General features: G+C 71.7%; 97 protein-coding genes, 3 rRNA genes and 2 riboswitches (2 of these 102 cut by a window edge). Of the genes, 35 read left to right on the top strand and 65 right to left on the bottom strand.

The window, feature by feature from the left end:
• Positions 1-242, top strand: the 3' portion of a protein-coding gene (locus PYR72_RS39780) for a pyridoxamine 5'-phosphate oxidase family protein (RefSeq protein WP_275459777.1). The gene continues 445 nt to the left of window position 1, outside the view; the window shows 242 of its 687 coding nt (coding positions 446-687); its start codon lies off the left edge, out of view; it ends in the stop codon at positions 240-242.
• Between the two features lie 48 nt (positions 243-290).
• On the opposite strand, the gene PYR72_RS39775 is transcribed toward PYR72_RS39780, so the two are convergent.
• Both PYR72_RS39775 and PYR72_RS39770 read right to left on the bottom strand, forming a co-directional pair.
• Entirely contained in the window at positions 291-1,289 is a 999-nt protein-coding gene (locus PYR72_RS39775; RefSeq protein ID WP_275459776.1) for an EamA family transporter, read from the bottom strand.
• Positions 1,290-1,341: 52 nt separating this feature from the next.
• Positions 1,342-1,905 (bottom strand): Clp protease N-terminal domain-containing protein, encoded by a 564-nt coding sequence (locus PYR72_RS39770; RefSeq protein ID WP_275459775.1) that lies wholly within the window; start codon positions 1,903-1,905, stop codon positions 1,342-1,344.
• Between the two features lie 393 nt (positions 1,906-2,298).
• Between PYR72_RS39770 and PYR72_RS39765 the strand changes: the two genes are divergently transcribed.
• Positions 2,299-2,727 carry an SRPBCC family protein gene (locus PYR72_RS39765; RefSeq protein ID WP_275459774.1) on the top strand — a complete coding sequence of 143 codons (429 nt, stop codon included), beginning with the start codon at positions 2,299-2,301 and terminating at the stop codon, positions 2,725-2,727.
• A gap of 123 nt (positions 2,728-2,850) precedes the next feature.
• Here PYR72_RS39765 and PYR72_RS39760 read toward each other — a convergent pair whose 3' ends face one another.
• A complete protein-coding gene (locus PYR72_RS39760) occupies positions 2,851-3,498 on the bottom strand; it encodes a PadR family transcriptional regulator (protein ID WP_275459773.1) in 648 nt (215 codons plus the stop codon).
• Between the two features lie 101 nt (positions 3,499-3,599).
• Here PYR72_RS39760 and PYR72_RS39755 point away from each other — a divergent pair, with 101 nt between their 5' ends.
• The 3 genes from PYR72_RS39755 (at position 3,600) to PYR72_RS39745 (ending at position 5,995) form a co-directional block, all read left to right on the top strand.
• A complete protein-coding gene (locus PYR72_RS39755) occupies positions 3,600-4,271 on the top strand; it encodes an HAD family hydrolase (RefSeq protein ID WP_275459772.1) in 672 nt (223 codons plus the stop codon).
• 9 nt (positions 4,272-4,280) lie between these two features.
• The gene (locus PYR72_RS39750; protein ID WP_275459771.1) at positions 4,281-5,060 is read left to right on the top strand and encodes an SDR family oxidoreductase; all 780 of its coding nucleotides are present in this window, start codon (positions 4,281-4,283) and stop codon (positions 5,058-5,060) included.
• A 125-nt stretch (positions 5,061-5,185) separates the two neighbouring features.
• Positions 5,186-5,995 carry a PhzF family phenazine biosynthesis protein gene (locus PYR72_RS39745; RefSeq protein ID WP_275459770.1) on the top strand — a complete coding sequence of 270 codons (810 nt, stop codon included), beginning with the start codon at positions 5,186-5,188 and terminating at the stop codon, positions 5,993-5,995.
• Between the two features lie 83 nt (positions 5,996-6,078).
• On the opposite strand, the gene PYR72_RS39740 is transcribed toward PYR72_RS39745, so the two are convergent.
• Positions 6,079-6,846: a type II CAAX endopeptidase family protein gene (locus tag PYR72_RS39740; protein ID WP_275460641.1), complete on the bottom strand. Its 768-nt coding sequence runs from the start codon at positions 6,844-6,846 to the stop codon at positions 6,079-6,081.
• A 123-nt stretch (positions 6,847-6,969) separates the two neighbouring features.
• Positions 6,970-8,484 carry a hypothetical protein gene (locus PYR72_RS39735; protein ID WP_059080783.1) on the bottom strand — a complete coding sequence of 505 codons (1,515 nt, stop codon included), beginning with the start codon at positions 8,482-8,484 and terminating at the stop codon, positions 6,970-6,972.
• Positions 8,485-9,054: 570 nt separating this feature from the next.
• Between PYR72_RS39735 and PYR72_RS39730 the strand changes: the two genes are divergently transcribed.
• Complete coding sequence (locus PYR72_RS39730) at positions 9,055-9,639, top strand: hypothetical protein (protein ID WP_275459769.1); 585 nt, start codon at positions 9,055-9,057, stop codon at positions 9,637-9,639.
• A 389-nt stretch (positions 9,640-10,028) separates the two neighbouring features.
• On the top strand, positions 10,029-10,229 hold the full coding sequence (locus PYR72_RS39725) for a DUF5999 family protein (RefSeq protein WP_013005137.1): 201 nt from the start codon (positions 10,029-10,031) through the stop codon (positions 10,227-10,229).
• A gap of 115 nt (positions 10,230-10,344) precedes the next feature.
• Here PYR72_RS39725 and gcvP read toward each other — a convergent pair whose 3' ends face one another.
• Complete coding sequence (gene gcvP, locus PYR72_RS39720) at positions 10,345-13,230, bottom strand: aminomethyl-transferring glycine dehydrogenase (protein WP_275459768.1); 2,886 nt, start codon at positions 13,228-13,230, stop codon at positions 10,345-10,347.
• 172 nt (positions 13,231-13,402) lie between these two features.
• Positions 13,403-13,499: riboswitch (glycine riboswitch) on the bottom strand.
• Positions 13,500-13,622: 123 nt separating this feature from the next.
• Here gcvP and PYR72_RS39715 point away from each other — a divergent pair.
• Positions 13,623-13,991 (top strand): PRC-barrel domain-containing protein, encoded by a 369-nt coding sequence (locus PYR72_RS39715; protein ID WP_275459767.1) that lies wholly within the window; start codon positions 13,623-13,625, stop codon positions 13,989-13,991.
• A gap of 78 nt (positions 13,992-14,069) precedes the next feature.
• Here the strand turns inward: PYR72_RS39715 and PYR72_RS39710 are convergent, their stop codons facing one another.
• The 13 genes from PYR72_RS39710 to PYR72_RS39650 form a co-directional block, all read right to left on the bottom strand.
• Positions 14,070-15,422 (bottom strand): DNA polymerase IV, encoded by a 1,353-nt coding sequence (locus PYR72_RS39710; RefSeq protein WP_275459766.1) that lies wholly within the window; start codon positions 15,420-15,422, stop codon positions 14,070-14,072.
• Positions 15,423-15,545: 123 nt separating this feature from the next.
• Positions 15,546-16,229, bottom strand: coding sequence for a MerR family transcriptional regulator (locus PYR72_RS39705; RefSeq protein ID WP_275459765.1), 684 nt, complete (start codon positions 16,227-16,229; stop codon positions 15,546-15,548).
• 259 nt (positions 16,230-16,488) lie between these two features.
• A complete protein-coding gene (locus PYR72_RS39700) occupies positions 16,489-16,962 on the bottom strand; it encodes a bifunctional nuclease family protein (RefSeq protein WP_005475662.1) in 474 nt (157 codons plus the stop codon).
• Between the two features lie 84 nt (positions 16,963-17,046).
• Entirely contained in the window at positions 17,047-17,802 is a 756-nt protein-coding gene (locus PYR72_RS39695; RefSeq protein WP_275459764.1) for a MerR family transcriptional regulator, read from the bottom strand.
• 41 nt (positions 17,803-17,843) lie between these two features.
• A complete protein-coding gene (locus PYR72_RS39690) occupies positions 17,844-18,815 on the bottom strand; it encodes an FHA domain-containing protein (RefSeq protein ID WP_275459763.1) in 972 nt (323 codons plus the stop codon).
• A 61-nt stretch (positions 18,816-18,876) separates the two neighbouring features.
• A complete protein-coding gene (locus tag PYR72_RS39685) occupies positions 18,877-19,758 on the bottom strand; it encodes a DUF881 domain-containing protein (RefSeq protein WP_275460640.1) in 882 nt (293 codons plus the stop codon).
• A gap of 5 nt (positions 19,759-19,763) precedes the next feature.
• Positions 19,764-20,096 carry a small basic family protein gene (locus PYR72_RS39680; protein WP_009343209.1) on the bottom strand — a complete coding sequence of 111 codons (333 nt, stop codon included), beginning with the start codon at positions 20,094-20,096 and terminating at the stop codon, positions 19,764-19,766.
• The gene (locus PYR72_RS39675; RefSeq protein WP_275459762.1) at positions 20,093-20,998 is read right to left on the bottom strand and encodes a DUF881 domain-containing protein; all 906 of its coding nucleotides are present in this window, start codon (positions 20,996-20,998) and stop codon (positions 20,093-20,095) included. The genes PYR72_RS39680 and PYR72_RS39675 overlap by 4 nt, the downstream gene beginning before the upstream one ends.
• Before the next feature lie 98 nt (positions 20,999-21,096).
• Entirely contained in the window at positions 21,097-23,592 is a 2,496-nt protein-coding gene (locus PYR72_RS39670; protein WP_275459761.1) for a mannose-1-phosphate guanyltransferase, read from the bottom strand.
• A 116-nt stretch (positions 23,593-23,708) separates the two neighbouring features.
• Positions 23,709-24,317, bottom strand: a complete 609-nt coding sequence (locus PYR72_RS39665) for a CDP-alcohol phosphatidyltransferase family protein (protein ID WP_275459760.1) — start codon at positions 24,315-24,317, stop codon at positions 23,709-23,711.
• A 109-nt stretch (positions 24,318-24,426) separates the two neighbouring features.
• A 5S ribosomal RNA gene (gene rrf / locus PYR72_RS39660) occupies positions 24,427-24,543 on the bottom strand.
• Positions 24,544-24,630: 87 nt separating this feature from the next.
• Positions 24,631-27,750: ribosomal RNA gene (locus PYR72_RS39655) — 23S ribosomal RNA — on the bottom strand.
• Between the two features lie 308 nt (positions 27,751-28,058).
• Positions 28,059-29,584, bottom strand: a 16S ribosomal RNA gene (locus tag PYR72_RS39650).
• Together the 16S, 23S and 5S rRNA genes form the textbook arrangement of a ribosomal RNA operon.
• A 514-nt stretch (positions 29,585-30,098) precedes the next feature.
• On the opposite strand from PYR72_RS39650, the gene PYR72_RS39645 reads away from it, so the two are divergent.
• On the top strand, positions 30,099-30,548 hold the full coding sequence (locus tag PYR72_RS39645) for a PTS glucose transporter subunit IIA (protein ID WP_275459759.1): 450 nt from the start codon (positions 30,099-30,101) through the stop codon (positions 30,546-30,548).
• A gap of 77 nt (positions 30,549-30,625) precedes the next feature.
• Positions 30,626-32,296, top strand: a complete 1,671-nt coding sequence (gene ptsP / locus PYR72_RS39640) for a phosphoenolpyruvate--protein phosphotransferase (protein WP_275459758.1) — start codon at positions 30,626-30,628, stop codon at positions 32,294-32,296.
• A 62-nt stretch (positions 32,297-32,358) separates the two neighbouring features.
• On the opposite strand, the gene PYR72_RS39635 is transcribed toward ptsP, so the two are convergent.
• A complete protein-coding gene (locus PYR72_RS39635; protein WP_275459757.1) occupies positions 32,359-33,267 on the bottom strand; it encodes a hypothetical protein in 909 nt (302 codons plus the stop codon).
• An 80-nt stretch (positions 33,268-33,347) separates the two neighbouring features.
• Positions 33,348-35,315, bottom strand: coding sequence for an acetoacetate--CoA ligase (locus tag PYR72_RS39630; RefSeq protein ID WP_275459756.1), 1,968 nt, complete (start codon positions 35,313-35,315; stop codon positions 33,348-33,350).
• A gap of 214 nt (positions 35,316-35,529) precedes the next feature.
• Between PYR72_RS39630 and PYR72_RS39625 the strand changes: the two genes are divergently transcribed.
• Positions 35,530-37,902, top strand: a complete 2,373-nt coding sequence (locus tag PYR72_RS39625) for a glycoside hydrolase family 31 protein (protein WP_275459755.1) — start codon at positions 35,530-35,532, stop codon at positions 37,900-37,902.
• Between the two features lie 28 nt (positions 37,903-37,930).
• Here PYR72_RS39625 and PYR72_RS39620 read toward each other — a convergent pair whose 3' ends face one another.
• A complete protein-coding gene (locus PYR72_RS39620) occupies positions 37,931-38,467 on the bottom strand; it encodes an NUDIX domain-containing protein (RefSeq protein WP_275459754.1) in 537 nt (178 codons plus the stop codon).
• A gap of 291 nt (positions 38,468-38,758) precedes the next feature.
• On the opposite strand from PYR72_RS39620, the gene PYR72_RS39615 reads away from it, so the two are divergent.
• Both PYR72_RS39615 and PYR72_RS39610 read left to right on the top strand, forming a co-directional pair.
• A complete protein-coding gene (locus PYR72_RS39615) occupies positions 38,759-39,184 on the top strand; it encodes a zinc ribbon domain-containing protein (protein ID WP_275460639.1) in 426 nt (141 codons plus the stop codon).
• The gene (locus PYR72_RS39610) at positions 39,181-40,371 is read left to right on the top strand and encodes a lipid-transfer protein (RefSeq protein ID WP_275459753.1); all 1,191 of its coding nucleotides are present in this window, start codon (positions 39,181-39,183) and stop codon (positions 40,369-40,371) included. Before PYR72_RS39615 ends, PYR72_RS39610 begins: the two co-directional genes overlap by 4 nt.
• A gap of 161 nt (positions 40,372-40,532) precedes the next feature.
• Here PYR72_RS39610 and PYR72_RS39605 read toward each other — a convergent pair whose 3' ends face one another.
• Genes PYR72_RS39605 through PYR72_RS39590 form a run of 4 tightly spaced genes read right to left on the bottom strand, consistent with a single transcriptional unit; the run spans position 40,533 to position 44,927 of the window.
• A complete protein-coding gene (locus tag PYR72_RS39605) occupies positions 40,533-41,138 on the bottom strand; it encodes an ATP/GTP-binding protein (RefSeq protein ID WP_059083297.1) in 606 nt (201 codons plus the stop codon).
• A 58-nt stretch (positions 41,139-41,196) separates the two neighbouring features.
• Positions 41,197-41,592 (bottom strand): DUF742 domain-containing protein, encoded by a 396-nt coding sequence (locus tag PYR72_RS39600; RefSeq protein ID WP_013005116.1) that lies wholly within the window; start codon positions 41,590-41,592, stop codon positions 41,197-41,199.
• A gap of 9 nt (positions 41,593-41,601) precedes the next feature.
• Positions 41,602-42,039, bottom strand: coding sequence for a roadblock/LC7 domain-containing protein (locus tag PYR72_RS39595; RefSeq protein WP_059083298.1), 438 nt, complete (start codon positions 42,037-42,039; stop codon positions 41,602-41,604).
• Positions 42,036-44,927, bottom strand: a complete 2,892-nt coding sequence (locus tag PYR72_RS39590) for a nitrate- and nitrite sensing domain-containing protein (protein WP_275459752.1) — start codon at positions 44,925-44,927, stop codon at positions 42,036-42,038. Before PYR72_RS39590 ends, PYR72_RS39595 begins: the two co-directional genes overlap by 4 nt.
• Before the next feature lie 419 nt (positions 44,928-45,346).
• On the opposite strand from PYR72_RS39590, the gene PYR72_RS39585 reads away from it, so the two are divergent.
• From PYR72_RS39585 to PYR72_RS39570, 4 genes are all read left to right on the top strand, one after another.
• Positions 45,347-45,898, top strand: coding sequence for a hypothetical protein (locus tag PYR72_RS39585; protein WP_275459751.1), 552 nt, complete (start codon positions 45,347-45,349; stop codon positions 45,896-45,898).
• Positions 45,899-46,187: 289 nt separating this feature from the next.
• Complete coding sequence (locus PYR72_RS39580) at positions 46,188-47,654, top strand: aldehyde dehydrogenase family protein (RefSeq protein WP_275459750.1); 1,467 nt, start codon at positions 46,188-46,190, stop codon at positions 47,652-47,654.
• A 150-nt stretch (positions 47,655-47,804) separates the two neighbouring features.
• Positions 47,805-49,397, top strand: a complete 1,593-nt coding sequence (locus PYR72_RS39575; RefSeq protein ID WP_275459749.1) for an amino acid permease — start codon at positions 47,805-47,807, stop codon at positions 49,395-49,397.
• Positions 49,398-49,470: 73 nt separating this feature from the next.
• Positions 49,471-51,021, top strand: coding sequence for a GMC family oxidoreductase N-terminal domain-containing protein (locus tag PYR72_RS39570; protein WP_275459748.1), 1,551 nt, complete (start codon positions 49,471-49,473; stop codon positions 51,019-51,021).
• A 73-nt stretch (positions 51,022-51,094) separates the two neighbouring features.
• Here the strand turns inward: PYR72_RS39570 and PYR72_RS39565 are convergent, their stop codons facing one another.
• The 4 genes from PYR72_RS39565 to PYR72_RS39550 all read right to left on the bottom strand — a co-directional run bounded on the left by PYR72_RS39565 (position 51,095) and on the right by PYR72_RS39550 (position 59,216).
• Complete coding sequence (locus PYR72_RS39565) at positions 51,095-55,780, bottom strand: hypothetical protein (protein ID WP_275459747.1); 4,686 nt, start codon at positions 55,778-55,780, stop codon at positions 51,095-51,097.
• Between the two features lie 130 nt (positions 55,781-55,910).
• Positions 55,911-56,789, bottom strand: a complete 879-nt coding sequence (locus tag PYR72_RS39560) for a hypothetical protein (RefSeq protein ID WP_275459746.1) — start codon at positions 56,787-56,789, stop codon at positions 55,911-55,913.
• Between the two features lie 120 nt (positions 56,790-56,909).
• On the bottom strand, positions 56,910-58,433 hold the full coding sequence (locus tag PYR72_RS39555) for a hypothetical protein (protein ID WP_275459745.1): 1,524 nt from the start codon (positions 58,431-58,433) through the stop codon (positions 56,910-56,912).
• Positions 58,434-58,520: 87 nt separating this feature from the next.
• Positions 58,521-59,216 carry a GntR family transcriptional regulator gene (locus PYR72_RS39550; protein WP_275459744.1) on the bottom strand — a complete coding sequence of 232 codons (696 nt, stop codon included), beginning with the start codon at positions 59,214-59,216 and terminating at the stop codon, positions 58,521-58,523.
• A gap of 180 nt (positions 59,217-59,396) precedes the next feature.
• Between PYR72_RS39550 and PYR72_RS39545 the strand changes: the two genes are divergently transcribed.
• Genes PYR72_RS39545 through PYR72_RS39525 form a run of 5 tightly spaced genes read left to right on the top strand, consistent with a single transcriptional unit; the run spans position 59,397 to position 63,858 of the window.
• Positions 59,397-60,716, top strand: a complete 1,320-nt coding sequence (locus PYR72_RS39545; RefSeq protein WP_275459743.1) for an MFS transporter — start codon at positions 59,397-59,399, stop codon at positions 60,714-60,716.
• Complete coding sequence (locus PYR72_RS39540) at positions 60,713-61,579, top strand: putative hydro-lyase (protein WP_275459742.1); 867 nt, start codon at positions 60,713-60,715, stop codon at positions 61,577-61,579. Before PYR72_RS39545 ends, PYR72_RS39540 begins: the two co-directional genes overlap by 4 nt.
• A 43-nt stretch (positions 61,580-61,622) precedes the next feature.
• Entirely contained in the window at positions 61,623-62,381 is a 759-nt protein-coding gene (locus PYR72_RS39535; protein ID WP_275459741.1) for a 5-oxoprolinase subunit PxpA, read from the top strand.
• Positions 62,378-62,989, top strand: coding sequence for an allophanate hydrolase subunit 1 (locus PYR72_RS39530; protein ID WP_275459740.1), 612 nt, complete (start codon positions 62,378-62,380; stop codon positions 62,987-62,989). The genes PYR72_RS39535 and PYR72_RS39530 overlap by 4 nt, the downstream gene beginning before the upstream one ends.
• On the top strand, positions 62,986-63,858 hold the full coding sequence (locus PYR72_RS39525) for a biotin-dependent carboxyltransferase family protein (protein WP_275459739.1): 873 nt from the start codon (positions 62,986-62,988) through the stop codon (positions 63,856-63,858). The genes PYR72_RS39530 and PYR72_RS39525 overlap by 4 nt, the downstream gene beginning before the upstream one ends.
• Before the next feature lie 19 nt (positions 63,859-63,877).
• Here the strand turns inward: PYR72_RS39525 and PYR72_RS39520 are convergent, their stop codons facing one another.
• The 5 genes from PYR72_RS39520 to PYR72_RS39500 form a co-directional block, all read right to left on the bottom strand.
• Positions 63,878-64,726 carry an SGNH/GDSL hydrolase family protein gene (locus PYR72_RS39520; protein ID WP_275459738.1) on the bottom strand — a complete coding sequence of 283 codons (849 nt, stop codon included), beginning with the start codon at positions 64,724-64,726 and terminating at the stop codon, positions 63,878-63,880.
• Positions 64,723-65,883 (bottom strand): glycosyltransferase, encoded by a 1,161-nt coding sequence (locus PYR72_RS39515; protein WP_275459737.1) that lies wholly within the window; start codon positions 65,881-65,883, stop codon positions 64,723-64,725. The genes PYR72_RS39520 and PYR72_RS39515 overlap by 4 nt, the downstream gene beginning before the upstream one ends.
• On the bottom strand, positions 65,880-67,010 hold the full coding sequence (locus PYR72_RS39510; RefSeq protein WP_275459736.1) for a glycosyltransferase family 1 protein: 1,131 nt from the start codon (positions 67,008-67,010) through the stop codon (positions 65,880-65,882). Before PYR72_RS39510 ends, PYR72_RS39515 begins: the two co-directional genes overlap by 4 nt.
• A 139-nt stretch (positions 67,011-67,149) precedes the next feature.
• Positions 67,150-68,568, bottom strand: coding sequence for a HEAT repeat domain-containing protein (locus tag PYR72_RS39505; RefSeq protein ID WP_275459735.1), 1,419 nt, complete (start codon positions 68,566-68,568; stop codon positions 67,150-67,152).
• Positions 68,569-68,870: 302 nt separating this feature from the next.
• Positions 68,871-69,263, bottom strand: coding sequence for an ankyrin repeat domain-containing protein (locus PYR72_RS39500; RefSeq protein WP_275459734.1), 393 nt, complete (start codon positions 69,261-69,263; stop codon positions 68,871-68,873).
• Positions 69,264-69,535: 272 nt separating this feature from the next.
• Here PYR72_RS39500 and PYR72_RS39495 point away from each other — a divergent pair, with 272 nt between their 5' ends.
• Positions 69,536-69,730: a hypothetical protein gene (locus PYR72_RS39495; RefSeq protein ID WP_005485586.1), complete on the top strand. Its 195-nt coding sequence runs from the start codon at positions 69,536-69,538 to the stop codon at positions 69,728-69,730.
• 37 nt (positions 69,731-69,767) lie between these two features.
• Complete coding sequence (locus PYR72_RS39490; RefSeq protein WP_275459733.1) at positions 69,768-71,318, top strand: hypothetical protein; 1,551 nt, start codon at positions 69,768-69,770, stop codon at positions 71,316-71,318.
• Positions 71,319-71,351: 33 nt separating this feature from the next.
• Here PYR72_RS39490 and PYR72_RS39485 read toward each other — a convergent pair whose 3' ends face one another.
• Complete coding sequence (locus tag PYR72_RS39485) at positions 71,352-72,851, bottom strand: PLP-dependent aminotransferase family protein (RefSeq protein ID WP_059083317.1); 1,500 nt, start codon at positions 72,849-72,851, stop codon at positions 71,352-71,354.
• A 98-nt stretch (positions 72,852-72,949) separates the two neighbouring features.
• On the opposite strand from PYR72_RS39485, the gene PYR72_RS39480 reads away from it, so the two are divergent.
• From PYR72_RS39480 to PYR72_RS39465, 4 genes are all read left to right on the top strand, one after another.
• Entirely contained in the window at positions 72,950-73,666 is a 717-nt protein-coding gene (locus tag PYR72_RS39480; protein WP_275459732.1) for a hypothetical protein, read from the top strand.
• Positions 73,663-74,430 (top strand): glycerophosphodiester phosphodiesterase, encoded by a 768-nt coding sequence (locus PYR72_RS39475; protein ID WP_275459731.1) that lies wholly within the window; start codon positions 73,663-73,665, stop codon positions 74,428-74,430. The genes PYR72_RS39480 and PYR72_RS39475 overlap by 4 nt, the downstream gene beginning before the upstream one ends.
• 41 nt (positions 74,431-74,471) lie before the next feature.
• Positions 74,472-75,845, top strand: a complete 1,374-nt coding sequence (locus tag PYR72_RS39470) for an MFS transporter (protein ID WP_275459730.1) — start codon at positions 74,472-74,474, stop codon at positions 75,843-75,845.
• Between the two features lie 266 nt (positions 75,846-76,111).
• Entirely contained in the window at positions 76,112-76,486 is a 375-nt protein-coding gene (locus PYR72_RS39465; RefSeq protein WP_003977404.1) for an RNA polymerase-binding protein RbpA, read from the top strand.
• A gap of 324 nt (positions 76,487-76,810) precedes the next feature.
• Here PYR72_RS39465 and fxsA read toward each other — a convergent pair whose 3' ends face one another.
• From fxsA to PYR72_RS39445, 4 genes are all read right to left on the bottom strand, one after another.
• Positions 76,811-77,383 (bottom strand): FxsA family membrane protein, encoded by a 573-nt coding sequence (fxsA, locus tag PYR72_RS39460; RefSeq protein ID WP_275459729.1) that lies wholly within the window; start codon positions 77,381-77,383, stop codon positions 76,811-76,813.
• 46 nt (positions 77,384-77,429) lie between these two features.
• On the bottom strand, positions 77,430-78,227 hold the full coding sequence (locus PYR72_RS39455; protein WP_059083363.1) for a polyprenol monophosphomannose synthase: 798 nt from the start codon (positions 78,225-78,227) through the stop codon (positions 77,430-77,432).
• Between the two features lie 631 nt (positions 78,228-78,858).
• On the bottom strand, positions 78,859-80,463 hold the full coding sequence (locus PYR72_RS39450) for an amidohydrolase (protein WP_275459728.1): 1,605 nt from the start codon (positions 80,461-80,463) through the stop codon (positions 78,859-78,861).
• A 75-nt stretch (positions 80,464-80,538) separates the two neighbouring features.
• Positions 80,539-80,979, bottom strand: coding sequence for an Lrp/AsnC family transcriptional regulator (locus tag PYR72_RS39445; RefSeq protein ID WP_005485572.1), 441 nt, complete (start codon positions 80,977-80,979; stop codon positions 80,539-80,541).
• A gap of 269 nt (positions 80,980-81,248) precedes the next feature.
• On the opposite strand from PYR72_RS39445, the gene PYR72_RS39440 reads away from it, so the two are divergent.
• The gene (locus PYR72_RS39440) at positions 81,249-81,692 is read left to right on the top strand and encodes a hypothetical protein (protein WP_275459727.1); all 444 of its coding nucleotides are present in this window, start codon (positions 81,249-81,251) and stop codon (positions 81,690-81,692) included.
• 405 nt (positions 81,693-82,097) lie between these two features.
• Here the strand turns inward: PYR72_RS39440 and PYR72_RS39435 are convergent, their stop codons facing one another.
• Positions 82,098-83,270, bottom strand: coding sequence for an acyl-CoA dehydrogenase family protein (locus tag PYR72_RS39435; RefSeq protein WP_275459726.1), 1,173 nt, complete (start codon positions 83,268-83,270; stop codon positions 82,098-82,100).
• Between the two features lie 358 nt (positions 83,271-83,628).
• Here PYR72_RS39435 and PYR72_RS39430 point away from each other — a divergent pair, with 358 nt between their 5' ends.
• The gene (locus PYR72_RS39430) at positions 83,629-84,876 is read left to right on the top strand and encodes a glycoside hydrolase family 18 protein (protein WP_275459725.1); all 1,248 of its coding nucleotides are present in this window, start codon (positions 83,629-83,631) and stop codon (positions 84,874-84,876) included.
• A 67-nt stretch (positions 84,877-84,943) separates the two neighbouring features.
• On the opposite strand, the gene PYR72_RS39425 is transcribed toward PYR72_RS39430, so the two are convergent.
• The 3 genes from PYR72_RS39425 to PYR72_RS39415 all read right to left on the bottom strand — a co-directional run bounded on the left by PYR72_RS39425 (position 84,944) and on the right by PYR72_RS39415 (position 87,447).
• On the bottom strand, positions 84,944-85,603 hold the full coding sequence (locus PYR72_RS39425) for a TetR/AcrR family transcriptional regulator (RefSeq protein WP_275459724.1): 660 nt from the start codon (positions 85,601-85,603) through the stop codon (positions 84,944-84,946).
• A 103-nt stretch (positions 85,604-85,706) separates the two neighbouring features.
• Positions 85,707-85,853 (bottom strand): SCO1431 family membrane protein, encoded by a 147-nt coding sequence (locus PYR72_RS39420; protein WP_013005082.1) that lies wholly within the window; start codon positions 85,851-85,853, stop codon positions 85,707-85,709.
• Positions 85,854-86,061: 208 nt separating this feature from the next.
• A complete protein-coding gene (locus tag PYR72_RS39415) occupies positions 86,062-87,447 on the bottom strand; it encodes a peptidase C39 family protein (RefSeq protein WP_275459723.1) in 1,386 nt (461 codons plus the stop codon).
• Between the two features lie 173 nt (positions 87,448-87,620).
• On the opposite strand from PYR72_RS39415, the gene PYR72_RS39410 reads away from it, so the two are divergent.
• Complete coding sequence (locus PYR72_RS39410; RefSeq protein WP_275459722.1) at positions 87,621-88,274, top strand: hypothetical protein; 654 nt, start codon at positions 87,621-87,623, stop codon at positions 88,272-88,274.
• Positions 88,275-88,708: 434 nt separating this feature from the next.
• Positions 88,709-90,583, top strand: a complete 1,875-nt coding sequence (locus PYR72_RS39405; RefSeq protein ID WP_275459721.1) for an AAA family ATPase — start codon at positions 88,709-88,711, stop codon at positions 90,581-90,583.
• A gap of 159 nt (positions 90,584-90,742) precedes the next feature.
• On the opposite strand, the gene PYR72_RS39400 is transcribed toward PYR72_RS39405, so the two are convergent.
• The 10 genes from PYR72_RS39400 to PYR72_RS39355 form a co-directional block, all read right to left on the bottom strand.
• The gene (locus PYR72_RS39400; RefSeq protein WP_275459720.1) at positions 90,743-91,831 is read right to left on the bottom strand and encodes a hemolysin family protein; all 1,089 of its coding nucleotides are present in this window, start codon (positions 91,829-91,831) and stop codon (positions 90,743-90,745) included.
• Complete coding sequence (locus PYR72_RS39395) at positions 91,828-93,171, bottom strand: hemolysin family protein (RefSeq protein ID WP_275459719.1); 1,344 nt, start codon at positions 93,169-93,171, stop codon at positions 91,828-91,830. The genes PYR72_RS39400 and PYR72_RS39395 overlap by 4 nt, the downstream gene beginning before the upstream one ends.
• Before the next feature lie 269 nt (positions 93,172-93,440).
• Entirely contained in the window at positions 93,441-93,905 is a 465-nt protein-coding gene (locus PYR72_RS39390) for a PH domain-containing protein (RefSeq protein WP_275459718.1), read from the bottom strand.
• Positions 93,906-93,926: 21 nt separating this feature from the next.
• Positions 93,927-94,799, bottom strand: a complete 873-nt coding sequence (gene hisG / locus PYR72_RS39385) for an ATP phosphoribosyltransferase (RefSeq protein WP_275459717.1) — start codon at positions 94,797-94,799, stop codon at positions 93,927-93,929.
• A gap of 46 nt (positions 94,800-94,845) precedes the next feature.
• The gene (locus tag PYR72_RS39380; protein WP_013005073.1) at positions 94,846-95,118 is read right to left on the bottom strand and encodes a phosphoribosyl-ATP diphosphatase; all 273 of its coding nucleotides are present in this window, start codon (positions 95,116-95,118) and stop codon (positions 94,846-94,848) included.
• Positions 95,119-95,152: 34 nt separating this feature from the next.
• Positions 95,153-95,638: a 6,7-dimethyl-8-ribityllumazine synthase gene (gene ribH, locus PYR72_RS39375; protein WP_275459716.1), complete on the bottom strand. Its 486-nt coding sequence runs from the start codon at positions 95,636-95,638 to the stop codon at positions 95,153-95,155.
• Between the two features lie 60 nt (positions 95,639-95,698).
• A complete protein-coding gene (locus tag PYR72_RS39370; RefSeq protein WP_275459715.1) occupies positions 95,699-96,988 on the bottom strand; it encodes a bifunctional 3,4-dihydroxy-2-butanone-4-phosphate synthase/GTP cyclohydrolase II in 1,290 nt (429 codons plus the stop codon).
• Complete coding sequence (locus PYR72_RS39365) at positions 96,985-97,617, bottom strand: nicotinamide mononucleotide transporter family protein (protein WP_059083330.1); 633 nt, start codon at positions 97,615-97,617, stop codon at positions 96,985-96,987. Before PYR72_RS39365 ends, PYR72_RS39370 begins: the two co-directional genes overlap by 4 nt.
• On the bottom strand, positions 97,614-98,234 hold the full coding sequence (locus tag PYR72_RS39360) for a riboflavin synthase (RefSeq protein WP_275459714.1): 621 nt from the start codon (positions 98,232-98,234) through the stop codon (positions 97,614-97,616). The genes PYR72_RS39365 and PYR72_RS39360 overlap by 4 nt, the downstream gene beginning before the upstream one ends.
• Before the next feature lie 155 nt (positions 98,235-98,389).
• Positions 98,390-98,520, bottom strand: a riboswitch (FMN riboswitch).
• Between the two features lie 341 nt (positions 98,521-98,861).
• Positions 98,862-100,079: an ROK family transcriptional regulator gene (locus PYR72_RS39355; protein WP_275459713.1), complete on the bottom strand. Its 1,218-nt coding sequence runs from the start codon at positions 100,077-100,079 to the stop codon at positions 98,862-98,864.
• A 226-nt stretch (positions 100,080-100,305) separates the two neighbouring features.
• On the opposite strand from PYR72_RS39355, the gene PYR72_RS39350 reads away from it, so the two are divergent.
• A complete protein-coding gene (locus PYR72_RS39350) occupies positions 100,306-101,517 on the top strand; it encodes an MFS transporter (protein WP_275459712.1) in 1,212 nt (403 codons plus the stop codon).
• Between the two features lie 127 nt (positions 101,518-101,644).
• Positions 101,645-102,358 carry a DUF5995 family protein gene (locus PYR72_RS39345; protein ID WP_275459711.1) on the top strand — a complete coding sequence of 238 codons (714 nt, stop codon included), beginning with the start codon at positions 101,645-101,647 and terminating at the stop codon, positions 102,356-102,358.
• Here PYR72_RS39345 and PYR72_RS39340 read toward each other — a convergent pair.
• From PYR72_RS39340 to PYR72_RS39305, 8 genes are all read right to left on the bottom strand, one after another.
• Positions 102,355-104,052 (bottom strand): NAD(P)/FAD-dependent oxidoreductase, encoded by a 1,698-nt coding sequence (locus PYR72_RS39340; protein WP_275459710.1) that lies wholly within the window; start codon positions 104,050-104,052, stop codon positions 102,355-102,357. The two genes, PYR72_RS39345 and PYR72_RS39340, sit on opposite strands and share 4 nt — an antisense overlap.
• A 48-nt stretch (positions 104,053-104,100) precedes the next feature.
• Positions 104,101-104,889 (bottom strand): carbon-nitrogen hydrolase family protein, encoded by a 789-nt coding sequence (locus PYR72_RS39335; protein ID WP_275459709.1) that lies wholly within the window; start codon positions 104,887-104,889, stop codon positions 104,101-104,103.
• A 210-nt stretch (positions 104,890-105,099) separates the two neighbouring features.
• Entirely contained in the window at positions 105,100-106,314 is a 1,215-nt protein-coding gene (locus PYR72_RS39330; protein WP_275459708.1) for an MFS transporter, read from the bottom strand.
• Between the two features lie 152 nt (positions 106,315-106,466).
• Positions 106,467-107,936: an HAD-IA family hydrolase gene (locus tag PYR72_RS39325; protein ID WP_275459707.1), complete on the bottom strand. Its 1,470-nt coding sequence runs from the start codon at positions 107,934-107,936 to the stop codon at positions 106,467-106,469.
• Positions 107,937-107,998: 62 nt separating this feature from the next.
• A complete protein-coding gene (locus PYR72_RS39320) occupies positions 107,999-109,081 on the bottom strand; it encodes an ABC transporter ATP-binding protein (protein WP_275459706.1) in 1,083 nt (360 codons plus the stop codon).
• A gap of 3 nt (positions 109,082-109,084) precedes the next feature.
• Positions 109,085-109,933: an ABC transporter permease subunit gene (locus PYR72_RS39315; RefSeq protein ID WP_275459705.1), complete on the bottom strand. Its 849-nt coding sequence runs from the start codon at positions 109,931-109,933 to the stop codon at positions 109,085-109,087.
• The gene (locus PYR72_RS39310; RefSeq protein ID WP_059083340.1) at positions 109,921-110,823 is read right to left on the bottom strand and encodes an ABC transporter permease subunit; all 903 of its coding nucleotides are present in this window, start codon (positions 110,821-110,823) and stop codon (positions 109,921-109,923) included. Before PYR72_RS39310 ends, PYR72_RS39315 begins: the two co-directional genes overlap by 13 nt.
• Positions 110,820-111,974: an extracellular solute-binding protein gene (locus PYR72_RS39305; RefSeq protein WP_275459704.1), complete on the bottom strand. Its 1,155-nt coding sequence runs from the start codon at positions 111,972-111,974 to the stop codon at positions 110,820-110,822. The genes PYR72_RS39310 and PYR72_RS39305 overlap by 4 nt, the downstream gene beginning before the upstream one ends.
• A gap of 228 nt (positions 111,975-112,202) precedes the next feature.
• Here PYR72_RS39305 and PYR72_RS39300 point away from each other — a divergent pair, with 228 nt between their 5' ends.
• The gene (locus PYR72_RS39300) at positions 112,203-112,946 is read left to right on the top strand and encodes a GntR family transcriptional regulator (protein WP_013005053.1); all 744 of its coding nucleotides are present in this window, start codon (positions 112,203-112,205) and stop codon (positions 112,944-112,946) included.
• A 16-nt stretch (positions 112,947-112,962) separates the two neighbouring features.
• Here the strand turns inward: PYR72_RS39300 and PYR72_RS39295 are convergent, their stop codons facing one another.
• The 3 genes from PYR72_RS39295 to PYR72_RS39285 form a co-directional block, all read right to left on the bottom strand.
• On the bottom strand, positions 112,963-113,415 hold the full coding sequence (locus PYR72_RS39295; protein WP_059083342.1) for an Lrp/AsnC family transcriptional regulator: 453 nt from the start codon (positions 113,413-113,415) through the stop codon (positions 112,963-112,965).
• A 10-nt stretch (positions 113,416-113,425) separates the two neighbouring features.
• Positions 113,426-114,946 (bottom strand): amino acid permease, encoded by a 1,521-nt coding sequence (locus PYR72_RS39290; RefSeq protein WP_275459703.1) that lies wholly within the window; start codon positions 114,944-114,946, stop codon positions 113,426-113,428.
• Between the two features lie 334 nt (positions 114,947-115,280).
• A protein-coding gene (locus tag PYR72_RS39285) for a GuaB1 family IMP dehydrogenase-related protein (RefSeq protein ID WP_275459702.1) crosses the window boundary here: on the bottom strand, positions 115,281-115,343 show its 3' portion. Its footprint extends 1,380 nt past the window's final position; only the last 63 of its 1,443 coding nucleotides appear in the window; its start codon lies beyond the right edge, outside the window; the stop codon is at positions 115,281-115,283.

Here is a 115,343-nt window from a genome sequence, read left to right as displayed (position 1 = left end):
GCCGCTCGCGGGACTCCCGGCCCGCCAACCCCAAGGAGTTCGCGGCCACCGCCGTGATCCGCCTCGACCTGAACGAGGTCTCGGCCAAGACCCGCACCGGCGGCGTCAACGAGGAACCCGAGGACCTCGCCCTCCCCCACTGGGCCGGCGTCGTCCCCCTGCGCAAGGGGTACGACACTCCGATCCCGGAGCCCGACCTGCCCGCCGGCACGGAGCTCCCGGACTACCTCAGGACCCTGTAGGACGCGCCCCCGGGCCCGCCTCGACGGCGAGGCGCCACCCCGGGGCCTTCAGGGGCGCACCGACAGTTCCGGCTCGGCCTCCTCCGCGACGGTCCCGGCCGGCGGTCGCGGCACCGTCTCCCCCACCGCGGACCGCTGCGCGACGAACGCCCCGACCAGCACCACCCCACCGCCCAGGATCTGCGGCGCCGACAGATGCTCACCCAGCAGCACCCACGCGAGCACCGTCGCCACGACCGCCTCCAGGCACCCCACGACCCCGGCCACCTGCGGCGACAGCCGCCGCACGGCCACCACCCCGGTCCCGTACGCGATCACCGTGGCGAGCAGCACCACCCAGCCGAGCAGCACCCACGCCGGAACGGCCGTACCGTCCATCGACGCGTCGCCCCCGAGCACTCCCCATTCCATGCCCCACGGCCGCGCCACCACCGTGAGCACCGCGGCGCCGACCAGCAGCCCGTAGGCGATCACCCCGAGCGGATCCGGCGCCCCGGCCCCCTCGTCGCCGCCCTGGTCGGACAGGACGAAGTACCCGGCCTGACAGCAGGCGGCCCCGAACGCCAGCAGCAGCCCGAGCGGGTCGAAGCTCAGCCCCGACCAGATCTCCACGACACAGGCGAGGCCGCCGACGGCGAGGACGACACCGACCGCGGCGGCCCGCGTCACCGGCCGCCGCTGCACGAACCGCACCCAGCCGAGGACGATGGCCGGTCCGAGGTACTCCACGAGGAGCGCGACACCGACGGGGATCCGGGAGATCGAGGCGAAGTAGAACGCCTGCACACCGGCCACGGCGAACAGTCCGAACCCGACGAGCAGCGCGGGCCGCCGACGCACCAGATCGCGGTGACGCACGGCCAGCGGCAGCATCACCAACGCGGCACCGACGACCCTCAGCCACACCACGTGCAGCGGGTCGAGCCCGGCCTCGATGAGCGGCTTGGCCGCCGTACCCGATCCGCCGAAGGCGACCGCGGACCCCAGCGCGAGCACCAGCCCGACGCCACGCCCGCGATGCCCCTGACTCCCCTGAGACGTATGCACCGCCCCATGATGTCAGCCGACGACAGTAGCGTCATCCCCGATGACTCCTGTCTCAATGGCTGGACGGGGGCGGAGCGTCATCGGCCGCGCCGCCGTCGTCGGTCTCCGCGCCACCGTCGCCGGTCTCCCCGCCGCGCTCCGCGGCGCCGCCCCCGCCGGCCTGTGCGATGCGTCGCGCCACCACCTCCCCGTCGACCCCGACCTTGCCCAGCACCTCCACGGCCCGCGAACCACCCGCCACGACGAGCACCGCGAGGAGATCGACGCAGTGGGCCGACACCGCGCCGCGCAGCACGGCGCGGTCGTACGCCCGGGTCATCGCCCGGGACGCCACGGGCGACCAGCCCGGCCTGCCCGGCCCGCCCGGGACGGCGCCGGCGTCCTCGACACCGACCCGCCAGCGCAGCCCGTACCCGATGCTGCGCTGCACGAGATAGCCGAGGAGCCGGGCGACCTGCGGACCGTCGAAGACGGCACGGACCTCCGGGTCCGACTCCACGAGGGAGTGCAGCAGATGGGCGGTGTCGATCTGCCGGTCCCCGTCCCGCAGGGCCCGTCTGCGCGCACCGGCGACCACCGAGGCCAGCTCATCCGTGAGCCCGCCCTCGATCTCCACGCGATCCGGACCATGGTCTACGGCCGACTGCCGGGGAATACGGGGTAGCACGCCTCCCACCCCATCAGCCCCGGCACCCCCGGGGCATCCACGGGAGGAAGCATTTTCGCCTCCGGCACAGGTTGCGCGAGGAGGAGCCGCCTCTCCTCCCTACGGATGAGATCCCACCCGCTCGTCTCAGGGGCCGCGCGCCGCCCCGCCCCGCGCCCGGCGCGGCACCGGACCGGCAGGTGACGTGGACATCCGCCCCACCGGCGACCGACCACCGGCGACCGACCACCAGCCACCGACCACCAGCCGCCGGCCACTTCCTGACGGTTCATCAGTATTGAATGTTCCGGGCCCCGAGGCTACGTTCCGCGACACCACCGTCCGAGACGAAGGGGTTGTCGCATGGCCGACGTCAGCGCCGAGGCACGCATCGAGGCACCCGCCGAGCAGGTCTGGGCCCGGCTCGTCGACTGGCCCTCGCACGGCGAGTGGAACACCACCCACACCGGCTTCCCCAAAGGCGGCCCCGACGCTCTCGCGGTCGGCGGCACGTTCCAGGAGAACCTGAGAATGATGGGCTTCCCCGCCGAGGTCGAGTGGACCATCGCCGAACTGGAACCCGCCCGCACCCTGGCCCTCCGCGGCAAGGGCCCCATGGCGGTGGATCTCGCCACCCGCTACACGCTCACCCCCGACGGCGACGCCACCACGGTCCGCATCGACGGCCGGTTCACCGGCGCCGCCGTCTCCCTGATGGCGGGCAAGCTCAGGGACTCCGCCACGGCCGCGCTCGCCGAGTCCTTGCGCAAGCTCGGCGGCCTCGTGACCTGACCGCACGCCCGCCCGCACCCCCACTCGCCGCTCCCCGCCCGCAGGCCCCACGCACACGAAAGCGCCCCGCGGAGATTCCTCTCCACGGGGCGCCCTCTCGTAGCGGTCACCCGCACACTGCCGTCAGTCCTCGTCGGCGAGGATGAGGTACAGCTTCTTGCGGGCTTCGTTGATCACCGTCAGCGCCTTGTCGCGCTGGTCCTTGTCACCGGTCTTCCAGACCTGGCCGAACGCCTCCATCAGACCGAAGCCGGCCTGCCGGATCTCACTCAGCGCCTCCCAGTCGACCCCGCGCGAGGCCTCTTCCCAAGGGGCCTCGGGCCCCTCGTCGGCCGCGGCGCGGCCGGCCTCGGTGAGCGAGAACAGCTTCTTGCCGCCCTCGGTCGCACTGGCGATCAGCCCCTCGTCCTCCAGCAGTTGAAGGGTGGGGTACACCGAACCGGGGCTGGGCTTCCACGCCCCGCCACTGCGCTCGGCGATCTCCTGGATCATCTCGTAGCCGTGCATGGGCCTGTCCTTGAGGAGGGCCAGGATCGACGCGCGCACGTCGCCCCGCCTCGCCCTCCCCCGAGGGCCGCCCCGGCCGCGCCCACCCCAGGGGCCCCCGCCGAAGGGTCCGAACGGTCCGGGGCCACCTTGGCCCGGCCCGAACGGCCCGAAGGCGGCGCGCAGCGCCTCGGCGTCACCTCGGCCGCGGGGGTGCTCCCCACCACGGCGTCCATGTCCACGCTCGAATCCGAAGTCCTGTCCACGGGAACGCATCGCAATCACTCCATTCCATCGTTGATCTGTCGCGATGTCTCAACGATATATCGGGACCTGTCGTCTGACAACCCCCGATGCGAGCACACCTTCGTGATCTACTGCCGCGCATGCCTCTGCTGCTGCTCGACCTGGACAACACCCTGATCGACCGCGACGCGGCGTTCCGGGCCGCCGTGGCCGCCTTCCTGCGCGCACACGGCCTGCCCGCCACCGATCTGCCCTGGGTGACGGCCGTCGACGGGGGCGGCCACACCCCGCGCCACGAGGTCGCCACCGCCCTGTCCGAGCGGTATGCGGGCGCGGTACCGCCCGAAGCCGTCCGCGTCCTGCTCGACACCGGCGCCGCCGACCGCGTGGTCCTGGCTCCGCCCGCCCGCGAGGCACTCGACCGCGCACGCGGCGGAGGCTGGACCTGCGTGATCGTCACCAACGGGCGAACCGTCCAGCAGGAGACGAAGATCCGCCGCACCGGGCTCGACCGGCTCGTGCGGGGCTGGGTCGTCTCCGAAGCCGTCGGCCACAGCAAGCCCGAGCCGGAGGTCTTCCACGCGGCGGCCGCCGCGGCCGCACTCCCTCTCGCCGGTGCCTGGGTCGTCGGTGACGCGGCCCACGCCGACATCGCGGGCGCCGACGCCCTCGGCCTGCGCAGCGTCTGGGTCGCGCACGGCCGCCCCTGGACGGAGGCCGCCTACCGGCCCACCCACATCGCCGCCGACGTCACCTCCGCCATCGACCACGTCATCGGCACCGGGAGACGATCCGCCGAGGCACCCCTCTAGGGTTCGGGAATGATCTCCGACAGCTATCTCTCCGCCCTGTTCTCGCTGGACGGCCGAGTCGCCGTGGTGACGGGCGGCAGCTCCGGCATCGGCCGGGCCATCGCCTCGGCTCTCGCCCGGGCCGGGGCGAGCGTGGTGATCGTCGCGCGCAAGGAGGCCGAGCTGACAGCGACGGTCGACGAGCTGACGGCGGACGGCTGCCGGGCGGCTTGGGTGAGCGGCGACCTGAGCACCCGTGCCGGTGTGCGCGCGGCGGCCGAGCGGGCGGTCGAGGCGTTCGGGGAGCCCGACATCCTCGTCAACAGCGCCGGCGTCAACCTGCGGCCGCCGTTGGGCGAACTGGACGAGGACGTGTGGGACACCACCATGGCCGTGAACCTGGACGCGCCCTTCCTGCTGGGCCAGCGCTTCGGCCCGGGCATGGCCGAGCGCGGCTACGGCCGCATCATCCACATCACCTCGCAGCAGGCGCACCGGGCCTTCGTCCGCAGCGGCGCGTACGGAGTCTCCAAGGGCGCGCTGGAGTCGCTGGCCCGTTCACAGGCCGAGGAGTGGTCGCCGCACGGCGTCACCTGCAACACCCTGGTCCCCGGCTTCGTCCCGACCCCCCTCAACACACGGCTCTCGTCCGACCCTGAGAAGGTGGCGGCCCTCGCCGCCCGCACCCTGGCCGGACGCAACGGCGTGGCCGAGGACTTCGCCGGTGCCGCCGTCTTCCTGGCCGGCCGCTCGGCCGGTTACCTCACCGGCCAGTCGGTCTTCGTCGACGGCGGCTTCTCCGTCCACTAGCGGGCCGCAGCCGCGCGTGGGACGGGCCGACGGGCCGACCCACGCGCGACTGGCCCCCGAAAACCAGTCCAGCATCCCGAGATTGGCCTTGGTCCGCCGCTCCACCGACGCCCTAGCGTCGTCCCATGCGCATTCGTATCGTGGACGCCTTCACCGACCGCCCCTTCTCCGGCAACCCGGCCGGAGTCCTCCTCCTCGACGCGTTTCCGGAGGACGCCTGGCTGCAGGACGTGGCCAGAGAGGTCAACCACGCCGAGACCGCGTTCGCCCATCCCCTCCCGCCGGGCGGCGAGGCCGACTGGGCACTGCGCTGGTTCACGCCGGTCGCCGAGGTGGCCATGTGCGGCCACGCCACACTGGCCACCGCACACGTCCTGAACAGCACGAACGCCCATGAAGGCCCCGTACGGTTCGCCACGCGCAGCGGCGTCCTCCTCGCCACCCCCCGCCCGGACGGCTCGCTCACCCTCGACTTCCCGACCGCGCCCCTCACCCCGGTCGCCGTCCCGGACGGGGTCGCCGGGGCGCTGGGCGCCGAGCCGCTGAACGCGGTCGACACCGGTCCGAACGTGGGCGACCTCCTGGTGGAGCTGGCCGACGAGAAGACGGTCCGGGGTCTCGCCCCCGACCTCCGGTCCCTCGGCCGCTACTCCGAGCGCGGCATCATCGCCACGGCCCGCGCCGAGGACCCCGCCGCCGGGTACGACTACGTCTCGCGGTGCTTCTTCCCGAACCTCGGCATCGACGAGGACGCCGTCACGGGCAGCGCCCACACCGCGCTCGCCCCCTACTGGTCCGCGCGCCTGGGTGCCCCGGACCTCACCGGCCTGCAGGCGTCCCCCCGCTCCGGCCGCGTGCGCACCGAACTCCGCGGCGGGCGCACCCTGCTCTCCGGGCGCGCGGTCACGGTCATCGACGGCGAACTGACGGCGTGACCGTACGGCCGCCTCAGACCGCACCGAGGGCGTGACGGTACGGCCGCCTCAGACCGAACCGACGGCGTGACGGTCCGGCCGCCTCAGGCGGTGGGCAGCCAGCCCACCTTCCCCGCCAGCAGCGCGTACCCCACGAACGCCCCGATGTCGAGCAGCGAGTGGGCCACCACGAGCGGCCCCACACGCCCCCACCGCCGGTACAGGTAGACGAACACCACGCCCATCACCATGTTGCCGACGAAGCCGCCGATGCCCTGGTAGAGGTGGTACGACCCGCGCAGCACCGAGCCGGCGGCGAGCGCGGTCCCCGGTGACCAGCCGAGTTGCTGGAGCCGGCGCAGCAGGTACGCGAGCACGATGACTTCTTCGAGGACCGCGTTCTGGATCGCGGAGAGGATCAGTACGGGGTACTTCCACCACACCTCGGGCAGCGCCTCCGGCACGACCGTGAGGTTGAACCCGAGGCCGCGGGCCGCCAGATAGAAGGCGATGCCCGTACTGCCGATCACGGCGGCGACCGCCGCGCCCCGGCCGAGGTCGAACCACGGCTTCGTCCGGTCGAACCCGAGGGTGCGCAGCCCGGCGCCCTCACGCAGCAGGAAGTGCGCGACCAGGGCGACCGGGACCAGGGCGGCGGTGATCCCGAACAGCTGCCACGCGAGGTCGAGCCAGGGCCTGCCCGGCGCGGCCGAGGCGTTCATGGTGGCCGCCTGGTCCTTCAGCCCGCCCGGCTTGGTGACCGATCCGATGAAGCTGATCAGCGCGGACACCCCGCTCGCGCCGAGCGAGACCCCGAGCACGAGCAGTGTCTCGTCCCGCAGGATCCGCCGGCCCGGCCGCTCCCACGGCACCGCGCCCTCCGCCGCCTCCGCCTGCCCCTGCACCCACGCCTCCAGTTGTCCGGCCCCGCCGAGGGTCCATCATGACCCGCGGCGGTCCGGGACTTTCCGGCGGCTGCCCCTGCGAGCGGCTCCTCAGCCCAGCGGCACCGGCTCCGGCAGCCCGACCGGCCAGCTGTGGACGGGCTCCCCGGAGTGCATCAGCTCGCCGTAGCGCTTGGTGGTGGCGGCCAGCGCCGCGTCCCGTCCCAAGCCCTTGGCCAGCGCCCGATGGAACGTTTCCACCTGCCAGGACGCCCCGTTGGCCCGTCGCCGGCAGCGCTCCTCGATCACGCCGAGATAGAAGTCCCGGTCGGCCGGCTCGACCCCCCAGGCGTCCAGTCCGACCTCGGCGAGCGGCAGCAGCTCGTCGCGCACGAGGTTCACGGCGTCCACCGGCCCCACTCCGCCGTACCGCCCCCGGGGCCACTGCAGCCGTGCGTCGATCCCGTGGCGGCACGCCTCGTCGAAGTTGGCCGCGGCGGCCTCGAACGGCAGCCGGGTCCACACGGGCCGCGACTCCTCCGCCAGCGCGCGGACGACCCCGTAGTAGAAGGCCGCGTTCGCGATCACGTCCGTGATGGTGGGCCCCGCGGGCAGCACCCGGTTCTCGACCCGCAGGTGCGGGACCCCGTCGGCGATGCCGTAGACGGGACGGTTCCAGCGGTAGATGGTGCCGTTGTGCAGGGTGAGTTCGGCGAGCGAGGGGGTGCCGCCCGCGTCGAGGACGGCGATCGGGTCCTCGTCGTCGCAGATGGGCAGCAGGGCCGGGAAGAAGCGCAGGTTCTCCTCGAAGAGTTCGTACGCCGAGGAGATCCACCGTTCCCCGAACCAGGTGCGCGGCCGCACCCCCTGGGCCTGGAGCTCGGGCGGCCGTGTGTCGGTGGACTGCTGGAACAGGGGTGGCCGCGACTCCCGCCACAGCTCGTGCCCGAACAGGAACGGCGAGTTGGCCCCGATGGCGACCTGTGCGGCGGCGACCGCCTGGGCGGCGTTCCACACATCCGCGAACCGGCCCGGCGTCACCTGCAGATGCAGTTGCACGGAGGTGCAGGCGGCTTCCGGCGCGATGGACTTCGAGGTGCAGACGAGCCGCTCCACCCCGTCGATGTCCAGGGTGAAGTCCTCGCCGCGGGCGGCGACGATCTGGTCGTTCAGCAGGGTGTAGCGGTCGCCGGCGGAGAGGTTCGAGGAGACCAGGTCGTCGCGGCCCAGCGTGGGGAGAATGCCGATCATCACGATCCCCGCGCCCACCTCGACCGCCTTGCGGTCGGCATAGGCGAGGGAGGTGCGCAGCTCCTCGGAAAGCTGGTCGAATACCCGGCCGCCCAGCCGGTGTGGAGCTATGTTGACTTCCAGATTGAACATGGCGAGTTCTGTTTGGAAGTCTCGGCTCGCAATGCGTTCGAGTACTTGCGCATTCATCATTCTCGGCAGACCGTCGCCGTCGACGAGGTTCAGCTCGATCTCCACCCCCATGAGGTTCCTGGGGCGGTCGAACCGCTTCTCCTCCAACAGCCGCGCCAGCCCCGTCAGACACTGCCGGAGCTTGTCGCGGTACTGCTGGCGATCGGAGAGGCCAAACGGCCCCGCCACGACCTTCTCCCCCATCGAAGTGTCCTTCCTCGGATGGGCGGGCCGACGTCTCGGCCGCGGGGTGTACCGGGTCCACGGTTCATGATGCCCAGGCAGAGCCAGCGATAACGTCCCACGCTCGACCAGCACACGCTAGGCTGAGCGCGGTCTTCTCCGACCTTATTTCCCCGGCATGCTTCTGGCACATTCACCGGGCAAGAAAGAGTACGCGCTTTCTGGGCGAGGGGCTTTCGTGAAAAGCGCCGACGAGAACCGGCCGTCCCGTACGCGACGGTAATCCGAGGTCACCGGCGCACCCCCACCGAAAATAAGGGTGGCCCGCTTGTTCCGGCGACCTGATACAGCCTTGTTCTTCATATCCGGAACGGCTAGACGAAACACTGCGTGAACACGTGTCGTATAAACTCTGCAAACGAGGCTGAGAGGCGGCACCCGCGGTCCTCGGTCCTGCCGTCGGACCACCGCGGCGGACCCCACCCACGCACCGGACCCCGGGCACCCGTCTCTTCGATCCCAGAGAGCTGACAGCGCCGTCCGCCCCCGCCCTCGCGTCACCGTGCCTGCCGAATGGAGAGGCCACTCACCATGCCGCTGCATGTCCCCCCGGCTCCCGCGCCCGCCCTGCGCACCGTCCTCACGGCCCTCGGTTCTCCCACCGCCGTCCACGAGGCGCGCACTCCCGCCCTCAAGAACGCGCAGGGTCCCGTCACACCCGAACTCCCGCTGCCCGTCCACGTGCTCGACCGGATCACCCCGGAGGGGACGGGCACCGCCCGGCTCACCGGATGGCGGTTCCTGATCCGCTGCGGCGACCGCGCCGTGGCCGCCGCCGAGACCCGGCTCACCCCGGACGGCTGGGCGTTCTCGCACTTCTTCGAAGGCCCGTACATCGCCTCGACCGAACTCGCCCTGCGCCAGGCCGATCTCATGCAGCAGCCCTACCAGCCGCGCCTGCTGTCGGTGCCCGAGCTGTACATGCTCACGCTCTGGCTGCACGCCGACCCCACCGCCGACGCCGCCGGCGGGCACCCGGCCCCGGCCGACGTCCTGGTCCCGCTGGCGCCCGCGCCACCCGGCATCGCCGCCCACCGGCCGCACCCGGCCGCCGATCTCCTCCCGGTGCTGACCACCCGGCTGACACCCGCACCCCTGCTGGGTTCGCCCGCCTGAAAAACCGGACCGCACCACTCCCGCCCCGTCACCGATATACGGTGACGGGGCGCTCATTCACCGCTACGCGGAATTACCGCTCTTACGGGCGCCAAAACGCTCGTACGAGCCATTCCCACGCCTTCCCCCGCACCGGACTAGCCCCATCCGACCATGGCGCACCACCCGAAAGGACAGTGCGGCACGGATGAACCATCCGGGCGGGCGCTGCGTCATCAACCTGTGAAGAAGTCGTGCTGCGAAATGCCTGCGGATTCACGCTCGTGGGGCAACACTGGGACCGGACCGATTTATCACAACGGGGGGCGGCCATGAACGGGGCTTCACGCCGCGGGACAGACAAAACAGCCATCTCAGACCAGACGACCGACCGAAAGATCCCAACAACCATGTGCCAGCACCAGCCACTGTGCCCGACTGCCGAATCCGCCGACCGGGAAGGCGCCCGTCTCGTGGCGCACCACCCGGAGCAGGGATGGAGCCTGCTCTGCAACGGCGTTCTGCTCTTCGAGGACACCGGTGAGCTCCTGCCGGACGGCCAGATCATCGCGCCGCACCGCCCGATGGGCACCGTGGTGACCGCCGCCTGAGCCGCACTCACGTGCGCGCAGGGCGAGCGTCCCGCCCAGGACGCCCGCCCGGACAGAAGAGGGGCCGGCCGGAGAAGCACTCTCCGAACCGGCCCCGACGCGTGTCCGACCGCGACTACGCTTCGTAAGCGTCCAGCGGCGGGCAGGAACAGACCAGGTTCCGGTCGCCGAACGCCTGGTCGATCCGGCGCACCGGCGGCCAGTACTTGTCCGCGCGCGAGACCCCGGCCGGGAAGACCGCCTCCTCACGCGTGTAGGCGTGGTTCCACTCCCCGCCCAGCGCACCCGCGGTGTGCGGGGCGTTGCGCAGCGGGTTGTCGTCCGCGGGCCACTCGCCCGAGCCGACCTTCTCGATCTCCGCGCGGATCGCGATCATGGCCTCGCAGAACCGGTCCAGCTCCCCGAGGCCCTCGGACTCGGTCGGCTCGATCATCAGCGTCCCGGCGACCGGGAACGACATCGTCGGCGCGTGGAAGCCGTAGTCGATCAGCCGCTTGGCGATGTCGTCGACGCTCACGCCGGTCGACTTGGCCAGCGGCCGCAGGTCGATGATGCACTCGTGCGCCACGAGCCCGCCCGGACCGGTGTAGAGCACCGGGTAGTGCGGCTCCAGCCGCTTGGCGATGTAGTTGGCGCTGAGCACCGCCACCTGCGTGGCCCGCTTCAGCCCCTCACCGCCCATGAGCCGGACGTACGCCCAGGAGATCGGCAGGATGCCCGCCGAGCCCCAGGGCGCCGCCGAGATCGGTCCGACGCCCGTCTCCGGCCCTGCCGCGGGCTGCAGCGGGTGGTTCGGCAGGTACGGCGCCAGGTGCGCGCGCACCGCGACCGGTCCGACCCCGGGCCCACCGCCGCCGTGCGGGATGCAGAACGTCTTGTGCAGGTTGAGGTGCGAGACGTCGCCGCCGAAGTGGCCCGGCTTGGCCAGACCCACCAGCGCGTTGAGGTTGGCGCCGTCGACGTACACCTGGCCGCCCGCGTCGTGCACCTGCGCGCAGATGTCGGCCACGTGCTCCTCGAACACGCCGTGGGTCGACGGGTACGTGATCATGAGCACGGACAGCTCGTCACGGTACTGCTCGATCTTCGCCCGCAGGTCCTCGACGTCGATCTCGCCGTCGTCGGCGGTCTTCACGACGACGACCTTCATCCCGGCCATGACGGCGCTCGCCGCGTTGGTGCCGTGCGCGGAGGACGGGATCAGGCACACCGTCCGCTGCTCGTCACCGTTCGCACGGTGGTACGCGCGCACGGCCAGCAGCCCCGCCAGCTCACCCTGCGAGCCCGCGTTGGGCTGCAGCGACACCTTGTCGTACCCGGTGGCCTCCGCCAGCCGCTCCTCCAGCTCACGGATGAGCGTGAGGTACCCCTGCGCCTGCCCGGCGGGCGCGAACGGGTGCAGCTGCCCGAACTCGGGCCACGTCACCGGCTCCATCTCGGTGGTCGCGTTGAGCTTCATCGTGCAGGAGCCGAGCGGGATCATGCCCCGGTCCAGCGCGTAGTCCCGGTCCGCGAGCCGGCGCAGGTAGCGCAGCATCGCGGTCTCGGAGCGGTGGTCGTGGAACACCGGGTGCGCCAGGTAGTCGTCCGACCGCAGCAACCCCTCGGGCAGCGTGTCCGCGGCGGAGGCGTCCAGCGCCTCCACGTCGCCCTCCACGCCGAACGCGGCCCACACGGCGCCCAGCTGCGCCCGCGTGGTGGTCTCGTCGCAGGAGACCGACACCAGGTCGGCGTCCACGAGATGCAGGTTCACGCCATGTTCCCGCGCGGCGGCCACGACCTCGCCGGCCCGCCCCGGCACCCGCACGGTGAGCGTGTCGAAGTACGACCCGTGCACGACCTCGATGCCACCGGCCGCGAGCCCCGCGGCCAGCACGGTGGCGTACCGGTGGGTACGGCGGGCGATCGTCCGCAGCCCCTCCGGCCCGTGGTAGACGGCGTACATGCCGGCCATCACCGCGAGCAGCACCTGCGCCGTGCAGATGTTGCTGGTCGCCTTCTCCCGGCGGATGTGCTGCTCCCGCGTCTGCAGGGCGAGCCGGTACGCCTTGTGCCCGTCCGCGTCCACGGACACCCCGACGAGCCGTCCGGGCAGGCTGCGCGCGAACTTCTCCTGGACGGCCATGTAGCCCGCGTGCGGCCCGCCGAAGCCCATCGGCACACCGAAGCGCTGCGTCGTGCCCACCGCGATGTCGGCGCCCAGTTCACCGGGCGAGGTCAGCAGGGTCAGGGCCAGCAGGTCGGCGGCGACGGTGACGAGCGCGCCGAGTCCGTGCGCCTGCTCGACGACCGGCTTCAGATCCCGTACGACACCGGAGGCGCCCGGGTACTGCAGCAGCACGCCGTTGATGTCCCGCGCGGCGATGTCGGCGGGGATGCCCTCGCTCAGGTCGGCGACGACGACCTCGACGCCGGCCGGCTCGGCGCGGGTCTCGATCACGGCGATGGTCTGCGGCAGCGTGTCCGCGTCGACGAGGAACAGGCCCTTCTTGTTCCTGCCCATGCGCCGCGACAACGCCATGGCCTCGGCGGCGGCGGTGCCCTCGTCCAGCAGCGAGGCGCCGGAGGTGGGCAGCCCGGTCAGCTCGGCGACCATGGTCTGGAAGTTCAGCAGGGCTTCCAGCCGCCCCTGGGAGATCTCGGGCTGGTACGGGGTGTAGGCGGTGTACCAGGCCGGGTTCTCCATGACGTTGCGCAGGATGACGGGCGGCGTGAACGTCCCGTAGTACCCGAGTCCGATCATCGAGCCCAGCACCTGGTTGCGGTCCGCGAGCGAGCGCAGCTCGGCGAGCACCTCGGCCTCGGTCCGCGCGCCGGGCAGGTCCAGCGCCTCGGCGTTCTTGATCACATCCGGGACCGCGGCCGCCGTCAGCTCGTCCAGCGAGCCGTAGCCGACGTGCGCGAGCATCTTGGCCCGGGCCCCGGCGTCCGGGCCGATGTGGCGCCGCTCGAAGGGGATGCCCTGTTCGAGCTCGGAAAGCGGAATGCGATGGGCGGTCATTGCGGAGGCCTCCTGGTCTGACACGACCTTCGAGGGGCACCACGGCACGGGCACCCCGACGGCCTCCCCCTCTGTCATCTCAACCTGAGAGCTTCACCGGTCCAGGTGCGGACCGGCTTTCACCGTCGGTGAGAGCGGGAGCCGTGACACCCGCCCTGCTTTCCAGAGTGACCTCGTCCGCGCGGTACGTGGGCCTGAGAGATTCCGGGGAGGATTTGCTCCTTCGGCGCCTCCGGATGGTGTCCGGAGGACTCTCCCGCACGGGGTCGACAGCCGCTGCCAGCGTATCAGCGCGGGCAACGCACAGGTCTTCGAGTGGCCGCTCCCCTCAATGTGCCTTTTCGTAGGGGTGAGAGACGATGTACCACCCCTTGCGACCACTTGGAGGGCCCGTGCAGACCGACATCGATCCGCGCAACCTGATCGGCCGCAAGGCGTTCGACCGCAAGGGCACCAGGATCGGCACGGTGGACGAGGTCTATCTGGACGACGCCACCGGCATCCCCGAGTGGGCCGCGATACGCATGGGCCTCTTCGGCCGCGACGCCTTCGTCCCCCTGGAGCCCAGCGAACTGGTCGACGGCACCCTCCGCGTCCCCTTCGAGCGCGCCCTGATCAAGGACGCCCCCGACTTCGGCGTGGGCCGCCACCTCTCCCCCGAGCAGGAGCTCCAGCTCTACCACCACTACGGCCTGGACATCGCGCCGCCCCCGCCCCTCGACCACGACTTCGGGCACGTCACCGGCCAGGACGACACCTGAGCGTTCCCACGACACACACGCCACAGGACACCACCGGACGGCCGAAGCGCCCCCACACGGTCCGATGCCGCCCGGCTCTCACCCCGGTACCGCGCCCGGCACCAGCGGCAACGGCTCCGCCGGCTCCAGCGCCTCGTCGTCCGTCCTGAACGTCCGCACCCGCCCCGGCCCGGCGTCGAGCGGCGTCTCGAACCGCACGGTCACCCGCCCGAGCCCGCTGCCCTGCACCCATCCGTGTCCGTACTCGGTGTGCCGTACATCGTGCCCGGCCCTCCACAGCCGCTCCCCGCCCGTGTGCTCCTGCACCGCGGGTACCTCCACGGCTCCCTCGGTGTCCGCCTCCACCGGCTCCGGTTCCCCGGCGGCCTGGGCGAACAGGTCCTCCTGCGTGTAGTCGGCCAGGCCGCTCACCCCGACGCCCAGCAGTCGTACCCCGCCGGTCGTGTCCACGGCCTCCAGCAGCCGGGCGGCGGCCTCCCGCACCACGGCGGGATCGTCCGTGGGCCCCCGCAGCGTCTCGGACCGGGTCAGGGTGGAGAAGTCGTACCGCCGCACCTTCAACTGGATCGTCCGCCCCGAGAGCCCGGCCTCCCGCAGCCTGCGCACACACCGCTCCGCGAGCCGCTGCACCTCCATGCGCACCCGAACCCGGTCATGGATGTCCACGTCGTAGGTGTCCTCCACCGACACCGACTTCGTGTCCCGCTCGGCGACCACCGCCCGGTCGTCCCGCGCCAGCGCCATCGCGTACAGCCCGTGCCCGTGGGCCTTCCCGAGCAGCCGTACGACCTCGTCCTCGCCCGCCTCGACGATCTCCTCGACCGTGGTGATCCCGGCGCGCCGCAGATGGTCCCCGGTCGCGGGTCCCACGCCCGGAAGGATCCGCACGGACATCGGCCCCAGCAACGCCCGCTCGGTTCCCGGCTCGATGAGCACCAGCCCGTCCGGCTTGGCCTGCTCGGAGCCGATCTTCGCGAGCATCTTGGAGGCCGCGAGCCCCACGGACCCCGTCAGCGCGGTCAGGGCCCGTATGTCCGCGCGCAACCGCTCCCCCGCCAGCCGGGCCGACCTGGCGTCCCAGGCCGCGTCCCCGGCCTCCAGATCCACGAAGGCCTCGTCCAGGCTCAACGGCTCCACCAGCGGCGACAGAGCCCGCAACAGCCCCATGACCTGATCGCTGATCGCCCGGTAGAAGGGGAAGCGCGGCGTGAGGTACGCGGCGTTCGGCGCGAGCCGGCGCGCCTGCGCCATCGGCATCGCCGAGTGCACCCCGAAGACCCGCGCCTCGTAGGAGGCGGTGGCGACCACTCCGCGCGGCCCCAGCCCGCCGACCACAACGGCTTTCCCCCGCAGACTCGGCTTCGACGCCTGCTCCGCCGAGGCGTAGAAGGCGTCCATGTCGAGATGCAGGATCGTGGGCGCGGTTCTCACATCTCCGATGCTGCCCTACGCCACTGACAATGCCCCGCACACCGGCTCCACCGGCCACGCCTGTACTGAGAACCGTCCCCGCCCCCGGACCGGCCGACCCGGACGCGCATCCTCCGGAGCCCTTCAGACCGCCCGGTTCCGGCGCCGCGCCAGCTCGTCCGCCGGATTGTGGCCCACGAGCGTCTCCCCCGTGTCGACCCGCTCCCCGTGCAACTGGGAGAGAGCGCTTTCGACGTCACGCCAGACGACCCCCACGGCGATCCCGAAAACCCCCTGGCCGCCCTGGAGCAGGGCGTGGACCTCGTCGGGCGACGTGCACTCGTAGACCGTCGCACCGTCGCTCATGAGCGTCATCCGCTCGAGATCGCTGAAGCCCCGCTCCCGCAGGTGCTGGATGGCGGTGCGGATGTTCTGCAGCGACACCCCCGTGTCGAGGAACCGTTTCACGATCTTCAGGACGACCACGTCCCGGAAGCTGTAGAGGCGCTGCGTCCCCGAGCCCTGGGCGGACCGCACACTCGGCTCCACCAGGCCCGTACGGGCCCAGTAGTCGAGCTGACGGTAGGTGATGCCGGCGGCCGCGCACGCGGTGGGACCGCGGTAGCCGACCTTCTCGTACGGCTCGGGCGCCGCCTCGGCGCTGTCCTGCACGGCCGTGGGCCGCTGCGGGGCGTGACCCGCCGGGCCGCCCTGATGGGGGTCCCCCCAGCTCGGGCGCGTCCGAGAGCCCGGGGGAGGGTACGGGCCGCCGCTCCCCAGCCTGCGTCCGGGGGCACCCCCAGCCGTACCGTCGCCGCTGCTTCTCACGCCGACCTCCGTCCTTGACCTGCCTCATCGACGGTAGGCAGCCACCACGGGTGCGTCAACGACCATCGCACTCGCCACGCCGAGTGATAATCACCCTGAGAGTGGTTTCGCGTGCCCTCCCGCGGGGAAAGGCTAGCCGAATGCGCTCCCGCCGAGCCGCCCCGGCACACCGCACCGACGCGCCCGCCACCAACGGCGGCAGGCAGCGTCAGGACCCGTCAGCCCCGAAGGACGACTCCGTGCGACCGTCCGCCCGGCCTCACTGACTGTTCGTCCCGAAGTCCTCGGGCGAGATCTGGTCGAGGAACTCGCGGAACTTCTCCACCTCGTCCTCCTGCTCGTCCGGGATCGCGATGCCCGCGTCGTCGAGCACCCCGTCACTGCCGAAGATCGGCGTCCCGGTACGCAGCGCCAGCGCTATGGCGTCGGAGGGCCGGGCACTCACCTCGACACCACTGGCGAAGACCAGCTCCGCGTAGAAGACGCCCTCACGCAGATCCGTGATGCGCACTTCCGTGAGCTCCTGGCCGACGGCCTCCAGCACGTCCTTGAACAGGTCGTGGGTCAGCGGTCGCGCGGGGGCCATGCCCTGCTGGGCGAAAGCGATCGCCGTCGCCTCCCCCGGCCCGATCCAGATGGGGAGGTAACGGTCGCCTCCCACTTCGCGCAGGAGCACGATCGGTTGGTTGGAGGGCATTTCCACCCGGACACCTACGACATCGAGCTCGTTCACACAGCAACCCTAGGCCGTGCTCGGGATGTTTGGGTAGTCGGGCCCGGATCGGCCGGCCGATCCGCCACGGGCGAACACCACACCTCAGCGCGACCGCACACCCAGCGCACCGCGCACGAGGGCGGCGTGCAGCTTGACCGTCAGCCCCGCCAGCTCCCTCGCCCGCTCCTCCGCATGCGCCCTGGTCTGCGGGTTACGGTGCCGGCGCAGCGGCGCCACCACCTGGTCGACGAGCCCCGCCTCACGGTCGGCGGCGGCCCGCATCACCCTCAGATGCCGGGGCTCGATACCGAAGCGCCCCAGTTCGACCACAAGCGTGGCGATGGTGAGAACGTCGGCGTCGTACGACCCGTCCGGCAGCGCGGCCACCAGCCCGTACGACTCCCACTCGGCGAGCTGCTCCTCGTCGATGCCGGCGCCGGCGATGAACTCGCCCCGTCCGATCCGTGCGGCCGCCGGCTCCTCGGGCCCGCCGAACAGCTCGCTCAGGCGCTCTCCGTCGCCCACGTCCCGCTGCCGCCCCACGGACGGCAGCCGGACGTCCTCCCCGCGCTCCAGGGCCTCCAGATGCTCACGGATCACCTTGAGCGGCAGATAGTGGTCCCGCTGCATCCTGAGGACGTGTCCGAGGCGCTCGACGTCCCCGGCACTGAACTTCCGATACCCCGAGGGGGTCCGCTGCGGCTCGATGAGCCCCTCGGACTCCAGGAAACGGATCTTGGAGATGGTCACCTCGGGGAACTCGTCACGCAGTGCGTGGAGAACCGTGCCGATGCTCATCAGGTCACTGTCCGCGGCGGCGGTGCCGTGGTCGGCACCACCGCTCGTCGTTCGAAGCATGGACCTTCCCTGGGGTTCCCCGGAGCCGGTCCGGGGGAGGGTCAGTAGCCCCGCTGGCTCGCGTAGAAGACCAGCCGGTACTTGCCGATCTGCACCTCGTCGCCGTTGTGCAGGGCGACCTGGTCGATCCGCTCGCGGTTGACGTACGTCCCGTTCAGGCTGCCGACGTCGGCGACCGTGAACGAGCCGTCCTGGGCCCGCCGGAACTCCACGTGGCGACGCGACACCGTCACGTCGTCGAGGAAGATGTCGCTCTGCGGGTGACGGCCGGCCGTGGTGAGGTCGCCGTCCAGCAGGAAGCGGCTGCCCGCGTTCGGACCGCGGCGCACGACCAGGAGCGCCGAACCGAGCGGCAGCGCGTCGACGGCGGCCTGCGCCTCGGGAGAGAGCGCCGGCAGCTGCGTCTGGCCGGTGACCTCGGAGTCGTAGGCCTCCAGGCCGGAGATGGAGATGGTCGAGGTCGTCTCGGACGGACGCTCGGCGGTCGCGCCGGCCCGCAGCGGAGCACCGCAGTTCGAGCAGAAGCGGCTGTTCTCCGCGTTGCGGTTACCGCACCTCGTACACACCAGGGCCGACATCGACGGATCCTCCTGCCGCGGCTGCCCCGCCGGGGCATGGGACGCATAAGGGTCTGAGCTGAACCCTCCACCCGTACCTGAGGTTGACGGTTCCCCGAAACCTATGCGGCCCGACTGCGCAGGGTCAACAGACGGCGCGCCCTGACCTCCCGAAATGTCACCCCCCGGACCAGCGACCTGGTCCCGGAACATGGGGCGCTCGCCACCCTGGCCCTCCGCTTCGGAAGGCTGCGCGCGATGGCGGGAGGTCGCGTTGTCGCTGCCCTCTCGCGCGCTCTTGCCGAACAACTTCGCAAACAACTTCACGGGCGATTCCCCTTGACCGAAACAGACCCGCCCGTGGGGCAGGACGAACCCTGACTGAACACACCGGCCGACCCGGACAACCTCACAACGTCCGTATCCACCAGACAGTTTCCACCACGCACCACCCATTCGGTGCGCCGACCCCCCGCAACCTCATGCCCTCGCCGGACGGGCCCCATGCACCTGCGCTTCACCGGGAGGACGACCGAGCGTAGTCAGGCCGCTTCGCTGCTCGCAAGGCGTCCACGACGATCTTCTCCGCCCGCCGCACGGTCACGGTGGCCTGCTCCTTCTCCAGTGTCTGCACCACGCCTCCGGGGATGTTCAGTGCGGGCTCCAGGTCCTTCGGGTTGCCGATGACCTTGAAACGAAAAGGCTGGGTGATCTTGTTCCCGTCGACGCTGATTCCCTCACCCGCATCGGTGAGATAGGTGCTGGCCACGACCCGTACGCCGTTCACCTGGATCGCCTCGGCGCCGGCCGCGCGCAGCTCCTGGATGGCGTCGAGCAACATGTCCGCCTCGACCGTTCCCTTCGTGTCGTCCACCGTCAGTGTGATGCCGGGTCCCTGCGCCGCCACCGTGCCCGCCAGAATGCCGAGTTGCCGTTCCTTCTCGACGGTCTGCCTGCGCGCCTCCTCGGCCTGGTCCGAACTGTTCTCCAGCTCGGTGCGCTGATCCTCGAGACCCTGCTTCTCCTCCTCCAGACGCTGCGTACGGTCATCGAGTTCATCGAGGATGCGTACGAGATCCTCCTGACGTGCTCCGCGCAGCGCGCTGTCGTCGTTGGTGGAGGCCACCTGGATCGCCAGTCCGAACCCGAGGCCGAACAGCAGCAGCGCCACGATGAGTTGGGCGCGGGTGAAGCGCGGCGGCCACAGTCCCTGCGCCAGGCGCTGCCGTCCTGTCCGGCTGTCCTTGTCGTTCTCCTCCCGGGGAGCCTCACCGGGCTCCTGGGCGGCCGTGGAGGGCACCTCCTGGGGGAGCTCCCGGCGCAGCCTCGTCGTCGGCGCGTCGTCCTCTCCCCTGCCCACGGTCGGCTCGGGGCCCGGCGTCTCGTCCCGCCCGTTCATCGGCCTCACGCCCGGAACACGTGCCGGCGGATCGCCGCGGCGTTGGAGAAGATGCGGATACCGAGGACGACCACGACGCCCGTGGACAGCTGGGCGCCGACGCCCAACTTGTCGCCGAGGAAGACGATCAGGGCGGCCACGACGACGTTCGACAGGAACGAGACCACGAAGACCTTGTCGTCGAAGATGCCGTCCAGCATCGCGCGCAGGCCGCCGAAGACGGCGTCGAGCGCGGCGACCACGGCGATGGGGAGATATGGCTCGACGACCGCCGGTACCTCGGGCCGGACCAACAGTCCGGCCACGACTCCGAGGACGAGGCCCAGTACGGCGATCACGATGTGCCCTTCTCTGTGCTGGGTTCTGCTGTTCGTACGATCACGCTCGGCGCGGCCGGCACCTTGATGTCGTCCTCGACGGAGATGGTCGGCCTGATACCGAAGTTCTCCTTGAGGGCATGCAGGTACAGCCCGTCGGGGCTGTTCTGGAACCGGGTGCTCAGCCGCTGCCCGTCGCCCACCGCGAGGACCGTGTAGGGCGGCGCGAGTGGCTTGTTGTCGACCAGTATCGCGTCCCCCGCGGCCCTGATCGCCGACAGCGCGGTGAGCCGCTGTCCGTTGATCGAGATGGCCTCGGCGCCCGACGCCCACAGGCCGTTGACCACGCGCTGCATGTCCCGGTCGCGCACCCGGCCGGTGTCCGAGAACCCGGAGGTCTCGCGCGGGTCTCCGTCACCGCCCCGGGCGGCGTCCTTGGAGTCGTTGACGACGAGCCGGACCCCGGGGCCGTGCACCTCGACGGCGCCCGACAGCACGCTCACCAGGTCGTTCCCGTGACGGCCTCCGCCGTCCTCCAGCGCCTTGCGCTGGCGCGCGCTCACGTCGTCACGGAGCGCGTCCACGGACGTCTCCAGCTCGTCCGCGGTCGTCGTCTCCCGCTGGATGCGGTCGATGAGTTCCTCGCGCTCCTTGGCCACCACGGGAGCGCTTATCCGCGCCTGCGCCGCCCCCACCGTCACCACGAGCGCCGCCAGCACCAGGCCGGCCGCGAGCCCCAGCTTGGCCCGCACCGTCTTGGGCATGCCCTCGGCGCCCGCGGCCTTCCTGCGGGCGGCGGCCTCGGCGTATCCGTCGTCGAGGCTGTGGTCCATGACGTTGGTGAGCAGCGACATGGAGGCGTCCGGACGCGACGGGCGCGTGGGTGTGCTCCGAACGGGGGGCTGCTGCGGCATGCCGCACATCGTCGCACGTCGCGACCACTACCTCCGAACGGCCCCACCGGCGTGCCGGACAGGCCCCGTTGGGGGCACTTGTCCGGCACGCACGCGTACGGGGCCGTTCAGCGTCCGGCGCTGTCCACGACCGCCGACCACTCGTCGAGCAGGGCCTGCGCGGAGGCGTCGTCGGGCCCCTCGGCCCACAGATGGGTGACGGCCTCGGCCGGGTCCGGCAGCACCATCACCCACCGCCCGTCGGTCTCCACGACCCGCACACCGTCGGTCGTGTCGACGAAACGGTCACCGGCCGCCTCCACGACCCGGCGCATCACCAGGCCCTTGACGGCCCACGGGGTGGCGAGGTCCCGCTTGAGGACGTGCGCCCGCGGAATCCGCGCGTCGATCTGGCTGAGCGTGAGCTGCGTCCGTGCCACGAGCCCGATGAGCCGTACGAAGGCCGCGGTCCCGTCGAAGACGCTGCTGAACTCCGGCACGATGAACCCGCCGCGCCCGTCACCACCGAAGATGGTCGTCTCGTCCCCACCGACCCGTGTGAGGTCGTCCGGCGACGTGGTCGTCCACTCGACCTGGGTGCCGTGGTACGCCGCGACCTGCTCACCGATCCGGGTGGTGGTCACCGGCAGCGCCACCCGGCCGCTGCGCCGCTCCGCCGCCACCAGGTCGAGCATGACCAGCAGGGCCCGGTCGTCCTCGACGATCCGCCCCTTCTCGTCCACGAGCGACAACCGCTCACCGACGGGGTCGAACCGCACACCGAACGCCGCCCGCGAGGACGCCACGATCTCACCGAGCCGCACCAGCCCGGAGCGCCGCATGTCACCGGTCTCCGTCGGCCTCGACTCGTCGAGACCCGGGTTGATCGTCAACGAGTCGACGCCCAGCTTGCCGAGCAGACTGGGCAGCACCAGGCCGGCGCTTCCGTTGGAGGCGTCCACGACGACCTTGAGCCCCGACTCGGCGATGCCGGTCGTGTCGACGTTGCGCAGCAGCGACCCCGTGTACGAGTCGAACACGCTGGCCGGGAAGTGCAGGTCCCCGATCTCCCCCGGGAACGCGCGCCGGTACTCCTGCCGCGCGAACACCCGGTCCAGCTTGCGCTGACTGCCCTGCGAGAGGTCGGCCCCCTGCCCGTCGAAGAACATGATGTCGACCGAGTCCGGCACCCCGGGCGTCGTCCGGATCATGATCCCGCCGGCACTGCCCCGCGCGGTCTGCTGCCGGGCCACCGGCAGCGGCACGTTCTCCAGGTCCCGGACGTCGATGGCGCTGGCCTGCAGCGCCGAGATGACCGCCCGTTTCAGCGCACGGGCGCCCCGGGAGTGGTCGCGGGCGGTGGTGACCGTGGAGCCCTTCTTGAGCGTCGTGGCGTACGCTCCGGCCAGTCTGACGGCCAGTTCGGGGGTGATCTCCACGTTCAGGATTCCGGAGACACCACGGGCGCCGAACAGGTGCGCCTGACCCCGGGACTCCCAGATCACCGACGTGTTGACGAAGGCGCCGGCCTCGATCGTCTTGAAAGGGTAGACGCGGACGTTTCCCTGGATGATCGATTCTTCGCCGACGAGGCACTCGTCGCCGATCACCGCGCCGTCCTCGATCCGCGCCGCCCGCATGATGTCGGTGTTCTTCCCGACCACGCATCCGCGCAGATTGCTGTGCTGCCCGATGTAGACGTTGTCGTGGACCACGGCCTTGTGGAGGAAGGCCCCGCTCTTCACGACGACGTTCGAGCCCACGACGGTGTGCTCCCGGACCTCCGCGCCGGCCTCGACCTTGGCGTAGTCCCCGACATACAGCGGACCGCGCAGCACGGCGTCCGGATGCACCTCGGCACCTTCGGCGATCCACACCCCGGGCGACAGCTCGAACCCGTCGATCTCGACGTCCACCTTGCCCTCGAGCACGTCGGCCTGGGCCTTGACGTAGCTCTCGTGCGTACCGACATCCTCCCAGTAGCCCTCGGCGACGAAGCCGTAGACCGGCTTGCCCTCCTTCATCAGCTGAGGGAAGACGTCACCGGACCAGTCGACGGGGACATCGGCCTCGACATAGTCGAAGACTTCGGGCTCCATCACATAGATGCCCGTGTTCACGGTGTCCGAGAAGACCTGCCCCCAGGTCGGCTTCTCCAGGAACCGCTCGACCTTGCCTTCCTCGTCGACGATCGTGATACCGAATTCCAGCGGATTCGGCACCCGCGTCAGGCAGACGGTGACCAGCGCGCCCTTTTCCTTGTGGAAATTGATGAGCTCGGTGAGGTCGAAGTCCGTGAGGGCGTCGCCGGAGATGACAAGGAAAGCGTCGTCCTTCAGCGCCTCCTCGGCGTTCTTCACGCTCCCCGCGGTACCGAGTGGCTTCTCCTCGTTGGCATAGGTGAGCTCCATCCCGAGCTCCTCGCCGTCACCGAAGTAGTTCTTGACGAGTGACGCCAGAAACTGGACTGTAACGACGGTCTCATTGAGCCCATGCCTTTTGAGCAGCCTCAGCACGTGCTCCATGATCGGGCGGTTCGCCACGGGCAGGAGCGGCTTGGGCATGCTCGAGGTCATGGGGCGAAGGCGTGTGCCTTCGCCTCCGGCCATCACGACGGCCTTCATGTCGGAAGCGTCCTCCTTGAAGAGACGACGGTCTAGCCGACTTCACCCGTCCGGATTGTCCCGCACATTTTCGAAGCGGGCCATCTGGCCACCTACGGCCGCCCCATCGGGCGGGCTCAATCGGCCATGGCGTCCGCACTGACGAGTCGGCGGACCTGAACCACGTAGAGGATCCCTGCCCACCAATACAGCGTTGTACCCCATCCGGCGAACGCCCATCCGAAAATAGCAGCGAGTGACGGGATCCACCCGCTTCCGTCACTGAGCAGGAGCAACGGGAACGCGTACATCAGGTTGAAGGTGGCCGCCTTGCCGAGGAAGTTCACCTGAGGCGGCGGATAGCCGTGCCGCCGGAGGATGCCGACCATCACGAGCAACACCAGCTCGCGCAAGAGAAGTACAGCGGTCAACCAGAATGGCAGAATCTCGCGCCAGGTGAGTCCGATCAGGGTGGACAGAATGTACAACCTGTCCGCCGCGGGATCGAGGAGCCGGCCCAGGCTGCTGATCTGGTTCCAGCGTCGCGCCAGCATGCCGTCCAGATAGTCACTGACGCCGCTGAGAGCGATCACCAGGAACGCCCAGCCGTCGACCTTGGGGCCGCCGAACTCGGGCCAGAGGATCAACCACAGGAAGACGGGCACACCGACGAGCCGCGCCATGCTGAGAATGTTCGGGATGGTGAGGACCCGGTCCGTCTGGACCCGGGTCTCCTGTACCTCCACCCGGGGGCCTCCTGTGGGAAATGAGCCAACGATGCCCCCTGACCCTACCTCAACGCAAAAAAGCTCTGGCTCCTGGGCGGTATGCCCAAGAGCCAGAGCTGTAAAAGGAGTTCGGCGGCGTCCTACTCTCCCACAGGGTCCCCCCTGCAGTACCATCGGCGCTGTAAGGCTTAGCTTCCGGGTTCGGAATGTAACCGGGCGTTTCCCTCACGCTATGACCACCGAAACACTATGAAACACTCAACCGCACCACGCTCTGTGAAACGTGGGGTTGTTCGTGGTTTCAGAACCAACACAGTGGACGCGAGCAACTGAGGACAAGCCCTCGGCCTATTAGTACCAGTCAACTCCACCCATTACTGGGCTTCCATATCTGGCCTATCAACCCAGTCGTCTACTGGGAGCCTTACCCCATCAAGTGGGTGGGAATACTCATCTCGAAGCAGGCTTCCCGCTTAGATGCTTTCAGCGGTTATCCCTCCCGAACGTAGCCAACCAGCCATGCCCTTGGCAGAACAACTGGCACACCAGAGGTTCGTCCGTCCCGGTCCTCTCGTACTAGGGACAGCCCTTCTCAATATTCCTACGCGCGCAGCGGATAGGGACCGAACTGTCTCACGACGTTCTAAACCCAGCTCGCGTACCGCTTTAATGGGCGAACAGCCCAACCCTTGGGACCGACTCCAGCCCCAGGATGCGACGAGCCGACATCGAGGTGCCAAACCATCCCGTCGATATGGACTCTTGGGGAAGATCAGCCTGTTATCCCCGGGGTACCTTTTATCCGTTGAGCGACGGCGCTTCCACAAGCCACCGCCGGATCACTAGTCCCGACTTTCGTCCCTGCTCGACCCGTCGGTCTCACAGTCAAGCTCCCTTGTGCACTTACACTCACCACCTGATTGCCAACCAGGCTGAGGGAACCTTTGGGCGCCTCCGTTACCCTTTGGGAGGCAACCGCCCCAGTTAAACTACCCATCAGACACTGTCCCCGATCCGGATCACGGACCCGGGTTAGACATCCAGCACGACCAGACTGGTATTTCAACGACGACTCCACCCGAACTGGCGTCCGAGCTTCACAGTCTCCCAGCTATCCTACACAAGCCGAACCGAACACCAATATCAAACTGTAGTAAAGGTCCCGGGGTCTTTCCGTCCTGCTGCGCGAAACGAGCATCTTTACTCGTAGTGCAATTTCACCGGGCCTATGGTTGAGACAGTCGAGAAGTCGTTACGCCATTCGTGCAGGTCGGAACTTACCCGACAAGGAATTTCGCTACCTTAGGATGGTTATAGTTACCACCGCCGTTTACTGGCGCTTAAGTTCTCAGCTTCGCCAAGACGAATCCTGACTAACCGGTCCCCTTAACGTTCCAGCACCGGGCAGGCGTCAGTCCGTATACATCGCCTTACGGCTTCGCACGGACCTGTGTTTTTAGTAAACAGTCGCTTCTCGCTGGTCTCTGCGGCCACCCCCAGCTCACCGAGTAAATCGGATCACCAGTGATGGCCCCCCTTCTCCCGAAGTTACGGGGGCATTTTGCCGAGTTCCTTAACCATAGTTCACCCGAACGCCTCGGTATTCTCTACCAGACCACCTGAGTCGGTTTAGGGTACGGGCCGCCATGAAACTCGCTAGAGGCTTTTCTCGACAGCATAGGATCATCCACTTCACCACAATCGGCTCGGCATCAGGTCTCAGACTATTGCCAGGCGGATTTACCTACCTGACGTCCTACACCCTTACCCCGGGACAACCACCGCCCGGGATGGACTACCTTCCTGCGTCACCCCATCACTCACCTACTGCAAGTCTGGTTCGTCGGCTCCACCACTCCCCTTTGCCCGAAGGCTCCGGGGCGGCTTCACGGACTTAGCATCGCCTGGTTCGATGTTTGACGCTTCACAGCGGGTACCGGAATATCAACCGGTTATCCATCGACTACGCCTGTCGGCCTCGCCTTAGGTCCCGACTTACCCTGGGCAGATCAGCTTGACCCAGGAACCCTTGGTCAATCGGCGCAAACGTTTCTCACGTTTGTATCGCTACTCATGCCTGCATTCTCACTCGTGAACCGTCCACCACTGCCTTCCGGCGCGGCTTCACCCGGCACACGACGCTCCCCTACCCATCCCAGCAGGCGTTGGCCCTATTGCTGGAATGACACGACTTCGGCGGTACGCTTGAGCCCCGCTACATTGTCGGCGCGGAATCACTAGACCAGTGAGCTATTACGCACTCTTTCAAGGGTGGCTGCTTCTAAGCCAACCTCCTGGTTGTCTCTGCGACTCCACATCCTTTCCCACTTAGCGTACGCTTAGGGGCCTTAGTCGATGCTCTGGGCTGTTTCCCTCTCGACCATGGAGCTTATCCCCCACAGTCTCACTGCCGCGCTCTCACTTACCGGCATTCGGAGTTTGGCTAAGGTCAGTAACCCGGTAGGGCCCATCGCCTATCCAGTGCTCTACCTCCGGCAAGAAACACACGACGCTGCACCTAAATGCATTTCGGGGAGAACCAGCTATCACGGAGTTTGATTGGCCTTTCACCCCTAACCACAGGTCATCCCCCAGGTTTTCAACCCTGGTGGGTTCGGTCCTCCACGAAGTCTTACCTCCGCTTCAACCTGCCCATGGCTAGATCACTCCGCTTCGGGTCTTGAGCGTGCTACTGAATCGCCCTGTTCGGACTCGCTTTCGCTACGGCTACCCCACCCGGGTTAACCTCGCAACACACCGCAAACTCGCAGGCTCATTCTTCAAAAGGCACGCAGTCACGAGATATGTGCAAGCACATATCCGACGCTCCCACGGCTTGTAGGCACACGGTTTCAGGTACTATTTCACTCCGCTCCCGCGGTACTTTTCACCATTCCCTCACGGTACTATCCGCTATCGGTCACCAGGGAATATTTAGGCTTAGCGGGTGGTCCCGCCAGATTCACACGGGATTTCTCGGGCCCCGTGCTACTTGGGTGTCTCTCAAACGAGCCGCTGATGTTTCAGCTACGGGGGTCTTACCCTCTACGCCGGACCTTTCGCATGTCCTTCGCCTACATCAACGGTTTCTGACTCGTCCTGCCGCCGGCAGACGACAGAAGAGAGATCCCACAACCCCGTATACGCAACCCCTGCCGGGTCTCACACGCATACGGTTTGGCCTCATCCAGTTTCGCTCGCCACTACTCCCGGAATCACGGTTGTTTTCTCTTCCTGCGGGTACTGAGATGTTTCACTTCCCCGCGTTCCCTCCACTTGCCCTATGTGTTCAGGCAAGGGTGACAGCCCATGACGACTGCCGGGTTTCCCCATTCGGAAACCCCCGGATCAAAGCCTGGTTGACGACTCCCCGGGGACTATCGTGGCCTCCCACGTCCTTCATCGGTTCCTGGTGCCAAGGCATCCACCGTGCGCCCTTAAAAACTTGGCCACAGATGCTCGCGTCCACTGTGCAGTTCTCAAACAACGACCAACCACCCGTCACAACCCGCTTCACGCGAATCTTTACCGGGGCCGGCACTGAAGGCAGCCGTACGGCCATACCCTCAGACACCCAACAGCGTGCCCGACCACTCCCCGTCCGGAGATCATGCTTTCCACACCCGCAAGGGGTAGTACTCACAGCCTCCGGCCCGACGAACCGGCCGAATAATCAACGTTCCACCCATGAGCAACCACCGTCGGACGTTCGCCGACGTTGTGGCCCTGGCTGCCTTGCGGCAGCTAGATGCTCCTTAGAAAGGAGGTGATCCAGCCGCACCTTCCGGTACGGCTACCTTGTTACGACTTCGTCCCAATCGCCAGTCCCACCTTCGACAGCTCCCTCCCTTGCGGGTTGGGCCACCGGCTTCGGGTGTTACCGACTTTCGTGACGTGACGGGCGGTGTGTACAAGGCCCGGGAACGTATTCACCGCAGCAATGCTGATCTGCGATTACTAGCAACTCCGACTTCATGGGGTCGAGTTGCAGACCCCAATCCGAACTGAGACAGGCTTTTTGAGATTCGCTCCGCCTCACGGCTTCGCAGCTCATTGTACCTGCCATTGTAGCACGTGTGCAGCCCAAGACATAAGGGGCATGATGACTTGACGTCGTCCCCACCTTCCTCCGAGTTGACCCCGGCAGTCTCCTGTGAGTCCCCATCACCCCGAAGGGCATGCTGGCAACACAGAACAAGGGTTGCGCTCGTTGCGGGACTTAACCCAACATCTCACGACACGAGCTGACGACAGCCATGCACCACCTGTACACCGACCACAAGGGGGCGACCATCTCTGGCCGTTTCCGGTGTATGTCAAGCCTTGGTAAGGTTCTTCGCGTTGCGTCGAATTAAGCCACATGCTCCGCTGCTTGTGCGGGCCCCCGTCAATTCCTTTGAGTTTTAGCCTTGCGGCCGTACTCCCCAGGCGGGGAACTTAATGCGTTAGCTGCGGCACCGACGACGTGGAATGTCGCCAACACCTAGTTCCCACCGTTTACGGCGTGGACTACCAGGGTATCTAATCCTGTTCGCTCCCCACGCTTTCGCTCCTCAGCGTCAGTAATGGCCCAGAGATCCGCCTTCGCCACCGGTGTTCCTCCTGATATCTGCGCATTTCACCGCTACACCAGGAATTCCGATCTCCCCTACCACACTCTAGTCTGCCCGTATCGAATGCAGACCCGGGGTTAAGCCCCGGGCTTTCACATCCGACGCGACAGACCGCCTACGAGCTCTTTACGCCCAATAATTCCGGACAACGCTCGCGCCCTACGTATTACCGCGGCTGCTGGCACGTAGTTAGCCGGCGCTTCTTCTGCAGGTACCGTCACTTTCGCTTCTTCCCTGCTGAAAGAGGTTTACAACCCGAAGGCCGTCATCCCTCACGCGGCGTCGCTGCATCAGGCTTTCGCCCATTGTGCAATATTCCCCACTGCTGCCTCCCGTAGGAGTCTGGGCCGTGTCTCAGTCCCAGTGTGGCCGGTCGCCCTCTCAGGCCGGCTACCCGTCGTCGCCTTGGTGAGCCGTTACCTCACCAACAAGCTGATAGGCCGCGGGCTCATCCTTCACCGCCGGAGCTTTCCACACTCATCGGATGCCCGAGAGTGTCGTATCCGGTATTAGACCCCGTTTCCAGGGCTTGTCCCAGAGTGAAGGGCAGATTGCCCACGTGTTACTCACCCGTTCGCCACTAATCCCCACCGAAGTGGTTCATCGTTCGACTTGCATGTGTTAAGCACGCCGCCAGCGTTCGTCCTGAGCCAGGATCAAACTCTCCGTGAATGTTTACCCGTGATCGGGTCGACACCACGAGAGCGGAACCACCGGAGGAATAGTCCGATGGTTCACAGCGTCCTCGCTGTGTTTATTTCAAAGGAACCTCGTCCCAGCGAATGCTGGAGACGGGGTATCAACATATCTGGCGTTGATTTTTGGCACGCTGTTGAGTTCTCAAGGAACGGACGCTTCCTTTGTACTCACCCAAGAACTTTCTTGGGCTTTCCTCCGGGCGCTTCCCTTCGGTGTTCCAAACTCTATCAGCGTTTTTCCGGCCTCTTGACCACCGTCCTGCGGACATGCAGAAGGTGACCCCGAGAAGGATCTGACCGAGTTTGGTTCTGCCGGGCACGGACACAATGTGTCGCTCACCCCCAGGCAGGAGTACGACTGTACATGGGGCGCCGGAGCAGGGGCAAATCCCGCGCAGGGGTGGTCTAGACCTCTCGTGCGGAGCTATCGTGCGGAACGGGTCCTTCACCGACCTGCGCTGCTGATCACTCCACCCTGGAGGCTTCCCATGACCACCGTGACGTCCCCTCTTGTAGGACGCGCCATCGGACTGGCCGCCGTACCGGACCCCGTGTTCTCGGGGGCGATGGTCGGTCCCGGCACGGCGATCGACCCCGTGCGTGAGGCAGGGGAGGCCCTCGCCCCCGTGGACGGAGTCATCGTCTCCCTGCACCCGCACGCGTTCGTCGTGGTCGACGGTGAAGGCCATGGAGTGCTGATCCACCTCGGCATCGACACCGTTCAGCTCAACGGTGAGGGCTTCGAGCTGCTCGTCAACAAGGGCGACACCGTGCGGCGGGGACAGGCCGTGGTGCGCTGGGACCCCGCCGCGGTCGAGGCCGCGGGCAAGTCCCCGATCTGTCCCGTCGTGGCGCTTGAGGCCACGGCCGACTCCCTCTTCGACCTCCGCGAGGACGGCGAGGTGGCGTCCGGCGACGCGCTGTTCGGCTGGCGGTGACATCGGGGCCGTACCGGCCCGCACGTTCGACAACCACCGCGGTGGCGGGGCCCGCCGCACTATCGGAGACAGGTGAGATGGAGACAACGCTGCGAGGCGTCGGTGTGAGTCACGGTGTGGCCATCGGCGAGGTTCGGCACATGGGAACGGCGGTGCTGGAGCCGCCCGCCAAGCAGATCGCTCCGGAGGACGCGGAGCGCGAACAGGGGCGTGCCCGGAAGGCCGTGGACGCGGTCGCCGCCGATCTGACGGCGCGCGGCAACCTCGCCGGGGGCGAGGCGCAGGCCGTGCTGGAGGCCCAGGCCCTGATGGCCCAGGATCCCGAGCTGATGGCGGACGTGGAACGCCGTGTCGCCGTGGGGAGCACGGCGGAGCGCGCTGTCTACGACGCCTTCGCCGCGTACCGCGCGCTGCTGGCGGGGGCCGGTGAGTACCTCGCGGGCCGTGTCGCCGACCTCGACGACGTGCGGAATCGTATCGTCGCCCGACTGCTCGGGGTGCCCATGCCGGGTGTGCCGGACAGCGACGAGCCGTACGTGCTCATCGCCCGTGACCTGGCGCCCGCGGACACGGCACTGCTCGACCCGACGCTGGTGCTCGGGTTCGTCACCGAGGAGGGCGGACCCACCAGCCACAGCGCGATCCTGGCGCGGGCGCTCGGGGTGCCGGCCGTGGTCGCGCTGCCGGGAGCCGGCGAGCTTGCCGAGGGCACGGTCATCGCCGTGGACGGCAGCACCGGTGAGATCTTCGTGAATCCCGGAGCGGAGAAGAGGGCCGCGCTGGAGGCCGCCGCCGCGGAGCGGAAGGCGGCGCTGGCTGCGTCGAGCGGGCCGGGGACGACCTCGGACGGGCACCGGGTGCCGCTGCTGGCCAATGTGGGCGGTCCCGCCGACGTGCCGGCGGCGGTGGAGGCCGGGGCCGAGGGCGTCGGGCTGTTCCGTACCGAGTTCCTCTTCCTGGACGACAGCCGGACGGCGCCGTCGGAGGAGAAGCAGGTCGAGGCGTACCGGCAGGTGCTGGAGGCGTTCCCGGAGGGGCGCGTGGTCGTGCGGGTGCTCGACGCCGGTGCCGACAAACCGCTGGAGTTCCTGACGCCGGCCGACGAGCCGAACCCGGCGCTCGGTGTGCGCGGGCTGCGGACGCTGCTCGACCACCCCGAGGTGCTGCGGACCCAGCTGACGGCGCTGGCGAAGGCGGCCGAGGGCCTGCCGGTCCATCTGGAGGTCATGGCGCCGATGGTCGCGGACCGTACGGACGCCAGGGCGTTCGCCGACGCGTGTCGTGAGGCGGGGCTGCACGCCAAGTTCGGCGCCATGGTGGAGATCCCGTCCGCGGCGCTGCGGGCGCGGTCGATCCTGCGGGAGGTCGAGTTCCTCTCGCTGGGCACGAACGACCTCGCGCAGTACACGTTCGCGGCGGACCGGCAGGTCGGCGCGGTGTCGCGGCTGCAGGACCCGTGGCAGCCCGCGCTGCTCGACCTGGTCGCGCTGTCCGCCGAGGCGGCGCGGGCCGAGGGCAAGAGCTGCGGGGTCTGCGGTGAGGCGGCTTCGGATCCGCTGCTCGCGTGTGTGCTGACGGGTCTGGGGGTCACCTCCTTGTCCATGGGGGCGGCGTCGATTCCGTATGTGCGGGGGACGCTGGCGAAGTACACGCTGGCGCAGTGCGAGCGCGCGGCGGCCGCGGCGCGTGCGGCGGACACGGCCGAGGAGGCGCGCGGCGCTGCGCAGGCGGTGCTGTCCGGCGAGTAGTCCGCGACGAGCGGTCGGTGCCGAGGGGCGCTCCACCCGGGGGTGGGGCGCCCCTCGCCCGTTCAGTGGGTGTGTCCGTTCCCGGCCGGGCCTCCCCCGGCGGTGTCGTGCCCGAGGTCGGGCGGGGTGCAGTAGTCGACTCCGGACTCCGGGGAGACCAGGTCTCCTGATTCCACGTCGGTGCAGTAGGCGTCGAAGACCTCTCCGGCGGTGAGGGGTTCGAGGCCGTCGCCGCGCAGCCGCCAGCCGTAGACGCGGTCGGTCGCGTCCGGGGCGGTGGTGCGCATGACGAGGCCGCCGGGGCTTCGGGTGGCGAGGCCGAGGGCGAGGACGGTGGCGAATTCCAGGGCTTCCGCCTCGTCGAGCCGGGTGGCCCCTTCCTCGTCGCGGTCGGCCTGGAGGACGGCGGCCAGCGCCTGAGGTTCGGCCGAGACGCTGCACACGAGGTGGCGTTCGCCGGGGCCGGCGGTGTCGAGGACGCGCCGGAGCAGGTGCATGGCGCGGGCGAAGGCGGCGCGGCCGATGTCCTCGCCGCAGGAGGCGCAGTCGCCGATCTGGGCGAGGAGTGTGGTGGCGTACTCCCAGGTGGCGAGGCGGACGGCTTCGTCGATGAGGTCGGGGACGAGTTCGGTGAGGGGTTGTCCCTCGTAGGGGACGGCGGCGCCGGTGGCCGCGAGTTCGGCCGTGAAGCGGGTGCGGCTGGAGGGGGTGTCGGGTTCGAGGCCGGTGTCGGCGCAGAACGCGGCGTACTCCTCCGGGTCGAAGAGGGCGACGGTGGTGTGGTTGCCCTGCTCGGCGAGGGTCCGGAGCAGGGCTTCCACCTGGCGGAGGTAGGTCGGGTGGTCGTCGAAGGCGAAGCTGCGGTAGCGCCGCATCGTGCGGAAGTCGTGCTCGTCGGTGAGCAGGCCGATGGTGCCCGCGATCTCGCGGCGCAGGGCCTGGCGCGTGCTCGGGTGGCTGGTGCGTGTCATGGCTTCCCCCTGTGCGAGCCGTCGATCAATGCTCACTCACAGTAATCGGGGGCACTGACAACGCGGCCTCGTGGGGACGGTCAGGCGCGTTCGCGGGCCAGGTTCTCGTAGAAGCGCAGGAGGTCGAGGTCGTCGACGGAGCCGGGGTTGACCGCCTTTTCCAGCGGGGTGCCCTGGAGGAGTCGTTTGACGGGGACCTCGATGCGTTTTCCGGTGAGGGTGTGCGGGACTCCGGGGACCTCGATGACCTCGTCGGGGACGTGGCGGGGTGAGAGGTGTTCGCGGATCGTCCGCTTGATGCGGCCGAGAAGGGCTTCGTCGAGGGTCGCGCCGGGGGCGAGCTGGACGAAGAGGGGCATCCAGTAGCCGCCGTCGGGCTGTTCGATGCCGATGACGAGGGATTCCTTGATCTCGGGGAGGCGTTCCACGGCTTCGTAGATGTCGGCCGAGCCCATGCGGACGCCCTGGCGGTTGAGGGTGGAGTCGGAGCGGCCGTGGATGACGACGGAGCCGCGTGAGGTGAGGGTGATCCAGTCGCCGTGGCGCCAGACGCCGGGGTAGGTGTCGAAGTAGCTGTCGTGGTAGCGGCTGCCGTCGGGGTCGTTCCAGAAGTGGATCGGCATGGAGGGCATCGGGTTGGTGACGACGAGTTCGCCGACCTCGTCGATGAGGGGTTCACCGCTGGGGTCCCAGGACTGGAGGTCGGTGCCGAGGCCGGGGGCCTGGAGTTCGCCGATGTGGACGGGGAGCGTGGGAACGGCTCCGGCGAAGCAGGAGCACACGTCGGTGCCGCCGCTGACGGAGGCGATCCAGAGGTCCTCGCGGACCTCGTCGTGGAGCCAGCGGAAGCCGTCGGGCGGGAGCGGGGAGCCGGTGGTGCCGACGCACCGGACGCGGGAGAGGTCGTGGTCGCGGCCCGGGTGGACGCCGGCCTTGCGGCAGGCCATGACGTAGGCGGCGGAGGTGCCGAAGAAGGTGGCGCCGGTGCGTTCGGCCACGCCCCACTGGGCGCCGGTGTCGGGGTGGCCGGGGCTGCCGTCGTACAGGACGACGGTGGTGCCGGTGAGGAGGCCGGAGACGAGGAAGTTCCACATCATCCAGCCGGTGGAGGTGTACCAGAAGAAGCGGTCCTCGGGCCCGAGGTCGCAGTGCAGGCCGAGCTGTTTGAGGTGTTCGACCAGGATGCCGCCCTGGGACTGGACGATGGCCTTGGGCAGGCCGGTGGTGCCGGAGGAGTAGAGCACCCACAACGGGTGGTCGAACGGGACCTGTTCGAAGACCGGCGGGACGTCCGCGGCGGTCAGCGCGGACCATTCCAGGGCGCCCTCGGGGACCTTGGTGCCGAGGACGGGGATGTGGACGACCGCGCGCAGGGTGGGCAGTTCGCGGCGGAGTTCGGCGACGGTGTCGCGACGATCGTGCTCCTTGCCGCCGTAGCGGTAGCCGTCGACGGTGAACAGGACGACGGGTTCGACCTGTCGGAAGCGGTCGAGGACGCTGCGGGCGCCGAAGTCCGGGGCGCAGGAGGTCCACACGCCGCCGACGGCGGCCGTGGCGAGGAGGGCGACGACGGCCTCGGGGATGTTCGGGAGGTAGCCGCTGACGCGGTCTCCGGGGCGTACGCCGAGGGCTCGCAGTTCGGCGGCGAGGGAGCCGACCTGGCGGCGCAGTGCGGACCAGGTCACGGGGCGGGGCTCATGGGTCTCGTCGACGTGGAGCAGGGCCGGTTCGTCGGCGCGGGTGCCGGCGGCGCGCAGGGCGTGTTCGGCGTAGTTGAGGGTGGCGCCGGGGAACCACTGGGCGCCGGGCATGGCGCGGTCGCCGAGCACGCGCGCGTAGGGGGTGGAGAACCGTACGTCGAACCACTCCGTGACGGCTTTCCAGAACGTCTCGAGTTCGTCGACGGACCAGCGGTGCAGGGCCGGGTAGCCGCCCTCGGCGGGGGCTCCGTGGTGTGCGGCCGCCCAGGACTGGAACGCGGTGATCCGGGCGCCGGCGACGCGGGCCGCGTCGGGCTGCCAGAGCGGCGAGGGGTTCGCTGAGGTCATGGGGCGGCTCCCGGGCTGTGCGCGTGGTCTGCGGCGGGCGCGTACGGGCAGGGGTGTGCGCGTGTACGCGGCTGACACGGACGATGCCATGTGATCGACTTCCGCACCAGGGTGGGCCGCGGACGGACGGCTGCGTGAACATGTGCCCGGACCACGGGTGAACGGTAGTTGAACGACTCACACAAATGGGCCGGGCAGTGGCAGGGTGAGCAGCATGGACGGTCGTGACCTGGTGCGTTCGGTGAAGGCGATCGGTTCGGCGGGGGTGGCCGAGGGGCTGCGGACCGTGCGGGCCGCGTGGCGCGGGAGGCGTGCCGACGCTGCCGCGCTGCCGGCGCGGGGTGCCGAGCGGGCTCGGGTGCCCGGGGTGGTGGTGGCTGCGGAGCCGGGGCCGGGCGGCGGGGTCGTCCGGTTCGGCCGGTCGGCGCTGCGGGTCACCGTCGAGGTGAACGGGGCGGTGTTCTGGGGCTGGGACGGGGCCGGTCCCGAGCCGTCGTACGCGCTCGCGGGCCGGTGCCCGGAGCCGGATCCGCGGGCCGTCCTGGAGCCGGACAAGGACGGCGGCTGGCGGGTCGTCGCCGAGCGGGTGACGGTCGTGGTGTCGCGGGTCGGTGCCGTGGAGGTGCGTACGCCCGGTGGGGTGACGCTGCGGCGTGACCTGCCGCCCCGGTGGTGGGAGCCGGTCGGTGCGGGCGAGGCGCGCTGGGTGCAGCGTTCCGAGGTGGGGGCGGACGCACGGTTCTTCGGTCTGGGGGGCCGGGCGGCGGGGCCGCGGCTGCGGGGCGGGACGTACCGGCTGTGGAACACCGACCCCGGGCGCCCGTTCGCGCCCGGTGACGATCCGCTGTACCTGACGATGCCGGTGCAGATGGTGGTGGCCGACGCGGGCACGCATCTGGTGTTCCACGACACGACCTGGGACGGGACGGTGACGCTGCGCGAGGGCGAGGAGGGGGCCGGGTCCGGGCACGACCGGGCCGGCACGTCGGAGCTGCGGATGGACGGGGGTCCGCTGCGCTGCTGGGTGATCGTGGGCACCCCCGCGCGCGTGCTGCATGCCTGGGCCGCCCTGACGGGGGCTCCGGCGCTGCCGCCCGCGTGGGCGCTGGGGCATCATCGCGCGGGGCGGGGTCTCGGTGACGAGCAGGAGGTGCGGCGGACGGTCGCGGGGTACCGGGAGCACGGTCTGCCGCTGGACGCGGTCCATCTGGACGCCGGCCACCACGAGGGCCGTCAGGCGTTCACCGTGGACGCCGAGAGGTTCCCCAAGCTGCCGGATCTCGCGGACGAACTGCGGCGCGACGGGATCCGGCTGGTGTCGGTCGTCGATCCGGCGGTCCGGGCGCGGCCGGGTGACGCGGTGTACGACGCCGGAACGGCCGGGGACGCCTTCGTACGGGATGCCGCCGGGCAGGTGGTGCGGTGTGTCGTCAGGCCCGGCGAGTCGGTCTACCCGGACTTCACGCGCCCCGCGACGCGCGCGTGGTGGGGTGGTCTCCACGAGGAGCGGCTGGCGCAGGGGTTCGCCGGGTTCTGGCACGACAGGAACGAGCCGACGTCGTTCACGGCGTTCGGCGGGCACACGTTGCCCCGGTCGGCCCGGCACGATCTGGAGGGCCGGGGCGGCGACCATCGCGAGGCGCACAACGTGTACGCGCTGTGCATGGCCCGGGCCGCCTACGAGGGGCTGCGCGAACTGGTGCCGCGGGAGCGGCCGTTCGTGCTCTCGCGTTCCGGGTGGGCCGGCGTCCAGCGCTACGGGGGGACGTGGTCGGGGGACGTGGCGACGGGCTGGGCCGGGCTGCGGGCGTCGCTCGCGCTGGCGCTGGGGCTCGGTCTGTGCGGGGTGCCGTACGCGGGCGGGGACGTGGGCGGGTCCGACGGGGGTGCGTCGGAGGAGCTGTATCTGCGGTGGTTCCAGCTCGGCGCCCGTCTGCCGCTGTTCCGTACGCGTGCGGGTGCGGGTTCCGGGGCGGGGTGGCGGGAGCCGTGGGAGTTCGGGGAGGGGGTCGTCGGGTACGCGCGCGCGGCGCTCGTCGAGCGGCGGCGGCTGCTGCCGTACTTCATGACGCTGGCCCATCTGGCCCGTCGTACGGGGGCGCCCTATGTGCGTCCGCTGTGGTGGGGGGCGCCCGAGGACCGGGCGCTGCGGGACTGCGAGGACGCGTTCCTGCTGGGGGACGCTCTGCTGGTGGCGCCGGTGCTGGAGCCCGGCGTGGAGCGGCGTGCGGTGCGGCTGCCGAGGGGACGCTGGTACGACACGGTGACCGGGCAGGCGTTCGAGGGGCCGGGGCAGGTGCTGGTCGACGCGCCCCTGTCGCGGATTCCGGTACTCGCGCGCGCGGGTGCCGTGCTGCCGGTCCGGGGCGCCGACGGCGGCCTGGAGCTGGAGGTGTGGGCACCCGCGCGCGGGCGGACGGGGAGCGGGCTCGTGGTGCCGGACGCGGGCGACGGCTGGGACGAGCCGGAGGTCGAGCGGTACACGGCGCGCCGGCAGGGGGCGCGCGTGGTGGTGGAACGGGACGGGGACGAGGGTCCGGTCGAGCCCGCGTATCCGGTGCGGGTACGCGGGCTCGGTCAGGGGTGAGCCTGCTCGGCTCGGGTGGGGGCCGGGCTCAGATGTAGCGGCCTTCGAAGAACGCCCGGACGGCCAGGGTGTGCAGGGGGAAGGCGAGTTCGGTGGGCCTGCGCAGCAGGTGCCAGCCCTCCGTCTCGTCCGTCGCGACGGGCGGCGGCAGCGTGGCGGCCGGGCGCTCCGGGAGCAGCCCGAACAGCAGCAGATGGCCGTCGGGCGAGCTCATGGCGTCGGCGAGGCGTACGTCGCGGTCGGCCACGCAGATGCCCGTCTCCTCCTTCAGCTCACGGGCGACGGCGTGCCGCCAGTCCTCCCGGTGGTCGATGAAGCCGCCGGGAAGGGCGGTGCCCCCGCGCGCGGGGGCGATGGTCCGTGTGATCACGACGAGGGCCGTGCCCTTGGTGTCGTACACGGGCTGGAGAGCCACCGCGACGGGAAGCGGATTGCGGTAGGCCACTGTGTGGCAGGCCGCGCAGGTGCGGGGCCAGCCGGACACGCCCTCTCCGTAGGGCGCTCCGCATCTCGAACAGTGCGAGTCGGGTGCGGAGTTGGCGGGTGGGTGTTGGTTCGGGGACACGCGGCGGACTGTATCCGATCATCCGCTCGTCGTCTTGCGGGGGCGGTGCAATGCGCCACGTCGTAGTACGCCCCGGTCACCCGTCGGCACCAGGCGGTCACCCGTGGGCACGGGTGAGGGCCGGCCGGAACCACCCCCGTGGGACCCGGCCGACCCTCCCGATACTGCGACGCCGGACGGGGCTCGTCGGTTCTCCCGCGGCCTGCCCAATTCGAGAGGACCGTGGAAGAATTCTGACGATCCATCAAATTCGCTCGCCGGGGAGGGATTTTGTCGCGAATTCGCACACCTGTGGTGGCCGGCTGGTTCGCCGGGGAGGGCGAGGGCTTCCGGCTGCTCGGTACACGCTGCTCGGCGTGCGCCTCGGTGTTCTTCCCCCGCGAGGACGTCCACTGCCGCAACCCGCACTGTTCCGGCGGCGATCTGCGCGAGATCCCGTTGTCGCGCCGGGGCCGGGTGTGGTCGTACACCGACGGCCGGTACCGGCCGCCGTCACCCTACGTGTCCGATCCGGAACTTCCGTGGGAGCCGTACGCGTTGATCGCGGTGGAACTGGCCGAGGAGCGCCTCGTGGTGCTCGGGCAGGCCGTTCCCGGGGTCACCGTCGCCGATCTGGCGGTGGGCATGGAGGTGGAGGCCGTCCCCGGCGTGCTGCATGAGGACGCGGAGACGATCTGGACGACCTGGCACTGGAGGCCGACGGGGGCGGGGGCATGACGGGCGAGGTGGCGGTGCTGGGCGCGGGCATGCACCCGTGGGGCAAATGGGGGCGCAGCTTCGTCGAGTACGGAGCGGTGGCGGCGCGCGCGGCACTGGCCGACGCGGGGGTCGACTGGTGGGACGTCGGCTCGGTCGTCGGCGCGGACACGGTGCGTGGGGGCTATCCGGGGTATGTGGCGGGAGCGTCCTTCGCCAAGGCGCTGGGCTGGCAGGGCGCCCGGGTCACGAGCGTGTACGCGGCCTGCGCGTCGGGGGCGCAGGCGGTGGGCGCCGCGCGGGCGCAGATCCTCGCGGGCCTCGCCGACGTTGTGCTCGTCGTGGGGGCGGACTCGGCCCCGAAGGGGTTCTTCCGGCCGGCCGGCGGGGATCGGGCGGACGATCCGGACTGGTTGCGGTTCCGGATCCTCGGGGCCACCAACCCGACGTACTTCGGGCTGTACGCGCGGCGGCGGATGGCGGTGCACGGGGACACGCCGGAGGACTTCGCGCGGGTCAAGGTGAAGAACTCCGCGCTCGGGGCGCTCAATCCGTACGCGCGCTACCGCAAGCCGGTCACGGCCGAGGAGGTGGCGGCCTCCGCCGTCGTCGCCGATCCGCTGCGCCTGCTGGACATCTGCGCGACCTCGGACGGGGGTGCGGCGCTGGTGCTGTCCAGCATGGAGTTCGCGCGGCGGCACGGGGTGCGCGAGCCGGTGCGGATACGGGCGGTGTCCACGGTGACGCCCCGGTACCCCAACACGGTGCTGGACCTGCCGGACATCGCCACGGACTCGGCGGTCGCGGTGGCCGCGCCGGAGGAGACGTTCCGGGCGTCGATCGCGCGGGCGGCGTACGAGGAGGCGGGGATCGGGCCCGAGGACCTGTCGTTCGCGGAGGTCTACGACCTGTCCACGGCGCTGGAGTTGCAGTGGTACGAGGATCTGGCGCTGTGCGGCGAGGGGGAGGCCGCGAAGCTGCTGCGGGACGGCGTGACGGCGCTGGGCGGGCGCACGCCCGTGAACGCCAGCGGAGGGCTGGCCTCCTTCGGGGAGGCCGTTCCGGCACAGGCGATCGCTCAGGTGTGCGAGCTGGTGTGGCAGTTGCGGGGTGAGGCGACGGACCGGCAGGTCGAGGGCGCCCGGGTGGGTGTCAGCGCCAACCAGGGCTTGTTCGGGCACGGGTCGGCGGTGATCGCGGTTCGGTGAACCCACGGGGGCCGTGGGGGGGGCCGGCTCGCCGCGTCAGGAGCGCCGGTGAGTCCGCGCGGGCACGCGGTGGGCCCCGCGCGCGTGTCATGGGTTACGGCTCGTACCCCGGTCGGCGGGGTACGAGCGGTGTTCAGGCGACGGCGGGGTACGGGCCGGGTTCAGGTGGCGGCGGGCTCGCGGTGGTCCGTGGCGAACGTCATCGCGTGCCGGACCACGGAGACCAGGACGTCCTTGACCGAGTCCCGGCGGCGGGCGTCGCAGAGCACGATCGGCACGTCCGGGTCGAGGTCGAGGGCCTGCCGGACGGTCTCGGCGGGGTAACGCGCGGCGTCGTCGAAGCAGTTGACACCGATCACGAAGGGGATGGAGCGCCGCTCGAAGTAGTCGACGGCGGCGAAGCAGTCCTCCAGGCGGCGGGTGTCCACCAGGACCACAGCGCCCAGGGCGCCGGAGGCGAGTTCGTCCCAGAGGAACCAGAAGCGGTCCTGGCCGGGGGTGCCGAACAGATAGAGGACCAGGTCCTCGCGGAGGGTGATGCGTCCGAAGTCCATGGCGACCGTGGTGGTCGTCTTGTTCTCCACACCGCTGGTGTCGTCGACCGGGCGGCCCGCCTCGGTGAGCACCTCCTCCGTGCGCAGCGGCTTGATCTCGCTGACCGCGCCGACGCAGGTGGTCTTGCCCACGCCGAAACCGCCGGCCACGAGGATCTTGAGCGTGACGGGCTCGACCGGAGGTGTGCCGCGCTCAGAGCGCCCGAGGATCATCGGTCCTTCTCCTGCTGGATGGTTGGCTGCCACATGTCCCCTGCGCTCTCCGACGTGTTCACAGCGCCCGCAGGCCGTTGATCACGTCACGCAGAATGCTCTCGTCCACCAGCTCGGCGGGCGGGACGGGACGGGTGACGTGGACGAGTTCCTCGTCCACGAGGTCTCCGACGAGGACGCGGACGACCCCGACGGGAAGATCCAGGTCGGCGGCCAGTTCGGCCACCGACTGGGGGTTGTCACGGCAGAGCTCGACGATACGGACGTGCTCAGGGGAGAGGGAGTGGTCCTCTTCCGGGTCGTCGACGTGCGGTTCCGTGACGACCACGGCGATCAGGTCGAGGCGGTGCTGGATCGCGTGATTGGTCCGGCCGCGGGTCATCGCGTACGGACGCACCACTGGCCCGGCCTCGTCGTCGAACCAGTGGCTGCTTCCCTGACCGTCTGGGCTCATGCCGTTCCACTACCCGCCGTGGGGCACATCGGCGCGCGGGGCCGAGCCCAGGTGCACGCCGACCCGCTTGACCAGGAGGGTCATCTCGTAGGCGACCTGGCCGATGTCGGCGTCGGCGTCGGCGAGGACCGCGAGGCAGCTGCCGTCGCCGGCGGCCGTGACGAACAGGAACGCCTCGTCGAGCTCCACGACCGTCTGCCGGACGCTGCCCGCCTCGAAGTGGCGGCCGACGCCCTTGGCGAGGCTGTGGAACCCGGAGGAGACGGCGGCCAGGTGCTCGCTGTCCTCCCTGGTGAGGTCCGCGGAGACGCCCGTGGGCAGTCCGTCGCTGGAGAGCACGAGCGCCTTGCGGATGCTCGCGACGCGCTGGACCAGGTCGTCCAGGAGCCAGTTCAGCTCGCCGGACGTGCCGGTCGCGGTGTGCCCATCGGCCTTCGGTGCGGTCATCGACCGTCCCCCTTAGTCGTTCCTCGTGGTGCTGGGACGTCCTGGGCGTCGTCGCCCTCGGCGTTCTCCTCGCGGCCGCGCCGCCAACCGTGCTGCAGCGAGGCCATCCGGCTGCGTACCTCGTCGGCGTCGCGCTCGATCGGCTCCGGGCGGCCGCCCGGGCGTGACCTCTCGCGTTCGGCGCGCCGGTCGGGGCCGTCCTTCAACTGCGGTGCCAGATTGGCCTGTCGGACGCGACGGGGCAGCGGGCTCGGTGCCGATTCTGCCTGGTCGGTCGTCGTGTCCGCACGCGGGGTCGGCTCGTCGGAGCCGTACCGCGAGGTCATCGGTGCCGCGCCGCCCTCGGGGGCCGTACGGCGTCGCTGGGGCAGGGCGGGACCGTCGAACCGGCCCGGGGGCAGCAGGTCGGCGCGGTCGGCGCGGTGCCCGCCGGGCAGGCCGGCGGGGCCGGGGCGGTCGGCTCCCGGGTGGGCCGGCGGTTCGGCACGGTCCCCGCGCAGGGCGCTGAACGGCCGGGAGTCGGCGACCGGCTCGGGACCCGCCGTACGGCCCTGGCCGGGCTCGTCCTCCGGGCGCCTCGGCTGCCGGGCCCCGGCCACCGAACGGCCGTGCGAGCTGACGAGATGCGGGGTGCGGCGCTGCGGCAGCGGTACCGGACCGAGGGTCGGGTCGGGGTCGGTGAGCGGGGCCTGCCGTGCTTCGCCGTCGCGGGCCGGCGGCTGGTGCTCGTCGGCGACGCCGGTGAGGGAGTGACGGGGCCGGAACAGTCCGCCCCGCTCGGCGTCCTCGTCGCCCAGGGCGCCCGGGAAGCCTCCGGCCAGGGGGTCGCGGTCGACCGGCGCCTCCAGCTCCACCGGGCCGTCCAGGATGGCGGCGGAGAGCCCCGGGAGCCGGACCGGCACCTGGGAGAGCGCCGCGTTGCGTTCGTCCTCCAGCTCGGCCTCCCGGGTGGGGTGGGCGCGGTCCAGGCGGAAGCCGATGCCGTTGGTGTCGGGGACGTCGTCGGTGAGCAGGGCGTCGGGGATGAACAGCACGGCCGTGGTGCCGCCGTACGGGGAGGGCTGCAGGGAGACGCGGACCTTCTGGCGCTGGGCGAGCCGGCTGACCACGAAGAGTCCGAGGCGGTCGGTGTCGGACAGCTCGAAGTCGGGGGTCTCGGCGAGCTTCAGGTTGGCGTCGAGCAGCGCCTCGGCCGACATGCCGAGGCCCCGGTCGTGGATCTCCAGGGTGAAGCCGTTGGCGACACGCTCACCGAGCACCTGCACGGCGGTGTGCGGGGGCGAGAACACCGTGGCGTTCTCCAGGAGTTCGGCCACGAGGTGGGTGAGGTCGGCGACCGCGGGGCCGGTCACGGCGACCCGGGGCAGCCGGCGTACCTCGATGCGCTCGTAGTCCTCGACCTCGGCGACGGCCGCGCGGACGACGTCCATCAGCTGGATGGGCTTGCGCCACTGCCGGGAGGGGGCCGCCCCGGAGAGGATGACCAGGCCCTCGGCGTGCCGGCGCATACGGGTCGTCAGGTGGTCCAGGCGGAACAGGTCGGCCAGTTCGTCGGTGTCCTCGGTCCGGCGTTCCATGGTGTCGAGGAGCGTGAGCTGCTTGTGCAGCAGGACCTGGCTGCGGCGGGCGAGGTTGACGAAGACCTCGGAGATGCCGCTGCGGAGTTCGGACTGCTTGACGGCGGCCTCGACGGCGGCCCGCTGCAGGGTGTTGAGGGCCTGGCTGACCTCGCCGATCTCGTTCTTGTCGTACTCCAGGTGCGGGACCTCGGTCTCCACGTCGACCTGTTCGCCCGCGGCGAGCCTGCGCATCACGCTGGGCAGCCGCACCCCGGCCGTCTCGTGGGCCTCCTGGCGGAGCCGGCGCAGGTCGCGGATGAGGACCCGGCCGATGCGCACGGACATGAAGAGCGAGACGAGCAGGGCGAAGAGGCCGAGGACGCCGGCGACGGCCGCCTTCAGGATGACGCTGGTGGCCAGCGGGCTGACGCGGTCCTGGTAGCGGTCGCCCGCCTCGACGCTGAGGTCGCGGAGATCGGAGAGGACGGGCTCGACGGCGCTGTCCCAGGTCTTGGCGGTGACTCCGCTCGGCCGGCCGGGGTCGGAGGCGATGACGCCCTGCTCCACCGTGCGCAGGGGCGCGGTGTTCGCGTTCCTCCAGTAGCGGTGGAAGCGGTCGCGTTCGGCCGCGGGCAGCTGCGGCAGGCTGATCTCGTACAGCAGGGTGCGCTGGGCCACGAGGTCGGAGAAGTCGCGGATCTCGTCCTTGGTGATCCGGTTCGCCACGAGCACGGAGCTGAGCAACGCGTCCTCGCGGGACAGGAGTTCACGCGCTCGGCCGACGTTGATCAGGGCGCGGCCCTGCTTGTCCATCTCCACGCTGTCGAGGGCGGGGAGGTTGGAGAGCAGGGTGAAGCAGGGGTCGACGAGGTCGTTGTAGTGACCGAGGGCCTTGGCGGGGCTGACATTGCCGCTCTCGACGGTCGTCCGCAGCGACGGCAGGCCGTCGAGGGCGTCCAGGATGGCCGTGAGCCGCAGCGAGGTGGTCTCGCCCATCTCGTCGCGCAGATCGGACTTCCGGGCGTGCTCACGGAACTCGTCGACGGCCGCGTCCGTGGCGGCCCGGCTGCGGTCGAGGGCCTTGAGCGCCCCGGCGGCCCGGGGGTCCGCCAGGTAGACCAGTGTTTGACGGCGCTCCTGCTGGAGCACACGGATGGTGTCCTCGGTCGGGAAGCCGACCTCCTCCACGATGTCCGCCACCCGGAAGAGGTCGCTCGCCTCACGGCCCGTCAGCACCGTGGCGAACGTCCAGACGCCGGTCAGCGCCACCAGGGGCACGAGCAGCAGCGCCACGATCTTCCGGCGGATCGATTTCCCGCGAAAGCGCATGGCCTCCCCCAGCTCGACCCCCACCAAGGTCCGGGGGCACACATGTGCGTCAACAAACGGCGTGAGCCTACTACCGACTCACACGTATCTCGAAGCGCCGGACGCACCCGCTCCGCACCCAAGGCGAACCGGACAGGGGGAGTTGTCCGTCCTTTGGGGGAGATTGCCTCCCTCCGTCAGGGAGTTGAACCCATGGCATCCCGTCGGAGAAGTTGGCCGGTTGGCCGGATTTTTGCGTTCCATGGGAATCTTCGGCGCACGTCGATCGTCTTTCTGTACGGGAATGGGGGGCGGAATGGGCCACAGGCCATGCATGCCGCTCCCAGGCGGCGTAATTCAGAGGAAGTCGGGCACCAGTGGGGGGCCGGGTCTCGCGATCCGGATCTGTTGGTCCACCGGCGGTGGGGAGTGACGACTTGATGGGCACGGCGGAGCGGCGCACGGCGCCCGGGGACGGAGCGGTGAAGCCCGGGAGGGCGGAGCGGAGCGCTCGGGAACCGGAGCACGGCCTGCTGACGGGGGAGAGAGTCGCGGTGAAGGAGCGGGGACTCTCCGCCGGTGGCGACGGAGAACGGGTGCATTACCGGCCGTTGTGGATCGAGGAACCGGCGCGCAGGCGGCGGCTTCCCGATCCGGTGCGGACGGCGGCGGTGCGTGCGGTCATCATCATCGCGGCGACACTGGTCCAGGCGATGGTGGCGGTCCTGTGCACGCTGGCGGACGCGTGGCCGGCGTTCCCCATGGTGCTGAGCACCGTGGCGAGCACGATCGCGGCGACCTGGGGCGTGCTGGACGTCTGGGTGACCCGCCAGGTGTGGAAGCAGCGCAACGGCGTGGTCTCGGAGCCCAGCAGCACGGCGCGCGCGCTGCGCCGTGAGCGGCGCCGGGCCCACCGGGAGGCGCGGGCCGCGGAGCGCGCGCAGGCCCGGATACGCCGACGGGGTGGCGCCGGGCAGCTGTCGCACCCGTAGGACGACGAAGAGGGGGCCCACGCGGTGCGTGGGCCCCCTCGCATGCGTTCCCTCACCCGCTCCGGGCCCCGAAACCTGTGAACATCCGCGTCCGGTCATGGCATCGCGACGGCGCCGGAAGAGTGGTGTGCTGGTCCCAGCAGGCCGGTTCCTCGGATGTCAAGGTTTCCGACCGGGCGTGGCGACCGTCACATTCAGCCTGTTCTCAGGCATAGAACGCGGTCCTCCGGTTAGGCGCTCAGCCGCGAGGGCGCCGGCCTCACGGCGCTGACCAGGAGGAACGAGAGACATGCCCGAACTATTCATCGGCGGAGCGTGGCGATCCGCGCTCGACGGACGGACGCGTGAGATCCACTGTCCCGCCGACGGCAGCCTGGTCGCCGTCGTCGACGAGGCCGGCGCCAAGGACACCGTGGAGGCGATCACGGCCGCGCGCCGCGCCTTCGACGAGGGCCCCTGGCCCACCACCTCCCCCGCCGACCGCGGAGACCTGCTGCTGCGGGTGGCCGACCTCCTCGTACGCGACAAGGACGCGCTCGCCCGCGCCGAGTCCCTCGACACCGGCAAGAGGCTGGTGGAGAGCGAGTACGACATCGACGACATCGCGAACTGCTTCCGCTACTTCGGGCGGGCGGCCACGGCCGAGACCGGCCGGGTCGTCGACACCGGTCAGGCCGGCGTCGACAGCCGGGTCGTGTACGAGCCGGTCGGGGTGTGCGCGCTGATCACCCCCTGGAACTACCCCCTGCTCCAGACGGCCTGGAAGGTCGCCCCGGCGCTCGCGGCCGGCAACACCTTCGTGCTCAAGCCGAGCGAGCTGACCCCGCACACCGCGATCCACCTGATGCGCCTGCTGGAGGAGGCCGGGGTGCCCGCGGGTGTGGCCAACCTGGTCCTCGGCGCGGGCCCGGAGGCCGGCGCCCCGCTCTCCGACCACCCGGACGTGGACCTGGTCTCCTTCACCGGCGGCCTGCAGACCGGGCGCCGGCTCATGGCCAACGCCGCCGCGAGCGTGAAGAAGGTCGCCCTGGAACTGGGCGGCAAGAACCCGAACATCGTCTTCGCCGACGCCGACTTCGACACGGCCGTCGACATGGCGCTGACCGCGGTGTTCCTGCACTCGGGACAGGTCTGCTCGGCGGGCGCCCGGCTGCTGGTGGAGGACGCGCTGCACGACCGGTTCGTCGACGAGGTCGTCCGCCGGGCGCGGGAGATCCGGCTCGGGGGCCCCTTCGACCAGCGGGCGCAGACCGGCCCGCTGATCTCGGCCGCGCATCGCGCGAAGGTCGAGGAGTACGTCGCCCGGGGCGTCGAGGAGGGCGCGGTGCTGCGCTGCGGTGGCGAGCGGCCCGGCGGCGAGGCCCACGCACAGGGGTTCTACTACCTGCCGACCGTCCTCGACGAGTGCACGAGCGCGATGTCGGTGGTCCAGGACGAGTCGTTCGGGCCGGTGCTGACGGTGGAACGGTTCCGCACCGAGGACGAGGCGGTCCGCCTGGCCAACGACACGATCTACGGTCTGGCCGGTGCCGTGTGGACGACCGACGAGGCCAGGGCACAGCGGGTCGCGGCCCGGCTGCGGCTCGGCACGGTCTGGATCAACGACTACCACCCGTACGTCCCGCAGGCCGAGTGGGGCGGTTACAAGCAGTCCGGCTTCGGCCGTGAACTCGGGCCCGCGGGGCTCGCCGAGTACCGCGAGGCGAAGCACATCTGGCGCAACACAGCCCCCGCACCGCAGGGTTGGTTCGCGTAGGTCCCTCACTCCCCCGCACCCGGCCCGTACGGCCCCTCCCGCCCTGCCCGGGCACCCTCCCCCCTCACGCCTTCCCGCGCACGCACGCGCCCTTCTCGGCACCCGCAAGAGCCGCTCCCCTCCTCCCCAAGGCCCCACAGGAGTCCGCTCATGACGACCATCGAGCAACCCACCGGCCCCAAGAACACCGCCGACGACACCGAGCTGACCGAGTTCGGCTACAGACCCGAACTCAAGCGCACCCTCGGCAACTTCCACACCTTCGCGGCCGGCATCAGCTACATCTCGATCCTGACCGGCACCTTCCAGCTGTTCTACTTCGGCTTCGCCAGCGGCGGTCCCGCCTACTGGTGGTCCTGGCCGATGGTGTTCGTCGGCCAGTTCATGGTGGCGCTCTGCTTCGCCGAACTGGCGGCCCGCTACCCGGTGGCGGGTTCGGTCTACAACTGGTCGAAGAAGATAGGCAATCCGCATCTGGGCTGGCTCGCCGGCTGGATGATGCTGTGCGCCTCCATCGTCTCGATCGCGGCGGTCGCGCTGGCATACCAGCTGACGCTTCCTCAGATCTCCGACGTGTTCCAGTTCGTCGGGGACGGCACCGGAAAGTACGACGTCGCGACCAACGCGGTCGTCCTGGCCGCGGTGCTGATCCTGTTCACCACCGCGGTGAACGCCTTCGGCGTGAAGCTGATGGCCCGGATCAACACGGCGGGCGTGTTCATCGAACTGATCGCCACCGTCGTCCTGATCGTGCTGTTCGCCGTGCACATCACCCGCGGGCCGCAGGTGGTCATGGAGACCAACGGCACCGGCAGCGCGTACGGCAACGGGTACCTGGGCGCCTTCCTGGTGGCCTCGCTGGCGTCCGCGTACGTCATGTACGGCTTCGACACGGCCGCCTCGCTCGGTGAGGAGTCGCTGGACCCGACCCGGAACGCGCCGCGCGCCATCATCCGGGCGATCATCGCCTCCTTCCTCCTCGGCGGTCTGATCCTGCTGCTGGCGCTGATGAGCGTCTCCAGCCTGAAGGGCGAGCGGCTGTCCACCGACGGACTGCAGTACGTCGTGCTCGACGTGCTGGGCCCGACGGCCGGCAAGGCGATGCTGTGGTGCGTCCTGATCGCGGTCACCGTCTGCGCCCTGGCCGTGCACACCGCCGCCGTCCGGCTGACCTTCGCCATGGCCCGGGACAACAACCTGCCCGCCTCCTCGAAGCTCGCCAAGATCCACCCGCGCTTCCAGACGCCGGTGCTGCCGACGGTGATCATCGGTGTGCTGGCACTGGGCATCCTCGTGGTCAACATCCGTCAGCCGCAGATCTTCACCGTGGTGACCAGCATCGGCATCATCATGATCTACCTGGCCTATCTGGGCGTCACCGTGCCGATGCTGGTGGCGCGGCTGCGCGGTACGTGGCAGCCCGCCGGGGACGGCCGGTTCTCGCTGGGCCGCTGGGGTCTGCCCGTGAACATCCTCGCCGTGCTCTGGGGCGGGGGCATGACCCTCAACCTGATCTGGCCGCGCGCCGCCGTCTACAACGCGGCCGCCCCCTTCCACTGGTACCTGCAGTGGGGCGCGGTCCTCTTCGTCGGGCTCATCGCCGGCGGGGGCTTCGCCTACTACTGGTTCGTCCAGCGGCACAGGACCGGCGTGCTCGCCGAGCACCGCGTGGTCGCCGAGGCCGGGCCCGCGTCACCGCCGGCCGCGCCCGCCGCCGGCGTCGGCACCCCGGCCGCCGACTGACGGTCCGCCCCCCCACACACACATCCGACTCGGCACAGCACGACAGCACAGCAACGCAGGAGGTCGACCCCCCATGCAGGAAGACGAATTCGACTACGTCGTGGTCGGCGGCGGCACCGCGGGAAACGTCGTCGCGGCCAGGCTCTCCGAGGACCCGTCCGTCACGGTGTGCGTCCTGGAGGCGGGCCCCAGTGACGTCGGCGACGACGACGTCCTGAGGCTGGAACGCTGGATGGGCCTGCTGGAGTCCGGCTACGACTGGGACTACCCCGTCGAGCCGCAGGCCGGCGGCAACAGCTTCATGCGGCACGCACGGGCGAAGGTGCTCGGCGGCTGCTCCTCCCACAACTCGTGCATCGCCTTCTGGGCACCCGCGGAGGACCTCGACGACTGGGCGGCCGCGGGCTGTACGGGCTGGTCAGCGGCCGACCTCTTCCCGCTCTACCGGCGTCTGGAGAGCAACGACGCCCCCGGCGACCACCACGGCCGCTCCGGGCCGGTGAAGCTCCGCACGATCAAGAGCGAGGACCCGTGCGGCACCGCCCTGCTGGAGGCGTGCGTCCAGGCGGGCATTCCGACGACCCCGTTCAACACGGGGACGACGGTGGTGCGGGGCGCCAACTGGTTCCAGATCAACTCCGACGAGAACAACATCCGGCAGTCCTCGTCGGTGGCGTACCTCCATCCGATCATGGGCAGGCGCCCCAACCTGGAGGTGCGCACCGGGGTGCGTGCGAAGAAGCTGGTGCTGGAGGGGCGGCGCTGCGTCGGCGCCGAGTACCTGGACCCGGACCTCATCCACACCCGGACGGTGCGCGCCCGGCGTGAGGTCGTGGTCTCCTGTGGCGCCATCGACACCCCGAAGATCCTCATGCTCTCCGGCATCGGCCCGGCCGGACAACTGCGCGAGGTCGGTGTGGACGTGGTCGTGGACTCGGCGGGCGTCGGCGAGAACCTGCAGGACCACCCCGAGGGCGTCATCATGTGGGAGGCCGCGCAGCCGATGCCCACCGAGTCCAACCAGTGGTGGGAGGCGGGCATCTTCTACGACACCGAACCGGGTCTGGACCGGCCCGACCTGATGTTCCACTACGGGTCCGTGCCGTTCGACATGCACACGGCCCGGCACGGCTACCCGACCTCCGAGAACGCGTTCTGTCTGACGCCCAACGTGACCCGGGCGAAGTCCCGGGGCACCGTACGGCTGCGCACCCGGGACTACCGGGACAAGCCGAAGGTCGACCCTCGCTACTTCACGCACGAGCACGACGTGCGCGTCATGACGTACGGCCTTCGTCTGGCCCGGCAGATCGCCGCGCAGCCGGCGCTCAGCGGCTGGGCGGGGGCCGAGCTGGCGCCCGGGCCCGAGGTGCGGAGCGACGAGGAACTCCTCGACTACATCCGGAAGACCCACAACACCGTCTACCACCCGGCCTGCACCGTGAAGATGGGCGCGGACGACGACGCCTCCGCCCCGCTGGACGCGCGGCTGCGGGTGAAGGGCATCGCGGGACTGCGGGTGGCCGACGGGTCGGTGATGCCGGATCTGGTCACGGTGAATCCGTGCATCACGACGATGATGATCGGCGAGAAGTGCGCGGATCTTCTGAAGGCCGACGCGTAGTCGCCGCACTGGCAGGGGCCGTGGGGAACCGCGGGGCCGACTGTGGCTGGTCGCGCAGTTCCCCGCACCCCTTTCAGGGCGCGGTCGTGGTGGGCCTCCTGTACATGCGTGTGGCCGTGATCTCCGTGTGCACCGCCTCCCCCGCCTGGGGCTGCTTGGGCAGTCCCGGGCGGAGGTGTTCCTCCACGCTGATGTACTTCAGGCCCGCCCTCAGGTCGGCGTCGTTGCGCAGCCGGATCACGAGGGGGAACTCCGCCAGCGCGGTCGTGTCGAAGAGGCCGGTGGTGTAGAGGAGCTGGACGCCCAGGGCGTCCGAGACCGCCCGCTGGAGTTCCAGCAGGTACGTCGCGTTGGCGCGGCCGATGGGGTTGTCCAGGAACAGCGTGCCGGCGTGACGGTGCCTGTCACGTCCCCGGTCGTTGCTGCGGAGCGCGGCCATCGTGCAGTACAGGGCGATGGCCGCGGTGAGCAGCTGGCCGCCGGAGAAGACGTCGCCCATCTGTCCGACGGGGACGCGCTCGGCCCGCAGCACGGCGTCCGGCTTGAGGATCTCCACGGCGATGCCCTTGGGCTGGAGCGCGGCGCCGACGCCCCGCAGCAGCAGGGACATGCCGTCGCGCCGCATGTCGGAGTTCTTCTTCACCGCCGCGCGGGTCGCCTCGTCGACGACCTCGCCCAGACGTTCGGTGAGGGTGGCCTGGTCGGGCTCCTCGAAGCGGATGCGCAGGAATTCCTGGCCGGACCACTCCCCGAGGCCCTCGGGGAGCCTGGACAGCCGCTGGGCGGAGCGGAGCGTGGCGAGCGCCGACTCCACCAGGCCGCGCAGCCGGTCGACGATCGAGTCCCGGTTGCGCTCCAGCTGGGCCAGCTCGTCCGTGAGGACCCGGAGCCGGGGCGCGAAGGCGTCGGCCCACTTCTGGGCGTGCTCGGGGAGCGAGGCCGCCGGCAGCTCGCGGATCTGCTGGCGGGCGGGTGTGCGCACCTGCTCGTAGCGGGTGGAGTTGGCGTGGCGTACGAGGATGTCGCTCGCCTCGCGCACCGCCCCCTCGGCGGCGGACAGGTCGGCGGCGCAGCCGCGCAGGGAGCGGCGGGCCTCGGCGGCGGCCCCGCGCGCCTCCTCGGGGCCGCCGGGGTAGGGCTCGGGCTCCTCCTGGTCGTCGTCGACGGAGTGGTCGCGCAGGAGGTCCCGGAGCAGGCCGGCCGTCTCGTCGAAGCCGCCGGCCGCGTCCTCGGCGGCGCGGTGCGACTCCAGCAGTTCGGCGTGGGCCTCGCGGGCCCGGGTCAGCGCCTCGGCCCGGGAGGCGAGTTCGGCGGTGGCGGTGCGCAGCAGGCCCTGGGCGTGCTCGGCGTCGCGCGGGAGCAGCTCCTCGGGCAGCTCGGTGTGCGCGTCGCCGTCCTCGGGGGCGTGCCGCTCGGCCTCGCCGCGCAGTCGCCCGAGCTGCTCGCTCGACAGGGACACCCGGCTCTCCAGGAGCTGGACCAGTTCCTCGGCGCGGGCGACGGCGGCCTGCCGGGAGGGCGCGTCGGAGCCGTCCGGTGACTGCAGGAGCTGCTCGGCACGGTTGCGGACCTTGTTGGTCAGCCGGCCTAGTTCGGCGATCGCGGAGCTCTCGTCGCTCTCGGCCCGCGCCTGCTCGGCCCGCAGATCGGCGCCGACACCCACCTTCTCGTACACCTGGGAGGCGGCCCGGTACGCCTCGCGCAGGGCCGCGAGGGGGTGCCGGGGCGCGTCGGGGCCGGTCTCCGGTACGTCGTCGGGGGCGCCGGCGATCTCCGCGCGCTCGGCGCGCAGCGCACGCGCCGTGCGGCGGGCGTCGTCGGCGGCGCGCTGGGTGGCGCGGCGGTCCTCGTCGGCGGCGCGGGCGCGCTCCAGACAGGACTGGGCGCGGGCCTCGGACTCGGCGGCCTCGTCGGCGAGTTCGCGGAGCTTGGCCTGCCAGCCGGCGCGCTCGCGCAGCCGGTGGGCGAGTCCGGCGAGGACGTCGGCGGCGCGGCGGGCCTTCTGTGCGGCCTCCTGCCGCTCGTCGCGCACGTGGGCCGCCTCGGCCGCCGCCTCCTCGGCCTCGGCCCGGACGGTCCGCGCCTCGGACAGCTCCGCCTCGGCCTCCTCGGCGAACGTCCGCGTCTCCCGCGCGGCGGCGGCCAGTTCGGTGAGCCTGCCCGCCGGGCACCCCGTGCGCCACGAGGAGAGGCGGGCCGCCAGTTCGCGGTCCTTGCCGAGCCGGGCCGCCAGCCGACGGATCTCCTCGTCCCGCTCGGCCGCCCGTGCGCGCAGCGTCTGCCGTTCCTCGTCGGCGGCGTGCTCGTCGTGCATGGCCGGGTTGGGCGGCACCAGGAACACGTCGGAGGCGGTGCCGTCGCCCGCGCCGGCCGGCGGGGTCGGGGCCAGCAGGGCGGCCGCCGTGCCGACGGCCACGGCGGACCTCGGGAGCAGTGCCGCCTCGCTCAGCGCCTCCCGGGCCCGGGCGTGCGAGTCCGGGTCGGTGATGATCACGCCGTCGACCAGCTCCGGGCGCGCGGCCAGCACGCGCGCGTGGTCGACGGGGTCGACGGCCTGGGCCAGATAGCGCCAGCCGGGGAGGGCGGGGATGCCGTGCTCGCCGAGGAACTCGACCGTGGCGAGGACGTCTGGGCCCGGCGGCAGCAGTCCGCCGTCGCCGAGGGCGCCCAGGATGCGCGCGTCGTCGGCGGCGGCGGTGCGCAGGTCGAAGAGGTGGCGCTCGGCGGACGACACATGGTCGTCGAGCAGTTCGCGCAGTTCGTCGGCGAAGCGGTCCAGCTCCTCGGGGGTGAGCGCACCGTCGGCGGCGGAACGCCCGGCCGGTGTACGGGCGTGGTCGGCCGCCGCGTCGCCGCCGTCCGCCGTGTCTCCCCTGCGGGGCACCGGCACCCCGGGGTGTGTCCGGCCGCCGTGGCCCGGCAGGCTCAGCAGCTCGGCCAGCCGCTCCTCCGCGGCGAGGGCCTCCGCGGTGCGCCGCTCCCCGTCGAGGGCGCGCTCGGCGGCGGTCGCCGCGTCCGCCGCGCGGGCGGCCGTCAGCTCCGCGCGGGACTCGGCGGAGGCCGCCTCCCGGGCGTGCTCGGCGGCGCGGCGCGAAGCCTCGCGTGCGGTGTCCCAGGCGGCGACGGCCGTCTTCTCGGCGTCGCTGGCGGCCAGGGCGGCGCGGGCCGGATCGGCGTCGGGGGCGCTGTCGTCGAGCCAGCCGGCGCGGACGGCCTCGGCGGTCTCCTGTTCGACCTCGCCGAGGCGCTGCCTGAGATGGCCGGCCTCGCTGCGGGCGCGCTGGGCCTCGGTGGCGGCGACGGTCGCGTCCCGGTGGGCGGCCTCGCCGGCCTCCTGCAGCGCCGCCGACTTCTCCTCCCCCTCGTTGGCCAGGTTCTCGGCGCTCTCGGCGGCGGAGTGCAGGGCGCGGACGAGGTCGACGGCGGCCTTGGCGCGAGCGGCGAGGGCGGGGGCGGCGTCCCGTTCGGCCTCCTGGATGGCGGCGGCCACCCGGGCGACGCGGTCGGCGGCGGCCCGGTGCCTGAGCACGGCCTCGGCGGCCTGCCAGGCGGAGTGCAGGGTGCGTGCGTCGGCCAGCTCCCGCTTCTGCGAGGCGGCCGACCTCTCCGCGGCGGCCAGCGCCAACGAGGCGTGCCGGTAGGCGAGTTCGGCCGCGATCTGGGCGCTGCGGTCGCGGGCGGCCTCGGAGTGGGTGACCGCGTACGCGGCGGCGGTGGTCCGCTGGGCGAGGTCGGTGCCCCGCAGCCGCTCCCGGGCGGCCCGCGCGGAGAGGCGGCGTGCCAGGGTACGGGTGCGGCGCTCGGCGCCCGCGTGGATGTCCCGGGCCCGGGAGCGGGCCTCGGCCGCCTCGACGATCCGGCCGAGCAGATCGACGGACCCGGCGGTGAAGTCCCGTTCGGCGATCAGCTCGGCCCGTCGTCCGAGCTTGTTGCCGAACCCGCTCACCAGGTCGGCGAGTCCGTCCGTGTCCCGGGTGTCGGTGACGGCCCGCAGCAGCAGGTCGGTGAAGTCGGCGTCCTTCTTCACCGCGAAGAGTCCGGCGGCCTCGCCCTCGTCGGCGTTCATCTCCCGCTGGTAGCGGAAGAGTTCGGGGTCGAGGCCGAGGTCGGTCAGATGCTCGTTCCAGCGGTCGTGGATCTCCTCCCAGTGCACTTCGAGATGGGGGTACGCCTTGCCCGCCTCGGTGAGGGCGTCCCGGAAGCCCTTCATGGTCCGCCGCCGTCCCTGGGCGCCGGACGCGCCCTCGACGGGCGGGCGTACGGCGGTGGACTCGGCCACGGGCAGGTTGTCCAGGCTCAGTCCCGGGCCGGGTCGGAAGGAGTACCAGGCCTCGGCGAACTTGCGCGGGTCGCTGGAGACCTGCCGGCCCCGCCATTCGCTCACCTTGCCCACGACGACGCACTCGCCGGTCAGCGTGTGCTGCCACTCCAGGGCGACGTGCCCGCAGTCGTCGGCCAGCAGGAACTTGCGCAGCACACCCGAGCTGGCGCCGCCCAGGGTGTTGCGGTGGCCCGGCAGCATCACCGAGAAGATCAGCTTGAGCAGGACGGACTTGCCGCCGCCGTTCTCCAGGAAGAGGACCCCGGCCGGTGCTGGCCGGCGCGGCGGGCCGGTGGGTTCCTCCTCGAAGAACTCCGCCTGCTGCGGTGCGGGGTCGGGCACGTACGCGCCCACACCCCGCAGGTCCAGCACGGTGTCGGCGTAGCGCGCACCGGCCGGCCCGATGGAGTAGAGGCGGACCCGGGACAGCTCGTACATGGCGGCGGACTTTCGCGGTCGTAAGGGGGGTTCGTGCGGTGCGGTGGTGACGGCGGGCCGTCGGTCGGGGTCGTGGGGGGGCGTGCGGGTGGTCGTGGTGCCCCGGAGGGCGGGGGTGGCTCGGGGCCGGTCAGGAGTGGAAGGGCAGGCCGGCGTCGGCCACCAGCTCCAGGTCGTCGGTGTCCTCGGCGGGCAGCAGCGTGGCCGAGCCGTCGGTGACGGGCACGACGCCCAGGTCCAGCAGTTCGGCCATCGCGGCGCTGCCCGCCATGTCCCGCACCTGGAGCTGGTACCGGGCGGTCGTCCGGTACGTGCCGCCGTTGTCGTCCCCGGTGCGCTGCAGGAAGCCCGAGTCGGTGAGGAAGCCGACCGCCTTGCCGATGATGCCGGTGGTGGACCCGGCCAGGCGGCGCGCGTCCTTGGTGGCACCGGTGGAGCTGCGTCTCGCCCAGGTCCGCCAGGCCGACTCCAGGCCCGGGGCGTCGGTCGCCGGGTCGGTGTTCTCCCCCAGTTCCTCGGCGCGCTCCTCCAGCCGGCGGCACGCCTGCCGGACGAAGGCGTCGACGCCGTTGACCGAGACCCGCCCGATGTACCCGTCGTCCGCGAGGTCCTCGGGCCGGGGGAAGGCCATGGCGGCCACCGCGAGGTGCGCCAGCCCGTGCAGGAACCGGTCCACCGAGTCGGCCGCCGTGCGGCGCGCGTAGTCCCCCATCCGCACGGCGAAGACGGAGTCCTCGGCCGCCGTCACCGCCATGCCCGCCCGCGGTGACACCTCCAGCACGATGAGTCCCAGCCCGGCGGCCACGGCGTCGGCGAGCCGGGCGAAGGCCGGATCCTCCCGGTAGCGCCTGAGCAGTTCGCCGTACTCCTGGTCCCGGGCGGGCTGCAGCTTGGGCTGCAGCCCGAAGGCGACGAGCCTGGCGGCGTCGGCGGCGTCGGCGGGAGTGAGGGGCGCGGCCACCGGAGCGGCGGCCGTCTCCGGCTCACTCCACTCGACGTGCTCACTCACAGCGGAACTCCTTGGTCGGGCGTACAGGGGGAAGGGCGGGGGCGTCAGGGGTGCGGGCGAGCGTGCGCCAGGTCGTGGACGGCCGGCGGCCGCGGCACGGGCGCGACCCCCGTGGGGCTCTCACGCCGCCTCCCGGTCCGCCGCCATCCCGGCCGCGTCCAGCAGGGCCGTGCCCACGATCAGATCGGCCCCGCCGAACTCGGGGTCGTCCAGCTCCACCCCGTCGTCCACGGAGAACAGCAGCTTCGCCTCGCCCTGCCGGTAGGCCGTCCCGACCGGCGGGCTCGCCGCGTGCACGGCCAGGAGGGCGACCAGATAGGGCAGTTCGGGATCCTGGAGCCGGGCGTCCGCGAGCAGCCCGGACAGCCTCCGGGGCGCGTCCGCGGGCAGGTCGAGGAGCTGCTTGGCCGCCGTCAACTGCTCCTCGCTGAAGCGGCTGTCGTCGGGCGTGGCGATCAGGTCCGGCTCGGGCATCTCCGCGCCCAGGTGCTCGCGCTCCACCGGGGGTGTGAACAGCAGCTCGACGAGGTCCCCGACCCGGACGGACCCCGGCGTGCGCAGCCCCGTCCCGCGGGCGAAGAACGCGTCGGTCACCCGGCGTGCCTGCTCCACGGGCAGCGGGAGCAGCGGCGCCAGGAGATGGCCGTAGAGGTCCGTGCCCGAGGTGGTCATCGGGGTGGCGAAGGCCTGCCGGTCCTGCTCCGCGCGGAACAGCGGCCCGGCCTCCAGCAGCCTCGACTGCAGCTGTGTGTGCCGCCGGATGCAGTCCTTGACGATGTCGACGAGTTCGGCGGCGCGCCGCTTGTGCTCGGGCTCCTCGGACTCGTCGCGCGCCTTGCGGATGTTGGTGAGGATCGCATTCTCGTGGCGGTAGCGGTCGGCCACGTGGTCCAGCGCCTCGGCGATCATGTCGGGCACGGTCCTGAGCCAGTCGACCGCGCGGACGTTGCGCCGGGTGGCGTCCAGGGCCCTGCGCAGCGTCTCGGAGTACTGCACGGTCCGGTAGCGGGCCTGCTCGGCGGCGAGCTGGGCGTCCGCGAGCCGGCCCCGGCTGATCAGGATCTCCAGCTTGACCTCGGCGGCGATCTGGGCGCTGGTGACATCGGTGTCGAGGGCGCCCACCAGGACGTTGACGGCCTCGTCGGTCGTGCGGAGGTAGACCCCGCCGCCGTGCCCGGGGACCTCCTCGATCAGCTTGAAGTCGTAGTCGCGGCGGACATAGGTGCCGTCGGGCGCGAACGTCCCGTACACGGCACGGAAGCCGCGGTCGACACTGCCGACGTTGATCAGGTTCTCCAGGACCCAGCGGGCCACCCGCTCGTGCTCCTCGACGGGCCGCCGGGGGGCCTGGGCGGCGATGCGCGGGATGAGGCGGGCGACGATCTGGTCGTGGTCCGCGCCCGTGTCGAAGTCCATGTTCAGGGTGACCAGGTCGATGGCGGCGAGGGCCACCTCCGCCATGCCGTACACCGAGTACTCGCCGGCCAGGTTCGCCTTGCGCGCGTCCAGGTCGTGCAGCGGCGCGGTGCAGGCGAGCGCGCGCAGCCGCCGCGCCAGTCCCTCGTCGGCGGCCGGGCCCGGAGCAGGGCGCGGCCCCGCGCCGAGCTGGGGCGGAACGCTGTCCGTCGATGCGGGTGAAGTCACGGTGCACAGACTAGGTCCTGGGTCTGACATCGACCCAAATCGTTCCGCCGGGCGAGGACCGGGGCGGCCGCGCCCGGGCCGGTCGGCTCAGGAGACCTCGGTGACCCGCCGTCCGTAGACCGCGAGCAGGTTCCGCAGCGAGTCGTCGAGGTAGTCCGCGAGCAGCCGTTCGGCCTCGTCCCGCTCCCCGCGCCGCAGGGTGCGCAGGATGTCGAGGTTGCGCGCCAGGTACGGCTCGTACAGCTCGCGCGGATCGTCCACCACGTGGAACGCGAGCCGGAGTTCGGCGAAGACGCTGCGCATCAGCTCGTCGGTGCGGGCACTGCCGGCGAGGGCGACCAGTTCGCGGTGGAAGTGGATGTTGGCGGTGGAGACGCCTTTCCAGTCGTCCTCGCGGGCCTCGCGCTGTCCTTCCGCGACGGCCTCGGCGAGCCGGTCGAGGCCGTACGGCGGGGCTCCGAGTCCGCGGACGACGGCGCACTCGACGAGGCGGCGGGTGCGGTAGATGTCCTCGACGTCCTCGACGGTCAGCACCCGTACGAAGACACCGCGGTTGAGCTCGTGGACGAGCAGCCGTTCATGGGTGAGCAGGCGGAACGCCTCGCGCAGGGTGTTGCGGGAGACGCCGAGGGCGCCGCCGATGCTGTCCTCGGACAGCCGGGTCCCGGGTGGGAAGAAGCCGTCGGCGATCCGGCTCCTGAGGATGTCCGAGACCCGCTCGGCGGTGCTGGTGCGCCCGAGGAGGGCCCGGTCGTCGGCGAGTCCGGTCGGTTCGGCGGCCATGCCTGGATTCAATCGCAGACCCGAGAACGAAACAACACGGGTATTGAAGGATCGTTCAACGATCCTCTACCTTGCTGGACAGGCGCCCCTCCGTTCGATGCCCGGCGCCCCTCGTTCCGGCACGACCGGTCCCCGTCCCCCGCACGTCTCACGCACTCTCCCCCTCACCGCGAGGTGCCCATGAGTACGCCCCCTCCCTCCCAGGTCCCGACCACTCCGACCAGGCCCGATCCGGCCCGGCCGGCCTCCGACGACGGCGCGTTCGGCTGGCTGCGCGCCCTCGGCCCGCGGGGCCGCCGCGCCTTCGGCGGCGCGTTCGGCGGCTACGCCCTCGACTCCTACGACTACTTCACGCTGCCGCTGAGCATGGTCGCGCTCACGGCCTACTTCGGCCTCGACAACGGCCAGACCGGGCTGTTCACCACGGTCACCCTGGTCGTCTCGGCGATCGGCGGCGCCGCCGCGGGTGTGCTCGCGGACCGGATCGGCCGGGTGAAGGCGCTGATGATCACCGTGATCACGTACGCCGTGTTCACCGTGGCCTGCGGCTTCGCCCCGAACTACGAGACGCTGCTGGTCTTCCGCGCCCTCCAGGGGCTCGGCTTCGGCGGTGAGTGGGCGGTCGGGGCGATCCTGGTCGCCGAGTACGCGAGCGCGAAGCACCGGGGGCGCACGCTCGGCGCGATCCAGAGCTCCTGGGCGGTCGGCTGGGGGCTGGCCGTGATCGTCTACACGGCGGTCTTCTCTCTCCTCGACGACGACCTGGCCTGGCGCGTGATGTTCTGGACCGGCGCCCTGCCCGCGCTGCTCGTGATCTGGGTGCGCCGGTCGGTCCAGGACGCCCCGCAGGCCGCCGCCGCGCGGGAGAGGAGCACCGAGAAGGGCTCGTTCGCCGTGATCTTCCGGCGGGGCACGGCCGCCTCGCCCGGTCTGCTGCGCACCACGGTCTTCGCGGTACTGCTCTCCACGGGCGTCCAGGGCGGCTACTACACGCTGGCGACCTGGGTGCCCACGTATCTGAAGACGGAGCGGGGTCTGTCGGTCGTCGGCACCGGCGGCTACCTCGCGTTCCTGATATCCGGCGCCTTCATCGGCTATCTCACCGGCGGCTATCTCACCGACCTGCTGGGCCGCCGACGGAACATCTGGCTGTTCGCCGTGCTCTCGGCGCTGTGCATCCTGGCGTACGCGAACATCCCGAGCGGCGCCGGCACCCTGCTGCTGGTGCTCGGCTTCCCCCTGGGGTTCTGCATGTCGGCGATCTTCAGCGGCTTCGGCTCGTACCTCAGCGAGCTGTACCCGTCGGCCGTCCGGGGCACCGGGCAGGGCTTCACCTACAACACCGGCCGGGCCGTGGGAGCCGTGTTCCCCACCACCGTGGGCTTCCTCGCCGACAGCTGGGGCGTGGGCGGCGCGCTGGTCTTCGGCGCGCTCGGCTACGGCCTGGCGGCCCTGGCTCTGCTCGGCCTCCCGGAGACCCGCGGAAAGGAACTCGTGTGAACCCCGTGACGACCGAGGGCCACCCCGGGGCCCGCCCGGCGGCGCCCGCCCCGCACAACGTGCCCTTGGCCTCCGTCGATCCGCACGCGCACGCGTGGACCCCCGAGAAGGCACGCGCGGTGTTCCGTTCGGGGGTCACCGGCCCCACCGCCGGAGTCGCCGCCGGCCACACCCAGGCGAACCTGATCTCGGTGCCCGCCGACTGGGCCTACGACATGCTGCTGTTCTGCCAGCGCAACCCCAAGCCGTGTCCCGTGCTCGACGTGACGGACGCCGGGGCGTGGCGGACGCCGCTCGCCACGGGCGCGGACCTGCGCACCGACCTGCCGCGTTACCGGGTGTGGGAGCACGGCGAACTGGTGGCGGAGCCGACGGACGTGGTCGACGTCTGGCGGGAGGACCTGGTGTCGTTCCTGATCGGCTGCAGCTTCACCTTCGAGTCGGCGCTGAGCGGGGCGGGTGTGCCGATGCGCCACATCGAGCAGGGCCGCAACGTCTCCATGTACGTCACCGACCGCCCGTGCCGGCCCGCCGGGCGGCTGCGCGGCCCGATGGTGGTGTCGATGCGTCCGGTGCCGCCCGAGCACCTGGCCACCGTGATCCGGGAGACCAGCCTGCTGCCGGCCGTGCACGGCGGCCCGGTGCACTGCGGCGATCCGGCGGGCCTCGGCATCGCGGATCTCTCGCGCCCCGACTTCGGCGACCCGGTGGAGACGGAGCCGGACGACATCCCGGTCTTCTGGGCTTGCGGGGTGACACCGCAGGCCGCGGTGACGGCCTCGCGCCCGCCCTTCGCGATCACCCACGCACCGGGCCGGATGTTCCTGACCGACGCCCGCGACGAGCAGTACCGCGTCCTCTGACGAACACCGCGTCCTCGGACGAACAGGCAGGAGAATGGCACCCATGAGCTCCATCGACCTCAACGCCGACCTCGGCGAGGGCTTCGGCCGCTGGACGCTGACCGACGACGAACGGCTGCTGTCCGTCGTCACCAGCGCCAATGTGGCCTGCGGTTTCCACGCCGGGGACGCGGCCACCATGCGGCGGGTCTGCGCGCTGGCGGCCGAGCGCGGCGTACGGGTCGGGGCCCAGGTCTCGTACCGGGACCTGGCGGGCTTCGGGCGGCGCGCGATGGACGTGCCGCCCGCCGAACTGGCGGCCGAGGTGGCCTACCAGATCGGCGCCCTGGAGGTATTCGCCCGCGCGGCGGGCACGCGCGTGGCGTACGTGAAGCCGCACGGCGCGCTCTACAACCGGGTGGTGAGCGACGAGGAGCAGGCGACGGCGGTGGTCGACGGGGTGCTCCTCGCCGACGCCACGCTGCCCGTCCTCGGTCTGCCCGGCTCGCGTCTCCTCGCGCTGGCCGAGGCGGCGGGGCTGCCCGCCGTCACCGAGGCGTTCGCCGACCGCGCCTACACCGACCTGGGCACCCTGGTGCCGCGCGGCCGGGAGGGCGCCGTGATCGCGGACGCCGACGCGGTGGTGGCCCGCTCGGTGAGCATCGCCGGCGACGGCACGGTCACCGCGCACTCCGGGGCGCGCATCGCCGTCCGGGCCCGCTCCCTGTGCCTGCACGGCGACACACCGGGCGCGGTGGACCTGGCCCGGCGGGTGCGGGCCGAACTGACGGCGGCCGGGGTGCGGGTGGAGGCGTTCGTATGAGAGTGCTCCCGGTCGGCGACCACGCCCTGCTGATCGAGGTGGGCACGGGCGAGGAGGCGGCGGCGCTCCACGCCGAACTGCTGCGCCGCCGCGCGAGCGGCGACCTGGCGGCGGCGGAGATCGTCCCGGCCGCCCGTACGGTCCTGCTGGACGGCCTCGACGACCCTGCGCTGCTGGCCGGACGCCTCGCCTCCTGGGACATTCCGCCCGTCCCCCCGCGGACGGAGGACGTCGTCGAGATCCGGGTGCGGTACGACGGTCCCGACCTGCCGGACGTCGCCGCCCACTGGGGGGTCGGCGCCGCCGAGGTGGCCCGCATCCACGCGGCGGCCGAGTACCGCGTGGCCTTCTGCGGCTTCGCCCCCGGCTTCGGCTATCTCACCGGGCTCCCCCGCGAGGTCCCGCGCCGGGCCACTCCGCGCACGGCGGTCCCGGCGGGGTCGGTCGCGCTGGCCGGGCCGTACACCGGCGTGTACCCGCGCGCCTCTCCCGGCGGCTGGCAGCTGATCGGGACGACCGACGCGGTGCTGTGGGACACCGCGCGCGTACCGGCCGCGCTGCTGGCGCCGGGCACCCGGGTGCGGTTCACACCCGAGGGGGCGCCGTGACGGACGACGCCCTCGTCGTGGTCCGGGCCGGCGCGCTGACCACCGTCCAGGACCGGGGCCGCCCCGGCCTGGCGCACCTCGGCGTACCGCGCTCGGGGGCGCTCGACGCGCCCGCGGCCGAGCTGGCCGGGCGGCTGGTGGGCAACCCCCCGGGAGCCGCCGTGCTGGAGACCACGCTCGACGGCTGCTCCGTGCGCCCCCGCTCGGCGGTCGTGATGGCCGTCACGGGAGCCCCCTGCCCGGTCACCCTGGACGGCCGTCCGGCCCCGTGGGGAGCGCCGGTACGGGTGCCCGGCGGGGCACTCCTCGACATCGGCAGGGCCCGCAGCGGCGTACGCAGCTATCTCGCCGTCTCCGGCGGCGTGCGCGTGGAGCCGGTCCTCGGCAGCCGCTCCACGGACCTGCTGTCGGGGCTCGGCCCGCCGCCGCTGACGGACGGCACGGTGCTGCCGCTGGGCCACCGGGCCGGCCCGTACGCGCACGTGGACGTCGTTCCGCACCCGGCGCCGCCCCGCGAACTCGTGCTGCGCGTGACCCCGGGTCCGCGCGAGGACTGGTTCACCGACGCGGCCCTGCGCACCCTCACCGGGCGCCCCTACGCCGTCTCGTCGGCGAGCAACCGCATCGGGCTGCGGACGGAGGGGCCCGCTCTGGAGCGCCTCCGGGAGGGCGAACTGCCCAGCGAGGGCATGGTGCTGGGCGCGGTCCAGGTACCGCCGGACGGCCGGCCGGTCGTCTTCCTCGCCGACCACCCGACCACCGGGGGCTACCCGGTGATCGCGGTGGCCGCCCCGGCGGACCTGCCCGCCGCGGCCCAGGCCACGCCCGGCACCCCGGTGCGGTTCGTCGCCGTACGGCACCGCCGCTGACCGGTCCGCCGGGACCCGCTCAGGCCGGCTCCGGCCGCTGGTCGGGGACGGCCAGCGCGGCCAGGGCCGCCGCCACCGCGTGGGAGGCCGACAGGTCCAGGCGGGCGCTGGTGCCCCGGGCCTCGTGCCGCACCTCGGCGGCGGCCAGGGCGAGGAGCTGCGGCAGGAGGTCGGTGCAGCGCCGGGCCACCCAGGCCGTTCCCGCCGTGGCCAGCCACCTCAGACCGGCGGCGCGGGTGGGTGCCGGGAGGCCGGGCTCGGCGGACGGGGCGGGACCGGTCGCGATCCCGGCCTCCGCCAGCAGGGCGTGGAAGCGCAGGGCGAACTGCCGGTGCCCCCGCTCGCCGGGGTGCAGCCGGTCCGCGCTCCACAGCGCGCGGTCCGTCAGCCAGGCGCCCTCCGAGGCGTGCAGGTGGACCGCCCCGTGCCGTGCCGACAGGGCGTGGACGACGGTGTTGACGGCCCGTTGCCGCCGGGCGAGGGGCCTGGCGAGCGCCCGGGGCAGGCCGAGCATCGTCCCGGGGTCGGGCAGGCACGCGGTGAGCAGCACCGTTTCCCGCTCCCGGAAGGCCCCGTAGATCTCGTCGAGGCGGGCGGCGACCGCGTGGATGTCGAAGGTGCAGCGCAGGGTGTCGTTGACGCCGACGACGACGGAGGCGATGTCCGGGCGCAGGGCGAGCGCGGCGGCCAGCTGCCGGTCGCGTACGTCACGGGTCTGGGAGCCGCTGACGGCCAGGTTGGTGAACCGCGTCCCGGGGCCGAGCCCGTCGGCGAGCAGCGCCGCCCAGCCCCGCCGGCCGCCCGCCACGGGGTCGCCCACGCCCTCGGTGAGGGAGTCGCCGAGGGCCACGAACCGTCGGGCCGTCATCCGACGCCCTCCCGCACCGGGCGCGGGGCGGTGGCGTCGTGCGCGGCGAGGAACGCGTCCACCGCGGTCCGCCAGCCGAAGCACTCGGCCCGCGCGCGTGCCGCGGCCCTGCGGTCGCCCTCGGGCCGGTCGAGCAGTTCCTCGACGGCGTCGGCGAACGCCTCGCCGCGGTCCGCCGCCGCTGCCCCGGCGGAGCCGATCACCTCGGGCAGCGCGGAGGACGCGCTGGCCACCACGGGTGTGCCGCAGGCCATCGCCTCCAGCGCGGCCAGCCCGAACGTCTCGGCGGGGCCGGGGGCCAGGGCCACGTCGGCACTTGCCTGGAGGGCGCCCAGCGCGGCGCGGTCGCCGACGTGCCCCAGGAAGGTCACCGGCAGCCCCTTCGCCCGCTGTCGGAGCCGGTCGCGCAGCGGCCCGTCGCCGGCGACGACGAGCACGGCCCGCCGTCCGCGCCGCAGCAGCGCCTCCAGGGTGTCGACGGCCGTGCCGGGCCGCTTCTCGACGGACAGCCGGGAGCACATCACGAGCAGGAGGTCGTCCTCGCGCGCGTACCGCCCGCGCAGCACGGGGTCCCGCAGGGCCGGGTGCCGTCCCGCGAGGTCGACGCCCAGGGGTGCCCGGACGACGTTCCGGGCCCCGATCCGTACGAACTCCCGTTCGGCGAACTCGGTGGTGCACACCACCCGCGCGTAGGTGTGGGCCGTGCGGACGTTGAGGGCGTCGGAGGCCCGGCGGGCCGTCCGCCCGGACAGGCCCCAGGTCCGCAGCACACCGTCGGCGCTCTCGTGCGAGACCATCACCGCGCGCACCCTGGCCCGCCGGGCCCACGCCCCGGTCCAGCGCAGGGTGGTCCGGTCGGAGACCTCCAGCCGGTCGGGCGCCAGCGACTCCAGCAGACCCGCGACCCGCCGCTTGTCCAGGAGGACGCGGTAGCCGCCGGTCCCCGGCAGCAGCGGCCCGGGCAGGGTGATCACCCGTCCCTGCTCGGTGGCGTCGTCGGTGTACCGCTCGCCGGGCACGACGAGGACGGCCTCGTGCCCTGCGGCCTCGTACCCCGTGCCCAGCTCCCGCAGCGCGGTGCGCAGACCGCCCGAGGAGGGCGCCACGAAGTTGGCGAGCCGTACGATCCGCAGCCCGCCGGTGCGGTCCCCGCTCACGCGGCCACCGCCGTCCGGGTCGCGAGCACGTCGGTGTAGTGCTCGATGAGCCGGTCGCCGACGGCCGCCCAGGTGCGCCCCTCGACCATGGCCCGCCCGGCGGCCCCGTACCGTGCCCGCAGCTCCGGGTCGGCGGCCAGGGACAGCACGGCGTCGCGTACGGCGGCTCCGTCGCGGGGCGGGACAAGGAGCCCGGTGCGCCCGTGGTCGACGAGGTCCAGTGGGCCCCCTGCGGCCGGTGCCACCACGGGGACTCCGGAGGCCATGGCCTCCTGCACGGTCTGGCAGAAGGTCTCGTAGGGGCCGGTGTGCACGAAGACGTCCAGCGAGGCGAAGATCCGGGCGAGTTCGTCGCCGGTGCGGCGGCCGAGGAAGACGGCACCCGGCAGGGCCGCGCGCAGGCCCGGTTCGCTGGGCCCGTCGCCCACGATCACGACCTTCACGTCGCCCCGGGCGCACACTCCGGCGAGCAGCTCGATCTGCTTCTCGGGGGCGAGTCGGCCGACGTAGCCGACGATCGGCTCGCCGCCCGGCGCCAGGGCCCGGCGCAGGGCCTGGTCGCGCAGCCGGGGGCGGAACCGGTCGGTGTCCACCCCGCGCGGCCACAGGCTGACCCGGGGCACGCCGTGCGTCCGGAGGTCGCGCAGGGCCGCGGTGGACGGGGCGAGGGTGCGGTCGGCGGCGGCGTGCACGGCACGGATGCGCCGCCAGGCCGCCGCCTCACCGGCGTGGACGTAGGTGCGGGCGTATCCGGCGAGGTCGGTCTGGTAGATCGCGACGGCGGGGACACCGAGGCGGGCGGCGGCCGCCATGCCCCGCACGCCGAGGACGAAGGGGCTGGCCAGGTGGACGATGTCGGCCCGGTGTCCGACGATCGCCGCGGCGACCCTGCGGCTGGGCAGGGCGACGCGGACCTGGGGGTAGCCCGGGAGCGGGAGGGAGGGGACACGGACGACGGGGCACGGTGCCAGGAGGTCGGCTCCGGCCCCGGTTCCCTGGGCGGTGGCCGGGGCCACGACGAGCGGGGAGTGCCCCCGCGCGACGAGGTGCCGCGCGGTCTGCAGGGCGCAGTGGGCCACGCCGTTCACATCGGGGGGAAAGGACTCGGTCACGATGACGACACGCATACCGGTGTTGTCGTCGTACCGGACGTGGCCGCGTCAACGTCGATCTTTCCGGGCGGGGAACGTCCCATGAGCGTTGCGCTGCGCACCCGTCCGGGTCAGGCCGTGTCCATGCCCTCCTGGCCTCCGGGTCGCCGGGTGTTCACACCGCGGGCATGTCGGGGCCGATCCGGCTGCGTACGGCGGTCTGGACGTCGTCCTCCTCGGCCGGGTCGGCGGCGAGCCGGCGGAGCTGGTCGACGACGCGGGTGTCCCCGGTCTCGGCGTGCCGGGCGGCGATCTCGCGGGTGGTCTCCTCGCAGTCCCAGAGGCATTCGACGGCGAACCCGGCCGCGAAGGAGGGGTCGGTGGCGGCGAGGGCACGGGCGGCGCGGCCGCGGAGATGGGAGGAGGCGGTCTCGCGGTAGATATGGCGCAGGACGGGCGCGGCGCAGGCGATGCCGAGGCGGCCGGTGCCGTCGACGAGGGTCCACAGGGTCGGCGCGTCGGGCCCTTCGCCCCGGACGGCCTCGCGCAGCGCGCCGAGCACCAGGTCGCTGTCCTTGGCCCCGCCGAGGCAGGCGAGCATGCGTCCGGCGGCGGCGCCCAGCGGGTCGGGCCGGTGCACCCAGCCGCGGGCCCGGTCGACGGCGGCCAGACTGCGCATCCGTTCGAAGGCGTCGACGGCGGCCTCCACGACCGTCGTCGTCCCGTCGGTCACGGCGCCCTCGATCAGGTCGAGGGCGTCGGGATCGTTGCCGTCGGCGAGGTAGCGCAGGGCGGTGCAGCGGGCCCCGTCGTCACCGGAGCGGGCCGCGAGGAGGATCTCGGGCCGGTCCTCGGGGCCGGCGACGGCCGTGAGGCACCGGGCGGCCGGCACATGGAGGACGGCCCCGCGTTCGATGCCCTGCTGGGCCCACTCGAACACGGCCTTGACGCTCCACCCCGGCCGGGGGCCGCTCGGCCGCATCTGCCGTTGCCAGCGGTCGAAGCAGCCGGTCTCCTGGGCGGCGCGCACGCGGGTGGCGACCGCCTCCCGGGGATCGTCGGCCCACAGCCGCCAGGGCCGGGGCTCGAAGGCGTCGCGGACGGTGGCGGCCAGTTCGGCCTCGCCCTCGGGGTCGGTGGTGAAGCGGGCCAGCACGGGTTCGGCGAGGGCGCGCAGCCCTTCGTCGTCGTCCCTGAGGGCCAGTTCGTCGAGGGCCCAGGCCCAGCTGGTGCCCACGGCGGCGTATCGGCGCAACAGGTGCAGCGCGTCCCGCCTGCCGTACGAGGCGAGGTGGCCGAGGACCGCGAGGGCCAGGCCGGTGCGTGACTCGTCGGTGTCGAGCACGTCCTCGGCGTCGAAGAGGTGCCGCTCGATCTCGTCCAGCTCACCGCTGAGGTCGAGGTAGAGACGGGCGTAGTACAGGGAGCGGTTCTCCACCTGCCAGTCGTGGCGGGGGTCGCTCAGCACACAGTGGTTCAGTGCCGCGAGCGCCTCGGCCCGCGGGGCGGTGAGCGCGTGCAGGGTGCCGTCGCCGCGGCCCCGCTGCAGCAGGCCGAGCAGCGTACCGCTGGGCGCTATGACCGGTTCGAACATGGGAAACAGCCTCACATCAAGCGTCGACGCAACCGGGGATTCCGCTTTACCTGGCCGCGTGACAACACGTCGGTGCGCCCGCCGTCTCTTGCTTGCTGTAGACCATCTTCCTCTGCCTCTCGTCGGTGGCCCATGCGGGCCGCGTCACGGCCCACGCGGTGCGGCAACACCTGCCCAGCCATCATGTCCGTGAATCACGACGTCATGATGACCCGGCGGTTCTCGCTGCCGCGACCGAAATATCCGGCGGCCCCGTACCGCCTCCCCCGTCTTTCGTGTTCTACCTGGTCAGAACATGTGGATCAGTGTGCTGCGAACAGTTCGAGCAGTTCTGTCTTACCGAACATACGTGCGGTGTCCCTCGCGTTCGGCGTGCCCGCGGCAGGGTCCGCCCCGCCCTCCAGAAGCACCCGGACGACCTCCTCCTCACCCTTGAAAACCGCCCCGGCGAGGGGGGTCTGACCGCGGTCGTTGACGCGGTCGGCCCGACCGCCGCGAGCCAGGAGGGCCCGTACCGCGTCGGCGTGACCGTGGTAGGCGGCGAGCATCACGAGCGAGTCGCCCCGGTCGTTGGTCAGATCGGCCGGAACCCCCGCGTCGACGTACTCCACGAGCGCCTCGGTCTCGCCCCTGCGGGCCAGATCGAAGATCCTGGTCGCCAGCTCCACGACCTCCGGGTCGGGGGCTTCGCTCATCGCCGGGACCACCTCTCACACAACACGCCTCGAGCCGAACGGGTGAATCGCCAGAGTACTGGCTCCCCGCGCACATGAGCGGACCGAGCCGAGGCAAAGATCACACCGAGTCCCGTCCCGCGCAACAGCCCAGCCCGGACGGACCAGCGTGAATTCCGCCATGCGGGCGAAATCCTCAGAATTTCACCCTTTTGCACCTTTTATCGTATGGATACATGCTGTGACCCTGGAAGAACTCATGGTGACTGTCCCCACCAACCAGGAGAACCCACATGATCCTGAACATCTCAGGCGTCGTCCTGCTCGGCGTCATCGTCTTCCTGTTCTTCCGCAAGGACGGCCTGAAGGCGTCGCACTGCATCGTCGTCACCCTCTTCGGGTTCTACCTCGCCAGCACGGGCATCGCCCCGAGCATCACAGCGGGCGGCGAGAGCCTCGCGAGCCTCCTCGGCGGGATCAAGTTCTGACCCCGTCCCCATCCGTACGCACCCCCAGGAGACAGCCGTGGCCCGGGTCCCCCTCCCCCGCATCCTCAGCAGCGGCGGCGCGCACCTCGCCAGGAGCCGGGAGCTGGCCCGCACGGCCGCCGACGGCGCCACCGACGTCCTCCACCCGCTGATCACGATCACGCGTGGACTGCGCCGGCTGGTCGCCGCCGGGCGGCTCAGATGGGCCGAGACCCCGAAGGACCGCCGCGGGTCACTGCTGTTCCTGGTGGCCTCGGTCGTCCTGGTCGTGACCCTGGTGCCGTACGGCCCGCTGCTCGCCGTCATCACCCTGATGGCGGCGGCAGCCTGGGCGGGCAGGGCCGGCGCCGTCCCGGAGCCCACCGGCCCGGACGAGTCGCAGACCCAGCGACTGCGGGCGCTGTACGACGCCCTGGTCCCCTACTTCTCGGCCGCCGAGGACCCCGCGCCCCTCTACACGCACGGGGGCGCCTGGGAGGACGCCTTCCCCGCCTACGCCTTCGACGGCACCGGCCGCATCTGCCATCTGCTGGTCCGGTACCCCGCCTACTTCACCGACGGCGAGCCGGAGGCCCGCGCGCGCATCGAACAGCTGCTGCACGCCAAGGCCGGCCGCGGCCGTGAGTACCGCTTCACCTGGGACGAGGAGGGCAACGAACTCACCGTCGCCGTGCTGCCCCCGCTCGCCCGCGACATCGGCGCCCAGCGCTTCGTCACCGCCCCGGGCGAGACGGTCCTCGGCTTCACCGACGCCGTCCACGTCCAGCGCACCCTTCCCCTGACCTGCGGCGAGGAGCAGCGCGACGTGCCACCGGTCGTCTGGCGCACCGGCCCGGGTTCCACGGAACCGCACCTGCTGGCCGTGGGCGGACCGGGCAGCGGCACGACGACCCTGCTGCGTGCCGTCGCCCTCCAGGCCCTGCAGCACGGCGACGTCGTGATCGTCGAGGGCGGCGGCAGCGGCGAGTACGCCTGGCTCACGGGCCGCGACGGCGTCCTCGCCGTGGAGAGCGGACTGTCCGGAGCCCTGGCGAGCCTGGAGTGGGTCGCCCAGGAGACCGAACGCCGGCTGATCGCCACGAACCGCGCCCGGCAGGCGGGACAGCCCGCGCCCGACGACGTCCGCCGTCCCCTCTGGCTCCTCCTCGACCGCCCGAGCGTGCTGACCCACCTCGCCGCGGCCGAGGACCGGCGCGACCCGCAGTCCCTCCTCCAGGTCCCGCTGCGCCACGGCCGCGCGGTCGACGTCACCGTCGTGATCACCGAGCAGTTCGACCACCTGGACGCGCTGACGGACGCGGTACGCGGCAACACCCGCGCGCGCGTGGTGCTCGGCCCCGCCACCCCCGAACAGACGGAGTCGGTCCTCGGCACGGCGCCCCCGACCACCCCCACCCCGGACGTCCCCCCGGGCCGCGGCTACGTCCGCCTCGGCACCGCCCCCGCCCTCCGTCTCCAGGTGCCCGCCACCCCCGACCCCCACGACGAGGACGCCCCCGAAGCGCTCCGCCGGACGATCCTCGGCCTGCTCCCGGCGCGCACGACGCCGGCGGACTCCCTCACGAAGGCCGCGGTGGCCGAGACCTGAGGCCCCGTCGGCTTCGTCGGCCCAGTCGGCCTCTCAGGCCACGAACGTCCGCGGCCCCTCGCCCCCGCCCGAGGCGCCGTCCCGCACCAGCCGCGCCGCCGCGGCGAGCCGGACGGCCGCCTCGTCGGCCACCGCTCCCCCCACGGTGAACGGCAGCCGCACATACCCCTCGAAGGCCCCGTCCACGCCGAACCGGGGCCCGGACGGCACCCGCACACCGACCCGCTCGCCCACCTCCGCGAGCCGCGACCCCGACAGGCCCCCGGTACGGACCCACAGGGTCAGCCCACCCCGCGGCTCCGAGAACTCCCAGTCCGGCAGCTCCCGGCGCACGGCGGCCACCAGCGCGTCCCGGTTCTCCCTCGCCTGCTCCCGCCGGATGCCCACGGCCTGCGACCAACCACCCGTGCTCATCAGCCAGTTCACGGCCAGCTGCTCCAGCACGGGCGTCCCCAGGTCCGCGTACGCCCGCGCCGCTACCAGGCTCCGGATGACGTCCGGCGCGGCGCGCACCCACCCGATCCGCATCCCCGCCCAGAACGCCTTGCTCGCCGACCCGACCGTGATGACCGTGGACCCCGCCGGGTCGAACGCGCAGACGGGCCGGGGCATCTCCACATCGTCGTCGAGCCACAGTTCGCTCATCGTCTCGTCCGCCACGAGGACCGTCCCGGCACCCCGCGCCGCGTCGACGAGCCCCCGCCTCCGGTCCTCTCCGGCGAGCGCCCCGGTCGGGTTGTGGAAGTCGGCGACGACGTAGGCGAGCCGGGGCGCCGCGTCCCGCAGCACCTGCCGCCACCGGTCCATGTCCCAGCCCGCGAGCCCGTCGGCCATGGCCACCGGCACCAGCCGCGCCCCCGCCTCCCGCATCAGCTGCAGGATGTTGGCGTACGAGGGGGACTCCACCGCGATCCGCTCCCCGCGCCCCGCGAAGAGATGACAGATGGCGTCCATGGCGCCCATGGCGCCGGTCGTCACCATGATCTGCTCAGGCATCGTGGGGATGCCGCGCGCGGTGTAGCGCTCGGCGAGCATGGAGCGCAGCGCGGGCAGTCCGGCCGGGTAGTCGCCGTGCGTGTGGGCGTAGGGCGGCAGCTCCTCCAGCGCGCCCTGCACGGCGCGGGTGAGCCAGGGCTCGGGGGCGGGCAGGGCCGCGCAGCCCAGGTCGATCATGGAACCGAGCGCCTCCGGCGGCAGCGGCTCCAGCCCGCGCGCGGGCAGCGGCTTCCCGGCCGGCACGGCCGTCCAGCTGCCCGCTCCCCGCCGGGACTCCAGGAACCCCTCGGTGCGCAGCGCCTCATAGGCGGCCGCGACGGTCGTACGGCTGACGGAGAGGGCCAGCGCCAGCTCCCGTTCGGCGGGCAGCCGGGCGGCCACCGGCACGCGGCCCTCCAGCACCAGCAGCCGGATCCCGTCGGCCAGCGCCCGGTAGGCGGGCGGGCGCCGGGTGCCGGGGCCCGCGGGGCGTTCCTGCTGCGAGGTGAGCAGCCGCGCGAGCTGTGCCGCTCCGACCGCCGAGGTCCACTGCGCCATGATTCCAGTCCACCTTCCCCGAATTGGCCATGGATGGCATGACTCTCCGAGCCACAGAGTGTCATGCGTCAGGCCACCGGCACCACCAGGGGGAAGCCTTGTCCGCCACACCGCACGAGCATCCGCAGCCGTCCCGCCCGGATCCGGGGGCCCCGCAGGGGCACCGCCCACCGCCCCGCCGCCTCGGCCGCCGGCTGACCCAGCTCTACACCGGACTCGCCCTGTACGGCGCCAGCTCCGCCCTCCTCGTGGAGGCCGGCCTCGGTCTGGAACCGTGGAACGTCCTGCACCAGGGTCTGGCGGAGCTGACCGGCCTGACCATCGGCGTGGTGTCGATCGTGGTGGGCGCGCTGGTGCTCCTGCTGTGGATCCCGCTCCGCCAGCGCCCGGGCCTCGGCACGGTCTCCAACGTCTTCGTGGTCGGCATCGCGATGGACGCCACCCTGGCCCTGGTGCCCGAGGCGCACACGCTGACCGTACGGGTTCCCCTCCTCGTCGCGGGGATCGTGCTCAACGGCGTGGCGACCGGCCTCTACATCGCGGCCCGGTTCGGTCCGGGCCCGCGCGACGGGCTGATGACGGGACTGCACCGCCGCACGGGACGCTCGGTGCGGCTGATGCGGACGGCCGTGGAGATCGCGGTGCTGGCGACCGGCTTCGCCCTCGGCGGCACGGTCGGGGTGGGCACCGCCCTCTACGCCGTCTCCATCGGCCCGCTGGCCCAGCTGTTCCTGCGCCTGTTCGCCGTCCCCTCGGAATCCGGCAGCACGGTCGTTGCCACCGGGCCTTCGAAGCGAGCCATACTGCCCGAGTGACCGACCGCGTACGCCACCCCTATCTCGACCACCCCGGACCGATCGCCTTCGCCCACCGGGGCGGGGCCGCGGACGGTCTGGAGAACACCACGGCCCAGTTCCGGCAGGCGGTGAAGTCGGGTTACCGCTACATCGAGACCGACGTCCACGCCACCCTCGACGGCAAACTGGTCGCCTTCCACGACGCGACCCTGGACCGGGTGACCGACGGGGCGGGCCGGATAGCGGAGCTGCCGTGGAAGGAGATACGGCAGGCGCGCGTGGCGGGTGTCGAGCCGGTCCCCCTCTTCGAGGACCTCCTCGAAGAGTTCCCCGAGGTCCGCTGGAACGTGGACCTCAAGGCGGAGTCCGCGCTCCACCCGCTCCTCAACCTGATCGCCCGTACCGGGTCCTTCGACCGCGTCTGCGTCGGCTCCTTCTCCGAGGCCCGGGTCGCGCGCGCCCAGCGCCTCGCCGGACCGCGCCTGGCCACCTCGTACGGGACCGGCGGCGTCCTGGGCCTGCGGCTGCGGTCCTGGGGAGTGCCCGCCGCCCTGCGCCGCACGGCGGTCGCCGCGCAGGTGCCCGAGGCGCAGGCGGGGGTGCCCGTGGTCGACCCCCGGTTCCTGCGCGCCGCCCACGCGCGCGGGCTGCAGGTCCACGTCTGGACCGTGAACGAACCGCAACGTATGCACCGGCTCCTGGACCTGGGCGTCGATGGCATCATGACCGATCACATCGACACGCTGCGCAAGGTGCTTGAGGACCGGGGGACCTGGGTCTGACGCCCGCACGCGGCCCGTTCACGGGGAAGCGAGGGGCACGGGTGGGCACCGACACCGTGCGGACGGACTCGGCCGACGAGGCCGCGGACAGGCGGCGCGAACAACGCGGCTGGTACTTCTACGACTGGGCCTGCTCCGTCTACTCGACCAGCGTCCTGACCGTGTTCCTCGGCCCCTATCTGACCGAGGTCGCCAAGTCCGCCGCCGACGGGGACGGTTATGTCCATCCCCTGGGCATACCGGTGCGCGCCGGCTCCTTCTTCGCGTACTCGGTGTCCCTGTCGGTGATCCTCGCCGTCGTGATCATGCCGCTGGTGGGTGCGGCCGCCGACCGCACGGGCCGTAAGAAGCCCCTTCTGGGCGCGGCCGCGTACGTCGGCGCGGGCGCGACCGCCGGGATGTTCTTCCTGGATGGCGACCGCTACCTCCTCGGCGGGGTCCTGCTGATCGTCGCGAACGCGGCGCAGTCCGTGGCGATGATGCTCTACAACTCCTATCTCCCGCAGATCGCGCCTCCCGAGGAGCGCGACGCGGTCTCCTCGCGGGGCTGGGCGTTCGGCTACGCGGCCGGTTCGCTGGTCCTCGTCGGAAACCTGGTCCTCTTCACCGCCCATGACTCCTTCGGCGTCTCCGAGGGCATGGCCGTACGTATCTGTCTGGCCTCGGCGGGCCTGTGGTGGGGCGCCTTCACCCTGATCCCGCTGAGCCGGCTGCGCGACCGTCGCGGCCCGGCGGGCGGCGCCGACGGCGCCGGGGACACGGCGGAGAAGACCGTCCCCGGTCTGCGCCAGCTCGCGGCGACCGTCCGCGACATGCGCCGCCACCCGCTGACCCTCGGCTTCCTCCTCGCCTACCTCGTCTACAACGACGGCATCCAGACGGTGATCTCCCAGGCCTCGGTGTACGGCTCCGAGGAACTCGGCCTGGAGCAGTCCACGCTCATCGTGGCGGTGCTGCTGGTGCAGATCCTGGCGGTGGGCGGCGCCCTCGGCATGGGCTTGCTCTCCCGCCGCTACGGCGCCAAGCGGACGATCCTCGGCTCCTTGGTCGCCTGGACGCTGATCCTCGGCGCCGGCTACTTCCTCCCGGCGGGCGCCCCCGTCTGGTTCTTCGTCCTCGCCTCGGGCATCGGTCTGGTCCTCGGCGGCAGTCAGGCCCTCTCCCGCTCGCTCTTCTCCCACCTCGTCCCGCGGGGCAAGGAGGCCGAGTACTTCTCCGCGTACGAGATGAGCGACCGCGGCATGAGCTGGCTGGGCCCGTTGCTGTTCGGTGTGACGTACCAGCTGACCGGAAGTTACCGGGACGCGATCATCTCGCTGGTCGCCTTCTTCGTGCTCGGATTCGCCCTGCTGGCAAGGGTTCCGGTGCGGCGGGCGATCAGCGACGCGGGCAATCCCGTACCGGACAGGATTTAGCGCCAGGAGCGAAAGGGCTGTAGTGTACGCGTTTGGCCTGCCAGGCGTACCGTTACTGCGCGTCAAAGATGCCGAAACGCTGGGTGACATCTGCTGTCAGATGTGACAAACCGGGCGCGGGTGGGTACAACAAGGGCGGCTACGACGGCGACGCACGACCCGAAACGGGACACGGGACGGGAATCTTTACCGCCGACCGGACGTTGACCGGATGACGACGACAGCGACACCTGTCCTGTGGGCGACAAGCCCGGGAGGCACGATTCATGAGTGAGCGAGCTCTTCGCGGCACGCGCCTCGTGGTGACCAGCTACGAGACGGACCGCGGCATCGACCTGGCCCCGCGCCAGGCCGTGGAGTACGCATGCGAGAAGGGGCACCGCTTCGAGATGCCCTTCTCGGTCGAGGCGGAGATTCCGCCGGAGTGGGAGTGCAAGGTCTGCGGGGCCCAGGCACTCCTCGTGGACGGCGACGGCCCTGAGGAAAAGAAGGCCAAGCCCGCGCGTACGCATTGGGACATGCTGATGGAGCGGCGCACCCGTGAGGAGCTCGAAGAGGTCCTCGAAGAGCGCCTTGCGGTTCTCCGCTCCGGTGCGATGAACATCGCGGTGCATCCGCGAGACAGCCGCAAGTCCGCGTAGCCCCTCCGGGGGTCGGGCGGACACACAGCGCAACCTACGACCGCGGGCGCCGTACGAACGTGTACGGCGCCCGCGGTCTTCGCTGTGCGCCGGGGCCGCCCTTCGGTGCGCTGTCGGGTGCGGGCCCGGTGGGGCTTCTCGCGCAGTTCCCCGCGCCCCTAGAAACCCAGGCCCTGCGGGCCTGAAAAGCATGGGGCGCAGCCCCTGCTTTTCAGGGGCGCGGGGAACTGCGCGACCCGCCCCCACCGGGCGGACGCATGGGGGTCGAAGGGGCGCAGCCCCTTGAGGATGGGACGGGTAGGGGCGGCGGGGGCGAGAAAACCCTCAGCGGTTCAGCGGCGGGTAGGGATCGGAGGACGGCGGCGTGTCGTCGCGGATCACCTCGCCCTGTACGACCTTCCCGTCGGGCCGCCGCATCCGCGCCTGCTGGAACGCGTCACCGAGCCCCCCGGCACTCGCCTCCCGCAGCTTCCGCTCGAACGTCCGCTCCGTGTAGCGCCCGAGCGCCCTCTGCACCGGCGGAATCAGCAGCACCAGCCCCACCGCGTCGGACACCAGGCCGGGCAGCATCAGCAGCAGACCCCCCAGCATCAGGAACCCGTTGCCCTCGCTCCGCCCGGCGCCCGCGCCGGGCGCGCCCGCACCCTGCTGCTGTTGCAGCGTCTCGGACAGGGCCCGGAACGCCCGCCTCCCGGCCCGCTTGACCACCGCGGAGCCCGCGACGAAGCCGGCGACGAGAAGCAGGAACACCGTGAAACCGCCGGCCGCGCCCGCGACCACCGTGAGCAGCCAGATCTCCAGCACCAGCCAGGCGGCGACGCCCAACGGCAGAAGCGTGCGCAGCCGGGAACGCCGGGGCCGGGCGGGGTAGGTCGAGGACGGAACGCCAGTCGTCATGCTCCCAGTGTGCCTGGCACCGGCTCAGCACGGGATAAGGGGATGATCAGGTCTTCTTGTCGTCCCGGCCCAGTACCTTGCCGACCCGCTCCCCCACGCCCCACGCCGTGACCCGCCACAGCGCCTCGACGAAGATGTCGCGGCTCATCTTGGAGTCGCCGTGTTCGCGCTCGACGAAGGTGATGGGCACCTCGACGACGTGGTAGCCGGCCCTGATCGTGCGGCGCGCGAGGTCGACCTGGAAGCAGTAGCCCTGGGAGGCGACCTCGTCGAGGCCGAGCCCTTCCAGGGTCTCGCGGCGGAAGGCCCGGTAGCCGCCGGTGACGTCGCGGACCGGCACGTCGAGCAGGACGCGGGAGTAGAGGCTCCCGCCGCGGGAGATGTACTCGCGCGACTTGGGCCAGTTCACCACGCGCCCGCCCGGGACCCAGCGGGAGCCGAGGACGAGGTCGGCGCCCTTGAGCGCGGTCAGCAGCCGGGGCAGTTCCTCGGGCCGGTGCGAGCCGTCGGCGTCCATCTCGACGAGGACGCCGTAGCCGTGCTCCATGCCCCAGCGGAAGCCCGCGAGATAGGCGGCGCCCAGCCCTTCCTTGCCCTTGCGGTGCAGCACCTGCACATGGTCGTCCTCGGCGGCCAGTTCGTCGGCGAGCTTGCCGGTGCCGTCGGGGCTGTTGTCGTCGGCCACCAGGACGTGCGCCTCGGGAACGGCCTTCCGTACCCGGGCGACGATCGCCTTGATGTTCTCCGCCTCGTTGTAGGTCGGAATGATCACCAAGACCGTGCCGAGCGGGCCGAACCGCCTCTCCTGGCCTTCCGCCGCGATCGTCCCGTCGCCGTCGTTCACCGCTGCCCCTTCAGTTCCTCCGTGCGCAGAGGACCACCATAGTGGCCACGGCCTGCACGGGAGTGTCGGCCGTGTCCACAGGGGTCTCGATTCGACAGGGGGTGTACGGGAGCGCGCTCTGCGTAGTCCCGCGCCCCCTCGGCACCACTGTGCCGCCCCCGCGCGACGGAGTACAGACCGCGGCGGAGTCCGGACCGCGGCGAAGCCCGGACGTGTACCGGGACGTCGACTGCGGATGGGGGCCCGACGCCCTTCGGGCCGACCTGGGGCCCGCTGGCTGCGAGACCGAAAGCCGTTGTCTACTGAGCGTCCGGGCCCCACCCGGGTCGCACCTGTCCGACCTGGCCGGAACGTTCCCTCGCCGGAGCGCTAAGCCTGGGCCTGGCTGCCGGTGGCGGTGCGCCGGTGCGGCACACCAACCCTGACCCAGCGGCGCCCCGACGACCGCGCGGAAGGTTCCCCGGCCGGACGTGCGGTGGTGGACCCGGCAGAACCTACCCGTCTCCTGCGGCAGGCTGTCAACCGCTTCCTGACCTGCACAGTCGTCCTCCCGTGCCTGGTCGCGGGGCAGGAGCCGCAGGTCGTGCGGCGCGCCGTCCCGCCCGGTCCGGTCCGGTGCCGTTCCGGGAGATCACTCGCCCGGCCGTACGAAAACCGTGCGTCCGGCCACCACGGTCCGCAGACAGACCGGCAGGTCGCGGCCGGGGCTGAGGTCCGGCAGGCCGGGGGTGCCGGAGCGGGGGTCGGTGGACCAGCGGGCGACGCGGTCGTCGGGGGCCTGGACGACGAGTTCTCCGGTGCGCCACACCGCGTAGTCCGCGGGCGCGCCCGGCACGAGGACGCCCGCGTCGTCCCGTCCGACCGCCCGCCAGCCGCCCCGCGTGTGCGCCGTGAACGCGGCGCGCACCGACACCCGGTGCTCCGGCGTGCGGTGGAAGGCCGCCGCGCGGACCGTGCCCCACGGATCGAGCGGGGTGACCGGACTGTCGGAGCCGAAGGCCAGGGGTACGCCGGCACGCAGCAGGGCCGCGAACGGGTTGAGCGTGCGGGCCCGCTCCGGGCCGAGCCGCTCGGCGTACATGCCCTCGGCACCGCCCCACAGGGCGTCGAAGGCGGGCTGGACGGAGGCGGTGAGGCCGAGTTCGGCGAAGGCGGCGACGGCCTCGGGGGTGAGCATCTCGACGTGTTCGACGCGGTGGCGGGCGGCCCTCACACGGGCCAGGCCGACCTTGTCCGCCGCCGCGCGCACGCCCTCGACGACCGAGGCCACCGCGGCGTCCCCGATGGCGTGGAAGCCCGCCTGGAGGCCCGCCTCGGTGCAGGCGGCCACATGGGCGGCGACGGCGTCCGCGTCGAGGTACGCGGTGCCGGTGTGCGCGGCGTCGGCGTACGGCTCGTGCAGGCAGGCGGTGTGCGAGCCGAGGGCCCCGTCGACGAAGAGGTCGCCCGCGGCGCCGACGGCGCCGAGGGCGCGCGCCTTGTCGACGTCGCGCTCCGCCCAGTAGCCGACGACGCGCGGACCGGGCTCCTCGGCGGCGAGCCGGAGCAGTCCCGTGAAGTCGTCCTCGGAGGAGATCTCGGGGCCCGCGCACTCGTGGACCGAGCCGATGCCGAGCGAGGCCGCGTGGGCGAGGGCGGCCCGCTGCGCCTCGGTGCGCTGGGCGGGGGTGACGGCGCCCAGGGCGGTGGCGCGCACGGCGTGGTGGGCGTCCCGGGTGAGGGGACCGTCCTCGAAGGCTCCGGCGCCCGGCACCAGGTCGAGCAGGGCGGAGCTGACGACGGCCGAGTGGACGTCGATCCGGCTCAGGTAGAGCGGCCGGCCGCCGGTGGCCTCGTCGAGTTCGGCGCGGGTCGGCGGGCGGCCGCCGGGCCAGCGGGCGGCGTCCCAGCCGTGGCCCAGCAGGACGCGGTCGGCCGGGCGGGCGGCCGCGAATTCCCGTACGAGAACGAGGGCGGCGTCCAGGGTGGGGGCGGTGGAGAGGTCGAGGCCGGTGAGCGCGAGGCCGGTCGCGGTGGTGTGCACATGGGCGTCGGTGAACGCCGGGGTGACCAGGGCGCCTTCGAGGTCGATCACCTCGTCGACGTCGGCTCCGAAGGCGTCGGCGGCGCCCTCGGAGCCGACCCAGGCGACCTGGCCGTGCTCCACGACCATCGCGGTGGCGAACGGGTCGGCGGGGCTGTGGACTTCTCCGCCGCGGAGCAGGACGGTCTTCGACGGGGCGGTGCGATCACTCATGAGGACAGTCTCGCGCGTGCCGGCCGCCGCTCCGCACCAGGGCCGTGTCGGCGCCGGGTTCGACGACCGCGGCCGTCAGATCCGCGGCGGTCTCGCCTCGTACGGCGTCGACAGGACGACCGTCGTGCGGGTGGAGACCCCTGCCAGGGAGCGCAGCCGGGCGAGTAGTTCCTCCAGCTCGTGCGGGGTCGCCACCCGGACCTTGAGGATGTAGTTCTCGTCGCCGGCGACGCTGTGGCATGCCTCGATCTCCGGGACGCCCGCGAGGCGCTCGGCGATGTCGTCGGGGGCGCTGGGGTCGAAGGGTTTGACCGAGATGAACGCGGTCAGCGGCAGGCCGACGGCCTCCGGGTCGACGACCGCGGCATAGCCCCGGATGACGCCACGCTGCTCCAGTCGGCGCACGCGCTGATGCACCGCCGACGTGGACAGGCCCGTGGCCTTGCCCAGGTCGGTGTAGCTCATCCGCCCGTCCGCGACGAGCAGCTGCACGATCTGTCGGTCCAGCTCCTCCATGGCGCAAGAACCTACAGGGCGGCTGATCTCCTTCGATACCTGAGCGGCGCAGGTCATGCCCGGTTCGTGATGTGACGCGGGGCCGCACATGAGCCGTACGGGTGACAGTCGCGGCGTGTCGGGCATCTGCGACCGGCATGTGACGAAGACCACAGCACTCGAACAGGCTCTGTGATGATCTCGTGATTACCGGCGGGAGGGGGAGGGAAATGCTTGCTGTGGTCGGAGGCCGCAGCGCCTTCACGGCCCAGCCCGAGGGGGAGAATCCCATGCAGAATCCCAAGCGCCCTGGTCGTACCGCACCCAAGCGGCTCCAGGCGGTCGTCGATCTCGAGCCGGAGGGCGTCGAACCGGACGACGAGTTCGACGCGTACGACACCTTCGAGATGTACCGGGTGCTGTGCCCGGACTGCGCTCAGCCCATCGCCCTGCTGTCCGACGAGGACCGCCTGCCCGAGCACGCGCTCGTCGTGTCGCCGTGGAACCCGTTCGGGCTCACGGTCTGCGCCGGCACGGGCCGTTCGGCCGGCGAGGCCCGGCCCGCGGACGAGTCCTTCGCGACACAGGCGCAGGACACCGCCCTGCTGCTGACGCTCCCTCAGGGCCTCGACTGGCGGACACAGCCCTTCTCGCACGTCGGCGGTCCGGGCTCGCGCCCGATGCGCATGCCGGTGATGCGGCGTCAGCAGCCCGGTCAGCGCCGAGCGGCCTGACCCCGGGTCGGTCCGGCCCTCGACGCAGCCTCGACGCACGCGCCCGGCGGGCAGGCACGTCCTGCCCCGTACGGTGCGGCCGCGAACGCAGAGACGATTTTGCGGAGGGGTGACCAGCCGGCACGCCCGCGCGTTGGCACGGTATGACCCCATCTTTCCCGGTGGCCGGGCAACGGCGTCACATCTATGTGCCGACTTCGGCAGAATCGCTTCCGCAGGGGCCGGCCCAGCCGCAGGACCCGCCCATCTACCGGGCCCTGCTGCGGACTTGGGCCGAAGGAGGCCGCACCCTGCCGGGGCGTCACGATCCGGAGTGGGTGCGGCTGGCGACACCGCCGGGCGGCCTCGACCGGTTCCGCACCCTCGTGGACCCCTTCGGGGCGCCCGACTTCTTCCGCGGCTCCTTCAGCGTGACTCGGGGCCCGCGAGGTGACGGGCGATGACCATGCGCTGGATCTGGTTGGTGCCCTCCACGATCTGGAGCACCTTCGCCTCGCGCATGTACCGCTCGGCGGGAAAGTCCGCGGTGTAGCCGTAGCCGCCGAGGATCTGCACCGCGTCCGTGGTGACCCTCATCGCGGCGTCGGTGCACAGCAGCTTCGCCATGGCCGCCTGCTTGGAGAACGGGCGGCCCGCGTCGCGCAGCCGGGCCGCGGAGAGGTACAGGGCCCGGCCCGCCTCGGTCTGCGTCGCCATGTCCGCGAGCATGAAGCGCAGCCCCTGGAAGTCGGAGATCGGCCGCCCGAACTGCTGCCGTCCGGTGGCGTAGGCGACCGCCTCGTCCAGTGCCGCCTGGGCCACACCGATCGCGCAGGCGGCGATGCCGAGCCGTCCGGAGTCGAGCGCGGACAGGGCGATCGCGAAGCCCTGGCCCTCCTCGCCGAGGCGCCGGGCGTCACCGACGCGCACGCCGTCGAAGTTCAGCTGCGCGGTGGGCGAGCCCTTCATGCCCATCTTCTTCTCCGGCGCGGCGGCGCTCAGCCCCTCGGCGTCGCCGGGCACCAGGAACGCGGTGATGCCCCGCGAGCCCTCTCCGCCCGTGCGGGCCATGACCGTGTAGAAGTCGGCGACTCCGCCGTGCGTGATCCAGGACTTGGTGCCGGTGATCACCCACTCGTCGCCCTCCCGCACGGCCTTCGTCCGCAGGGACGCGGCGTCGGAGCCCGAGGCGGGCTCGGAGAGGCAGTACGCGCCGAGCAGGCCGCCGCCGAGCATCGCCGGCAGATGCTCGACCTGCTGCTCCTTGGTGCCGTAGTTGGCGAGGGCGTGGCAGGCGAGCGTGTGGACGCTCACGCCGAGCCCCACGGTGAGGCGGGCCGCGGCGAGCTCCTCCAGGACCTGGAGATAGACCTCGTACGGCTGGTCGCCGCCGCCGTGCTCGGAGTCGTAGGGCAGGCCGAGCAGTCCCGACTCCGAGAGCAGGCCGAAGAGTTCGCGCGGGAACCGGCTCGCGTCCTCCTCCTCGGCCGCGCGCGGGGCGATCTCCCGCTGTGCGATCTCGCGGACGAGCGAGATCAGGTCCCGGGCCTCCTCCGTGGGCAATTGCCGATCCACCGGCTGCGGGGCGCGGTCGGGCATGGCGACGCTCTCCTCCCTGTCGGGCACTGCGGCGGGCACGCACGGGGGATGTCGTGGTGCCGCCGGGTCTCACGTGCCACAGCCGATGGTCCTCCTCCGGATCACGGAAGCCGCTGATCAGCGGCGGTGGCGCTTGGAGTATGCCCGATCCGGAGCAGCGAGTCACCGGTTAACGAGCGTTCATTCGGACACATTCGCCGACACACCGCCGCCCGGACGGAATTGGTCCGAACCATTGACCTCAGTGGTCTAGTCCTCTACGTTCTCCCCAGCCGGCGCGGCCGTCACGATCCCGCCCGCCGCCCCAGCAGGTCCAGGCAGCACCTCCCCCGTCACGCTCCCCTCCCCCGGAGTCACGATGCTCAGACAGCACAGCCCCCGTCTCCCCGTCAGGACGCTGCTCGCCGCCACGTGTTGCGCCGCGCTCGGCGCCGGACTGCTCGCCGGAGCGGGCACCGCGACCGCCACGCCCGCGCAGCCCGGCCCGCGGGCCCAGGCTCCCGGCGCGCCCCACTCGAAGGTCGTCGGCTACTTCATCGACTGGGGCATCTACGGCCGCCAGTACTACGTCAAGAACATCGAGACGTCCGGCTCGGCGAAGAGGCTCACCCACATCAACTACGCCTTCGGCAACGTGGTCGACGGCAGGTGCGCGATCGGCGACCCGTGGGCCGACGCCGACAGGCCCTTCAGCGCCGAGGAGTCCGTGGACGGCGTCGCCGACAGCGCGGACCAGCCGCTGAGCGGCAGCTTCAACCAGCTGCGCAAGCTGAAGAAGCTGCACCCGAACCTCAAGATCCTCTGGTCCTTCGGCGGCTGGACCTGGTCCGGCGGCTTCAGTGAGGCGGCGAAGGACCCGGCGGCCTTCGCGGACTCCTGCTACGACCTCGTGGAGAACTCCCGGTGGAAGGACGTCTTCGACGGCATCGACATCGACTGGGAGTATCCCAACGCCTGCGGTCTCACCTGTGACACCAGCGGCCCGGAAGCCTTCGAAGACGTGATGGCGGCGCTGCGCAAACGATTCGGCAAGAAGGAGCTGGTCACCGCGGCGATCACGGCCGACGCCAAGAAGGGCGGCAAGATCGACGCGGCCGACTACGCCGGCGCCGCCAAGTACGTCGACTGGTACAACCCGATGACGTACGACTACTTCGGCTCGTGGGACACGACCACCGCCCCGCACTCACCGCTGTACCCCTACCCCGGCATCGCCGACCGGTCCTTCAACACCGCCGCCACCATCAAGAAGCTGAAGGGGCTCGGCATCCCGTCCTCCAAGCTGCTGCTCGGCATCGGCTTCTACGGCCGCGGCTGGACCGGGGTCACCCGGTCGGCGCCCGGCGGCACGGCGACCGGGCCGGCCGCGGGCACGTACGAGGCGGGCTACGAGGACTACAAGGTGCTCAAGAAGACCTGCCCGGCCAACGGGGTCGTCGGCGGGACCGCGTACGCCAAGTGCGGTGACGACTGGTGGAGTTACGACACCCCGCGCACCGTCAAGGGGAAGATGGCCTACAAGAACGCCCAGGGTCTCGGCGGCACCTTCTTCTGGGAGCTGAGCGGCGACACCCCCGACGGCGAGCTGATCAAGGCGATCAAGTAGCCCTCGTGACACGGGACTCGGGGCGGGGGCGGTCTGCGGGCTCCCCTCCCCCGGGTCCCGGCCGCGTTCAGGCGTGGCGCCGGGCGGGCTCGGGTGTGCGGTAGGCGGGGGCGAGTTCCTCGATGGCGCGCAGCGAGCCGCCCAGCATCTTGACCAGCAGATCGCGCATGGTGTCACGGGGCAGCTCGGGGCGGCCGATCCAGTCGAGGGTGGCGCCCTCGACCGCGCACACCCAGCCGAACAGGCCCATGCGGGCCACCGGTTCGATGTCGCTCCTGCCGTACGCGCCCTCGGCGATGGTGGCGACCATCGCCTCGCGGACACCGTCCCGGATGGCGTGCACCTGGGCGTCGAAGCCCACGCCGCCGCTGACGATCGTGCGGTAGGCCGCCTGGTTCTCCTCCGCGTAGCGCAGATAGACCTCGATGGTCCGGTGCACCCGGTCCACGGGCGGCAGTTCGAGGCCGCTCGCCGCGAACGTGATCAGATCGGCGACCGAGTCCTCGACGATCGCGAGGTAGTAGCCGCGCTTGGACTTGAAGTAGTAGTAGATCAGCCCCTTGGCCACATGGGCCTGGCGCGCGATGTCGTCCATGGACAAGGCGCCGTACGACGTGTCGGCGAACAACTTGCGCCCGATGGAGATGAGTTCGGCGCGGCGCGCCAACGAACGGTCGGTGCCGCGGGCCCGCGGCGCCTCGACACCACGCTGCTCACTACTCTTCAATTCCGGTCCTGGTCTCCGACTGCCAGCGGGACAACCGCAGTATGGCAGACCCTCTCCAACAGCTTGTTCGACTCTGATCGACAGAATCGACCGCCGGATCAGGTCACAGCAGACCCAGCTGGGTCAGCAGCATCGCGACCACCACGACCAGGGTCCAGCCCATGAGGTGTTCGACGGTCTTCGGGGCGTCGTCCCGGGGGCCGCCCGTGCCGGTCTGGACACGGTTGGCGGTGACGGAGGTCGCGGTCATGGCGGCTCGCTGGTCTGCTCGGCGGTGCGGTGGCGGTGATCGGCGGGCGACGGACGCCTTGCGGCCCGCAGGGCCGTGCGCCCCCGCCGTCGCGTCCACCTTGCCACCGGATGGGCGGTTCGTGACCGAGACCTTGGTCACACGCGCAAGCGGGCGAACGGCGCGGCCCCCGGTCGCCCGGGAGCCGCGCCGCGCCTGCGCACCCGTGTCAGCAGACGCCCACCGCCGCGAGCGCCGCGAGCTGGCGGGGTGTGGGCCGCGCCGGGAAGTAGAGGTAGCAGACGCCACCGGTGCCGGAGACGACCTTGCCGGTGGCGTTGTACCGCTTGGTCCGCAGCCAGATATTTTCCCACTCGCGCCGCCGGTAGACGCGGCGCACCTCCTCGTTGGTCGGCGAGTTCGGGTCGTTGGCGACGACGTCGCCCTCGGCGGTGAAGCCGATCACCGTCATGAGGTGCCCGGCCGTGCCGTATCCCGCGCCCGTCAGCTCCGACGCGAGGAAGGACTGGGAGGTGATCACCGGGATGCCCGCCGCGATCAGCGTCTCCAGGTCGGTGAGCGAGCCCAGCCGGGTCACCACGCCCTGCATGTCCTTGTAGGTGGCGGCGTACGCGGTGTTGAAGGGCCAGTTGCCGCAGCCCTCGTACTGGTAGTCGAAGGTGAACCGCGCCGCGTGGCACACCTGCGGGTCCGCGAACGCCGGGTTCACCCAGGCCAGGTCCGCGGCACTGGGCTTCCGGCCCCAGAACTCTATGATCATCTGCGAGGAGGTGGGGCTGCACCAGGCCTCGCCGCCGTTGTCGTACTCGGGGTACTGGCCCTTGTGGGTCTCCTGCGAGTAGCGCGGGACGGCCAGTTCGCGGGCGACCCCGGGGACGGAGGCCGGGACGGTGAAGCGGTCGGGCACGTCGGAGCCCATCGCGCCGAGCCGCCACACCGTGGGCGTGAGCCGGGTGCCGGGCGTGCGGTGGAGGGTCAGCCGCAGCCGGTAGGAGACGAGACGCAGCCCGGAGGCGGGGTCGTCGATGGCGAAGGTGTCGGTCCAGATGCTGCTCCGGCCGTCCTCCTGCCCGTCCACGGAGGTGCGCCTGATGTCCTGGTCGCCGGACGCCCACCGGCCCAGCACGTACCAGGGCGTGTCCGTGCCGTCGGAGTACGTGCCGCGCATGTCGATGCCGATCCAGGTGCCCGCCGGGGTGTGGGCGTTCCAGGAGGCGATGACCTCGGTCGCGGGGACGGTGAGCCGGTGGACTGGGGAGGTCCAGGTCGCGTACTCCCAGGTGGCCGTCCGCCCGGTGTGCGGGTCGGTGTGGTCGAGCGTGCCGAGCGGGGTCCCGACCACCACGCCCGGGCGTTCTCCCGCCTTGGCCCGGGTGCCCTCGTGGCTGCCGGAGCGCCAGTCGGTGTAGGTGGTCCAGGCGTGGTAGTCGGACAGGCGTTCCGGTGCTGGTGCGCGACGGGCGAGGGCCGCGCCCCGGCCGCTCGCGGTGTCGGCCACCGCCCGGTCCGGTGACACGCCCGCCGCGGCGGTGGCGGCGACGGTGACGGCTGCGGTCAGGACGGTTCTGCGGGACGGCTCGGAAAGGCTCGTCATCTGCGGGAGACCCCCAGTGATCTCTGAAGGAACGGTTCAGACGCACGGCTGTTCGCCCACTATGAACGGCGGACGACGGCTTCTGCCAGCACCTCGCGCCTCGCCACGCCCGCCAATATTGGTCGACACCTCTGGCATGGTCCCGGCCTCGCGCCACGGTGTTGAATCCCGGTATGCACGCCTCCCCCGCACCCATGGACCCGGCCGTCGCGGCACTCGCCGCCCGGCTGCGACGGCTGCCGCCCTCCTGCGGGCCGGTCCGGCTCGTCGGGGTCGACGGGCACGCCGGCTCCGGGAAGAGCACCTTCGCCGGACGGCTCGCCGACGCGCTCGACGGCGCCCCGGTGCTGCACCTCGACGACGTCGCCACACACGAGGAACTGTTCTCCTGGACCGGGCGCCTGCTGGAGCAGGTGATCGAGCCGCTCCGGAACGGCCGGAGCGCGCGGTGGGACCCGTACGACTGGCGTGCGCGGGCGTTCGGCCCCGCTCGTGTCCTGCCGCCCGCGCCCGTGGTCGTCGTCGAGGGGGTGGGCGCGGGCAGGCGTGCGCTGCGACCGCATCTCGCGGCACTGGTGTGGATGGAGTTCCCCCGGGAGGCGGCCTGGGCGCGGGGGCAGGCGCGGGACGGGGCGGAGCAGAGCGAGTTCTGGGACGGCTGGGTCCGGGCGGAACGCCGGCACTTCGCCGAGGACCCTTCTCGGCCTTTCGCCGGTCTGCTGATTCGGCCGGGAGACACGGGGTACGGGGTGCTGCCGGGACCTGCGACGACTCCAGGATCCGAGCCTCCCCTCACTCAGGGTGACGGACCATCCGCAATGTGCTGAACCTGTGAAGACGACTGTCCGAGAAGTGCCCCGAGAGCCCCAACTCGGCTTGACCCAGGGGCCGTACAGGTCTTACGTTCTCAATGTGCGGTCCTCGGCGACCGCCCTCCTACGCGAAGCCCCCGGTTGTTCCCCCGTGATCGGGGGCTTCGTTCTGCCCTTTTCCGGCTCTTCCGGAACCCCGGGGGCACGATTCCTTCACCCTCGGTCACCGTCCGCGACGCGCCCCGTCCGCTCCCGCCTCCTCGGACGAGCACGGCGGCACCCTTCGAAGGGCGACCGACCCGCAGGTACGATGCCCAAGGTGCGACCTTCGGACGGCGGCAGCAACGCTCCGGCGCAACTCCCGTCCGCTGCACAGCGGTTCGACGAAGGCTGCCGACGGGCACCGGCCCGTTCGGTTTCCAGCGGGGGCACGGTTTGTGGGGGACGTGATGGACTTCGGCTCGCGGGGCCCCGAGGCACCGGCCGACCTCGCCTGGCTGCGAGGCGTGGACGCCTACACGATGGGCGCCTATCCGCAGGCGGAGGAGGAGTTCCGCGCCGCGGTGCGGATGGATCCCGGGATGGCCGACGGCTGGCTCGGGCTGCACGCGCTGCGGGTGGACACGACGACCGCGCTGCTGAGGATGTTCCGGCACCGGGAGCGCTTCGGCGAGCAGCGCTCGCGCCACCGGCGGACCCTCAACTCCTGGTACTGGCTGGGCTGGTGGGTGCAGCCGGTGCTGGAGAGCCCGCGTGATCTGCTCCTCGCGCACGCCTCGCACTGGCTGGACGGCCGCCATGTGCCCGAGCTGGACCGGGCGCTCGCGGGACTGCCGCCGGTCGACGCGGACCACCAGGTGCGCTTCCTGCACGCCTGCCGGGCCTATCTCGTCAAGGACTGGGAGCAGTTGGTCCGGCACACCGATCCGCTGCTCGACGATCCGCTGCTGGGGATCGAGGCGGGCCTGTTCGGCGGGATGGCCCGGGTGCGGCTGGAGACGTACGGCCAGGCCGAGCCGCTGCTGTCCGCCGCGCTGATGCGCTGTCGCAGCGAACAGCCGCAGCGCAAGGAGCTGCGCTACTGGCTGGCGCGGGCCCACGAGGGCACCGGGCGCAGCGCGGCCGCGCTGCCCCTGTACCGGGCGGTGCACCGCGTCGACCCCGCCTTCATGGACACCTCGGCCCGGCTGGCGGCCATCGCCGAGGGGGACGGGTACGACGAAGACGCGAGCGACTTCGCCGCGATCGCGCTCGCCGGGATCGGGCAGGACGTCCTCGACGGCGACGGGCTGGAACCGTTCTTCGACCCCGAGGGCCGGGACCTGAAGGTCTCCGACCCCGGGCTCCCGCCGTCGGGCGGGCTGCCACCCGAGGCCGGCGACACCTTCGTACGGGAGAAGTCCGTGGTGCCGGTGGAGCCGCTGTCGCTGCCGGCCGGGCCGACGGACCCGGAGCTGCTGGAGGAGGCGCTCGAGGAGCTGGAACGGATGGTCGGCCTTGAGCCGGTGAAGCGGCAGGTCAAGGCGTTGTCCGCGCAGCTGAACATGGCACGGCTGCGGGCGGGCCAGGGGTTGCCGGTCCAGCCGCCCAAGCGGCACTTCGTCTTCTCCGGGCCGTCCGGGACCGGGAAGACGACCGTGGCGCGAATACTGGGCCGGGTCTTCTACGCGCTCGGGCTGCTGGGCGGCGATCACCTCGTCGAGGCGCAGCGGGCGGACCTCGTGGGCGAGTACCTCGGGCAGACCGCCGTGAAGGCCAACGAGCTGATCGACTCCGCGATCGGCGGCGTGCTGTTCGTGGACGAGGCGTACTCGCTGTCCAACTCCGGGTACGGCAAGGGCGACGCGTACGGCGACGAGGCGCTGCAGGTGCTGCTGAAGCGCGCCGAGGACAACCGGGACCACCTGGTCGTGATCCTGGCCGGCTACCCGGAGGGCATGGACCGGCTGCTGGCCGCGAATCCCGGTCTGTCCTCCCGGTTCACGACCCGCGTCGACTTCCCCTCCTACCGTCCGCTGGAGCTGACCTCCATCGGGGAGGTGCTGGCCGCGGAGAACGGGGACGTGTGGGACGAGGAGGCGCTCGACGAGCTGCGGTCCGTCTCCGGGCACGTCGTCGACCAGGGGTGGATCGACGAGCTGGGGAACGGGCGGTTCCTGCGGACGCTGTACGAGAAGAGCTGCGCGTACCGGGATCTGCGGCTGTCGGGGTATCCGACGATTCCCACGCGGGACGATCTGTCGACGCTGCGGTTGCCGGACCTGATGCAGGCGTACGGGGAGGTCCTGTCGGGGCGGGGGCCCGGGGAGCCGTCGGCCATGTGAGGTTTTCTCGCCCCCGCCGCCCCTACCCGTCCCATCCCCAGGGGCTGCGCGCCCCTTCGACCCCCGGTCACAGACTTCGGGGCTCCGCCCCGGACCCCGTTCGCGCAGTTCCCCGCGCCCCTGAAGGGGCGCGGGGAACTGCGGGCGGCGGGGGCGGAGTCAGCTTGCGAGGGCCTCCTTCGGGGATTCGCTGCCCCTCGGTTCCGTCACCCGGGGCGGCTGGAGCTCGCGGTGGGCCGGGTCGCGGACCTCGCCGACCAGGAGTTCCAGGACGTCCTCCAGGGCCACCAGGCCCAGCACCTTGCCGGACGCGTCCGCCACCTGGGCCAGATGCGTGGCGGCCCGCCGCATGACCGTCAGCGCGTCGTCCAGCGGGAGTTCCGCGCGGAGGGTGGTCATGGGGCGCCAGACCTGCTGGGGGACGGCGCGCTCGGAGTCCTCCAGATCGAGGACGTCCTTGACGTGCAGGTAGCGGCCCATGAAGGCGCCGTTCTCCGCGATCACCGGGAAGCGGGAGTAGCCCGTGCGGGCGGTCAGGGCGACGACCTGGGCGGGGGTCACCGAAGGGGCCACCGTCACCAGGGAGTCGCGCCTGAGCAGGACGTCCGTCACCGGGCGGGAGCCCAGCTCCAGCGCGTCCTCCAGGCGTTCCTGCTCCTCGGGGTCGAGCAGCCCGGCCTGGCCGGAGTCCTCGACCAGCCGTACCAGCTGGACGCTGGTGAAGACCGCCTCGACCTCGTCCTTGGGCTCGACGTGGAAGATCCTCAGCACCAGCCGGGCGCAGGCACCGAGACCGGCGGTGACCGGCCTGCACAGCCGCGCGAAGGCCACCAGCGCCGGGCTCAGCCACAGCGCCGTCTTCTCCGGCGCCGCCATCGCCAGGTTCTTCGGCAGCATCTCGCCGATGACCAGGTGCAGGAAGACGACGACGGCGAGCGCGATCACATAGCCCAGGGGATGGATCATGCCGTGCGGCAGCCGGATCGCCTCGAAGACGGGCTCCAGCAGCTTCGCCACCGTCGGCTCGGCCACCGCGCCCAGCGTCAGCGAGCAGACGGTGATGCCGAACTGGGCCGCCGCCATCATCTGGGGCAGGTTCTCCAGGCCGTAGAGCACCTGACGGGCCCGGGTGGTCCCGAGCGGCTCGATCTGGCTGCGGCGGACGGAGACGAGGGCGAACTCGGCGCCGACGAAGAAGCCGTTGGCGAGCACGAGGAGCAGGGCGAACAGGAGTTGGATCAGGCTCATCGGGCCGCCTCCGCGAGCGGGACGGAGTCCGTGGCGTCCGCGGTGCGCACGAGGCGTACGCGCTCGGCCCGGTAGTGCCCGACCTGCCGTACCGCGAGGCGCCAGCCGGGCAGTTCGGCCCGGTCACCGGGCGCGGGGATACGGCCGAGGAGGTCGGCGACGAGCCCGGCGACCGTCTCGTACGGGCCCTCCGGGACGTCCAGGCCGATGCGCTGGAGCACGTCGACCCGGCAGCTGCCGTCGACGTCCCAGGCGAGGCGGCCGTCCTCGGGCGGGGCGGCGGCGAGTTCGGGCCGCTCGTGGCCGTCGTGCTCGTCGCGGACCTCACCGACCAGTTCCTCGACGATGTCCTCCAGGGTCACCACCCCAGCCGTGCCGCCGTACTCGTCGACGACGACGGCGATGGGCTGCTCGCTGCGCAACCGGGCCAGCAGCGGCTGCACCGGCAGCGACTCCGGGACGAGCAGCGGGGCCTTGGCGATACGGCCGACCGGGGTGTGCAGCCGTTCGTGGGCCGGGATCGCGAGGGCGTCCTTGAGATGGGCCATGCCGACGATCTCGTCGATCCGCTCCCGGTAGACGGGGAAGCGGGAGAGACCGGTGGCCCGGGTCAGGTTGACCACGTCCTCGGCGGTGGCCGACGACTGCAGGGCGCTGACCTTCACCCGGGGCGTCATCACGTTCTCCGCGGTCAGCTCGCCCAGGGAGAGGGTGCGGACGAAGAGGTCGGCCGTGTCCTGTTCCAGGGCGCCGGCCTGGGCCGAGTGCCGGGCGAGGGAGACCAGCTCGCCGGGGGTCCGGGCGGAGGCCAGTTCGTCGGTGGGTTCGACGCCGAAGGCGCGGACCAGCCGGTTGGCGACGGCGTTGAGCGCGGCGATGACCGGGCGGAAGAGGCGGGAGAACACGTGCTGCGGGCCCGCGACGAAGCGGGCGACCTGCATCGGCTTCGACACCGCCCAGTTCTTGGGCACCAGCTCGCCGATCACCATCTGCACCGCGGAGGCCAGCAGCATGCCGACGACCACGGAGATCCCGGAGACCGCGCCTTCGGGTATGCCGAGGGCGGTGAAGGGGCCGTGGAGTATCTCCGCGAGCGCCGGTTCGGCGAGCATGCCGACGACGAGGGAGGTGATGGTGATGCCGAGCTGGGTGCCGGAGAGCTGGAACGACAGCTCCCTGAGCGCGCCCACCACCTTGTGGGCCCGGCGGTCACCCTCGGCGGCGGCCTTCTCGGCCTCCGCCCGCTCGACGGTCACGAGGCCGAACTCGGCGGCCACGAAGAAGCCGTTGGCGAGGATCAGCAGGAACGCGGCTCCGAGGAGCAACAGGGGGATGATCATGCCGCCGCCTCGATGCGTCGAAAGGGGGCGGCGCAGGTACTACAGGACGATCCGTCCATCGCTGGAAGGAGTCACTCCTCGAACTAGCAGGGAGCCTCTGCCTTCCGGGTGGAGCGGCAGAGGCGGAGGCGCGACGAAAACGCCTCCGCCAACAGATTAATCAAGACAGGGGCCACTGCGGCAGGGGCGGCGGCCCCGAGTCGTCCCTGATCTTGCTCCCGGCCGTCCCCGGGGGCCGGCCCCCGACGCGCCTCTTTGCCGCGGCCGGGTCAGTCGCGGTGCTGGTCGGGCTCGGTGACCGACCTGGCCTCGACCAGGGCCCGGAGGGTCCGGGCGTCCTCGATGGCGCGCTGCTTGGCGATGCCGGGCTGGATGCCGAGGGCGGGCAGGCTGGTGCCGTCGGTGAGGTCGAGGAAGACCCAGGGGTCGCCGACCCGCAGGTTCACCTGCACGATCTCCGCCCAGTCCAGCTGCCGCCTGGCAGTGATGTTGACCACGGTCACCCCGGACTCGTCGGCCACCACCCGGGGCCGGGAGAGCAGGCCGAGCACCCCGGCGAGCAGGGCCGCCGTGAAGACGAAGCTGAGGCGCTCCCCCGGGCCGAGTGTCGGCAGCAGCAGCGCGACCACCGTGATGACCGCGAAGATGGCGCCCGCCGCGGTCAGCAGCACGGCACGGGTGCGGCCCGGCCGAAAAGTGACCGGCAGGGTGGGGAGGACGGACTGGTCCGGCATGGTGAAACGACTCCCCGGCCGTCAGAGTCGGCAGGCGTGGATGGCGGTGGTCAGGATGGCCCGGGCACCGATGTCGTACAGATCGTCCATGATCCGCTGGGCCTCCTTGGCCGGGACCATGGCGCGCACGGCGACCCAGCCCTCGTTGTGCAGCGGCGAGACGGTCGGGGACTCCAGGCCCGGGGTGAGGGCGACGGCCTTCTCCAACTGCTCGACGCGGCAGTCGTAGTCCATCATCACGTAGGTCCGGGCGACGAGGACGCCCTGGAGTCGGCGCAGGAACTGCTGCACCTTGGCCTCGTGCTCCGAGCTCTCCGGGTCCTCGGAGGTGCCGGCGCCGACGCGGCGGATGACGACGGCCTCGGACTTCATGATCGGGTCGCCGAAGACCTCCAGGCCGGCGTTGCGCAGGGAGGTGCCGGTCTCGACGACGTCGGCGATGACCTCGGCGACACCCAGCTCGATGGCGGTCTCCACGGCGCCGTCGAGGTGGACCACGGAGGCGTCGATGCCGTTGTCCGCGAGGTGGCCGGCGACGATGCCCTCGTAGGAGGTGGCGACCGTCTTGCCCTTGAGGTCGCCGACGCCGGTCGCCGTTCCCGGCTTGGCGGCGAAGCGGAAGGTGGAGCGGGCGAAGCCGAGCGGGAGGATCTCCTCGGCGTTCGCGCCGGAGTCGATCAGCAGGTCCCGGCCGGTGATGCCGATGTCGAGGCGGCCGGAGGAGACGTAGATCGCGATGTCGCGGGGGCGGAGGTAGAAGAACTCGACCTCGTTGACCGGGTCGACGATCCGCAGCTCCTTGGACTCCCGGCGCTGCTGGTAGCCGGCCTCATGCAGCATCTCCCCCGCAGGTCCGGACAGGGAACCCTTGTTGGGGACGGCGATGCGCAGCATGAGGCGAGCTTCCTTCGTTCGTTCGGGAGGGGGTGTGCGGTGCGGTTCAGAGGTGGGCGTACACGTCGTCCAGGGAGATGCCGCGGGCGACCATCATCACCTGGACGTGGTACAGCAGCTGCGAGATCTCCTCGGCGGCCGCTTCCTTGCCCTCGTACTCGGCGGCCATCCAGACCTCGGCGGCCTCCTCGACGACCTTCTTGCCGATGGTATGGACGCCCTTCTCGACCAGTTCTGCGGTGCGGGAAGTGGCGGGGTCGCCGGTGGCGGCCTTGTGCTGGAGCTCGGCGAACAGCTCCTCGAACGTCTTCTTGGACATGGTGAGGCTCAGCCTACGCGCAACCGCCCCTGCCTCAGCGCCAGGGTTCAGATACTGAGCGGAGGATGGTCGCGGTCGCCACCGCCGCCGTCACCGCCTCGTGGCCCTTGTCCTCGTTCGAGCCCTCGATGCCCGCGCGGTCCAGGGCCTGCTCCTCGGTGTCGCAGGTCAGTACGCCGAAGCCGACGGGGACGCCCGTGTCCACGGAGACCTGGGTGAGGCCCTGGGTGACGCCCTGGCACACGTACTCGAAGTGGGGGGTGCCGCCGCGGATGACGACGCCGAGGGCCACGATGGCGTCGTAGCCGCGGCCGGCGAGGACCTTGGCGACGACCGGGAGTTCCCAGCTGCCGGGGACCCGCAGGAGGGTCGGCTCGTCGATGCCCAGGTCGTGCAGGGCGCGCAGGGCGCCTTCGACGAGGCCGTCCATCACCTTCTCGTGCCACTGGGCCGCGATGACCGCGACGCGCAGGTCGCCGCAGTTGCGTACGGACAGTTCGGGTGCGCCCTTGCCGCTCACGTTGCTCCTTGATGCCTGTGGTTCCTGGGACTGCTGTTGCGTGGTTCGTGCCGCTGGTCGTTACTGGTTGCCGCAGGTGGACGCCGTCGCGGTGTCCAGCCAGGGCAGGTCGTGACCCATCCGGTCGCGCTTGGTGCGCAGATAACGGAGGTTGTGCTCGCCCGCGCGGACCGGCATCGGTTCGCGGTCGGTGACCCGCAGGCCGTGCCGGACGAGGGCGTCGGTCTTCTCGGGGTTGTTGGTCATCAGGCGCAGGCTGCGGACGCCCAGGTCCGTCAGGATCTGCGCGCCCGCGCCGTAGTCCCGGGCGTCGGCGGGCAGGCCCAGTTCCAGGTTGGCGTCGAGGGTGTCGCGGCCGAGTTCCTGCAGTTCGTACGCGCGCAGCTTGGACAGCAGTCCGATGCCGCGGCCCTCGTGGCCGCGCAGGTAGACGACGACGCCCCGGCCCTCGGCGGCGATGCGTTCGAGGGAGGTCTGCAGCTGGGGGCCGCAGTCGCAGCGCAGCGAGTGGAAGATGTCGCCGGTGAGGCATTCGGAGTGGACGCGGACGAGGACGTCCTCGCCGTCGCCGATCTCGCCGTGGACGAGGGCGACGTGCTCGACGCCGTCGACGGTGGAGCGGTACCCGTGGGCCGTGAAGTCGCCGAAGGCCGTGGGGAGCCGGGTCTTCGCCTCACGCCGGACGGTGGGCTCGGCGGAGCGGCGGTAGGCGATGAGGTCCTCGATGGAGATGATCGTCAGGCCGTGCTTGCGGGCGAACGGGATCAGTTCGGGCAGGCGCAGCATCCGGCCGTCCTCGCCGGCGATCTCGACGATCGCGCCGGCCGGGCGCAGACCGGCCAGGCGGGCGAGGTCGACGGCGGCCTCGGTGTGGCCGTCGCGCACGAGCACCCCGCCGGTGCGGGCGCGCAGCGGGAAGATGTGGCCGGGGCGCACGAAGTCGCCCGGTTCGGCCGTGCCGCTCGCCAGGAGCTGGAGGGTGGTGGCGCGGTCGGCGGCGGAGATGCCGGTGGTGACGCCGTGCCGGGGGGCCGCGTCGACGGTGACGGTGAAGGCGGTGCGCATGGACTCGGTGTTCTGCTGCACCATCTGCGGCAGTTCGAGCCGGTCCAGCTCGTCCCCCTCCATGGGGGCGCAGATCATGCCCCGGCACTCGCTCATCATGAAGGCGATGATCTCGGGGGTGGCCTTCTCCGCGGCGATGACGAGGTCGCCCTCGTTCTCGCGGTCCTCGTCGTCGACGACGACGACCGGGCGGCCCGCCGCGATGTCGGCGATGGCCTGTTCGACGGGGTCGAGGGCGAAGTTCTCGATGTCGCCGGTGCTGTAGAGGATCGGCGCCGTGGTCATGCCGGAGCTCCTTCCAGGACGGGCTTGCGGGAGCGCAGCCACCAGTCGCGCATGCCCCACAGGACGAGCGCGCCGTAGATGATGTAGACGAAACCGGAGAAGGCGTAGCCGTTGGCGAAGTTGAGCGGGACGCCCACCAGGTCGACCAGCAGCCAGGCGAACCAGAACTCGACCATGCCGCGTGCCTGGGCGTACATGGCGACGATGGTGCCGGTGAAGATGTACGCGTCCGGCCAGGGGTCCCAGGACAGGGTCGGGAACGCGGTGAAGATCCCGCCGACGGCGAGGGTGCCGAGCACGGCGCCGGCGATCAGGCCGCCGCGCTCGCGCCAGGTGGCGAACCGCGGGGTGATGGCGCCGTCCGCGGACTGGCCCTTCGTACGGTTCCACTGCCACCAGCCGTACGCGGCGACGGCCATGACGATGACCTGCTTGCCGGCGCTGCCGGTGAGGTGGCCGACGAAGGCGCCGAAGAGGACGAGGCCGGAGAGGAACTGCACGGGCCAGTTCCACAGGGAGCGGACCGCGCCGAGGGCGAGGGCGATCAGGCCGAGGATGTTGCCGATCATGTCCGACCAGAGGATCTGCTGGCCGAAGGCGGTGAAGGCGACGGTGTTCAGCGCGTTCACTGTCCCGCTCCCGGTGTGCCGGTCGTCCCGCGGTCGCCCAGCAGGCGCTCGACGTACTTGGCGATGACGTCCACCTCCAGGTTGACCGGGTCGCCGGGCTGCTTGCGGCCGAGCGTGGTCAGGTCGAGGGTGGTCGGGATGAGGCTGACGGTGAAGTGGTCGGGGCCCGCGTCGACGACGGTGAGGCTGATGCCGTCGACGGTGATGGAGCCCTTCTCGACGACGTACCGGGTGAGGTCCGCGGGGAGCGAGATCTTGACGATCTCCCAGTTCTCGGACGGCTTGCGCTCGATGACCTCGCCCGTGCCGTCGACGTGGCCCTGGACGATGTGCCCGCCGAGGCGGTCGCCGACGGCCATGGGGCGTTCGAGGTTGACGCGGGAGCCGACGGTGAGGGCGCCGAGGCTGGAGCGCTGCAGGCTCTCCGCCATGACGTCGGCGGTGAACCAGTCGTCCTCGTGCTCCACGACCGTGAGGCAGACGCCGTTGACGGCGATGGAGTCGCCATGGCGCGCGCCCTCGGTGACGACGGGGCCGCGCAGACGGAAGCGGGAGGAGTCGCCGAGCTTCTCGACGGCGGTGACCTCACCCAGCTCTTCGACGATTCCGGTGAACACTTCCCGGGTCCTCCTGCCTCGTAGGGCACGGACTCCGGGGCTGTCGAAGACGACAGACATGAGCGGACAGCGGCACAGGGAGCGACGCCGTGTGAAGACCCACCCCTGAGGGGGTAGGCCAAAAACAGACGGCAGCGCGCACGAATGCCCGCCCGCCGCGCACTGCCTCCCATCCGGACTTTAACCGTCGGTCCAGGAATTTCACCTGGTCAACCGGCCGCTGGAAGCGACCGGGTCGCGGACTGTAACCGCCGGTTCGGACTTTCACCGACCCCGGAGTGCGCTGCTTCTGGTACAGAGCCAGTGTGCCACGCCCGGTCGACACCCATGCGGGTGAGAACTGTGGGGTGGCTCACAGTCCGTGTCACTGGACTTCTTCAGCGTCACCGGCACACCTCCACATCTCCCTGACCAAGGGTCAACTCCCTTGCCGACGAACCCACTCGAAAGGGGCGAGACCCATTGACCCGCTTGGTCTAGTCCTTTTAAAGTCTGCGGTCGCGGTACCCGCCCGGAACGGCCCGGCGACGGTGACGACGGCCCTTGCCCCGTCGCCGGGTCCCTCGGGCACTTCCCCGCGGCGGGCACGCACCTCCGGCGGCACGCACGGCCCGGCGAAGCCGGCCGTCACCGGGCGGGCGGCGCGAACACCTCGTCCTGTGCGGCCTCGCGGGCCATGAGCAGCGCGCCGCGCAGCACGGCCGCCCCGCCGAGCCCGCTCGCGCGCACCTCGGTCGGCAACGGCGACATCGCCGCCAGGCGCCGCTCCACCCGGACGGCCAGTTCCTCCCCGCCGGCCTGTCCGACCTCACCCCCGAGCACCACACAGCCGGGGTCGAGCACGGCCACGACGGAGGCCGCGCCGAGGGCGACACGGTCGGCCAGGGCGTCGAGGAAGGGCGCCCGGGTGTCGCCGGGTACGGCTCGCCCGGCGGGGGTGCCGCCCGGCGGGGGCCCGGCCGCCGCCCGTACCAGCGTCGCCGCGTGCGGCTCGCCCGGTGCGGCCCCGGCGGTGAGACCGTGCGCCTCGGCCAGGGCGCCGACCGCCGCCGCGCCGGCCAGGGAGTGGAAACCTCCCTCGCAGTCGGTGGCCGAGGGGAGCGTGGCCGGACCCGGCACCGGCAGGAAGCCGATCTCGCCCGTGCCGCCGGAGGCGCCCCGGCGGAGGTGGCCGTCGAGGACGACGGCGGCGCCGGTGCCGAGGCCGAGCCAGAGCAGGACGAAGGTGTCGCGGTCGCGGGCGGCGCCGTCCCGCTGCTCCGCGAGGGCCGCGAGGTTGGTCTCGTTCTCGACGAGCACGCGGGCCGGCAGCCGTTCACCGAGGGCGGCGACCAGACGGCGGTGCCATGCGGGCAGGCCGCTGGAGTCGCGGAGTTCGCCCGTGGCCGGGTCGATCAGGCCGGGGGCGCCGACCACCACCGTGTGCAGCCGGTCGGCGCCCGCCTCCTTCGCGGCGCGCTCCACCAGGGCGACCGCCTGCTCCACGGCGGGCCCCGTGCCGGTGTCGTCCGCGATCGGGACCGACGCCCGCGCCAGTTCGCGGCCGAGCAGGTCGGCGACGACGACGGTGACGCCCTCGGTGCGCACATCGAGCGCGGCGAGGTGCGCACGGTCCGCGACGATGCCGTAGAGACGGGCGTTGGGCCCGCGCCGCTGCTCGCCCGACTCCCCGACGACGCCGATCAGCCCGGCGGCGGCGAGGCGCTCCACGAGGTCGGCGACCGTGGGCCGGGACAGACCCGTCAGCTGCTTCAACTGCCCGGCCGTCAGCGGCCCTTCCTGCTGCAGCAGCCGCAGGGCGAGCCGGTCGTTGATGGCTCGGGCGGTGCTGGGTGATGCGGGCATGCCGGGATCCTCCCAGATCTGCGGCGCCGCGCGGCCGGTGGCCTCGGCGACCGCCCCCTATTTATCAGGCAGGGTTCCTGATAGTTTACTGCGCGCGACGGAACGGGGTGGGCGCGGGGCATCGGGGAACCGGAAGTCCCAGGGGCGGTCACGCGGCGGACGGACCCCCGGGTGTCGCCGTGCGCGCCGACGGCTCGGCGCATTCAGTGCACAGGGAGGCGGAGGAATGGGCGTGACGGTCTACGAGCAGCGCGAGGTGAGGCGGGCGCGGTACGCCGTGGCGGCCGTGTTCGCCGTGCACGGCGCCGTCACCGGCTCGTTCGCGACGCGCGTGCCGTGGATCCAGGACCACGCGGGGGTCAGCGCGGGCCAGCTGGGCCTCGCCCTCGCCTTTCCGGCGATCGGCGCGTCACTGGCGATGCCGCTCGCGGGCCGGATCAGTCACCGCTTCGGCGCCCGGACGGCCCTGCGCGGGCTGCTCTCCCTGTGGACGCTCGCCCTGGTCCTGCCGTCCCTGTCGCCGAACCTGTGGACGCTCTGCTTCGCGCTGTTCGTGTACGGCGCGTCGGCGGGCATGGCGGACGTGGCGATGAACGCGCTCGGCGTCGAGGTCGAGAGCCGCATCGGCAAGTCGATCATGTCGGGCCTGCACGGCATGTGGAGCGTGGGCGCCCTCGTGGGCTCGGCGGGCGGCACCCTCGCCGCCCACCTGGGCTCGGACGCCCGGCTGCACCACGGGCTGGCGGCGGCCACGCTCACCCTCCTCGGTCTGGTCGCCTGCCGATGGGTACTGGATCTGCGGCCCACCGAGGACGAGGAGCCGCCGCCCCGGTTCGCACTGCCTCCGAAGTCGGCCCTGCTGATCGGCGCGGTCGGGTTCTGCGCGGTGTTCGCGGAAGGGGCGGCGCTGGACTGGTCGGCGGTCTACCTGCGGGACCAGTTGGAGGCGTCGGCCGGACTCGCGGCGGCGTGCACCACCGGCTTCATGCTGACCATGGCGGTGGCCCGGCTCGCGGGCGACGCGGTCGTCAACCGTTTCGGCGCCGTCCGCACGGTGCGGGCGAGCGGCGCCCTGGCCGTGCTCGGCGGGGTCCTGATCGTCGTCTCGGACCAGCCGGCGGTCGCGATGGGCGGCTTCGCCCTGATGGGCCTCGGCATCGCGGTCGTCGTCCCGCTCTGCTTCGCCGCGGCCGGCCGCAGCGGGCCGAACCCCAGTCTGGCCATCGCGGGCGTCGCGACCATCACGTACACCTCCGGACTGGTCGCGCCGAGCGCGATCGGTGGTCTGGCGGAACTGACCAGCCTGGTCGTCTCGTTCGGCCTGGTCACCGCGCTGGCGTGCGGGCTGGTCGCCTTCGCGGGGGTGCTGCGGGCCGGCGAGCGGCACCACCCCCGGGTGCCCCGCACCGACTCGGCGGTCCTCGACCCGAAGCCCTGACACGGGCGCCGGAACCGGCCGGGGCGGGCGCGGAGGGAGCCGCTCCGGCGCGTCGCGTTACCCCGTTCCGGGGACGCGCCGGGCACGGCGGCGGCCGAGGCGGGCCCGGCCTGGGACCCTGCCCCCTATGGCGCAGTCGGAACAGTCCACCCCTGCCGTGGACGCAGTGGACACGGTCGTCTCCCGTATGCGGGCGCTGGACGCGGTCCTTCCCGCGCGGGACGGGATCGCCGTCTTCAACCGCGTCTACCTCACCGTCACGCAGGACATCGGCCGGCGGCTGGAGTCCGGCCACTTCCCGGACACGGAGGCGGCGGTCGCCCTGGACGTGCTCTTCGCCGAACGCTATCTGCGGGTCGCCGAGGGTGAACACGCGCCCGCCTGCTGGCGGCCGTTGCTGCAGTTCCGGTGCCATCCCGGCGTACGGCCGCTGCAGTTCGCCCTGTGCGGCATCAACGCGCACATCGGGCACGATCTCGCGCTGGCCGTCGTGGACACCTGCCGCGCGCTCGACTGCGAACCCGCCGATCTGGAGGACGAGTTCGAGCACGTCGGCGATGTCCTCGTGTCGCTGGAGGGGCGCGTGCGCGAGGAGCTGATGCCCGGGCCGGACCTCCTCCAGATCGCCGATCCGCTCACCCATCTGCTGGGCGCGTGGAGCCTGGAACGCGCCCGCGAGGCCACCTGGTCGGCGGCCCGCGCCCTGTGGGCGCTGCGCGGGCTCCCCGATCTCGCCGAGGAGTCCGCCCGGCGCCTGGACGCGGCGGTGGGCCTGACGGGCCGCATGCTGCTGACCCCGCTGCCCGACTGCCCGTACCCGGGGGCCTCCGACAGGCCCTAGTCCTCCGGGAGTTCGACGGGCGCGATCGCGTCGTACACGTCTCCGGGCCCGGGGTTGGTGGTGTCGGTGGTGCCGCCGAAGTGGTGCATGACGCCCCAGACCGCGTTGAGCGCGGTCTGGATCGCGCCCTCGGCCCAGCCGGCCGTCCAGGAGATGTCGTCGCCGGCGAGGAAGATGCCCCGCTTGTCCTCGGGCAGCCGGTCCTGCATGAAGTGGGTGAACAGGCGCCGCTGGTAGCGGTAGTGGCCGGGCAGGTTCGCCTTGAAGGCGCCCATGAAGTAGGGCTCGTTCTCCCAGGAGACGGTCACCGGGCTGCCGATGATGTGGCTGCGGATGTCGACGTTCGGGTAGATCTCGCCGAGCGACTTCAGCATGACCTCCATCCGCTCGTTCGCGGACAGCGGCAGCCACTTGAGGCTGTCGTCGCACCAGGTGTAGGAGAGGCAGATGACGGCGGGCCGGTCCGGGCCGTCGTCGAGGAGGTACGTGCCGCGCGTCATACGGTCGGTGAGGGTCATCGACATGACGTCCCGACCCGTTTTCTCGTCCTTGTCCAGCCAGAACGGCCGGTCGACCGGCACGAACAGCTTGCTGGACTCCATGTAGTGGGTCCGCTCGATCGCGGTCCAGTGGTCGATCGGGAAGAGCGAGTCGTCGCAGGCGATCTTCGACAGCAGCATCCAGGACTGGGCGGTGAAGATCGCCGCCCGGTAGGTGCGGATGTCGCCGTTCGCGTCCGTCACCGTGATCCGGTTGCCGGCGGTCCGGTGCAGCCGGGTCACGGCGGGCCGCGGCTCACCGTCGACGTGCAGGGACCGCAGGGACGTCCCGTACGGCCAGTGCACGATCTTCTCCGGCTCACGCTCCCACAGGCGCAGCGGGAGCTGCTGGCTGCCGCCGACGATGCCGCGGTGGTGGTCGTCGGCCTCGGTGTAGACGACCCGCAGGATCTCCAGGATGGAGTTGGGGAAGTCGGTGTCCCAGCCGCCCGTGCCGAAGCCGACCTGGCCGAAGATCTCGCGGTGCCGGAAGGACTTGAACGCCTCGGAGTCGCAGAGGAACCCGTAGAAGGTCTGGTTGTCGAGCCGCTCGACGAGCTTCGCCCAGATCTCCCGGATGCGCGGCACGTCCCGCTCGCGCAGGGCGCGGTTCATGTCGGAGAAGTCGGCGCCCTCTTCGAGACAGGCGTTCCAGGCGGCGGCGACGTCCCGGTAGACCTGCGGCAGGTCGTCGATCGTCTCGGCGTAGTGGGACTCGCCCTTGAGGTCGACGACGGTCGAGGGCGTGGCCTCGGCCAGCGGGTTGGGGAAGGGACGGGTCTCCAGACCGGCCAGGTCGATGTAGTGCTGGAGCGCGGTGGAGGACGGCGGGAAGCGCATCGCCCCCATCTCGGCGGTGAGCGAGGGGTCGCATCCGTCGAACCCGACGGTCCGCAGGCGCCCGCCGATGCGGTCGGCCTCGTACACGACCGGCTTGAGCCCCATCTTCATCAGCTCGTACGCCGCCACGATGCCGGACAGCCCGCCGCCGATCACCGCGACCTCGGCGCCGTGCTCGGTGGCGGGGATCTGGCCGAGCCCGGCCGGGTGGGCCAGGAAGTCGTCGTACGCGTACGGGAAGTCCGGGCCGAACATGGTGATCGGCGGCTGCTGCTCGTCTGCGTGCTCGATGGCGTTGGGCACGGTGGACGTCATGGGGTACGGACTCCTAGCGGAAAAGGGGTGTGCGGGGTGGGGCGGGTCTCAGACGAGGGACCCGTACAGGGCGGGGCGCCGGTCCTGGAGGTAGGGGTTCGCCGCGCGCGAGGCCGCGAGGAAGGCGGGGTCGGCGTCGGCGAGGACGAGGTCCTCCTCGCGGCCGGCGCGGGTGCGGGCGACTCCGTCGGGACCGGCCAGCGTGGACAGCCCGACGAACTCGAACTCCCCTTCGCGGCCCACCCGATTGACGTAGGCGACGTACATCTGGTTCTCGAAGGCCCGGACCGGGATCATGGACTCGGCGACGAACTGGAACGGATGCATCTGGGCCGTCGGCACCACCAGCAGGTCGGTCCCGGCGAGGGCGTGGGCGCGGACGTTCTCCGGGAACTCCACGTCGTAGCAGATCAGGAGCCCGACGCGGAGTCCGTTCAGCTCGGCCTGGACGACGGAGCGCTCGCCCGGCGTGAAGTGGTCGCGCTCGAAGCAGCCGAACAGATGGGTCTTGCGGTAGTTCGCCAGCCGCTCGCCGTCGGCGGAGACGAGCTGCGCCGCGTTGAAGACCACGTCACCGGCGCGCTCCGGATATCCGTACACGATCGCGACCCCGTGCCGCCCCGCGATCTCGGCGACCGCGTCGGCCGAGTCCCCGTCGGCGGTCTCGGCGAGCCGGGCGATGTCGTCACCGATCGCGTACCCGGTGAGGAACATCTCCGGCGCCACCACCAGCCCCGCCCCGGCGGCGGCCGCCCGCCCCGCGGCCTCGTCGAGCACCTTCAGGTTCCCGACGACCGAGCCGGGCCGGCCGGAGCTCTGGAGCAGGGCGGTACGCATGCGTGTTCCTCACCGGAAGGAGGTCTGGGGGTCATCTAGACGGTACGGGCGGCTGACCAGGCCGGACAAGGAGGAGCCGTTGCGCGCCGGTGAACGGTTCGTTGCGTCCTGGGCCGGGTCCGCGGCGATTCGTTGCGCGCCTCGGGCGGCGCTTTCCCGTCGTGCGGGGCCCGGTGGGGCCGCCCCGGGCGCAGCCCCACCGGGCGGGTGTCAGGGGCGCGCGGTGGGCTTCCCCCGTCTCGTGACCAGGACCAGCGCCGTCACCAGGTAGGGCACCGCGAACACCGCGAAGACCGTGCTGTGGGCGTGGTCTGCGCCGAGCAGGGCGTACCCGGCGAAGACGGCGACGGTGGCCACTTCGGTGCCCATGCTCGCCACCGAGGTGAGGGTGGCCCGGCGCTCCCCCTCGATCCGGTCCTGGAGCCGGGCGTCGACGAGCACGTTGACCAGCTGGAAGCCGCCGAAGGCGACCCCCACCAGGGCGACACCGGCGGGGGTCGCCGTCAGGGCGCCACCGGCGAGGGTCAGGGCCGAGACGGCGAGTACGACCCCGAGCCCGGCCGTGCCGAGGCGTTCGCCCACGCCGGTCAGCAGACTGCCGACCGTGGGCCCGGCCCAGATCAGCAGCAGGAGGTACGGCACCGTCTGCTGGGCCACCCCGGTGTCGCGGACCAGCAGCGGGGTGTACTCGTCGAGGGCGCCCCAGACCGCGCCGACCGCGGGGACCAGGAGCAGGGCTCCGCGCATGGAACGGCTGCGGCGGGCCTCGGCGAGCCCGGTCCTCAGGGTCGTGAGGGTGGAGGCGCGGTCGGCGCCGCCGACGGCCGTCGGACGGTGCTCGGGGAACCGGGTCGCCAGTACCGAGGTCAGCACGCAGACCAGGACGCTCGCCGCGCCGACGGCCGGGTAGCCGCCGAGGTCGAGCACCGGCCCGGCCAGCCCCATCGCCGCCATCACGGCGATCATCCCGGCCGCCTGGGCCCGGCCGATCACGCGCGCGTACCGGTCGGCGGCGCCGAGCCGGTCCAGTTCGTCGTAGACCAGCGCCTCCAGGGCACCGGAGCCGAGCGCTCCGCGCACGCCCCACAGCACGAAGCCGAGGGCGAAGGCCCCGTAGGACGGCACGATCACCCACAGGGCGAAGCCGACGGCGGTGAGCAGCGGGCCGAGCCACAGCAGCAGCCGTCGGGAGACCGCGTCGGCCCAGGCACCGGAGGGGACCTCCAGCAGGATCCCGGTGATCGACCACAAAGCGAACAGCGAGGAGACCTGCCAGAGGGACAGGCCGGTGTCGCTGAACAGCAGCGCGTACACCGGGTAGAGCAGCACGAAGTCGTCGAGGAACGCGTAGCCGTACAGCGTGGCCGTCAGCCGACGGACACCGCTGGTCCGGGCACCGGGCACACGTGCGGGTGAGAGAGTCATGGGGCCTTCCCGAGGGGGCGGATCGGACGTCGTCGCTGCGGCGTCCGAGGCGGCCCTCGGGAGCGGGCACGGCTGGTGGATCAATGTCGCCAGGTCATGGCACCGATGTTAGTCCGGCGGGCCCGTCCGGCCCACGGGAATATCGGAAGGCATCATGTCCCGGCGGCGGTGAGCAGCGCGAACGTGGTGATCACCGCCGCGTGGTCCGACGGCCAGTCGTTGTCCTCGACGTCCGGCCAGGGGCGGGGGGTGCCGCTGACACAGGTCCGGGAGTCGAGGACCGTGAGGCCCCGGTGCAGCACGAAGTCGATGCGGTCCTGGGGTTCCGGCCGGCCGGAGCCGTCCTCGTGCTCGACGTGGATGGGCGACCAGGTGTGGCCGGGCTCCCGTACGGGGTCGGGGTGGGCCTCCCGGTAGGAGTCGCGCAGACCGGCCGTCTCGGCGGCGAGGGTCACCGGCCAGTCGACGTCGGGCCGGTCCAGATGGGACGGGCTGTTGAAGTCGCCCACGAGGACGACCGGCACACTGCCGTCGATGCGCCGCAGACAGTCCCGCAGCTGGGCGAGCCGGACCTCCTCGTGCGCGATCAGCTCGGCGGCCTCCAGTCCGTCGAAGGCGGCCTCGTAGGGTCCGTAGGGCTTGTAGTCCAGGTGGACCGTCCAGATGTCCACCTCGGCGCCGGAGCCGGTGCGGACGCGGACGCCGGCCGCACCGTAGAAGCCGACGTCCGGGTCGCCGAAGCGGGCCGTGATCGGGTGGCGGCTGATGATGCCGAGGTTGTCGCCCGCCTGGTGGTGGTACCAGCCGAGCGCGTCGGCGAGTTCGCGCGCGGCGGTGCCGTACGTCTCCTGGAGGCCGACCACGTCGGCGCCGGACTCGGTGATGACCTTGAGCTGTTTGGCGCGGTGGTCGCGGACCCTGGTACCGCCGTGCCAGAGGTTCCAGGTCATCACGCGCAGGGCGGGTCCGCCGGGGTCGACCAGCCGGCGCAGGGTCGCCGGGGTCACGGACTCCAGGCTCTCCCGTACGGTCCGTCCCGGGGCCTCCTCGATCGGCGCGAGCGAGGGCACGGCGAGGACCACACAGCCCGCCGCCTCGGCCGAGGTGACTCCGGTGCCGGTGTCCTCGACGGCCACACAGGCGGCGGGCTCGACACCGAGGGCGCGGCAGGCGGCGAGATAGGGGTCGGGGGCGGGCTTGGTGTGCTCGGTGTCGTCGGCGGTGACGGAGACGGCGAACAGGTCGCGGCCGAGGGCGTCGAGGACGGTGTCGGCGACGGCCCGCGGGGAGGCGGTGACCAGGGCGGTGGGGACGCCCTCGCGGGCCAGGGCCCGCAGCAGCTCCAGCGCGCCCGGGCGGGGCACGATGCCGGTGCGGACCCGGTCGGCGAACTCCCGGTGCAGGTCGGCGGCGAGTCCGTCCGGGGCCGCGCCGGTGATCCCGGCGAGCCACGCGGCGGTGTGCTCGACCGGACGGCCGAGGACGTCCGGCTGGTCGGCCTCGGTCAGCGCGCGTCCGAGGCCGGCGGCCACCTCCTCCACCGCGTCCCACCAGAGCCGCTCGGTGTCGACGAGCGTGCCGTCCATGTCGAACAGGGCGGCCTGGAGCGGCAGTCGGGACAAGGGTCTCCCTTTCCGTGGGGGTGTCGGGGTGTCGTCCGGCCGTGGGGGCCGGGCGGGGCCGGTCAGCGGGTGGTGCGCGCGGCGACCAGCACCGGCCGTTCGGGGAGGCTCACGGTGACGGCGGCGCCGGCGCCCATGGTGGCCGCCTCGTGGGTGGGCAGGTCGGCCTTGACCTCGGTGCCGTCGGCGAGCCGCACGGTGAGGCGGGTGGCGGCGCCGAGGAACGCGGTGGCCACCACCCGGGCGTCACCGGTGTCGTCCGCCCGCACCCCGACCGCCTCCGGCCGGAGCAGCACGTCGACCTCCGTGGTGGCCGGCGCCGCGCCGTCCACGGGCAGCCGCCGGCCCAGCACCTCGACCGTCGTACCGTCCAGCCGGCCCGGAATACGGCTCATCGTGCCGACGAACTCGGCGACGAAGGCGGTGGCCGGACGGCCGTACAACTCGACGGGCGCGGCGCACTGTTCGAGCCGCCCGGCGTGCATCACGGCGACCCGGTCGGCCATGGACAGCGCCTCCTCCTGGTCGTGCGTGACGAACAGGGTGGTGATGCCCAGCTCCTGCTGGAGGCGGCGGATCTCGTCGCGGAGCGTGAGCCGCACCTTGGCGTCGAGGGCGGAGAGCGGTTCGTCGAGGAGCAGCACCCGGGGCCGCAGGGCGAGCGCCCGGGCGAGAGCGACGCGCTGCTGCTGGCCGCCGGAGAGCTGGTGGGGGTACTGGGCGCCCTTGTCGGCGAGGCCCACGAGATCGAGCAACTCGGCCGCCCGGGAACGCCGTTCGGCCGTGCGCACCTTGCGCATGCGCAGCCCGAAGGCCACGTTGTCGAGTGCGCTGAGGTGCGGGAAGAGGCTGTACGACTGGAAGACCATCCCGGCGTCGCGCCGGTGGGCCGGGACGCGGGTGACGTCCTCGCCGTCGACGAGCACCTCGCCGGAGTCCGGGTGTTCGAAGCCGGCGAGCATCCGCAGCGCGGTGGTCTTGCCGCAGCCGGACGGGCCGAGCAGCGCGAGCAGTTCACCGGGCCGGACGGCCAGGTCGAGACCGTCGAGGGCCACGGTCGAACCGAACTGCCGCCGCAGGCCCCGGAATTCGACGGTGGCGGCGGTGCCGGTCGCTGATGTCTCAAGATTCTCAAGCACGGTCATCGTTCATCCCCGGGAGGCGGAGGCGGTTGGGGTACGGCCGCCGAAGGAGGCGAGCGCGAGGAGCATGGCCCAGGTGACGAGCAGACTGAGCACCGAGACGGCGACGGAGAGCTGGGCCTGCGAGCCGCTGACGTTGACGATCCACACGGCGAACGGCCGGAAGCCCAGCAGCTGGGCGACGGTGAACTCGCCGAGCACGAGCGCCAGGGTGAGGAACGCCGAGTTGAGCAGCGCCCCGCGCAGGTTGGGCAGGACGGCCCGCACCAGCGCCTGCGGCCAGCTCGCCCCGCAGCTGCGGGCGGCCTCGACGAGGGTGGGTACGTCCATGGCCCGCAGGCCCGCGTCGAGCGCCCGGTACACGAAGGGCAGCGCCATCACGACGTAGGCGAGGACCAGCACCACGGGGAAGTCGGGGTTCTGGATCGCCACGAAGGTCTGGAACAGCGGCGTCCGGGAGAGGTGTTCGGGCCCCCACTTGAGCACGGTTCCGAGGCCCGCGACGAACGCGATCGGCGGCACGACCAGCGGCAGCGAGCACACCACCTCCACGACGGGCCGCAGCTTGGGCGCGCCGAGCCGCAGGGCGACCATGGCGGGCACCATCAGCAGCAGGACGACGGCGATGGTCGCGGCGGCCAGCTCCAACGAGAGCAGCAGGCTGCTGACGAAGCCGTCGGTGCCGAGGATCTGGCCGTAGGCGTCGAAGGTGATGCCCTCGCCCGGCACGTCGACGGTGAAGACCACGGAGGCGGCGAGCGGGACGAGGAAGTAGAGCCCGGCGAGGACGAGGACGAGCGGGCGCCACAGGGCGGGGCGCCGCACGGCCGGGCGCCCGGGGTTCAGGCCAGCCATCGGGCGCTCCGTCGTTGCAGGGGCAGGTACACGGCCATGACCAGCCCGGCGATCAGGACCATGTCGAGGCTGAGGGCGAGCGCCACGTTCTCCTGGCCGACGAGGACGTTGCCGGAGATGGCGTCGGCGATCTGCAGGGTGACCAGCGGGATGGAGCTGCCCACCATGGCGGCGGCGGTGGCGTACGCGGCGAAGGCGCTGCCGAACAGCAGCACGAGTCCGCCGAGCAGCGAGGGCGCGAGGACGGGCAGGGCGACATGGATCCAGTACTGCAGGCCGGTGGCGCCGTTGTTCTGCGCGGCCTCGCGCCACTGGACGCGCAGTCCGTCGAGGGCGGGGGTGATGGTGAGGACCATGAGGGGGATGAGGAAGTACAGGTAGACGATGACCAGGCCCCAGAAGCTGTAGAGGTCCCAGCCCTTGTCGGTCAGACCCAGCCGCCTGGTCAGCACACCGGCGTTGCCGAGGGTGGCGACGAAGGCGAAGGCGAGCGGCACCCCGCCGAAGTTGGCGAGCACCCCGGAGGCGGTGAGCACGGCCTCGCGCAGCGCCGGAAAGCGGGAGGTCACCACGGCCTGGGCGAGCGGCAGTCCGAGGAGGGCGGCGATGCCGGCCGAGACGGCGGACAGCTTCACGCTGCCGAGCATGGCCGTGAGGTAGGCCCCCTGCACGGAAGCCGTCATGTTCGCCGTGCTGTACGAGGAGGCGCCCGTCGCCTGGTCCTTGACGGTGAAGGCGCCGTTGAGCATGGCGATCGCCGGCAGTCCGAAGGCGATCGCGACGAAGGCCAGCAGCGGCAGCACGGCGAGCAGGCCCCCGGGGCGGGGCCGCCGCTTCACGGAAGCGGCGGCCACCAGTGCGGGGTCGGCCCCGGTGACGACGGCGGTCACCCGGAGACCGCCTTGGCCCAGCCCTGTCCGAGGACGTCCTTGGCCTTGGTCTGCTGGTCCTCGGTCGGGAACTCGGGGGTGCCCTCGACCTCGGGCAGCTTGGCCGCGGCCGTCTTGTCGAGGGTGCCGGCCTTCTCCATGGCGGGCATCAGGGCGGGGCGGGCGTATCCGGCGAGCCACAGGTTCTGGCCCTCGGCGCTGTAGAGGTACTCCTGCCAGAGCCGGGCGGCGGCCGGGTGGGGCGCGTCCTTGTTGATGGCCTGGGAGTAGTACTGGGAGAACTTGCCGTCCGCGGGGACGACGACCTTCCAGTCGACGCCCTTGGACTTGAACTCGTCGGCGTACCCGGCGTTCAGGTAGTCCCAGTCGATGCTGATGGGCGTCTCGCCCTTCTCGACGGTGGCCGGCGTCGACTCGACGGGCGTGTAGTTGCCGTTCTTCTTCAGCTTGGCGAAGAAGTCGAGGCCGGGCTGGATGTCGTCGAACGATCCGCCGCTGGCCAGGGACGCCGCCCAGACGCCGCCGAAGGCGGAGCCGGACTTGGTGGGGTTGCCGTTGAGGGCGACCTGGCCCTTGTACCGCGGCTTCAGCAGGTCGGCGAAGGTCTGCGGGCACTGCTTCACGCGCTTGGCGTCGCAGCCGATGGATATGTAGCCGCCGTAGTCGTTGTACCAGCGGGCCTTCGGGTCCTTCTGGACCTCGGGGATGTCGCCGAACGCGGCCACCTTGTAGGGCGCGAGCAGGCCCTGCTGGGCGGCGCTGATGGCGAACGAGCTGCCGAGGTCGAGCACGTCGGGCGCCCGGTCCTGTCCCTTGCGGGAGGTGACGGCGTTGATCTCGTCCTGGCTGGCCCCGTCCGGGTTCTCGACCTCGATCTTGATCCCGTACTTCTTCTGGAAGCCGTCGATCAGCGCGCCGTAGTTGGCCCAGTCCCGGGGCAGGGCGATCGCGTTGAGCTTGCCTTCCTTCTTGGCCGCCGCGACCAGCGCGTCCATGCCGCCGAAGTCCTTGGCCGAGGTCGCGGTGGCCGCGTTGACGCCGTCGTCGGTGGTCTTGGTCTCGGGGGCGGCGCCACAGGCGCTGAGGGTGAGTGCGGCGGCGACGGCGAGACCGCCGCCGATCACGGCGGTTCTTGTCAGGAAGAGGGTCACGAGCTCTCCAGGGGTGCGCGCGGCGGAACGATCTGGGTGGAGCACTTGTCTGAACAAGTTGGCCTCATTACGTCCGCGCTTCATATCACGCAGGTAAACTCCCGCGAAATACTCGTGCACGTTTTCCCGCACAATCGCTGCTCTTTACCGGGGTCCGGCACTTGCCGGCTCCGCTCGCTAGGCTGGGCGCGCTGTGCACAGCCGGCGAAGGACGAGCGGAGGGGGACCATGGCGGCGCGACACGAGGAGATCGCCGAGGAGCTGCGGCGGGCGATCGACCGTGAGGACCACACGGTCGGGAGTCTGCTGCCGCCGGAGACCGAACTCGCGGCCCGCTACGGCGTCTCGCGGGGCACCGTGCGGCAGGCGGTGGCGACCCTGACCGCCGAGGGTCTCATCGGCTCCCGCCAGGGCGCCCGCCGGGTGGTCCTGGCCGGCCGTCGCAGCCAGAGCTTCGCGGAACTGCGCAGCTTCGCCCAGTGGGCGCGCGCGATGGGCCGGGAGGCGACGGGCCGGGTGATCTCCCAGGAGTACCGGACGGCCACCGCCGAGGACCGCGTACGCCTCCAGGTCGCCACCGGCGCCCGTGTCCTGCACGTGCTACGGCTGCGCGGGCTCGACGGCCGGCCCGTCCTGCTGGAGCGCACGGTCTACGCCGACTGGATCTCCCCCGCCGTCGAGCCGATCGAGGCGGACTGCCCCTCGGTCACCCAGCGCCTGCTCGACGACACGGGCCTGGTCTTCGCCTACGGCGAGCACGTCATCGACGCCGTGGCAGCCGGCGCCCAGGACGCCGAGTTCCTGGCCGTGCGCCGCACGAGCCCGCTGCTGCGGGTCCGGCGCGTCACCACCACCCGCGAGGGCCGGCCGGTGGAGTGGTCCGACGACCGCTACCGCCCGGACTCGGTGAGTTTCAGTGTGCACAACTCGATAGGGAACAACGCCCTGGCGAGGAAGACCGCGGCCCCCTGAGGCCGGGCGGGGCCGCTCAGCCGGGCGCCCCGGAGGAGAACCGGCGCAGCAGCGGCGAGAGCACCAGCACCGACTTGGTCCGCTCGACGAACGGCTCTCCGGCGATCCGCTCCAGCACCCGCTCGAAGTGCCGCATGTCCGAGGCGAAGACCTGCACCACGGCATCGGCCTCGCCGGTGACGGTCGACGCCGCGACGACCTCCTGATAGCGCTCCAGCCCTCGCTGGATCGTCTCCGGCGAGGTGTTGCGCCGGCAGTAGATCTCGACGAACCCCTCGGTCTCCCACCCGAGCGCGGCGGGATCGACCCGGACCGTGAAGCCGGTGATCGCCCCGGTCGCCCGGAGCCGGTCCACCCGCCGTTTGACCGCGGGCGCGGACAGCCCGACGATCCGGCCGATGTCGGAGAAGGAACGGCGGGCGTCCTCGGCGAGGGCGTGCACGATGCGTTCGTCGAGATTGTTCAGCACTGCGGGTGGATCACTTCTCTGGAGTCGACGGGGACGGGGGAACCGGCGGGGACGAGGGGTTCGCGGGGACCGGGGCCGCCGCGAGACGCGAGCGCCGGAAGCCGTAACTGAAGTAGAACACGAGCCCGGCGGCCATCCAGACGCCGAAGACGACCCAGGTGACGGTGTCGAGGCTGCCCATCATCCAGACGCAGAACGCCAGTCCGAGTGCGGGCAGCACCGGCGACAGCGGCACCCGGAACGTCCGCGGCATGTCCGGCCTCGTCCGCCGCAGCACCACGACGGCCACGTTGACCAGCGCGAACGCGAACAGCGTCCCGATGCTGGTGGCGTCCGCGAGCTGGCCGAGCGGAATCGCGGCGGCGAGCACACCGCAGAACAGCGAGACGATCACGGTGTTGACGCGTGGCGTCCCGGTCCCCGGGTGCACGCGGGAGAACACCTTGGGCACCAGTCCGTCCCGGGACATGGCGAACAGGATCCGGGTCTGCCCGTACAGCACGGTGAGCACCACACTGGCGATGGCGATGACGGCCCCGGCCGCCAGCAGCGTCCCCCAGAACGCGTCGCCGGTGACGTCCTTCATGATCCCGGCGAGGGCGGCCTCCGACTCGCCGAACGCCCTCCAGGGCCGCGCGCCGATCGCGACGGCGGCGACCAGCACGTACAGCGCGGTGACGATGAGCAGCGACAGCATGATCGCGCGCGGCAGGTCGCGCTGGGCGTCCTTCGCCTCCTCACCGGCGGTCGAGGCCGCGTCGAACCCGATGTACGAGAAGAAGAGGGTCGCCCCGGCCGCACTGACCCCGGCCATGCCGAGCGGCATGAAGTTCTCGTAGTTGCCGGACCGGAAGCCCTGCACGCCGATGAGGCAGAACAGCAGCAGGGCGGCGATCTTCACCACGACCATGATCGTGTTGGCACGTGCGGACTCCCGGGCCCCGCCCAGCAGGAACGCCATCGCGAGCAGGACGACGATCAGCGCGGGCAGGTTGAAGACGCCCCCGTCGCCGGGCGGCGCGGACAGCGCGTCCGGGATGGTGACGCCGATCGTCCCGTCCAGCAGCTCGTTGAGGTACTCGCCCCAGCCGACCGCGACGGCCGCCACCGAGACCCCGTACTCCAGCACCAGGCACCAGCCGCAGACCCAGGCCACCAGCTCGCCCATCGTTGCGTACGTGTACGAGTACGAGGACCCGGAGACGGGGATCGTGCCGGCCAGTTCCGCGTACGACAGGGCGGAGAACAGCGCGGTGAGACCGGCTATCACGAAGGAGACGGTGACGGCGGGCCCCGCCTTGGGCACGGCCTCGCCGAGGACGACGAAGATGCCGGTGCCGAGGGTGGCGCCGATGCTGATCATCGTCAGCTGCCACAGTCCGAGGGACCGCCGCAGCGATCCGCCCTCGCCCCGGCCGCCCTCCGCGACCAGGCGTTCCACGGGCTTGCGGCGCATCAGCCGCGCCCCGACGCCGCCGGACGGCGGGGCGGACCGATTCTCGTGGTGCGGGGGTGCGCCTTGGTCGAGCACGCGTGGCTCCTTCATCGCTGCCGGTCAGGGCGGGTGAGGACCGACAGCACCGGACAGCAGGGGCCACCGAGCAGGAGGTCCCCGCCACGCCACGTACAGCGCCTGACCCTATGAGCCGGAGCTTCACGAGCGTAATGCGGCAACCTTGCGCGCCGACGCAAGATCATTGCGTTACTCGCGGGTGCGCGAAGGTTCGTTGCACGGGCCGTTCGGACCGTTGCGTGCACTGTCCGGCACGGGAAACGGCAGCATGGTCAGGGCCGCGGGGAACCGCGCGACAAGCCACGACGCACTCGCACCCGCCGACTCACAGTCCCCCCGATCTGGAAGGCGTTCAACTCCAACTGGCGTGCAACGGCTTGCCCTCCGCGTAACCGGCCGCGCTCTGCACGCCCAC

Origin of the sequence: Streptomyces sp. VNUA24 (assembly GCF_029167005.1) — a bacterium.
Taxonomy (GTDB): Bacteria; Actinomycetota; Actinomycetes; order Streptomycetales; family Streptomycetaceae; genus Streptomyces; species Streptomyces scabiei.
Note: the sequence above shows the minus strand (reverse complement) of the source record. Positions and strands in the feature narration are given on the sequence as shown.

Bases quoted from the DNA above. Each gene is read 5' to 3' on its own strand.
- PYR72_RS39505 (WP_275459735.1), bottom strand. From the start codon at position 68,568: ATGTTCGAACCGGTCATAGCGCCCAGCGGTACGCTGCTCGGCCTGCTG.
- PYR72_RS39315 (WP_275459705.1), bottom strand. From the start codon at position 109,933: ATGGCTGGCCTGAACCCCGGGCGCCCGGCCGTGCGGCGCCCCGCCCTG.
- PYR72_RS39550 (WP_275459744.1), bottom strand. From the start codon at position 59,216: ATGGCCGCCGAACCGACCGGACTCGCCGACGACCGGGCCCTCCTCGGG.
- PYR72_RS39610 (WP_275459753.1), top strand. From the start codon at position 39,181: ATGACGGGCGAGGTGGCGGTGCTGGGCGCGGGCATGCACCCGTGGGGC.
- PYR72_RS39320 (WP_275459706.1), bottom strand. From the start codon at position 109,081: ATGACCGTGCTTGAGAATCTTGAGACATCAGCGACCGGCACCGCCGCC.
- PYR72_RS39465 (WP_003977404.1), top strand. From the start codon at position 76,112: ATGAGTGAGCGAGCTCTTCGCGGCACGCGCCTCGTGGTGACCAGCTAC.
- PYR72_RS39645 (WP_275459759.1), top strand. From the start codon at position 30,099: ATGACCACCGTGACGTCCCCTCTTGTAGGACGCGCCATCGGACTGGCC.
- PYR72_RS39625 (WP_275459755.1), top strand. From the start codon at position 35,530: ATGGACGGTCGTGACCTGGTGCGTTCGGTGAAGGCGATCGGTTCGGCG.
- PYR72_RS39685 (WP_275460640.1), bottom strand. From the start codon at position 19,758: ATGAACGGGCGGGACGAGACGCCGGGCCCCGAGCCGACCGTGGGCAGG.
- PYR72_RS39350 (WP_275459712.1), top strand. From the start codon at position 100,306: ATGGGCGTGACGGTCTACGAGCAGCGCGAGGTGAGGCGGGCGCGGTAC.
- PYR72_RS39590 (WP_275459752.1), bottom strand. From the start codon at position 44,927: ATGCGCTTTCGCGGGAAATCGATCCGCCGGAAGATCGTGGCGCTGCTG.
- PYR72_RS39730 (WP_275459769.1), top strand. From the start codon at position 9,055: ATGCCGCTGCATGTCCCCCCGGCTCCCGCGCCCGCCCTGCGCACCGTC.
- hisG (WP_275459717.1), bottom strand. From the start codon at position 94,799: ATGCTGCGCATCGCCGTCCCCAACAAGGGTTCCCTGTCCGGACCTGCG.
- PYR72_RS39670 (WP_275459761.1), bottom strand. From the start codon at position 23,592: ATGAAGGCCGTCGTGATGGCCGGAGGCGAAGGCACACGCCTTCGCCCC.
- PYR72_RS39440 (WP_275459727.1), top strand. From the start codon at position 81,249: ATGCAGAATCCCAAGCGCCCTGGTCGTACCGCACCCAAGCGGCTCCAG.
- PYR72_RS39530 (WP_275459740.1), top strand. From the start codon at position 62,378: ATGAGAGTGCTCCCGGTCGGCGACCACGCCCTGCTGATCGAGGTGGGC.
- PYR72_RS39300 (WP_013005053.1), top strand. From the start codon at position 112,203: ATGGCGGCGCGACACGAGGAGATCGCCGAGGAGCTGCGGCGGGCGATC.
- PYR72_RS39495 (WP_005485586.1), top strand. From the start codon at position 69,536: ATGATCCTGAACATCTCAGGCGTCGTCCTGCTCGGCGTCATCGTCTTC.
- PYR72_RS39690 (WP_275459763.1), bottom strand. From the start codon at position 18,815: ATGGGTGGTGCGTGGTGGAAACTGTCTGGTGGATACGGACGTTGTGAG.
- gcvP (WP_275459768.1), bottom strand. From the start codon at position 13,230: ATGACCGCCCATCGCATTCCGCTTTCCGAGCTCGAACAGGGCATCCCC.
- PYR72_RS39635 (WP_275459757.1), bottom strand. From the start codon at position 33,267: ATGACACGCACCAGCCACCCGAGCACGCGCCAGGCCCTGCGCCGCGAG.
- PYR72_RS39575 (WP_275459749.1), top strand. From the start codon at position 47,805: ATGACGACCATCGAGCAACCCACCGGCCCCAAGAACACCGCCGACGAC.
- ptsP (WP_275459758.1), top strand. From the start codon at position 30,626: ATGGAGACAACGCTGCGAGGCGTCGGTGTGAGTCACGGTGTGGCCATC.
- PYR72_RS39510 (WP_275459736.1), bottom strand. From the start codon at position 67,010: ATGCGTGTCGTCATCGTGACCGAGTCCTTTCCCCCCGATGTGAACGGC.
- PYR72_RS39630 (WP_275459756.1), bottom strand. From the start codon at position 35,315: ATGACCTCAGCGAACCCCTCGCCGCTCTGGCAGCCCGACGCGGCCCGC.
- PYR72_RS39535 (WP_275459741.1), top strand. From the start codon at position 61,623: ATGAGCTCCATCGACCTCAACGCCGACCTCGGCGAGGGCTTCGGCCGC.
- PYR72_RS39585 (WP_275459751.1), top strand. From the start codon at position 45,347: ATGGGCACGGCGGAGCGGCGCACGGCGCCCGGGGACGGAGCGGTGAAG.
- PYR72_RS39390 (WP_275459718.1), bottom strand. From the start codon at position 93,905: ATGCCGGACCAGTCCGTCCTCCCCACCCTGCCGGTCACTTTTCGGCCG.
- PYR72_RS39450 (WP_275459728.1), bottom strand. From the start codon at position 80,463: ATGAGTGATCGCACCGCCCCGTCGAAGACCGTCCTGCTCCGCGGCGGA.
- PYR72_RS39545 (WP_275459743.1), top strand. From the start codon at position 59,397: ATGAGTACGCCCCCTCCCTCCCAGGTCCCGACCACTCCGACCAGGCCC.
- PYR72_RS39520 (WP_275459738.1), bottom strand. From the start codon at position 64,726: ATGACGGCCCGACGGTTCGTGGCCCTCGGCGACTCCCTCACCGAGGGC.
- PYR72_RS39725 (WP_013005137.1), top strand. From the start codon at position 10,029: ATGTGCCAGCACCAGCCACTGTGCCCGACTGCCGAATCCGCCGACCGG.
- PYR72_RS39745 (WP_275459770.1), top strand. From the start codon at position 5,186: ATGCGCATTCGTATCGTGGACGCCTTCACCGACCGCCCCTTCTCCGGC.
- PYR72_RS39330 (WP_275459708.1), bottom strand. From the start codon at position 106,314: ATGACTCTCTCACCCGCACGTGTGCCCGGTGCCCGGACCAGCGGTGTC.
- PYR72_RS39695 (WP_275459764.1), bottom strand. From the start codon at position 17,802: ATGCTTCGAACGACGAGCGGTGGTGCCGACCACGGCACCGCCGCCGCG.
- PYR72_RS39355 (WP_275459713.1), bottom strand. From the start codon at position 100,079: ATGCCCGCATCACCCAGCACCGCCCGAGCCATCAACGACCGGCTCGCC.
- PYR72_RS39345 (WP_275459711.1), top strand. From the start codon at position 101,645: ATGGCGCAGTCGGAACAGTCCACCCCTGCCGTGGACGCAGTGGACACG.
- PYR72_RS39485 (WP_059083317.1), bottom strand. From the start codon at position 72,851: ATGGCGCAGTGGACCTCGGCGGTCGGAGCGGCACAGCTCGCGCGGCTG.
- PYR72_RS39605 (WP_059083297.1), bottom strand. From the start codon at position 41,138: ATGATCCTCGGGCGCTCTGAGCGCGGCACACCTCCGGTCGAGCCCGTC.
- PYR72_RS39595 (WP_059083298.1), bottom strand. From the start codon at position 42,039: ATGACCGCACCGAAGGCCGATGGGCACACCGCGACCGGCACGTCCGGC.
- PYR72_RS39675 (WP_275459762.1), bottom strand. From the start codon at position 20,998: ATGTGCGGCATGCCGCAGCAGCCCCCCGTTCGGAGCACACCCACGCGC.
- PYR72_RS39580 (WP_275459750.1), top strand. From the start codon at position 46,188: ATGCCCGAACTATTCATCGGCGGAGCGTGGCGATCCGCGCTCGACGGA.
- PYR72_RS39565 (WP_275459747.1), bottom strand. From the start codon at position 55,780: ATGTACGAGCTGTCCCGGGTCCGCCTCTACTCCATCGGGCCGGCCGGT.
- PYR72_RS39735 (WP_059080783.1), bottom strand. From the start codon at position 8,484: ATGGGGGAGAAGGTCGTGGCGGGGCCGTTTGGCCTCTCCGATCGCCAG.
- fxsA (WP_275459729.1), bottom strand. From the start codon at position 77,383: ATGACGACTGGCGTTCCGTCCTCGACCTACCCCGCCCGGCCCCGGCGT.
- PYR72_RS39435 (WP_275459726.1), bottom strand. From the start codon at position 83,270: ATGCCCGACCGCGCCCCGCAGCCGGTGGATCGGCAATTGCCCACGGAG.
- PYR72_RS39395 (WP_275459719.1), bottom strand. From the start codon at position 93,171: ATGATCATCCCCCTGTTGCTCCTCGGAGCCGCGTTCCTGCTGATCCTC.
- PYR72_RS39405 (WP_275459721.1), top strand. From the start codon at position 88,709: ATGGACTTCGGCTCGCGGGGCCCCGAGGCACCGGCCGACCTCGCCTGG.
- PYR72_RS39380 (WP_013005073.1), bottom strand. From the start codon at position 95,118: ATGTCCAAGAAGACGTTCGAGGAGCTGTTCGCCGAGCTCCAGCACAAG.
- PYR72_RS39335 (WP_275459709.1), bottom strand. From the start codon at position 104,889: ATGCGTACCGCCCTGCTCCAGAGCTCCGGCCGGCCCGGCTCGGTCGTC.
- PYR72_RS39600 (WP_013005116.1), bottom strand. From the start codon at position 41,592: ATGAGCCCAGACGGTCAGGGAAGCAGCCACTGGTTCGACGACGAGGCC.
- PYR72_RS39750 (WP_275459771.1), top strand. From the start codon at position 4,281: ATGATCTCCGACAGCTATCTCTCCGCCCTGTTCTCGCTGGACGGCCGA.
- PYR72_RS39500 (WP_275459734.1), bottom strand. From the start codon at position 69,263: ATGAGCGAAGCCCCCGACCCGGAGGTCGTGGAGCTGGCGACCAGGATC.
- PYR72_RS39370 (WP_275459715.1), bottom strand. From the start codon at position 96,988: ATGACCACGGCGCCGATCCTCTACAGCACCGGCGACATCGAGAACTTC.
- PYR72_RS39340 (WP_275459710.1), bottom strand. From the start codon at position 104,052: ATGACGTCCACCGTGCCCAACGCCATCGAGCACGCAGACGAGCAGCAG.
- PYR72_RS39400 (WP_275459720.1), bottom strand. From the start codon at position 91,831: ATGAGCCTGATCCAACTCCTGTTCGCCCTGCTCCTCGTGCTCGCCAAC.
- PYR72_RS39765 (WP_275459774.1), top strand. From the start codon at position 2,299: ATGGCCGACGTCAGCGCCGAGGCACGCATCGAGGCACCCGCCGAGCAG.
- PYR72_RS39445 (WP_005485572.1), bottom strand. From the start codon at position 80,979: ATGGAGGAGCTGGACCGACAGATCGTGCAGCTGCTCGTCGCGGACGGG.
- PYR72_RS39570 (WP_275459748.1), top strand. From the start codon at position 49,471: ATGCAGGAAGACGAATTCGACTACGTCGTGGTCGGCGGCGGCACCGCG.
- PYR72_RS39430 (WP_275459725.1), top strand. From the start codon at position 83,629: ATGCTCAGACAGCACAGCCCCCGTCTCCCCGTCAGGACGCTGCTCGCC.
- PYR72_RS39415 (WP_275459723.1), bottom strand. From the start codon at position 87,447: ATGACGAGCCTTTCCGAGCCGTCCCGCAGAACCGTCCTGACCGCAGCC.
- PYR72_RS39410 (WP_275459722.1), top strand. From the start codon at position 87,621: ATGCACGCCTCCCCCGCACCCATGGACCCGGCCGTCGCGGCACTCGCC.
- PYR72_RS39420 (WP_013005082.1), bottom strand. From the start codon at position 85,853: ATGACCGCGACCTCCGTCACCGCCAACCGTGTCCAGACCGGCACGGGC.
- PYR72_RS39755 (WP_275459772.1), top strand. From the start codon at position 3,600: ATGCCTCTGCTGCTGCTCGACCTGGACAACACCCTGATCGACCGCGAC.